The sequence below is a fragment of the Ruminococcus sp. genome (assembly GCF_016287535.1).
Lineage (GTDB): Bacteria > Bacillota > Clostridia > Oscillospirales > Ruminococcaceae > Ruminococcus.
The window spans coordinates 57,672-139,898 of the sequence record NZ_JAEFAJ010000003.1; the positions used below are offsets into that span (position 1 = coordinate 57,672).

Annotated in this window: 80 protein-coding genes and 3 tRNA genes (1 of these 83 cut by a window edge); 27 read left to right on the forward strand and 56 right to left on the reverse strand. The window is 44.7% G+C overall.

All coding sequences use genetic code 11. The annotated features are described in order from the left end of the window. From QZZ36_RS02655 to pyrH, 6 genes are all read right to left on the reverse strand, one after another. A protein-coding gene (locus QZZ36_RS02655) for a site-2 protease family protein (RefSeq protein ID WP_295076305.1) crosses the window boundary here: on the reverse strand, nucleotides 1-720 show its 5' portion. The gene continues 345 nt to the left of window position 1, outside the view; only the first 720 of its 1,065 coding nucleotides appear in the window; it begins with the start codon at nucleotides 718-720; its stop codon lies beyond the left edge, outside the window. A 21-nt stretch (nucleotides 721-741) separates the two neighbouring features. Then, nucleotides 742-1,899 carry a 1-deoxy-D-xylulose-5-phosphate reductoisomerase gene (locus QZZ36_RS02660; RefSeq protein WP_295076308.1) on the reverse strand — a complete coding sequence of 386 codons (1,158 nt, stop codon included), beginning with the start codon at nucleotides 1,897-1,899 and terminating at the stop codon, nucleotides 742-744. A gap of 104 nt (nucleotides 1,900-2,003) precedes the next feature. Then, nucleotides 2,004-2,894, reverse strand: a complete 891-nt coding sequence (locus QZZ36_RS02665; protein WP_295076311.1) for a phosphatidate cytidylyltransferase — start codon at nucleotides 2,892-2,894, stop codon at nucleotides 2,004-2,006. Beyond that, nucleotides 2,894-3,634 carry a polyprenyl diphosphate synthase gene (uppS, locus tag QZZ36_RS02670; protein ID WP_295076314.1) on the reverse strand — a complete coding sequence of 247 codons (741 nt, stop codon included), beginning with the start codon at nucleotides 3,632-3,634 and terminating at the stop codon, nucleotides 2,894-2,896. Before uppS ends, QZZ36_RS02665 begins: the two co-directional genes overlap by 1 nt. Nucleotides 3,635-3,644: 10 nt before the next feature. Further along, the gene (gene frr / locus QZZ36_RS02675) at nucleotides 3,645-4,199 is read right to left on the reverse strand and encodes a ribosome recycling factor (protein ID WP_295076317.1); all 555 of its coding nucleotides are present in this window, start codon (nucleotides 4,197-4,199) and stop codon (nucleotides 3,645-3,647) included. Between the two features lie 18 nt (nucleotides 4,200-4,217). Continuing rightward, entirely contained in the window at nucleotides 4,218-4,925 is a 708-nt protein-coding gene (gene pyrH, locus QZZ36_RS02680) for a UMP kinase (protein ID WP_295076320.1), read from the reverse strand. Nucleotides 4,926-5,194: 269 nt separating this feature from the next. On the opposite strand from pyrH, the gene QZZ36_RS02685 reads away from it, so the two are divergent. The 3 genes from QZZ36_RS02685 (at nucleotide 5,195) to QZZ36_RS02695 (ending at nucleotide 6,571) form a co-directional block, all read left to right on the forward strand. Further along, nucleotides 5,195-5,283, forward strand: a tRNA-Ser gene (locus QZZ36_RS02685). Nucleotides 5,284-5,319: 36 nt separating this feature from the next. Continuing rightward, nucleotides 5,320-5,409: transfer RNA gene (locus QZZ36_RS02690), tRNA-Ser, on the forward strand. 208 nt (nucleotides 5,410-5,617) lie between these two features. After that, the gene (locus tag QZZ36_RS02695) at nucleotides 5,618-6,571 is read left to right on the forward strand and encodes a cellulase family glycosylhydrolase (RefSeq protein WP_295076323.1); all 954 of its coding nucleotides are present in this window, start codon (nucleotides 5,618-5,620) and stop codon (nucleotides 6,569-6,571) included. Between the two features lie 132 nt (nucleotides 6,572-6,703). Here QZZ36_RS02695 and QZZ36_RS02700 read toward each other — a convergent pair whose 3' ends face one another. After that, nucleotides 6,704-8,635, reverse strand: coding sequence for a hypothetical protein (locus tag QZZ36_RS02700; RefSeq protein WP_295076326.1), 1,932 nt, complete (start codon nucleotides 8,633-8,635; stop codon nucleotides 6,704-6,706). A 13-nt stretch (nucleotides 8,636-8,648) separates the two neighbouring features. Next, nucleotides 8,649-9,209 carry a sigma-70 family RNA polymerase sigma factor gene (locus QZZ36_RS02705; RefSeq protein ID WP_295076329.1) on the reverse strand — a complete coding sequence of 187 codons (561 nt, stop codon included), beginning with the start codon at nucleotides 9,207-9,209 and terminating at the stop codon, nucleotides 8,649-8,651. 245 nt (nucleotides 9,210-9,454) lie between these two features. On the opposite strand from QZZ36_RS02705, the gene QZZ36_RS02710 reads away from it, so the two are divergent. Together QZZ36_RS02710 and QZZ36_RS02715 are read left to right on the forward strand one after the other, a co-directional pair. Next, nucleotides 9,455-10,090: a glycerol-3-phosphate acyltransferase gene (locus QZZ36_RS02710; RefSeq protein ID WP_295076332.1), complete on the forward strand. Its 636-nt coding sequence runs from the start codon at nucleotides 9,455-9,457 to the stop codon at nucleotides 10,088-10,090. A gap of 77 nt (nucleotides 10,091-10,167) precedes the next feature. Further along, a complete protein-coding gene (locus tag QZZ36_RS02715) occupies nucleotides 10,168-11,541 on the forward strand; it encodes an MATE family efflux transporter (protein ID WP_295076335.1) in 1,374 nt (457 codons plus the stop codon). Nucleotides 11,542-11,582: 41 nt separating this feature from the next. On the opposite strand, the gene QZZ36_RS02720 is transcribed toward QZZ36_RS02715, so the two are convergent. From QZZ36_RS02720 to QZZ36_RS02740, 5 genes are all read right to left on the reverse strand, one after another. Next, nucleotides 11,583-12,200 carry a rubrerythrin family protein gene (locus tag QZZ36_RS02720; protein ID WP_295076338.1) on the reverse strand — a complete coding sequence of 206 codons (618 nt, stop codon included), beginning with the start codon at nucleotides 12,198-12,200 and terminating at the stop codon, nucleotides 11,583-11,585. Between the two features lie 43 nt (nucleotides 12,201-12,243). Beyond that, complete coding sequence (locus tag QZZ36_RS02725) at nucleotides 12,244-12,465, reverse strand: hypothetical protein (protein WP_295076341.1); 222 nt, start codon at nucleotides 12,463-12,465, stop codon at nucleotides 12,244-12,246. Between the two features lie 116 nt (nucleotides 12,466-12,581). Next, nucleotides 12,582-14,330, reverse strand: coding sequence for an NADH-dependent [FeFe] hydrogenase, group A6 (locus tag QZZ36_RS02730; RefSeq protein WP_295076344.1), 1,749 nt, complete (start codon nucleotides 14,328-14,330; stop codon nucleotides 12,582-12,584). Nucleotides 14,331-14,344: 14 nt separating this feature from the next. Next, nucleotides 14,345-16,204: an NADH-quinone oxidoreductase subunit NuoF gene (locus QZZ36_RS02735; protein WP_295076545.1), complete on the reverse strand. Its 1,860-nt coding sequence runs from the start codon at nucleotides 16,202-16,204 to the stop codon at nucleotides 14,345-14,347. A 70-nt stretch (nucleotides 16,205-16,274) separates the two neighbouring features. Further along, entirely contained in the window at nucleotides 16,275-16,769 is a 495-nt protein-coding gene (locus QZZ36_RS02740; RefSeq protein ID WP_019678580.1) for an NAD(P)H-dependent oxidoreductase subunit E, read from the reverse strand. A gap of 609 nt (nucleotides 16,770-17,378) precedes the next feature. Between QZZ36_RS02740 and QZZ36_RS02745 the strand changes: the two genes are divergently transcribed. Together QZZ36_RS02745 and QZZ36_RS02750 are read left to right on the forward strand one after the other, a co-directional pair. After that, a complete protein-coding gene (locus tag QZZ36_RS02745) occupies nucleotides 17,379-17,555 on the forward strand; it encodes a DUF4250 domain-containing protein (RefSeq protein WP_295076347.1) in 177 nt (58 codons plus the stop codon). Nucleotides 17,556-17,613: 58 nt separating this feature from the next. Next, nucleotides 17,614-19,164, forward strand: coding sequence for a dockerin type I repeat-containing protein (locus tag QZZ36_RS02750; protein ID WP_295076349.1), 1,551 nt, complete (start codon nucleotides 17,614-17,616; stop codon nucleotides 19,162-19,164). A gap of 71 nt (nucleotides 19,165-19,235) precedes the next feature. On the opposite strand, the gene QZZ36_RS02755 is transcribed toward QZZ36_RS02750, so the two are convergent. The 23 genes from QZZ36_RS02755 to QZZ36_RS02865 form a co-directional block, all read right to left on the reverse strand. Further along, nucleotides 19,236-19,805: a manganese efflux pump MntP family protein gene (locus tag QZZ36_RS02755; RefSeq protein WP_295076351.1), complete on the reverse strand. Its 570-nt coding sequence runs from the start codon at nucleotides 19,803-19,805 to the stop codon at nucleotides 19,236-19,238. A 97-nt stretch (nucleotides 19,806-19,902) separates the two neighbouring features. After that, nucleotides 19,903-20,403 (reverse strand): GNAT family N-acetyltransferase, encoded by a 501-nt coding sequence (locus QZZ36_RS02760; RefSeq protein ID WP_295076354.1) that lies wholly within the window; start codon nucleotides 20,401-20,403, stop codon nucleotides 19,903-19,905. A 66-nt stretch (nucleotides 20,404-20,469) separates the two neighbouring features. After that, entirely contained in the window at nucleotides 20,470-21,204 is a 735-nt protein-coding gene (locus tag QZZ36_RS02765) for a YebC/PmpR family DNA-binding transcriptional regulator (RefSeq protein WP_295076357.1), read from the reverse strand. A gap of 4 nt (nucleotides 21,205-21,208) precedes the next feature. After that, nucleotides 21,209-21,631 (reverse strand): ribonuclease III domain-containing protein, encoded by a 423-nt coding sequence (locus QZZ36_RS02770; protein ID WP_295076360.1) that lies wholly within the window; start codon nucleotides 21,629-21,631, stop codon nucleotides 21,209-21,211. Nucleotide 21,632: 1 nt separating this feature from the next. Beyond that, nucleotides 21,633-22,910 (reverse strand): GTPase ObgE, encoded by a 1,278-nt coding sequence (gene obgE / locus QZZ36_RS02775; RefSeq protein ID WP_295076363.1) that lies wholly within the window; start codon nucleotides 22,908-22,910, stop codon nucleotides 21,633-21,635. Between the two features lie 67 nt (nucleotides 22,911-22,977). After that, complete coding sequence (rpmA, locus tag QZZ36_RS02780; protein ID WP_019678572.1) at nucleotides 22,978-23,262, reverse strand: 50S ribosomal protein L27; 285 nt, start codon at nucleotides 23,260-23,262, stop codon at nucleotides 22,978-22,980. A 2-nt stretch (nucleotides 23,263-23,264) separates the two neighbouring features. Then, nucleotides 23,265-23,576, reverse strand: a complete 312-nt coding sequence (locus QZZ36_RS02785) for a ribosomal-processing cysteine protease Prp (protein WP_295076367.1) — start codon at nucleotides 23,574-23,576, stop codon at nucleotides 23,265-23,267. Nucleotides 23,577-23,578: 2 nt separating this feature from the next. Then, nucleotides 23,579-23,890, reverse strand: a complete 312-nt coding sequence (gene rplU / locus QZZ36_RS02790; protein WP_295076370.1) for a 50S ribosomal protein L21 — start codon at nucleotides 23,888-23,890, stop codon at nucleotides 23,579-23,581. Nucleotides 23,891-24,067: 177 nt separating this feature from the next. Then, the gene (locus QZZ36_RS02795; protein ID WP_295076372.1) at nucleotides 24,068-25,267 is read right to left on the reverse strand and encodes a DUF6348 family protein; all 1,200 of its coding nucleotides are present in this window, start codon (nucleotides 25,265-25,267) and stop codon (nucleotides 24,068-24,070) included. A gap of 52 nt (nucleotides 25,268-25,319) precedes the next feature. Continuing rightward, on the reverse strand, nucleotides 25,320-26,285 hold the full coding sequence (prmA, locus tag QZZ36_RS02800) for a 50S ribosomal protein L11 methyltransferase (RefSeq protein WP_295076375.1): 966 nt from the start codon (nucleotides 26,283-26,285) through the stop codon (nucleotides 25,320-25,322). A gap of 15 nt (nucleotides 26,286-26,300) precedes the next feature. After that, the gene (locus tag QZZ36_RS02805; RefSeq protein ID WP_295076378.1) at nucleotides 26,301-27,530 is read right to left on the reverse strand and encodes a dockerin type I domain-containing protein; all 1,230 of its coding nucleotides are present in this window, start codon (nucleotides 27,528-27,530) and stop codon (nucleotides 26,301-26,303) included. 20 nt (nucleotides 27,531-27,550) lie between these two features. Continuing rightward, entirely contained in the window at nucleotides 27,551-29,836 is a 2,286-nt protein-coding gene (locus QZZ36_RS02810; RefSeq protein ID WP_295076381.1) for a transglutaminase-like domain-containing protein, read from the reverse strand. 3 nt (nucleotides 29,837-29,839) lie between these two features. After that, on the reverse strand, nucleotides 29,840-31,012 hold the full coding sequence (locus QZZ36_RS02815; protein WP_295076384.1) for a DUF58 domain-containing protein: 1,173 nt from the start codon (nucleotides 31,010-31,012) through the stop codon (nucleotides 29,840-29,842). After that, nucleotides 31,009-31,947 carry a MoxR family ATPase gene (locus QZZ36_RS02820; RefSeq protein ID WP_295076387.1) on the reverse strand — a complete coding sequence of 313 codons (939 nt, stop codon included), beginning with the start codon at nucleotides 31,945-31,947 and terminating at the stop codon, nucleotides 31,009-31,011. The genes QZZ36_RS02815 and QZZ36_RS02820 overlap by 4 nt, the downstream gene beginning before the upstream one ends. Before the next feature lie 162 nt (nucleotides 31,948-32,109). Beyond that, on the reverse strand, nucleotides 32,110-32,580 hold the full coding sequence (locus tag QZZ36_RS02825; protein WP_295076390.1) for a hypothetical protein: 471 nt from the start codon (nucleotides 32,578-32,580) through the stop codon (nucleotides 32,110-32,112). Between the two features lie 247 nt (nucleotides 32,581-32,827). Next, nucleotides 32,828-33,541 carry a hypothetical protein gene (locus tag QZZ36_RS02830; protein ID WP_295076393.1) on the reverse strand — a complete coding sequence of 238 codons (714 nt, stop codon included), beginning with the start codon at nucleotides 33,539-33,541 and terminating at the stop codon, nucleotides 32,828-32,830. Nucleotides 33,542-33,585: 44 nt separating this feature from the next. After that, complete coding sequence (gene tsf, locus QZZ36_RS02835; protein WP_295076395.1) at nucleotides 33,586-34,503, reverse strand: translation elongation factor Ts; 918 nt, start codon at nucleotides 34,501-34,503, stop codon at nucleotides 33,586-33,588. A gap of 170 nt (nucleotides 34,504-34,673) precedes the next feature. Continuing rightward, nucleotides 34,674-35,423 carry a 30S ribosomal protein S2 gene (gene rpsB, locus QZZ36_RS02840; protein ID WP_295076398.1) on the reverse strand — a complete coding sequence of 250 codons (750 nt, stop codon included), beginning with the start codon at nucleotides 35,421-35,423 and terminating at the stop codon, nucleotides 34,674-34,676. A 160-nt stretch (nucleotides 35,424-35,583) separates the two neighbouring features. After that, nucleotides 35,584-35,883, reverse strand: coding sequence for a YlmC/YmxH family sporulation protein (locus QZZ36_RS02845; protein ID WP_295076402.1), 300 nt, complete (start codon nucleotides 35,881-35,883; stop codon nucleotides 35,584-35,586). A gap of 102 nt (nucleotides 35,884-35,985) precedes the next feature. Then, the gene (locus QZZ36_RS02850; RefSeq protein ID WP_295076405.1) at nucleotides 35,986-36,156 is read right to left on the reverse strand and encodes a hypothetical protein; all 171 of its coding nucleotides are present in this window, start codon (nucleotides 36,154-36,156) and stop codon (nucleotides 35,986-35,988) included. Nucleotides 36,157-36,250: 94 nt separating this feature from the next. Then, a complete protein-coding gene (gene hydG / locus QZZ36_RS02855; protein WP_295076408.1) occupies nucleotides 36,251-37,702 on the reverse strand; it encodes a [FeFe] hydrogenase H-cluster radical SAM maturase HydG in 1,452 nt (483 codons plus the stop codon). Between the two features lie 16 nt (nucleotides 37,703-37,718). Continuing rightward, nucleotides 37,719-38,186 (reverse strand): pyridoxamine 5'-phosphate oxidase family protein, encoded by a 468-nt coding sequence (locus tag QZZ36_RS02860; protein WP_295076411.1) that lies wholly within the window; start codon nucleotides 38,184-38,186, stop codon nucleotides 37,719-37,721. Nucleotides 38,187-38,201: 15 nt separating this feature from the next. Further along, nucleotides 38,202-38,450, reverse strand: coding sequence for a TM1266 family iron-only hydrogenase system putative regulator (locus QZZ36_RS02865; RefSeq protein ID WP_295076414.1), 249 nt, complete (start codon nucleotides 38,448-38,450; stop codon nucleotides 38,202-38,204). Between the two features lie 375 nt (nucleotides 38,451-38,825). On the opposite strand from QZZ36_RS02865, the gene QZZ36_RS02870 reads away from it, so the two are divergent. The 4 genes from QZZ36_RS02870 to QZZ36_RS02885 all read left to right on the forward strand — a co-directional run bounded on the left by QZZ36_RS02870 (nucleotide 38,826) and on the right by QZZ36_RS02885 (nucleotide 41,253). Next, nucleotides 38,826-39,389, forward strand: coding sequence for a hypothetical protein (locus tag QZZ36_RS02870; RefSeq protein WP_295076417.1), 564 nt, complete (start codon nucleotides 38,826-38,828; stop codon nucleotides 39,387-39,389). Between the two features lie 169 nt (nucleotides 39,390-39,558). Further along, nucleotides 39,559-40,068, forward strand: coding sequence for a hypothetical protein (locus QZZ36_RS02875; RefSeq protein ID WP_295076420.1), 510 nt, complete (start codon nucleotides 39,559-39,561; stop codon nucleotides 40,066-40,068). A 77-nt stretch (nucleotides 40,069-40,145) separates the two neighbouring features. Further along, the gene (locus QZZ36_RS02880; RefSeq protein WP_295076423.1) at nucleotides 40,146-40,625 is read left to right on the forward strand and encodes a hypothetical protein; all 480 of its coding nucleotides are present in this window, start codon (nucleotides 40,146-40,148) and stop codon (nucleotides 40,623-40,625) included. Nucleotides 40,626-41,171: 546 nt separating this feature from the next. After that, a tRNA-Leu gene (locus tag QZZ36_RS02885) sits at nucleotides 41,172-41,253 on the forward strand. A 176-nt stretch (nucleotides 41,254-41,429) separates the two neighbouring features. Here QZZ36_RS02885 and QZZ36_RS02890 read toward each other — a convergent pair. Continuing rightward, nucleotides 41,430-41,702, reverse strand: a complete 273-nt coding sequence (locus QZZ36_RS02890; protein ID WP_295076426.1) for a hypothetical protein — start codon at nucleotides 41,700-41,702, stop codon at nucleotides 41,430-41,432. 565 nt (nucleotides 41,703-42,267) lie between these two features. On the opposite strand from QZZ36_RS02890, the gene QZZ36_RS02895 reads away from it, so the two are divergent. The 3 genes from QZZ36_RS02895 (at nucleotide 42,268) to QZZ36_RS02905 (ending at nucleotide 44,171) form a co-directional block, all read left to right on the forward strand. Then, nucleotides 42,268-42,603, forward strand: coding sequence for a hypothetical protein (locus tag QZZ36_RS02895; RefSeq protein ID WP_295076429.1), 336 nt, complete (start codon nucleotides 42,268-42,270; stop codon nucleotides 42,601-42,603). A 281-nt stretch (nucleotides 42,604-42,884) separates the two neighbouring features. Beyond that, entirely contained in the window at nucleotides 42,885-43,544 is a 660-nt protein-coding gene (locus QZZ36_RS02900) for an N-acetyltransferase (RefSeq protein WP_295076432.1), read from the forward strand. Nucleotides 43,545-43,649: 105 nt separating this feature from the next. Next, entirely contained in the window at nucleotides 43,650-44,171 is a 522-nt protein-coding gene (locus QZZ36_RS02905) for a hypothetical protein (protein WP_295076436.1), read from the forward strand. Between the two features lie 95 nt (nucleotides 44,172-44,266). Here QZZ36_RS02905 and QZZ36_RS02910 read toward each other — a convergent pair whose 3' ends face one another. The 9 genes from QZZ36_RS02910 to QZZ36_RS02950 all read right to left on the reverse strand — a co-directional run bounded on the left by QZZ36_RS02910 (nucleotide 44,267) and on the right by QZZ36_RS02950 (nucleotide 54,874). Beyond that, nucleotides 44,267-44,956 carry an L-ribulose-5-phosphate 4-epimerase gene (locus QZZ36_RS02910; protein ID WP_295076439.1) on the reverse strand — a complete coding sequence of 230 codons (690 nt, stop codon included), beginning with the start codon at nucleotides 44,954-44,956 and terminating at the stop codon, nucleotides 44,267-44,269. Beyond that, nucleotides 44,946-46,379: an L-arabinose isomerase gene (gene araA, locus QZZ36_RS02915; RefSeq protein ID WP_295076442.1), complete on the reverse strand. Its 1,434-nt coding sequence runs from the start codon at nucleotides 46,377-46,379 to the stop codon at nucleotides 44,946-44,948. The genes QZZ36_RS02910 and araA overlap by 11 nt, the downstream gene beginning before the upstream one ends. A gap of 19 nt (nucleotides 46,380-46,398) precedes the next feature. Further along, on the reverse strand, nucleotides 46,399-47,985 hold the full coding sequence (locus QZZ36_RS02920; protein WP_295076445.1) for an FGGY-family carbohydrate kinase: 1,587 nt from the start codon (nucleotides 47,983-47,985) through the stop codon (nucleotides 46,399-46,401). Further along, complete coding sequence (locus tag QZZ36_RS02925) at nucleotides 47,982-49,073, reverse strand: sugar ABC transporter permease YjfF (RefSeq protein WP_295076448.1); 1,092 nt, start codon at nucleotides 49,071-49,073, stop codon at nucleotides 47,982-47,984. Before QZZ36_RS02925 ends, QZZ36_RS02920 begins: the two co-directional genes overlap by 4 nt. Nucleotides 49,074-49,103: 30 nt before the next feature. After that, entirely contained in the window at nucleotides 49,104-50,201 is a 1,098-nt protein-coding gene (locus QZZ36_RS02930; protein WP_295076451.1) for an ABC transporter permease, read from the reverse strand. Next, nucleotides 50,198-51,712, reverse strand: a complete 1,515-nt coding sequence (locus QZZ36_RS02935; protein WP_295076453.1) for a sugar ABC transporter ATP-binding protein — start codon at nucleotides 51,710-51,712, stop codon at nucleotides 50,198-50,200. Before QZZ36_RS02935 ends, QZZ36_RS02930 begins: the two co-directional genes overlap by 4 nt. A 139-nt stretch (nucleotides 51,713-51,851) precedes the next feature. Next, a complete protein-coding gene (locus tag QZZ36_RS02940) occupies nucleotides 51,852-52,895 on the reverse strand; it encodes an ABC transporter substrate-binding protein (protein WP_295076456.1) in 1,044 nt (347 codons plus the stop codon). A gap of 148 nt (nucleotides 52,896-53,043) precedes the next feature. Further along, nucleotides 53,044-53,736 carry an AraC family transcriptional regulator gene (locus tag QZZ36_RS02945; protein ID WP_295076468.1) on the reverse strand — a complete coding sequence of 231 codons (693 nt, stop codon included), beginning with the start codon at nucleotides 53,734-53,736 and terminating at the stop codon, nucleotides 53,044-53,046. A 46-nt stretch (nucleotides 53,737-53,782) separates the two neighbouring features. Continuing rightward, nucleotides 53,783-54,874 carry a GntR family transcriptional regulator gene (locus QZZ36_RS02950; RefSeq protein ID WP_295076471.1) on the reverse strand — a complete coding sequence of 364 codons (1,092 nt, stop codon included), beginning with the start codon at nucleotides 54,872-54,874 and terminating at the stop codon, nucleotides 53,783-53,785. Nucleotides 54,875-55,189: 315 nt separating this feature from the next. Here QZZ36_RS02950 and QZZ36_RS02955 point away from each other — a divergent pair, with 315 nt between their 5' ends. Continuing rightward, nucleotides 55,190-56,605, forward strand: coding sequence for a GGDEF domain-containing protein (locus QZZ36_RS02955; protein ID WP_295076473.1), 1,416 nt, complete (start codon nucleotides 55,190-55,192; stop codon nucleotides 56,603-56,605). Between the two features lie 126 nt (nucleotides 56,606-56,731). Continuing rightward, a complete protein-coding gene (locus QZZ36_RS02960; protein ID WP_295076475.1) occupies nucleotides 56,732-58,735 on the forward strand; it encodes a metallophosphoesterase in 2,004 nt (667 codons plus the stop codon). Nucleotides 58,736-58,774: 39 nt separating this feature from the next. On the opposite strand, the gene abc-f is transcribed toward QZZ36_RS02960, so the two are convergent. From abc-f to QZZ36_RS02990, 6 genes are all read right to left on the reverse strand, one after another. Then, the gene (abc-f, locus tag QZZ36_RS02965) at nucleotides 58,775-60,301 is read right to left on the reverse strand and encodes a ribosomal protection-like ABC-F family protein (protein ID WP_295076477.1); all 1,527 of its coding nucleotides are present in this window, start codon (nucleotides 60,299-60,301) and stop codon (nucleotides 58,775-58,777) included. Between the two features lie 343 nt (nucleotides 60,302-60,644). Then, a complete protein-coding gene (locus QZZ36_RS02970) occupies nucleotides 60,645-62,525 on the reverse strand; it encodes a serine hydrolase domain-containing protein (protein ID WP_295076479.1) in 1,881 nt (626 codons plus the stop codon). An 11-nt stretch (nucleotides 62,526-62,536) separates the two neighbouring features. Then, nucleotides 62,537-63,313 (reverse strand): hypothetical protein, encoded by a 777-nt coding sequence (locus QZZ36_RS02975; RefSeq protein WP_295076480.1) that lies wholly within the window; start codon nucleotides 63,311-63,313, stop codon nucleotides 62,537-62,539. An 11-nt stretch (nucleotides 63,314-63,324) separates the two neighbouring features. Continuing rightward, the gene (locus tag QZZ36_RS02980; protein WP_295076483.1) at nucleotides 63,325-64,065 is read right to left on the reverse strand and encodes a hypothetical protein; all 741 of its coding nucleotides are present in this window, start codon (nucleotides 64,063-64,065) and stop codon (nucleotides 63,325-63,327) included. Continuing rightward, on the reverse strand, nucleotides 64,034-64,918 hold the full coding sequence (locus QZZ36_RS02985) for an ABC transporter ATP-binding protein (protein ID WP_295076486.1): 885 nt from the start codon (nucleotides 64,916-64,918) through the stop codon (nucleotides 64,034-64,036). The genes QZZ36_RS02980 and QZZ36_RS02985 overlap by 32 nt, the downstream gene beginning before the upstream one ends. A gap of 2 nt (nucleotides 64,919-64,920) precedes the next feature. Further along, nucleotides 64,921-65,292: a GntR family transcriptional regulator gene (locus QZZ36_RS02990; RefSeq protein WP_295076493.1), complete on the reverse strand. Its 372-nt coding sequence runs from the start codon at nucleotides 65,290-65,292 to the stop codon at nucleotides 64,921-64,923. Between the two features lie 282 nt (nucleotides 65,293-65,574). Here QZZ36_RS02990 and QZZ36_RS02995 point away from each other — a divergent pair, with 282 nt between their 5' ends. The 10 genes from QZZ36_RS02995 to QZZ36_RS03040 all read left to right on the forward strand — a co-directional run bounded on the left by QZZ36_RS02995 (nucleotide 65,575) and on the right by QZZ36_RS03040 (nucleotide 76,912). Next, on the forward strand, nucleotides 65,575-67,122 hold the full coding sequence (locus QZZ36_RS02995; RefSeq protein ID WP_295076496.1) for a serpin family protein: 1,548 nt from the start codon (nucleotides 65,575-65,577) through the stop codon (nucleotides 67,120-67,122). A gap of 255 nt (nucleotides 67,123-67,377) precedes the next feature. Further along, on the forward strand, nucleotides 67,378-67,839 hold the full coding sequence (locus QZZ36_RS03000; protein ID WP_295076499.1) for a sigma-70 family RNA polymerase sigma factor: 462 nt from the start codon (nucleotides 67,378-67,380) through the stop codon (nucleotides 67,837-67,839). Next, nucleotides 67,836-69,029: a hypothetical protein gene (locus tag QZZ36_RS03005; protein WP_295076502.1), complete on the forward strand. Its 1,194-nt coding sequence runs from the start codon at nucleotides 67,836-67,838 to the stop codon at nucleotides 69,027-69,029. Before QZZ36_RS03000 ends, QZZ36_RS03005 begins: the two co-directional genes overlap by 4 nt. A gap of 150 nt (nucleotides 69,030-69,179) precedes the next feature. After that, on the forward strand, nucleotides 69,180-70,571 hold the full coding sequence (locus tag QZZ36_RS03010; RefSeq protein ID WP_295076505.1) for a dockerin type I domain-containing protein: 1,392 nt from the start codon (nucleotides 69,180-69,182) through the stop codon (nucleotides 70,569-70,571). A gap of 16 nt (nucleotides 70,572-70,587) precedes the next feature. After that, nucleotides 70,588-71,370, forward strand: a complete 783-nt coding sequence (locus tag QZZ36_RS03015) for a hypothetical protein (protein ID WP_295076508.1) — start codon at nucleotides 70,588-70,590, stop codon at nucleotides 71,368-71,370. Nucleotides 71,371-71,374: 4 nt separating this feature from the next. Then, nucleotides 71,375-72,421: an acyltransferase gene (locus QZZ36_RS03020; RefSeq protein ID WP_295076511.1), complete on the forward strand. Its 1,047-nt coding sequence runs from the start codon at nucleotides 71,375-71,377 to the stop codon at nucleotides 72,419-72,421. A 46-nt stretch (nucleotides 72,422-72,467) separates the two neighbouring features. Further along, nucleotides 72,468-73,202, forward strand: a complete 735-nt coding sequence (locus QZZ36_RS03025; RefSeq protein WP_295076514.1) for a GNAT family N-acetyltransferase — start codon at nucleotides 72,468-72,470, stop codon at nucleotides 73,200-73,202. Between the two features lie 59 nt (nucleotides 73,203-73,261). Continuing rightward, nucleotides 73,262-73,606 (forward strand): hypothetical protein, encoded by a 345-nt coding sequence (locus QZZ36_RS03030; RefSeq protein WP_295076517.1) that lies wholly within the window; start codon nucleotides 73,262-73,264, stop codon nucleotides 73,604-73,606. Between the two features lie 48 nt (nucleotides 73,607-73,654). Then, on the forward strand, nucleotides 73,655-75,877 hold the full coding sequence (locus QZZ36_RS03035) for an ATP-dependent RecD-like DNA helicase (RefSeq protein WP_295076520.1): 2,223 nt from the start codon (nucleotides 73,655-73,657) through the stop codon (nucleotides 75,875-75,877). A 15-nt stretch (nucleotides 75,878-75,892) separates the two neighbouring features. Continuing rightward, complete coding sequence (locus QZZ36_RS03040) at nucleotides 75,893-76,912, forward strand: rod shape-determining protein (RefSeq protein WP_295076526.1); 1,020 nt, start codon at nucleotides 75,893-75,895, stop codon at nucleotides 76,910-76,912. Between the two features lie 479 nt (nucleotides 76,913-77,391). On the opposite strand, the gene QZZ36_RS03045 is transcribed toward QZZ36_RS03040, so the two are convergent. From QZZ36_RS03045 to QZZ36_RS03060, 4 genes are read right to left on the reverse strand one after another with little or no spacing between them, the layout of a single operon-like run. After that, nucleotides 77,392-77,841 carry a hypothetical protein gene (locus tag QZZ36_RS03045; RefSeq protein ID WP_295076530.1) on the reverse strand — a complete coding sequence of 150 codons (450 nt, stop codon included), beginning with the start codon at nucleotides 77,839-77,841 and terminating at the stop codon, nucleotides 77,392-77,394. A 19-nt stretch (nucleotides 77,842-77,860) separates the two neighbouring features. Further along, nucleotides 77,861-78,454: a hypothetical protein gene (locus tag QZZ36_RS03050; RefSeq protein WP_295076533.1), complete on the reverse strand. Its 594-nt coding sequence runs from the start codon at nucleotides 78,452-78,454 to the stop codon at nucleotides 77,861-77,863. After that, the gene (locus QZZ36_RS03055; protein ID WP_295076536.1) at nucleotides 78,454-80,178 is read right to left on the reverse strand and encodes a hypothetical protein; all 1,725 of its coding nucleotides are present in this window, start codon (nucleotides 80,176-80,178) and stop codon (nucleotides 78,454-78,456) included. Before QZZ36_RS03055 ends, QZZ36_RS03050 begins: the two co-directional genes overlap by 1 nt. Before the next feature lie 19 nt (nucleotides 80,179-80,197). After that, nucleotides 80,198-81,598, reverse strand: a complete 1,401-nt coding sequence (locus QZZ36_RS03060) for a dockerin type I domain-containing protein (RefSeq protein WP_295076539.1) — start codon at nucleotides 81,596-81,598, stop codon at nucleotides 80,198-80,200. A gap of 232 nt (nucleotides 81,599-81,830) precedes the next feature. Between QZZ36_RS03060 and QZZ36_RS03065 the strand changes: the two genes are divergently transcribed. Beyond that, the coding region (locus QZZ36_RS03065; RefSeq protein ID WP_295076542.1) for a hypothetical protein at nucleotides 81,831-82,227 on the forward strand (397 nt) is incomplete at its 3' end.

An 82,227-nucleotide genomic window follows, 5' to 3' on the forward strand; every position in this document is an offset into this window, starting at 1 on the left:
TTTAAGCGAGAGCCCTATAACATGGGACATGGTCATGAATCTCTCTCCGGAACCTTTTATTACTGTCAGAGGATTCTTTTTATTTCCGTAAATGCAGAAATCGACTAAACCGCCATCAGCAGTATTCTTGAAAACAACATTTTCAAGTCTGACCTTTTCACCATTTCTCTTTACGACAACAGTATGAGCTTCATCAGAATTTATGGTATTGAAGATATATACAAGATCAAGATCACTGAACACTTTTGTATCGTCAACGGATAAGAACCTGTCATCGATCTGCAGACCGGTTTCATGGCTCATTGAAACATAGCTTATGCTCTGATCCTCATTGCGCATCTTGGAAAAATCCCTTACAACAGTTGTCGGGACGTTCTTTTCAAACGCGCAGACCATTACAACGAGCGCGATAAATCCGAGAACAAAATTCATAAGCGCTCCGGCAACGAGAACTATCATGCGCTTCCACAGCCTGGCGTTGCGGAAGCTTCTGGGATCGTTATTTGTGGAATCCTCTCCCTCCATTGCGCAGTAACCGCCTATAGGCAAAGCTCTCAGTGAGTACTTAGTCTCGCCCTTCTTCTTCTGAAGCAGCTTAGGTCCCATACCGACTGAAAACTCAAGCACCTTTATGCCGCTGAGCTTTGCACAGATAAAATGTCCGAACTCATGGACCGTAACGATAAGCCCGAAAACAATGATCGCAATTATAACACCCATTTAGTATTATCCTTTCTGAATTTATGCCTGTTCCGCAGGAATACGCTCTCTTACATAAGCTCTTGCAGCTCTGTCAGCTTTCATTACATCATCATAGCTGCTGATATCCGACTGACCGAAATGGTCAAGAACAGATGCGACAGTCTCGCCGATGTCAATGAATCTTATCTCGTCATGCAGAAAAGCACGTACTGCTTCTTCATTTGCTGAATTTACCAGGCATGGATAAGCTCCTCCGCGCTTTATGGCTTCGATAGCCGCGGACAGACACTTAAAGGTAGCATAGTCCGGCTTCTCAAAGGTAAGCTTTCCGTAATCCGTAAGAGAGAGCCTTCCCGTGGGACAGCTCATGCGGTCCGGGTAAAGCAGGGCATACTGTATCGGTATCTTCATATCCGGAATGCCCATCTGAGCGATGACCGAGTAGTCGTTGTACTCCACAGCCGAGTGTACCACGCTCTGACGGTGGACGACTATCTCTATCTGATCGGGAGTAAGATCGAAAAGCCATTTGGCTTCTATGAATTCAAGTCCCTTGTTCATAAGCGTAGCGGAATCAATGGTTATTTTATTGCCCATATCCCAGTTGGGGTGGTGGAGAGCCTGTTCCTTTGTGACATTTCTCAGCTCCTCATAGCTCCTGCCGAAGAAGGGACCTCCTGAGGCTGTAAGGATAATCTTGCTCAGCTGCTCGCGCTTGTTGCCCTGCAGACACTGAAATATAGCTGAATGCTCGCTGTCAACGGGATATATCTTCACGCCCTTTTCTGCAGCCGCGCTCATTACAAGCTCTCCGCCTGCCACAAGAGTCTCCTTGTTTGCAAGGGCAATATCCTTTCCCGCGTCGATCGCAGTAAGCGTAGGAAGCAGTCCCACCATTCCGACTACCGAATTGAGTATGATATCCGCTTCTTCAAGGGAAGCCAGCCTGCACAGTCCCTCCATGCCGGAATACAGCTTCACATCAAGGTCGGCAATACGCCTTTTCAGCTCACCGTACTTCTCTTCGTTGTAAATGCAGGCATAAGCAGGACGGAACTTTCTTATCTGCTGCTCAAGAGCCTCAATGCTGCTGTGTGCCGCAAGAGCCGTCACCTTCAGTCCGTGCTTTTCACATACCTCCAGCGACTGCGTTCCTATAGAGCCTGTGGAGCCAAGTATAGACACCGTTTTATTCATTATGATTTCCCCTTTTCGCGGAAATATCTTCCGGATTAATATTATGAAAAAGTCCTTTATAAAATGCGAAAGGGACTATCCGTGAATAGTCCGTTTCAGAAATATCACTGTACGCCGAATAAGGCGATAAATGCATAAAAAGTAGGCAGCACGAAAAGAACGCTGTCAAAGCGATCCATAAGTCCGCCGTGTCCCGGCATTATCTTTCCGTAGTCCTTGAAGCCTATCTGACGCTTCACCATGGAAGCCGAAAGGTCGCCTACAGTACCGATGACTGCACATACCGCACCTGTGACGAATGCTATTGCGGCTCTTTTTGCTGTAAAGCCATAATAGATTGAAAATGCAGCAGCATATACTACAGCAGTAGTGACGATACCTCCCACAAGTCCCTCGATAGTTTTCTTGGGGCTTATCTCAGGACAGAGCTTATGCTTTCCCATTGCTACCCCCGTGAAATATGCTCCCGTATCCGCTATCCATGCGCCGCAGAGTCCCATAATAAGCAGGAACAGTCCGCTTTCCGAGTCAAAGTTCTCTATACGCAGCATAGTTGTCATAGCCTGAGGCACAAGTATCATCACCGCAAGTACGAAAAATACCTGCTCATAGCGTATCTCCTTATGCTTTTTCAGCCATGTAACAAAGATAATAAATGCTGCCAGCAGAACGAGCACGAACTGAAAGATGTGATTTATCTCAGCGACCTTTGCCGAGTAAAACTCAGGGTCACCCTGTATGCCGGCTTCAGTTATATCACATATCACTGAACCGACATGGCTCATATAATAAATGCTAGGGACAGAAACTCCTGCGACTTCTGCTGCTAAAAATATCGGGATACACTTGTGGAGCTTCACTGCGCGTAAAAGTTCAAAGAGCATTACCGCTATGATAGCTGCAACTGCTAAAGGAAGAACTATAGTATCATGGAAGAAGAGTATTACACCAAGCAGTACAACGCCCACTGCTCCCGAAATGATACGTGTAAGCATCAGACACCTCCGAAGCGTCGGTTTCTGCCGGCATAGTCGATAAGCGCCTTGTCAAGCTCGGCAGGAGTGAAGTCAGGCCAGAGCACGTCAGTGAAGTAGTACTCAGCGTAAGCGCACTGCCATATAAGATAATTTGAAAGTCTCAGCTCACCGCTGGGACGTATAAGAAGGTCAACGTCGGGAAGACCTGCGGTATACAGATTATCCGCAACAGCCTGTTCGTTTATGTCCTCAGGGCGTATCTCACCGTTAACAGCCTTCTGCGCAAGTATCCTTGCGGCATGGGCGATCTCGTCACGTCCGCCGTAGTTTACAGCCATCATGAGGTTCATCTCAGTATAATGAGCCGTATCCTCCTCCAAGCGTATCATCTTTTCCTGCAGATCCTCGTCAAAGGCGCTCTTGTCGCCGAGGAATATCATACGGGTATTCTCGCTGAGGAAGTTTCTTACGTCAACTATATAATCACGGAAAAGCTCCATGATAGTATTAACTTCATCTGAGGGGCGCTGCCAGTTCTCTGTAGAAAAAGCGTAGAAGCTGATATTTTTCAGTCCGATGTCCTTGCAGTAACGTACTATCTTCTTGAACTGCTTCGCACCCTCACGGTGTCCGAAGGAACGTGGCAGACCGCGCTTCTTTGCCCATCTGCCGTTTCCGTCCATGATAAAGCCTACGTGCTCTGGAAGCTTCTCTGGCAGCGTAAGCTCGGTTTTTTCCTTTTTTCCGAATAATGCCATATTTCACCAATTATACAGTCATGATCTCTTTTTCTTTGTCTGCGACCATTTTGTCGATATCGTCGCACATCTTGTCTGTGAGATCCTGTACCTTCTTCTCGCAGTCCTTGAGGTCGTCCTCAGTGATCTCCGAGTTCTTCTTCATAGCCTTGTACTTTTCCATAGTATCGCGTCTTATGGAACGTACTGTCACCTTACACTCCTCACCGTACTTCTTAATGTTCTTGCAGAGCTCCTTACGGCGGTCCTCAGTGAGCTGAGGGAATGCGAGTCGGATAACATTTCCGTCGTTTACAGGCTGGATACCGATATCAGAAGCCTGTATAGCCTTCTCGATGAGCTTCAGTGTAGACTTGTCCCATGGCTGGATAACAAGGATTCTCGCCTCTGATACTGATACTGCTGCCATCTGATTAACGGGTGTAGGTGCTCCGTAGTAATCTACCATTACTTTGTCAAGAACACCGGGATTCGCTCTTCCTGCACGGATAGAAGCAAACTCATTTCCGAGAGCGTTAAGACTTTTGTTCATCTTTTCCTTAGCGAGATTAAGCTGTTCTTTCATAGTGTTTCATTCCTTTCGTTATTCACTGACAACAGTACCTATATTTCCGCCCATTATAGCGTCATAGATATTATCGGGACGGCTGAGATCAAATACCAGCATCTTCATGTGATTGTCACGGCACATTGCGGCAGCTGTGCTGTCCATTACGCCGAGATCCTGTCCGATGACCTGTGTGAAAGTGAGTGTATCGTACTTCTTTGCGTCGTCATACTTGTGTGGGTCCTTATCATATACACCGTCGACCAGCGTAGCCTTGAGAAGAATATCTGCCTGTATCTCCATTGCACGGAGAGCAGCTGCAGTATCGGTTGAGAAGAACGGATTTCCTGTTCCGCAGCCGAATATAACTATCCTGCCCTTATTGAGATGCCTTACGGCTCTGTTGCGGATATAGGGCTCTGCTATCGCAGCCATCTGAAGAGCTGTCTGTACGCGGACAGTGCAGCCGAGAGATTCAAGAACATCAGCAAGAGCGAGTGCATTCATTGTTGTGGCAAGCATTCCGATGTGGTCTGCGCGGGTCCTGTCCATAGCACCGCTTGAACGGCCTCTCCAGAAGTTTCCGCCGCCGACAACTACCGCTACCTGTGCGCCTGCGTCCGAGCATTTTTTTATGCTTTTGCAGATATCTGTCACAACGTCATAGTTGAGACCTGTTTTGTTGTCACCTGCCAGAGCTTCGCCGCTGACCTTTAATAATACTCTTTTATACTTTGGTTCCATATAAGCACCTCACAAAAAAATTATCCATAGTTTATTTTACACTAATTTCAATGATATGTAAAGTATATTTTCCGAAAATCCCGAAAAAATTTACACGAATTTTGCTTTTTTATCCTGTTTGTCATTTACCTAATAAATGTCAACACAAGTCATCAGCACATTTAACAAAAATGTTGAAAATTTATTGTAACGGTTCTCCTTTCATTTTTCTTGACATCTCCTCCCCATCGTGGTATAATATAAAAGCTGATTAATTCGGCAGTAAAAATGGAGAGGTATCGAAGCGGTCATAACGAGGCGGTCTTGAAAACCGTTTGACTTAACGGTCACGTGGGTTCGAATCCCACCCTCTCCGCCAATTTTTTTATCGGTGGGCTTTCTCGCTCGTCGGTTTGCGGATTTACCCAAGTGGTGAAGGGGCTCCCCTGCTAAGGGAGTAGGTCGGGAAACCGGCGCGAGAGTTCAAATCTCTCAATCCGCGCCAAATAGCTAAACACCTCGTAGAATCGGACTTTTCTGCGAGGTGTTTTTTTATCGCTGTTTTTTCGGGTTTACTGTTTTAGAAAATTTTGCTGTATTACAGTACCGGTTACAGCATATCGTATATATCATTAATTTGCCATTTATCACATAAAACAAGTATAATTATTACCGTCAGCGTGCTATAATTTTTCCACAGGAGGCGAAATGACATGAAAAAAATAAAGGGTTTCCACAAGGGCGTGAATTTTGGCGGCTGGCTCTCACAGTGCAGCTACGAAAAGGAGCACCTTGACACCTTCATTACAGAAAACGATTTCAGGATCGCTGCTTCATGGGGCGTTGACCATGTCCGCGTTCCATTTGACTATAATATAATCGAAAATACAGACGGCTCATTCAGTGAAGAGGGCTTTTCATACCTTGATAATGCGATCAGCGCTTCCCGGAAGAATGGGCTTAATATTATCCTCGACCTTCATAAGACCGCCGGTTTTTCATTCGACTACTACGCCGAGAATGAAAGCGGTTTCTTCGACAGCGCCGATTACCAGGAACGGTTCTACAGGCTATGGGAGGAAATTGCACGACGCTACGGCACCATGACGCCGAATGTCGCTTTTGAGCTTCTCAATGAGGTAACAGACGCCGAATTTATTGATGCGTGGAACAGGATCGCAAAAGAGTGTATTCGCAGAATAAGAAAAATCGCTCCTGATATTCTCATTCTTGTGGGGAGCTACCATAACAACAGTGCCGATACTGTTCAGTTCCTTGACGAACCATTTGACAGAAACGTCATATATAATATGCACTGCTATGAACCTCTGAAGTTCACCCATCAGGGCGCTTACTGGACTACAGCCATCGTCCCTGAGGAACGTATACCTTTCGAGGAAAGCGTTACTTCCTCGGAGTATTTTGAAAAGCTTTTCTCTACAGCAATCGCCAAGGCGGAGCAGTTCGGCAGCAGCCTTTACTGCGGCGAATATGGCTGCATAGATGTCGTTACCCCTGTTGATACATTAAAATGGTACAGGACCATAAACTCGGTTTTTGAAAAGCACGGCATCGGCAGAGCCGCATGGAACTACAAGGCTATGGACTTCGGTCTGTCTGATACGAGACTTGACAGTGTACGCCCGGAACTTCTCAAATTACTGTAAAAATAACACTCCGCATAAGCCTTGTACTCATATAATAATTAAGCCCCGAGACAAATCCCGGGGCTTGTTCATTCTATTGTTCTGCTCACTCAAAAATAATTAATGCAGATACGATCAGCTTTTAACAGTATATCATGTACCGTCATATTCAGGAACATTTACCGGTTCATTGACAGTCAGCTCTGTAATATTTACATACTCGTCATCATCGCCATTGCGTTTGATATAATACTTCATCGTCATTCCTGTCCTCAAATCAACATATATCGAAGCTGTTGCGTCTGCTGTCTTCATTACCACGCGGGCACACTGCCTGCCAAACAGAACAGCTGTATTGTCAATGTTCCATGTTGAAAAATCGCAAAGGCTGCTGTCCGAGAAAAATCCGGGGATCAGAATATAGTCGAAACTGATCGGTGTATAGCTGTATGGTCCCGGTACATAGGTCAATCCGTTATCGGTCTTATATGCCACGACCATATCGTTATCCGGTATATTCGCTTCATACCACAGCATAGCTTCTTCATCAAGCTTATCCGTTTCGGACCTGCCATTGTTAAGATCGGTATATCCGGTCATATTATTATCTGTGTAAAGCTTGTATCTGTTATTTGTCCGGTTGCCGTCATATCCGTTCTTTTCATCGGAATAAGAGTAATACTTCCTGCCCGGATTGTCGATACAGAATTCATAGGTACCAAGATAGCTTTCCGCCTTGCCTTCAGCCGTATCAATATAGAACTTGCTGTTAATCATCATATGATACAAATAGCTCTTGTTTTCAAGAGTATTGTACTCGCTGAAGTTCCTTGCGTTGAATATCTGCTGACTGTATTTCTCCGTATCTACCTTCCTGAATTTAGGACGCTCATTCAGGTACTTTTCACGAACTGCATCTACATATGCATTCGCTTCGCTTTCGCTTTCAAACACCTTCAGTTCGTGAAGCTGCAGCTCAGCAAAGTCCTCAGCGTCTTCTTCCTCAGTTACTGTAGTCGACTCGGTATTATTGTTTTCGCGTTCGATCTCTCTATGCTTCCATTCATCTTCATCAAGAACGGAGTAGTCTGCTATTTTCCATGTATTCTGTATCTCCTTAATAAGAAAATCAGCATATACAAGAACTCCGTCTTTCCTCTGATATATTCTATGGCATACGAGGCTGTCTGTTGCTTCGTCCGTGTAGGAACTGTACATTAAATAGTGTGTGAATTCGCCTTCAAAGCCCGAAGTATCTTCTGAAAATACGGACGACACAAGCTCGTAGTTACTGAAATTATACCGGTCCGGGAAGATATCGCGTGAAATGCTTTCATTGAATGCACAATCGGAAAGAGCATAAACGCTGTTTTTATAAATTATAAATGTTTTGAGATACTTATTTGCCATGCTGTCGTCCTTGAAATTATATCCGTCTTCAACATGGCTGAGATCACCGCCTTCAAAATAATCCCTGATCTTGAACCCAAATGACGATTTGAGCAACTGATCCAGTTTTTCATAGGTGTTTATCTTTTCGTCCATTACTCTGTAATAAGACTTAGCCTTATTGATGAAGCTGTCTTTCTCCTGGTCATAAGTATCAGCGTAAAAGTTAACAGAACTGCTGTGATCAGCACTTCCTGACCCTAAAGACTGAGCCTTCATGATGTGCTCAAGATCGTCAGCAAGTTCATTTACAACAAGGTCTTTTTCATTGCTGAATTTATCCTCTGATGTTGTCGGCTCGACATATACGCTGCTGCTTGTGGATTCGCTGACTCTCGGAAGTTTATTTGCCTTGGAATAAAGATATGCTCCCGAAATACCGCCGACGAGTACAAAAGCTGCTGCAGCCGCACATATTGCGCTGTATATCCTTGGACGTTTATAGCGCTCCACGCCAGAAGCCTCAACTTTGAAATCGTCGTCTGTCATTTCACGGGATTTTAATATATCATACTTTCTTTTGCTTATTTTATATATCTGTTCTTTTTTCTTTTTCCCGACAGCCTGGTATTTCGCTGATATTCTCTCTATATCGTCATCCTTGTTGCTGAACAATAAGTCAAGATCATCTTTCATCCTATCTCCTCCTTTACCTTGAAAATCCAACTTCAAAAAGCATATCCCTCAGTTTTTTTATTGCTCTGCTGCACCTTGCCCTTACGTTATCAGATGTCATATCAACGATCTCTGCTATTTCCTTTGAACTTCTGCCGTAGTAATACTTCTGTATTATTATGGTAGAATCAGGCTCGCCGAGCTCGTCCACCTTTGCGTAAAGTATCCTGCGCATTTCAGTTTGCTCGGTGGAGTCTGCAATATTCTCATCGGATACAAATTCCTCGTTTTCATCAAGGGATACGCTCCTTGAAGTATGTCTTACAACACGTCTGTATGTATCTATTGACTTTCGCCGCGCTACAGAAGCTGTAAACGCTTTAAGATCTCCTTTGATCTCGTTCTGCCTGTCGAAAAATATAAAACACTGTGCAAAAACGTCCCCGACACATTCGTCTATATCTTCCATAGCTGCACATCCTTTGAGGCGTGCAAATACAATAGTGTAGACGTAATTGAAAAATCTATCATAAAAGGCTCTCTGACCGCTTTCGGGATCCGCCTTGAGTAAATGCTGCAGCTCAATATCTGTCATGGTTCACCTCTCCCTATAATGCGCATTGGTATTTCCCCTTCATAAACTATAATCGAAGCTGAAATATATTATGTAACACGCGGATATATATTTTTATTTTTTAACTTTTATACAGGATCCCGCCATGCAAAAATTTTCCGCAGGGTCTTTACTTTTTCACGCAAATATGATATTATATATTGTATTAAAAAAGCATCGTCATTTATACAGGCAGTTCTTCTGCCTATATCGGGGGGATCATTTTTATGCAGGTCGTTCTCTGCGCTCTGCTCGGTTACTTCTTCGGAAATATCAATCCCGCATTCATCATTGCAAAATTCAAGGGATTTGATATCCGTGAAAGAGGTTCAGGCAATGCAGGCGCATCAAATACAGTAATAACGATCGGTAAGAAAGCCGGTCTGTTCGTAGCGCTGTTTGATATCTTCAAGGCAGTCGCTGCTTCGCTTATTGCCGCTTACCTTTTTCCTGAGATCAGATTCGCTAATATACTGTCAGGTTCATGCTGCGTCCTCGGACACATCTTTCCTGTACTTATGAAATTTCACGGAGGCAAGGGGCTCGCTTCTCTCGGAGGTACTATCCTCGCTTTCAGCCCGTGGATATTCGCCTTTCTTCTCGGCTTCGAGATAATCCTTGGTTTTTCGGCAGATTATGTCTGCGTCGTACCTGTCACCGGCTCGGTGATATTCACACTGATATACGCCCTTATGACGGGTGACCTTGTCGGCACGCTGATACTCTCTGCTGTGTCGATAGTAATTCTTCTCAAACATATACAAAACTTCAAACGTATTCAGAACGGCACTGAGGCACATATCAGCTTCCTGTGGAAAAAAGAGCAGGAGATCGCACGCATCAAGAAAAACACCAATGATTAAGAAAGTCCCTTCGGGGGCTTTTTTATGCCATTAAGCGCAGCCGCAGCTTCAGACAGCGGCAGATAGGAGTCAATTGTATGCATGGCAAAACTTCGGATATGTGTGAGGGACCTCTGGTCGGTAAGATCATACTTTATACCATTCCGATCATTCTGACCGGTATCCTTCAGCTTCTGTTCAACGCCGCCGATCTCGTCGTGGTCGGAAGGTGCTGCGGAGATATCTCGGTAGGCGCTGTCGGAGCTACCGGCGCTCTTATAAACCTTATGGTCAATCTTTTCATAGGTCTGTCCGTCGGCGCAGGCGTTACCGTTGCTCACGGCATCGGCGCAGGCAGAATCGAAGACGTTAGAAAAACTGTACATACAGCTATACCGGCTGCCATTATAAGCGGAGCTTTCCTGACGGTCATAGGCGTTGCTTTTTCAGGCACCTTCCTTGAGATGATGGACACTCCGTCAAACGTACTGCCGCTTTCGGCAGCTTATATGAAGATATACTTCTGCGGAACGATACCGAGTATGCTGTACAATTTCGGTTCGGCAATACTCCGCGCCGCAGGCGATACCAAGAGTCCGCTGTATTTCCTTACCGCAGCAGGAATACTTAATGTCATACTCAATCTGTTCTTTGTGATCGTGCTGAAAATGGACGTGGCAGGAGTTGCTCTCGCAACCTCCCTTTCACAGACACTGTCAGCGCTTCTGATAGTCCGGGCTCTTATGCGGCGTGATGACGCCTGCAGGCTTGAGCTGAAAAAAATGAAGATATACGGCAGGCAGCTGAAACGTATCATACAGATAGGCTTCCCTGCCGGACTTCAGTCATCTATTTTCGCAATATCCAATGTAATAATCCAGTCTTCAATAAATGAATTCGGCAACATATTAGGTCATGTGGTGCTGTCAGGCAATTCCGCAGCCCAGAATGTGGAAGGCTTCGTATACACTTCAATGAATTCCTACAGCCAGACCTCTCTCAACTTCACAAGCCAGAACTACGGAGCCGGAAAGCTTGACCGAATCAGCCGAATAATGTGGATATGCCTTGTCGCTGTTTTCTGCACCGGCGCTTTTCTCGGACTGACCGCCCTCTTCTTCGGCAGACCTATACTCTCGATATATCTCCACAACTCACAGGAAAGCATAAACTACGGTATGATACGTATGAGATACATAATGATACCATATTTCCTCTGCGGACTTATGGACGTTACCACCGGTCTGATACGAGGTCTGGGAAGATCCGTTCTGCCTATGCTTATTACCGTTATCGGCGTGGTCGGCATAAGACTCGGCTGGATATTCGGTGTATTCAGGATAGAGAGATATCACACTCTCCAGAGTCTCTACTTTTCATATACCATATCGTGGATAGTCACCTTTGCGGTCGAGCTCGGAGTTTTCATATTCATACTGCGGAGACTGAAAAAGGAACAGCAGAAGGTATAACCATGATACATCAAACAAGGGCGGCTCATGCCGCCCTTATCTTATTGCTTTAATGTTTCGCATGATGTGAATGCCGCCTCACATTCACGGATAAAATATCCCTGCGCAGCACGGCAGACAGGACACTCCTGCGGCGGTTCACTTCCCTTGTGGATATGACCGCAATTGAGGCACAGCCATACCTGCTCTGTGTCATCTGATCTGAAAAGCCTGTCCTCACGATAAAGCTTTCCGTAGTATTCAAATCTCTTGCGGTGACTTTCTTCTATCTCAGCTATCATCCGGAATTCCGACGCAATGTCGGAATATCCCTCGTCAGCGGCTATCCTTGCAAAGTCCGGGTACACGATACCGTGTTCCTTTTCTTCTTCCGCAGCGGACGCATCAAGAAGCTGCCTGATATCATCAAACACATCAGCAGGATATCCTGCCGCAATATCCACAGTCATACCGGCAGAATCCTTCAGGTCCTTCCAGAACACCATCGCATGACGTTCCTCCTGCTCCGCCGTGAAACGGAACATTCTCTCGATCCCGATAAGCTTCTGCTGCTGCGCGATAAGTGCAGCCTGATAATAACGCTGTCTTGCCTGGCACTCGCCGGCAAATGCCCGCATAAGATTCACACGGGTCTGACTTTCATTAAAAATTGTCTGCATGATACTACCTCCTTTTAAGGTAGTATCTGCATATCATGCATAATTATTCATCAAGTATCGTATAACGGTACTGCATTATATTTTCCGGATTCTTCAGGCGAATATTCTGAATATGACCGCACTGAGGGCAGGCGTCACATATCACCTGACTCCTTTTCGGCTTGAGTTTCTTTTCTTCGCCATCGGGATAAAACTGAACTGAATATGGGGTAATAAGAGTTCCCCTAACAACTCTTGCAGCACAGAATTCACAAACATTATCCATAAGCATTCCTCCTGATCTCATATCTTCTGTTTATATCATTATATCACTTATTGAATAATATGTCAACAAAAAAAGAGCGGACATATTGTCCGCTCTTCAATGAATTCAGCTTTTGATTATATTTCGTTAACTTTTCTCTTAACGTATGTAGTATGGAGAACCTCATGTGCCTTGTGGCTGCCGGGCTTCTCAAAGAACTCCTCGTAAACCTTCTTTATAGCAGGGTTCTCATGTGACTGTCTGAGAGGCATTGACTTGTCGAGGTTGTAGAGAACCTTAGCTCTCTCTTCTCTGATGTCAACGAAGTTTCTTACTCCCATAGGAACCTGAGGCTGACCGCCGCCGTTTACACAGCCGCCGGGACAAGCCATTATCTCAACGAACTGAGCGTCGCACTTGCCTGCTCTGATATCATCAAGCACCTTTCTTGCATTTGCAAGACCGCTTGTTACGATTACCTTTACCTTGTTGCCTGCAACATCATAGGTTGCTTCCTTGATATCCTTAGTACCGCGAACCTCAGGAAGATCTGTTACGTTCTCACCTGTGAGTGTATATACAGCTGTTCTGAGTGCAGCCTCCATAACACCGCCTGTAGCACCGAAGATAACGCCTGCACCTGTTGAGATTCCCAGCGGATCATCAAACTTCTCCTCAGGAAGTGAGTTGAAGAGTATGCCTGCACGCTCGATCATTCTGCCGAGCTCACGAGTTGTGAGAGCATAGTCAACATCAGGTACGCCAGCTGCGCTCTGATCGGGTCTGCCGATCTCGAACTTCTTTGCTGTACATGGCATGATAGATACCATAACGATGTTCTTGGGATCAATACCCATTTTCTGAGCGTAGTATGTCTTAGCTGTTGCGCCGAACATCTGCTGAGGCGACTTGCAGCTTGAAAGATGATCGAGAAGATCAGGATAGTAATGCTCGCAGAACTTGACCCATCCTGGTGAGCATGATGTGATAAGAGGAAGTGTTCCGCCGTTTGAGAAACGATCAAGGAACTCGTTTGCTTCTTCCATGATAGTAAGGTCAGCAGCAAAGTCTGTATCGAATACCTTGTCGAAGCCGAGTCTGCGGAGAGCCGCAGCCATCTTGCCTTCTGCGTTTGTACCGATAGGATTGCCGAAGCACTCGCCTAGACCTGCACGAACAGCAGGAGCTGTCTGTACAAGAACTGTCTTCTCAGGATCAGCGATAGCTGCCATAACTTCCTTAGTGTAGTCCTTCTCTGAGAGAGCGCCTACAGGACATACTGCGATACACTGTCCGCAAGATACGCAGCTTGTCTCGCCAAGGCCCATATCAAATGCAGAGCCGATATATGTCTTGAATCCGCGCTCGTTTGCGCCGATAACACCGATACCCTGTGTCTTTGCACATACTGCTACGCAGCGGCGGCAAAGGATACACTTGTTGTTGTCACGGTACATATGAGGAGCTGAGTTGTCTACCTCATACTCGTTCTTAACGCCGTCATATACTGTAGCGTCCTCTACGCCGTAGTCCTTTGCAAGCTTCTGGAGCTCGCAGTTTCCGCTTCTTACGCAGGAGAGACACTTTCTGTCATGAGTTGAAAGTATGAGCTCAAGAGTTCTCTTTCTTGACTCGATGACCTTGGGTGAACTTGTGAGGATCTCCATATTGTTGGAACAGGGATATACGCAGCCTGCTACCAGACGGAAGCCTCTGCCCTCATTTACCTCTGTAACGCAGATACGACAGGCGCCGATCTCGTTGATCTCCTTCATATAGCAAAGTGTAGGAATTTCAAAGCCTGCCATGTGAGCAGCCTCAAGAACAGTGGTGCCCTTGGGAACTTCTAATTCAACACCGTTGATTTTAACTGTAATATTTTCCATCACTATTCCTCCGCTTACTTCTTGATGATTGCCTTGAACTTACAGGTTGCGATACAAGCACCGCACTTCACGCACTTAGTCTTGTCGATCTCCATTGCAGCAAGCTTCTTGCCGGGAGCGATGTAGTCGGTTCTTGAGATAGCGGAAGCAGGACACTGCTTAGCACACATACCGCATCCGATACACTTATCCTTTTCGATCTCGAAGCTGAGGAGGTCCTTACATACGCCTGCAGGACACTTCTTGTCAACTACATGAGCGATATACTCGTCGCGGAAGCATCTGAGTGTTGAAAGAACAGGGTTCGGAGCTGTCTGTCCGAGACCGCAGAGTGAGTTTGCCTTTACATGGTAAGCAAGCTCTTCGAGCTTGTCGAGGTCTTCGAGAGTACCCTTGCCCTTTGTGATCCTGTCAAGGATCTCCCACATTCTCTTTGTACCGATACGGCATGGTGTACACTTACCGCATGACTCGTCAACAGTGAATTCGAGGAAGAACTTTGCGATATCGACCATACAGTTATCTTCGTCCATAACGATAAGTCCGCCTGAACCCATCATTGAACCGATACCGATGAGGTTATCGTAATCGATCGGGATATCGAAGTTTGAAGCGTCGATACATCCGCCTGAAGGACCGCCTGTCTGAGCAGCCTTGAACTTCTTGCCGTTGGGGATACCGCCGCCGATCTCTTCGATAACTTCGCGGAGGGTTGTACCCATAGGAACTTCAACAAGTCCTGTGTTCTTGATCTTTCCGCCGAGAGCGAATACCTTTGTACCCTTTGACTTCTCGGTACCCATTGATGCGAACCACTGCGCACCGTTGAGGATGATCTGAGGAATATTAGCGTATGTCTCAACATTGTTGAGGATAGTAGGCTTCTGGAAGAGACCTTTTTCAGCAGGGAAAGGAGGTCTCGGACGGGGCTCACCACGGTTGCCCTCGATAGATGTCATAAGAGCTGTCTCCTCACCGCAGACGAAAGCGCCTGCACCGAGACGAAGATCGATATCGAAGCTGAAATCTGTTCCGAAGATGTTCTTGCCGAGCATACCGTTTTCACGAGCCTGCTTGATAGCGATGTTAAGGCGCTCAACAGCGATAGGATACTCAGCACGTACATATATGTAACCCTGTGAAGCTCCGATAGCGTAACCTGCGATGGTCATAGCCTCAAGCACAACATGAGGATCACCCTCAAGTACGGAACGGTCCATGAATGCGCCCGGATCGCCCTCGTCGGCGTTACAGCAGACATACTTCTGGTCAGCGTTGGGAACGATATTTCTTGCGAGCTTCCACTTCATACCTGTGGGGAATCCGCCGCCTCCGCGTCCGCGGAGACCTGAATCGAGGATAGTCTGGATAACGTCCTCAGGAGTCATCTCTGTGAGTACCTTGCCGAGAGCAGCATAGCCGTCGCGTCCGATGTACTCATTGATATTCTCAGGATTGATAACACCACAGTTTCTGAGAGCTACACGGTGCTGCTTTTTGTAGAATGAAGTATCGTCAAGAGACTTGATCTCGTCGCCTACGACTGTCTCCTCATAGAGGAACTCCTTAACAGGGCTGCCGCCGATGAGGTGCTCGTCAACGATACGTGGGATCTCCTCTACCTTAACGCGTGAGTAGAAAGAGCCCTCGGGATATACGATCATGATAGGTCCGCGCTCACAGAGTCCGAAGCAGCCTGTCTTAACGATCTGTACTTTATCTTTAAGTCCCTTTTCTGCGAATTCCTTTTCAAGCTCTTCAATGATCTTGGGTGAGCCTGAAGATGTACATCCTGTACCGCCGCAGACAAGGACGTGTCTTTCATATTTTGAAGAAGCATTGCCATGTGTTCTGAGAGCAACCTCGCCCTTCATGCTGTCTCTGACAACCTTGAGTTCTTCAAGAGTCTTCATAAGTTAACCTCCTAATTGGTTATGTTTGGAATTAAGCGTATTTTTCGATGATCTTGTCAACGTCGTCAACAGTGAGACGGCCGTAAACATCTTCATTTACTGTGAGAACAGGTGCAAGTCCGCAAGCGCCTATGCAGCGGCAAGCATCAAGAGAGAACTTACCATCGGGAGTGCACTCGCCTCCGCCAATTCCAAGTTTTTCCTGGAGCTTATTGTAGATGTCTCCGGAACCCTTTACATAGCAGGCTGTACCGAGACAGACTGAAATTGTGTACTCGCCCTTGGGATAGAGTGAGAACTGGGCGTAGAAGGTAACAACGCCGTAGATCTTCTCAAGAGGGATACCTGTGTTGTCGGAAATAATTGCCTGAACCTCGATCGGAAGGTAGCCGTAGATCTCCTGGGCTTTCTGAAGGATCGGCATGAGTGAACCCTTGTCGTTCTTCTTCTCTTCGATGACCTTGAGGAGCTCAGCCTCCTGCTCGGGGGTACCCTTGAAGGGAACAGTTGATTTAGCTGAATTCATTAAATGAACCTCCTTAGTATTAGCTGTGAAAAATGTAACAATGTCACGCATAAAAATTATGAGACAAATGCCATATCTCACATATCTTTACTATTATACCATATATAAAAAAATATTTCCATCGCCATTTTAGCCTAATTAGACTCTACTTTAATGTGCATTTTATACAAATACAGCAAATTGCGTAAAACTGCCTGTTTTTAACACTTACACTTGTAAAGGCTCTTAGTTTACCGATAGGTTTTAGTAAAAATGCCCTGACATTTGTTCCGTGTCAGACTTTAATGTATTTTTAATTTGTTAAATCAAATATTTTTAGTCCTTTTATGTCAGTTTTTCTTCAATCATGGTAAAAGACCCGCTTATCATCAATATATGATTTATCATTTAATCCAAGCGTTTCATAAAATAATATAACATAATACTTATTTACAAAAAATTCAAATACAATATCTCCTCATCTTTATTGACAAACCTCTTTTATTATTGTATATTAAAATTATAACATACACGCAAACAGCGTATCTGCGCCGTTTACGTTCTGTTTTCAGAACGTCCTGCACTGCGTTCTGTCATTATTGATAACCGTTAAACAGAAAAGGAGAAATTATGAGTTTACCAAACGATCCTGTTATTTTACTGAGCTATATCAATACGCTTCTGCGTGACAAGTACCCGTCATACGAAGAGCTTTGCAAAAGCCTTTGCGTTTCAGCGGACGATATCGAACACAAGCTTAACAGGATAGGATATGTTTACGATCCTGATACAAATTCATTCAGATAGTATCCGTACAAGAGGATACTGAACAGATGCTCATTGCATCTAAAATATGGGAGGGCTTATGAAACAGTTAATAAAAACAATCACAGCTTTTTCGGCTTCAGCCGTTATAGCTGTCTGCTCCGCGATCTCAGGCGCAGCCATAGGAGCTGACACCACGGAAACCAAGACATACACAGTTCATTTCGACCTCAGCGAAGAGGGAGTTTCAATTGCTCCCGACGAAAACGATAATATTCCGGAGATCACTGATATCACCAAAAAGAGCAACAGTTCCTTCTTCATTCCCGACGCAGAGCTTGTAAGAGATGGCTACAAGTTCTCAGGCTGGACTGAAGACGATATCAAAGGATACGTAAAAGGCGAAGTATGCAGGGTCACCGACCATGATATCACTCTTCATCCCGTATGGAGCGTTGCAGACGATAAGGAATTCCACACCGTGACCTTCAGGGTAGAGTGGGACGGTCAGATCGATAAGGAAGCCGAAGCACTTGTTCCTCCTGCAAAGAGACAGGCAGGCAAATTCGTTACCATACCTCTTTATACATTTCCCCGCGCCGGCTACAAGCAGCGCGGCTGGACTGACGGTACCACCGAGTTCGCAGGCGAAGAACACCTTATTGTTCACGATGAGGATATCACTCTCGTACCTAATCTGAAAAAAATATACAATCTCACCTATTCTGTCGGCGATGCGGACAGAATAAACGGAGTTACCTACCTTCAATTTGAAATTGCCGAGACCACACCTACAAACCTCCAGAACAATGACCGTTTCTCACGCAATGGTTTCAGAGTGTCCGGCTGGCACTGTGAAAACGACGGAAAAGACTACGAGCCCGTCGCACAGTTCATAATGCCTTCAGAGGACGTACTTATGACGCCTATCTGGGAGCCGATAAAATACACCATCAACTTCAAGCCTTCAAGCAATACAGCTGACTATATCAAAGTCCAGGGCTTTACGGACACAGCTATAACCGCTCCGGAATGCAGTTACGTAAAGGAAGGCTACACATTCGCAGGCTGGAAGCGTGATGATGTCATCATTCAGCCCGGCGAGGAATACATTATCCCCGGCGCCGCCCCCGGCATGGGCATTTCATTCACCGCTGTATGGACAGAAGAAAGCGGTGATACGACAACCACCACAGCTTCAGGTGAAACCTCCACGACCACAACCACAAGCGCAACAACAACGACAACAACTTCTTCCGCAACAACTTCCACTACTTCATCCGAAACAACTGCCACCACAACGGTTTCCACCACTGCAGAAACAACTTCAAGCGAAACAACCGCTACAACAACTACCGTAACGACCACAAATGAGTCTGAGGTAACCTTATACGGCGACTCCAACTGCGACGGCAATATCGATATGGCTGACGCCGTACTCATTATGCAGGCACTTGCCAATCCCGACAAGTACGATGTCAGCGGAACCTCTGAAAACCATATCACCGAGACAGGCAGACTGAACGCTGACGTTGAACCGTCCGTAAAGGGACTGACTACAAATGATGCTCTGACTATACAGTTATATCTTCTCAAAAAGATAGATGATCTTCCTGTTGCGATAGAGCTGCCTGTTATAGATTTTAATTAAAAGGACTGCCAAGACAGTCCGTATAACGTAAAATGACCGAGGGTATATCAAAAAGCCCTCGGTTTTTTGTTTTATATAACGCCAAGTCCTTCAAGCAGAAGTTTTACACCTATACCTATAAGTATCAAGCCTCCGACTATCTCAGCTCCCTTTTCGTATTTGCTTCCGAACCTGTGTCCGATAAATACACCCGCCAGTGACAGCGCAAAAGTTATAACGCCTATCATAATCACAGAGAAGAACAGATCCGTCTTTTCCGCAGCAAATACAATTCCAACCGCCAGAGCATCGATGCTTGTGGCAACAGCCAGCAATACAAGCTCCTTTATGTCAAGACTGTACTCCTTGCCGCTTTCATCGTCGTCATCGCCTTTTACGGCTTCAAATATCATTTTGCCGCCTATAAAAGCAAGAAGTCCGAATGATACCCAATGACTGAACGAGCTTATCACATCGTCAAAACGGCTTCCGAGGAAATATCCGATCGCTGGCATTACTCCCTGAAATACACCAAAAAACAAAGCTGTGATTATTCCGCCTTTAAGGTTCAGCTTTTTCATGCTGAGTCCCTTACAGACTGATACTGCGAAAGCGTCCATCGCAAGTCCGACTGAAATAAGAAGCAGTTCCGTTATCGACATAAACTAAATCATCCTCTCGTAATAATCAGGATAACTTTGCTTATTATATACTATATGAATTTGCAAGTCAATACATTACAGTTTGTACCATGTAACTTCATAGAGTGTATTCCATAATATAATCGTCCATCACATAACCGTTACCGATATCGGTAACTGCCTTGTCGGCGATCACGAAGCCGGTTCTGAGATAAACAGCTATAGCACGTTCATTGTGCTTGTTCACTGTGAGGTATACCTTTTCCTTGCCGCAGTTTTCTGCCTCTTCAAATATCTTTTTCAGCATAAGAGAGGCTATTCCCCTGCCGCGCTTGTCGCTTCTGAGGTAGAGCTTGCTGAGGAAGAACCTATTATCTCTTTCAGGCTTTACGCCGATATAACCGCAAAGCTCAGCATTCTCACGTACAGCGTAATAGCTGTAATCCTGTTCGGCAATCTGGCTGGTCATAGCCTTGTACGACTGAAACTTTTCGACCATGTAATCTATCTGTCCCAGGCTTATTATATCAGTAAAGCACTCGTGCCATACAGTATCCGCAAGCTCAGATATTTCTCTGAGCTCAGTATCGCTGCTTACTTTATTTATGGTTACAGCCATAATTCTTCTCCTTATAAAAAATGAAGAATAAAGATATCCTCTCTATCCTTCATTTTTACGTCTTTATTATTCTTCGTCCGGCATTTCCCAGTTGTGGTAAACATTCTGAACATCGTCGTTCTCTTCAAGGTGTTCAAGGAGAAGATTCATCTTCTTTATGTGATCCTCATCTGTAAGTGATGTGTATGTTGACGGGATCATCTCAGACTCTGCTGAAATTACATTGTAGCCCTTTTCAGTAAGTCCCTCGCGGAGAGCGTGTACGTTTTCGGGAGCGCACTCGATCTCTACAGTCTCCTCATTGATGTCGAAGTCCTCGCCGCCGAACTCAAATACGTCCTCCATTACCTTGTCCTCGTCGAGACCGGTATTCTCAAGGATAACGATGCCCTTGTTCGTGAACATGAAGGATACACAGCCGATAGTACCGAGGTTTCCGCCGAACTTGTCGAAGTAGTGACGCACCTCGCCTGCTGTTCTGTTCCTGTTGTCGGTAAGACACTCAACGATAACCGCAACACCGTTAGGGCCGTATCCCTCATAGGTGATGTTCTCATAGTTGTTCTTGTCACCGTCGCCGGCAGCCTTCTTGATTATACGGTCAATATTGTCGTTTGGCACATTGTTGGCCTTTGCCTTTGCGATAAGGTCACGAAGCTTCGCGTTGTTGTTGGGGTCGGCGCCGCCTTCCTTTACGACAACTGTGATCTCACGTCCGATCTTGGTGAAGATCTTACCCTTTGCAGCGTCGGTTGCTTCCTTCTTACGCTTGATATTGTTCCATTTTGAATGACCTGACATAGTTTTACACTCCTATCTGTTCATTATTATTAAGATCTGAATTTATGATAAGTTCAAACAGCTCGCGGATACGCTCTCCGCAGCCTGTAAGATAAAGATATCCGAACAGGCACTCCAGCGCTGTGGCTCTGCGGTATTCCGCAGCGTCCGCGTGCTTGGGAACGGTATTTCCCGTAGCGTTCCTGCCTCTTTTAAGAACAGCCAGCTCATGCTCGCTCAGCGTCTCCGCCACAAGATCGTATGCCTTTGACTGGAACTCGGCACATACCAGCTGTATCTTTGCGGAATGTAGCTTCGCAACAGGCATATTCGCCTGACGCAGCAGATACTCTCTCACAAGGGTATCGTACACGCTGTCCCCAAGGAAAGCAAGGGTAAGCGGACTGTATGAATTTGCTTCACGCTCTGTCAATTTTTCCGTACTCATATCAGTTTACAAAGTCGAACTCGAAGCCCTCAAGGCTTACGGTGTCGCCCTCCTGCACTCCCATTTCCTCAAGCTTTGCAATAATGCCGCTGTTGATAAGTACACGCTGGAAATACTGCAATGAGGAATAGTCGTCCGGATCAACGGTACGCATGATAGGCTGTATCCACGGCGCGTCAACGTAATAAACGCCGTCCTCGACTGTGATCTCGAACTTCTTGTCCACGCCCAGCATTTCGTCGAGTTCAGCCTGCGGTATAGGCTCTGCTTCAAATTCACGTATGGGCGGCAGGGTATCGAGTACCTCCGCTACCTTGTTCATGAGCTCGGCAGTTCCCTGTGTAGTCGCAGCTGATATACAGAAAAATGGTATATTCTTATCCTCTATATACTTCCTGAACTTTTCTATCTGTTCGTCTGTAGCCATATCGGTCTTATTAGCCGCTACTATCTGAGGACGTTCTGCAAGCTCCTCGTTGAACTTGGCAAGCTCCGCATTGATGACCTCGAAGTCCTCACAGGGATCACGGCCCTCAATGCCCGATACATCGACTACATGAACGATAAGGCGGCATCTCTCAACGTGTCTGAGGAACTCGTGTCCGAGTCCGATGCCGTCGCCTGCGCCTTCGATAAGTCCTGGGATATCTGCCATTACAAACGACTTTTCATCGTCCACCCTCACCACGCCGAGTACGGGAGTAAGAGTTGTAAAATGGTAATTTGCTATCTTAGGCTTTGCCGCACTGACAACCGATATAAGTGTTGATTTGCCAACATTCGGGTATCCTACAAGTCCGACGTCAGCAAGGAGCTTCAGCTCCAGTGTTACCTCGAACTCCTCTCCGGGATATCCAGGCTTTGCAAACTTGGGTATCTGGCGGGTGGAAGTAGCGAAATTCACATTTCCCTTTCCGCCATTTCCTCCCCTTGCAAGGACCTTCGGCTCATCAGAGGACATATCAGCCATTATCCTTCCGCTTTTTGCTTCACGGATGACAGTGCCTCTCGGCACTTTTATTATAAGGGGCGGAGCGCTCTTGCCGGTGCAGTTTCTTCCGCTGCCATTCTCACCGCGTTCTGCCACATATTTTCTTTTGTACCTGAAATCAATAAGAGTCGAGAAATTATCATCGACCTGAAAAACCACGTCTCCGCCGCGTCCGCCGTCACCGCCGTCGGGACCGCCCGCCGCTACATACTTCTCACGGTGAAAGGACACCGCACCGTCGCCGCCGTCGCCGGCCTTGATCTTTATTTTTGCCTGATCAACGAACATTCCTGACCTCCGTTTCTAAAGAAAAATCCCAAGCAAATGCTCGGGATTTATTGTCACGTTATGGCTGTTACTGCTCAATCTCGTAAACAGAAACCTTCTTACGGTCACGGCCGTAACGCTCAAACTTAACCTTACCGCTTACTGTTGCGAATAATGTATCATCTGAACCGATACCTACACCGTTGCCGGGATGGATATGTGTACCTCTCTGACGAACGAGGATATTGCCTGCCTTAACGAACTGTCCGTCTGCTCTCTTAACGCCAAGTCTCTTAGCCTCAGAGTCACGTCCGTTCTTTGTAGAACCAACGCCCTTTTTATGAGCGAAGAACTGCATACTGATCTTTAACATACTTACACCTCCGAAATAGTGATATTAATTGTGTTGGGGAACTCCTCAAGGACAGCTTCAAGGTGCAGCCTGAGCTGCTCAAGTATCATACCAGCCGACTTATCATTGCCTTTCACCTTACAGCCTATGACATTATCCCCGACCTTAACGCTGACCGGGATATCAAAACTGTCAAGAATATTGACAGAAAGCTGTACCGCTGACGAGACTGCCGCACAAACGACGTCCTCACCTGCATCGGCATAACCTGAATGTCCGCTTATCTCAAAGCCTGTCAGAAGCCCCTGCTTTTCATAAAAATCTGCGCGGATCATGATCAAGCCTTGATAGCTTCGATCTTTACCTGAGTGTAAGGCTGTCTGTGGCCCTGCTTCCTCTTCTCACCCTTCTTGGGCTTGTAAGTGAAAACAGTGATCTTCTTAGCCTTGCCGTTCTTAATAACCTTAGCGCTTACTGCTGCACCGTCAACATAAGGTGTACCGATCTTGAGGCCATTGTCTGCTCCGAGAGCTACTACCTTGTCGAAAGTAACTGTCTCATCAGCCTCAGCTGCGAGCTTCTCAATGAAGATGATATCTCCCTCGTTTACCTGATACTGCTTTCCGCCGGTTTCAATAACTGCGTACATATTGTGGCACCTGCCTTTTCAATAAACTCGCTGTTACAGGCGTGTGAAGGCACAACTTTAGAGCCTGTTTACAAGCGGCAATAATATTTTATCACAAACATCTGTCTTTGTCAAGCATTTTTTCCAATATTCCGAAAAAACTTCCCCTGAATTCATCAGGGGAAGAATATTTCACTTTTACCAGACTCTGTAGCCCTCGTGACCGATCTTATATGAAGTACCGGGAACATAGAGCTCCTCCGGCTTGAGTTCCTTGCCGTTCTCCTTAGCGGTATCTATAGCTCTTTTAAGCTCCCTGAACGCAACGCTGTTGGTAACGATGCGTGTTACCTCCTCCTGACTCGGCTTTTCACTGAGGCGCTCAAGTACAGCCTGCTGGAGATAGAAGTATGAGCGGAGCTGCGTCTTCTTGAACTCAATGCTCTGCTGCTCATCTCCCTCGCCTTCAAGAAGGAAGAGGCTGTCTCCCTCACGATATCCAAGAGTAAGCTTTGCATATATTTCAGGTATGAATACTCTGATCTCGGCGGCAAGATTCTTGTCGCCCTCAACGAGTTCTTCGAGCTTGTTGGACATTTCGATGTACTCGTCGCGGTTCTTGATCTGCTCCATCATCTTGATCGTCTCTTTTGCAGCGTTCATTACAAGCTCCTTCTTGAAAGGACACTGGTCGTCCTCACGCTGAACAAATATAGCATACTGCTTCTCGGATACGAAGGTCTCCTCCGCGTTCATTTCCTTTTCAACGTATTCCTCAAAATACTTGGGGAGCTCAACGCATACAGAACCGTTTATACGTACCTCTATGATCTTCTTTTCCTTGTACTTTGCAAGATATATCCTCAGCCAGTAATACTTCTTTGAACCGATATACTTGGGTATCTCGTTTCTGATGAAGTTTATGAGCATTGTTGGCTGCTTGTCCTTTACGCCTATTCTTACCACCGACTGGCAGTAAACGTCAAAATCATAGTGCTGTCTGAGGTAGTCAACAGGTATATGAAGCGGATTGGTCTTTGTTATCGACTGGTCGAGAGGATGCCATACTCCGCCGTGGAATATCTCAACAGCCATATTCGCAGCCTCGGCGTCGTCCTTGCCCTGAGCGTCCACAGGATCGATGAGCGGCTCGTCAAAGTCATCGTGCTTCACTATGAATATTACCTGTATCACTTTGAGCTCATCGATAACTTCTTCTCTGCCTATCTGAACGTCGATAGTAAAGCCCTTTGGCATTATAACGCAGTCATCATAAAGAGTACCGTTAAGCTTGGCGTTGAGTGATTCAAGCACCATCTTCTTCATCTCAGATCTCGTATCAGCAGTCTGTTCTGCTATCTCTTCCTTCTGGTTGTTCTTCTTCTTAAAAAGTCCCATGTTCTATTCTCCTTAAAAATAATTGTTATATCAATATATGCTTTGCATAATATTAAACAGTAAATTTAACTGCTGCCCAGCCCTCGCGGACCTCCGGCTCCGGCTCCCTGAAGCCTGCGGATATGAGCGCGTCTATGACCTCGTTCATTCTCTCCTCGATGATACCCGAAACTATGAGTATGCCACCGTCTCTGAGATATCGGCGGAAGCTCTCCTTCATAGCGATAAGAACGTCAGCAACTATATTTGCCGCAATAATATCATACTTATCGTCGATCTCATCAGCAAGCTTCTCATCAGTAAGGATATTGCCGAAATAAGTCCTGTATTTATCGGGTGAGATATGATTCTTGACTGCGTTTTCCTTTGCAGTCACCGCTGCGTTTTCCTCGATATCAACTGCGACCGCGCTGTCCGCTCCGAGCAGCATGGCTCCTATGGAGAGTATTCCGCTTCCGCAGCCCATATCAAGCAGCTTGTCCCCTTTATTGAGGTATTTCTCAAGCACTTCAAGACATAGTCTTGTGGTATGATGTTTTCCGGTGCCAAAGCTTGAAGCGGGATCTATCTCAAGGATTATCCTTCCGTCAGAGTTGTCGTAATCCTCCCATGAGGGCTTTATGACAAGCTTTTCGCCAACCTTGAAGGGCTTGAAATACTGCTTCCAGTTATTTGCCCAGTCCTCTTCGCGGATACTTGTCATCTCAGCTTCAAGGCGTCCGTATGCTCCTTCCTTGTCAGCAGCCTTCATCTCTGAAAGCATTGACTTTATTGAAATGAGCATTTCCGCGCCCTGGCCGTTTGCAGGGATATATACCGTGATACAGGTCTCACATTCCGAAAGCCCCATAAGGTCGTCATCGATATAGTCCCATTGACCGTTCTTGTTTTCAAGGAACTCCTTGAAATCCTCAGGATCCTTTATGGAAAAGCCCTTGATACCGATATCCTCCAGCTTCGAGCAAAGCAGCTCAATGCCTTCGGTAGTAGTGTAGATATTGACTTCTGTCCATTCCATGTAAATTTTTTCTCCTTAACTGCAGACGCGCATTAGGAAAATGAGCACGTCCGTATTATCGATATTTCCGTCGCCGTTGATATCGGCGGCGGCTGTCTCGCTGCCTGTCAGCACCGAGACCCCCTCTGGCAGTCTGCCGGAACTGCTGAGGTATTCATTTATTATTGCGAGGTCATACTCGTCGGATACGCCGTCGTTGTTTATATCTCCCACAGAAAGCTCACGCTCCTCGGCAAAGCCGAAGCACTCAAGATTGATCCAGCCTTTTCTGCCGCCTATCCTGACCTCTCCGAAGCCGCCGCTCACGCTGAGTACCCTGACAATATTTCCGTTCTCCACTGAAATATCCGACGCGCTCTTTTCATTCGGCTCCGAATAAACAGCTGCTTTGCTTTCAGTGCAGTAGTACTCTCCTGTTTTATAAACAGCAGGAGCTGCCTTGGTAGTCGCTTTAGCCGTAGTTGAGACCATTGTGCTTGTCGCTGACTTTGGATCAGCTGAAGCGGAAGCGGTAGTTGATCCGGATTTTGCAGAAGTGGTCGTCGTCGCAGTCTGCGTTGTCACTGTTGCACCTTCTGAGTGAACAGCTGTTGTTGTAACAGCTTCCTCCGCGCTGACGTCATAGAGGGGTGTAAAGCCGCTGTAGGGTTCTTTTCCCTTGAGAGTCTGATATACCGTTATATTCTCGTTCTTATAGGCTTCAAACAAAAGTATCTCATCCTTTGCCGGGTCAGCCATATATACGTCGTCGCCTATTACACCGTCAATGTATACCCAGTGTCCGCCTACGTTGCATATAACATAGCTTCCGGCATCGAGCAGCGCCTTTATCTCAGCAGCCTTGCCGCTCTTATCTTTTGAAGTGAATTCAAGATTATAAGATGAAATACTTATCTCTTCCACTACCTTGCTGACTGAACTCCATGAGGAAAGTCCTCCCCATTGATTGAAGGCGTGTATGTCATTGAGGTCTTTTGAGAATACTCCGGGATCAAAGCTTTCCGTATCCCTTGCGCCTGATGCCACGGCCACCATAGCTATCGACGTCATATAGCAGCCGGACTGACGCACTGTCGAACCGCCGATAGGATTATTTCCCCAGCGCTCGTCATTCTGGCGCCAAAGGCGGAAATCCCCGGCAGCTGCAGCTGCCGCCTGCGGTCTGTATGCTCCTGCAAGTATAGCGATGACCGCAAATACGATAAGCAGGAGACCTGTTATTCTTTTTTCTTTTACATTTCGCATAATCAACCTCCGTTCAAAGGTTACCGGTCTGTTATGCGTCTCCTTTTTCTGGATTCCCTGAACGCTTCATATGCCCTTATGTATTCGTTCAGAGCCTTTTCTTTTTCATTTGTATTTATTTTTTCGCCGCCGTATACCGATCTGTCGAAAAGATCGGCAGTATATGATATATCCGCACCGGAGCTTTCATGTACGAAAGAGCTCACCTCATGGGAGGTATTGGCTTCATCTATATCATATACCTTGCATATCCTGTGTACAACAGCTGTTACGGTATCGTTCGGCATACGTTTCCTGCTTCTCAGTATAAAGAGCTTATGTGATATCCAGGGATAAGCCATTGCAAACAGCACAGCCACGCAAAAGCCTATCAGCATTATAAGTCCTGCCATCGAAAGCATATCAGTAGCAGTTTTGCCTTTTTTAGCGTAGTTGATATCGGTTATCGTAGGTTCAAAGCTTATCCAGCCGTAGCCCTTTATGTAGAGTTCCGGGAAACCATGAGCGTCAGCCTCAACCACCACGAAATTAGTATCGGGATGGATCTGACCGCCCTCCAGCCTGGTCATATTATACCCCTCGCAGTATCTTGCAGGTATTCCTGCCGCCCTAGCGAGCAGCACCATAGAGGTCGCATATTCATAGCAGACACCTGTTTTTGTCTCAAACAGGAAGTCCTCTGCGTTTTCGCCCTTCTTTTTCCTGTAATCAAGATCGTAGACGTAATCATTGTTATAGAAATACGATTCGAGCACAAGAGCCTTGTCGTAATCTGAATCTATGCCGTCCGTAAGCGCGTCCGCCAGAGTCTTGATACGTTCATTATCACCGTAATCCAGCTCAAGGTCGATAAACTGATCGTAATACTGATAATCTCTCTTGAAATATGAGTAGAGTCTCTCGAAGTCCTCATCACCGCTGTAATTGTAATAGTTCTCACCAAGCACCCTGTCAGTATCTTCAAGAAGCTTGCGGTAATTATAGCCTGCAAGGTGATCAACGAACGCCTTGTTGCGCTGGTTGAAAAAGAACGTATTGGCGCTGTAGTCAAAGATGAATTTGTCGCCTTCCCTGAACTCGCCGCCCTTTGCATAAACCGTTCCGCCGTGGAAGCAGTACATACCTGTATCACGCGAGCAGTATTTGAGCGATATTGCAAACTGTGGTACAGGAGCCATATTCGCGTCCCAGTTTATCATGTAAAATGAGACATTCCTGACTTCCGGCTCAGAAAGCCCTGCCTTGACATACTGTCCGAGACCGTACTTATCCGCATAATCCTCGTCCAGCCTTGCGGCTTCAAGGAAAGCGTCGGCAAGTCCCATAGGCGAACCGATATTTACAGGAGCTCCGTCGGTCTCAATATCTATGCCCGTATCAGTGACCTCAGCAGACCACCTGTCAGTTTCATAATCATAGGTTGAACGCACAGCTGTTTTTATCCTGAGGCTTTCCATTGCGTCAGCTTCATAAACAGCATACTGAGAATTGTTCCTGCGGAACAATTCGGCAGATGAAGTATCTCTGAATACGTTTATCATAGCGTCGAGCCTGTCAGTAAGCGACTCGGCATTGATAAGTGTTTCGATCACGGTTCTGTCAGCTTCGACAGCAGGCTTGGGGATCAGCGCCGATATCACAGCAAATGCTGCGGCGTAAACAGCTATCGGTTTCCATGCTTTCCTCCTGTCTACAAACAGTGTTTTTTCATCGTCCCTGAGCTGACGGTAATAAACCATAAGGAGTATATATCCCACAGCAAGAAAAACTATGTATACCGTGGGCATCTTTTCATATTCCTTACCGTATATGGCAAAGGGTATGATAAAGATGAGGAAATTCATAAATATCCTGTAGCGCACCCTTGTAAAATAATACACAACGGAGCTCATGAACATAATGAACAGGATATACAGTCCGAGGGTATACCACTTACTGTAATCAAGTGAATCCTGCGGCGTAAGGAACCAGAGTCCCCATGAGATAGGGTATTTATCCTCTCCGGTCTCAAGCACTGCACGGAACACCCAAAGGGAAAAAATGCCTGATATCGAATAGACAAGGAATCCGAGGATATGGTGCTTCTGCATAAAATCGAATATACGGAAGAGCACCCAGCCTATGACAAAGGACAGCAAGCCCCACCCCAGCGAGGAAAAATATCCGAATGTGTCAGATTTGTCACGATTGCGGTAGTGGTACATGAGCGCCATCATTATCAGCACATTATACCACAGCACCGGATCCAGCAGAGTCCTGAGCAGAAATGCCTTCAGACTGAATTTTTTATTATTGGTCTCTTTCATTATTTATACCATTTTAAAGTTGTTCTCTTCATCAAGGTACCATAGCCGCAAAGATGATGTATTTACAGACGCCGCGGACAATCCGATAACACACGCATTGTCCGGATCCTCAACAGCATCACTGAGCTCGGAAAAACCGTTTCCTGCGTCGGTAGTAGCGATTATGCACGAACATACCGAGCTTCCTGCCTGTCTTATATCCACACGCACATCAGGGACTACCTTTACGGCAAGCACCTTCAGCAGCAGCTGATCCGGATAATCAGGATTGTCAACACTTTCGCACACAGTCGTACCATCGCCGGAACGATATACAAAATTACAGGCTATGCCCTGTTTTATCAGCAGGCTGAGCAGTCCGAAAACAGCACGTATAAGCTGTTCCTCGCCTCTTACCGCATTAATTGCAGGAACACTCTGTCTGCGGAAAAGGTCAAATACTATAACAGGCTGAACAGAAGCGACCGCTTCGTCCAGACGCACCATCAGCTTTGACTTCTTTGATGAGAGCTTCCAGTTTATACGCTTCAGCGGATCGCCGTGAACGTATTCACGATGCTCGTATCCGGGAGAAGTATTCGCCGTGAACATCATTGCGGTATCATTTTCTTCTTCCTCGTCGCTTGTAAGAACAGTTTCCGCAATCGAACGGAACAGCTGTGAGGAAGCTTTTATTTCAGGTATCTCCGGTATAACTCCTACAGAGACCGGCTGCGGCAGCGGAGTCTGTACCGCAGTTTTCATGAAACCAAGAAAACCGCATGAATATACGGCTCTTATGCCTACCTCGCCGTTTCCGCCTATGACACCGTTAAGCTCAAAGGTGAAGCTCTTTTTCTCCTCATTGAGCATTGTAAGCTTGCGGTTCATAATATCCTGAGTAAATATCTCCGTTGCATACGGACATATCTCTATGATACCAAGCGGAAATGAGCCTTTTTTACGTACAGTCACTGTAACAGACAGCGTACCGCCCTTCTGTACATAAGCGTCGCAGGTAAAGGATACCTTTACTCTTTTCCTTGCATAAAGCATGAAAAACAATGACACAAGCGGCGCAAACGCAACAAAGGCAAGCAGTATGATTCCCATTTCTCCGTCTACGTAGAATGTGAATATATAGACGAGAAACGCCACTGCAAGAACACCGGCGATACTCTTTATATGCTTTATCATCTGGTCATTGAGGGCACAGGGCAGTTCCTGAGTATATTCTCGACGTAAGCTTCGCCCGTACCGAAAGCGGTTTTTCCCTGAGGAGAAAGGATTATCCTGTGTGCAAGCACCGAGACTGCCGCGAACTTAACATCATCGGGAGTAACATATTCCCTGTCATAAATATAGGCAAACGCCTTTGCGGCTTTGAAAAGAGCTATGCTTCCGCGCGGACTTATGCCAAGAACTGTATTTCTGTCCGAACGTGTAGAGGATACGATATTGATGATGTACTGCTTTACACCATCGCTAACTCTTATCCTCTTTACCTCTTCCTGCATGGCTATGATATCATCAACGTGCATAACAGGTTCAGAGATATTGACAATAGGATTATGCATCTCCGTCCTGCCAAGGATCTCTGCCTCCTCATCAGGCGAAGGATAGCCCATGGACAGCTTTATGAAAAAGCGGTCCATCTGCGCCTCCGGAAGATGGAACGTACCGTATGTTTCAACGGGGTTCTGAGTTGCCATTACCAGAAAAGGCTTAGGAAGCCTGTGCGTAACACCGTCAAGGCTTATCTGGCGCTCTTCCATAGCTTCAAGAAGAGCAGACTGTACCTTCGGCGAAGCACGGTTTATTTCATCAGCGAGAAGAAAATTGCACATTACCGCACCGTCACGGTAAACGAATTCGCCCTGACTTGAATCGAGCATCGTAAAGCCCGCGATATCCGAAGGCATTACATCAGGGGTAAGCTGGATTCTGTTGAATTTGCCGCCTATAGAACGTGAAAGGGCTGTTATGAGCTGGGTTTTTCCGACTCCGGGAACATCCTCAAGCAATACGTGTCCCTCACACAAAAGAGCAGCTATCAGCTTGACAATTGTGTCCTGCTTTCCTACTATTACCTTGCCGACAGTACCGGCAAGCCTGCTTATATTTGCATTCATATGTTTTACCTCATTTTGGTGCTTTATATCCAGTTAAAACTATTATAACATATTTTGTCATTGACTTCAAGTGAAAAGCAAACGAAAAAAAAACTGTATTATTGTAACATTTCACAATAATACAGTTATTTTTATGCTATAAATTTGTCCAATTAATTATTTTCAGTAGCCGCCGTTATTCTTTTTCACCTTCACCCAGACGATGATAAGCACAATAATAAGAACTGCGCATATCATGAAAACATAAAAATATAAACTATTTACAGCCTTATCGAAGATAACGACATTGGTTATAGCTTCATCTCCTATGCCGTATCCGTGTGCCGCCGACATCATACCTGAATTTACCGCAAAATCGCTGCCCTTATGTTCTATTATGCCGTTGATATAATAAAATTCAGGCATTTCATCTTTTCTGCCTTCCATATAATCCGTCCACTGTTCACACACTCCGCTCAGTATCCTGTTACTGATCTCATCCTCAGTATAAAATGTATACACACTGAAATTATCCGGACGGTAGCTTTTGTCATTTCTCATTTTTATAATATCATCAGCTGAGGCATTATCGACAAGATAATAATATCCTGTGACCTTTTCTGGTGAAGCGTGTCTTCCGGATCTACTCTTCACTGCATATCTCGTTTGTGTTGTAAACATACAATAAATGCGTCCTGAATAGCCTTTTATGCCTTTTTCCTTATAACAAATGTTTATTGGTGTTGTATTCAGATCATACGCCTTGCCTTTAAAGTACTTTACAGTTCCTGCGCAGCTTCCAATAAAAAATACACACACAATAATAAACAGATAATCAGCTAATGTTTTTAATTGCTCTTTCATTTTTCTCCCTATCTCAAAAAGGCTGCAGCAAAATATATCAGTATCCTGACTTATTGCGAATCTTCCTTAAAAGCAAGACGACAACCGCGATCATAAAAGCAATAACAGCCACTCCACATATTACCGCTATATATACCCAAACTGCACTGACGGGATTGTTGACAATGATGAGCGGTGTTATCTTCTCATCTTCAAAGCCAAGATCGTGTGCCGCTTTTTCAAGTCCCGAAATATAATCCTGCCTGAATGATACAGTAGAAACACGACCGTCTAAATGATTCAGAGCAGGCATTTTCTCAGATCTGCCCTCCATATAATCATTCCACAGAACACACCGCTTCTCAAGCTCTTCCTTTTCAGCTTCATTACCTGTACAATACGAAAAAACGTAGAAATCCTGCGGTCTGAAGCTATTATCTGACCTCATCTTTTCTATATCATTAGCTCCGCAGTTGTCGCATAGGAAATAGTATCTGTATGTGATCTTATCTCCATTATTATATGCTCTTCTGTTGTGCCGTTTAGTCACGACCTCCTCGGTCTGGTAGAAACTATATATCCGTCCGATATTGCCCTTTACTGCTCTTTCCTCATCGCAGACGCTAATGTCATCAGTATTCAGCTCCAGCGGACGGCCGTTCAAGTATACCGAGGATTCAATCAACGAAAAAACCAACAGACCGCATACCGCTATAAAACAAGCGACCAGCGTTGCGTATTTCTTTCCATGTGTATGATCTCCCTTTATCAAAAAAGCGGCAGCGAAATGTATCGCTGCCGCCCGAAATATGCTGATTACTTTATCATCTTTGCTACTTCGTCAGCAAGATTGTCTTCCTTCTTCTCAATGCCCTCGCCGCGCTCATAGCGAACAACGTCAACGACCTTGATAGAACCGCCGAGCTTCTTTGCCTCAGCGTCAACATAGCCCTGAACTGAGAGCTTGTCATCCTTTACGAAAGCCTGCTCAAGAAGGCAGTTTTCTGTGTAGTACTTTCCTACCTTGCCCTCAACGATCTTAGCGCGGACCTGCTCAGGCTTTGAAGCCATCTTGGGATCCTCAGCCATCTGAGCCATCATGATCTCCTTCTCCTTCTCAAGTACCTCAGCAGGAACCTGCTCGCGGCAGAGATAAGCAGCGTTAAGAGCTGCGGACTGCATAGCTACGTCCTTACCGATAACAGCTACCTGATCAGCAGAAAGATCTGTATCCATCTTAACGAGAACGCCGATGCTGCCGCCATTGTGGATATAGGAAGCAAGCTTGCCCTCAAGTCTTACGAAACGACGGATAACGATATTCTCACGGATCTTCATGCCTGCGAGCTCTGTGAGAGCTTCGCCTACTGTACCATTGCCGCCGCTGATAGGCATATTCTTGAGAGCCTCAACGTCAGCAGGATTCTTTTCGATTATTGTCTTTGCCACGTTGGCAACGAAGTTTCTGATATCATCTGTGTTAGCAGCGAAGTCAGTCTCTGTGTTTACTTCGAGGAGAACGCCTGTATTTCCCTCAACAACAGCTGTAACCACGCCCTCGGCAGCAGCTCTGCCGCTCTTCTTGGCCTGTGTGGCAAGTCCTTTTTCTCTGAGGAACTCGATAGCCTTGTCCATATCGCCATCGTTCTCTTCGAGAGCCTTTTTACAGTCCATCATACCAACGCCTGTGGACTTCATAAGTTCTTTAATTTCTGCAACGGAAACCTTTCCCATTGTTATTACCTCCTAAATTAAAATTGAAAAATTCGGAATTCGGAAAGCGGAATGCGGAATTATTGTATCGCTTATCAGCGATTACTCATAACAAATCATTCAGATGTATCTGCCATCAGGCAGACTCCGCAATTCCTAATTCCTAATTCCGAATTATGAATTATCAGTTATTATTCAGCGTCAGCCTCTGCTGTCTCAGCTTCCTCCTCGGAAACCTCCTCAGTTACTACAGCGTCGTCGCCCTGTCTGCCTTCGATAACAGCGTTAGCAACAGTACCTGCGATGAGCTTTACAGCTCTGATAGCGTCATCGTTGCCGGGTATAACGTAATCGACCTCATCAGGATCGCAGTTTGTATCAACAATAGCAACGATCGGGATGTTGAGCTTCTTAGCCTCAGCTACAGCGATCTTTTCCTTGCGGGGGTCAACGATAAAGAGTGCTGCGGGTAGCTTCTTCATTGTCTTGATACCGCCGAGGAACTTTTCGAGCTTCTCTATCTCAAGGTTGAGCTTAACAACTTCCTTCTTGGGGAGAAGATCGAATGTACCGTCTTCCTCCATTGTGTGGAGCTGCTCAAGTCTCTTGATTCTTGTCTGGATTGTCTTGAAGTTAGTGAGCATACCGCCCAGCCATCTTGCGTTTACATAGTGTGCGCCTGCTCTTGTAGCTTCTTCCTTAACGGAATCGCCAGCCTGCTTCTTTGTACCTACGAAAAGAACTTCGCCGCCCTGAGCTGCAATGTCACGAACGAACATATAAGCCTCTTCGAGCTTCTTGACTGTCTTCTGAAGGTCGATGATGTAGATTCCGTTTCTTTCTGTGAAAATGTACGGAGCCATTTTCGGGTTCCATCTTCTTGTCTGGTGTCCGAAGTGAACGCCTGCTTCAAGAAGCTGCTTCATTGATACTACTCCCATGGTGTAGTCCTCCTTAAAAATTGGTTATTATTAATCCTCCGCCGTACTTTGCTCAGCAGCAACGCAGACATCTGCGCACCAACCGCTGAAAATACCGGCGTGTGAATTGCCTTAATATTATATCATTTCACGTTTTTTTTTTCAAGTATTTTTGCCATATCTATTTCAACAAACTTAAAACACGGTTTCTGCTTCTTTTTGTTGAATTCGACTTTGCGCTGCTTTCAGTCCGCTCTACAAGAACCACTTCATCGCCTATGACCCTTATATCGGCACAGGATATGACTGTATCGGCTGCCCTGCCCAGGAGCCCGAAAAGACGAGCTCCGCCGTATATGATAAGCGATTCGACACTGCCGTTTTCGGTATCTATCTCAATATCGTCGATGAATCCAAGCCTTTCGCCGGATACCATGTCAATGACTTCCTTTCTGCAAATCTCGTCAAATCCAAGAAGCATGAGCTGCACCCCCGCATGATTATATGCAATTACATATTAAAAAATGTAATATCCGGCGGAAGCTGAAAAAATGCAGCAGCTTTTCAGGCTGCCGCACAGTTTTTATTCATCATCATCTTCGTCATCACTGCTGTCGCCTTTTTTCTTGGCAAATACAGTTGTACCTACAGCAAGCAGAATTGCTGCGCCGATTATTGTAAAAAGAGTGAATCTCGGAAAATTATCGCCTGTCTGAGGAGCAATCGCCGCCATCAGCATTAGTGTTTCGTACATTGTACAATCCTCCATAAGTAATATATAAATGTATTGTATCACAGCGATACGTATTTGTCAAATGAAAAGCTATGCTATTTTCGGGCTTGTCGGATCAGAACCGGAAATCGCGCTTTCCGCCGTTCTTTATCTCGTCAAGGTAATCCATAGCTCTCTGACGGCGCTTCTCATCGGGAACATTCTTTATCTCACGCGCAATAAGAGCTTCACCAACTGCCCTTGTCTCAGGAGAAGCATAGTCGGAAAGGTATTCCTGAAGGGTCATAAGAGCGTTTGGGTGACAGCAGTTCTGTATCTGTCCCACCTTGCAGAGCGCCATGAAACGGTCACCTGTACGGCCCTCACGGTAGCAGGCTGTACAGAATGACGGGATATATCCGCCTTCCATGAGCCACTTTACCACCTCGTCCAGCGAACGCTGGTCTGAAACATCGAACTGCTCGGTGTCGTGAGGACGCTCCTCAGGAGTATATCCTGCATAACCGCCTACAGACGTTCTTGAACCGCCTGATATCTGCGATACGCCAAGTCCGAGTACCTTCTCACGGCAGGCTTCGCTCTCACGAGTGGAGATTATCATGCCTGTGTATGGAACGGCGATCCTTATGCAAGCAACTATCTTTGCAAATGTGTCGTCGTCTATACCGTTATCAAAGGTCGTGGGATCAATATCAGAAGCTCTCCTGAGTCTCGGAACACTGATAGTATGCGGACCTACACCGTGTACAGCTTCAAGATGCTCGGCGTGCATAAGAAGTCCTGCGAACTCATACCTGTACTTGTCAAGACCGAAAAGAACGCCCAGACCTACGTCGTCTATGCCGCCCTCCATTGCTCTGTCCATTGCCTCAGTGTGATATGCATAGTTATGCTTTGGTCCTGCCGGATGAAGCTTTTCATAGCTCTCCCTGTGGTATGTCTCCTGGAAGAGTATATATGTACCTATGCCTGCTTCCTTGAGCTTGCGGTAGTTCTCCACTGTTGTGGCTGCGATGTTTACGTTTACACGGCGGATAGCTCCGTTCTTGTGCTTTATGGAATAGATCGTATTGATACATTCGAGGATATACTCGATAGGATTATTTACAGGATCCTCGCCTGATTCGATAGCAAGACGCTTATGTCCCAGATCCTGAAGGGCGATGACCTCCTGACGGAGCTCCTCCTGAGTCAGCTTCTTACGGGGTATCTCCTTGTTCTGTATATGGTACGGACAATATACGCACTTGTTTACGCAGTAATTCGAGAGATACAGCGGTGCGAACATTACTATCCTGTTTCCGTAGAAAGCCTGCTTTATCTCCTTGGCAAGCTCATACATCTTTTCGGTCATTTCCGGTATATCACAGGCAAGAAGAACGCTTGCCTCACGGTGTGAAAGGCCCGCACATTCTACTCCCCTGCCTGTTTTTTTCGGCTTTGCCTTTTCGAGTATCTGCTCAATGAGCTCACGGTTATGCTTGTTCTGCTCCGCATACTCAAGAGTAGCCTTTATCTCCTCGTCATTTATAAAGTCGTCCGCATTCATAGACTTAACATCATACATAATTTTTCCTCCAGTTTTATTTTGCCTTGCAAGACATTGTTTTTACGTCAAGTTTAAACACAGCAGTTCGTCCGAGTACTTTATTGTCGTACTCAAGTCCTGTTCTGCCTGCCGCCTGCTTCATCACATATTCAAGGGCAGCTTTCTTTTCATCGGTATCTTCTATAACGGAAAGGACGCCGTTTCCGATAACGCTCATATACATTGCCGAATGTCCGCAGGCAGTTCCGGCGCTTATAAGCTCATATCCGCCGTCTATCTCAAATCCGACGGAAGGAGACTTCAGTGCAAGCCCGTACTTTCTGCCTGCAACAGCTCCGTGGAAATAAAAGGTGTATTTCCCTCCGCATACAGTATAGCCGTAATTTACAGGCACTATATATACCTCGCCGCAGTCATTGAAGCCTACGCGCATTATCTTCTCACCGGCAATGAAGCTCTCAATCCCGGCGCTGTCCGTTATCTCACGCTCACTTCTTCGCATAAGCTCTGCCACCGGTCATTTCTTCGATATCGCAGCTTTTACGGAAACCCCGTTTATCTGTCCGAGCCTGCCGGTCAGACTGCTTATCACGTCGGGTTCCGCGTCAACAGCTACAGATATCAGCGAAATCCCCCGTTCCTTATAAGGCAGTCCCATCCTGCCGATGATGATATCGCTGTATTCATGCAGCACATTGTTCACCTCAACAGAAGCTGACTGCTCATCAATAACGATGGCTGCCACTGCAATTCTCTTGTTTTCCATTTCTCCTCCTTCGCAGGCTGAAAAGCAGTCAATAAAAAATCCGCCCATGGACGGACGGATAGTATCTGCATATATTATCGCTCAACTGCCATCCGATAACAGAGTTCACACCCTGCTGCCCGAAAACAATATTTTTTTAAAGCCGAGAACAGAATTAATCCTGCTGTCCGCTGTATATATGATATCACATTGTTATATTATTGTCAATGTTATTTGGTTAGCAGCTAATAACAAGGTCCTGCTGCCGATTTTTGTGCAGCTTATCTAATCACCGACGTCAATTTTAAAAAAATTATATAATTTTTAAAAAATCACTGGACAAACTCTTATATTTGTGATATACTGATTTTAGATTTATTTTTGAGGTGATTATTAATGGGTTTATTCTCATTTTTCCAGGGCGGCGCTAAGTATTTCGACAAAAAGATCGAACCTAAGTGCGATTACTGTATGTACGGTAAGAGAACTAAGGACGGCAACAGAGTTCTTTGCGAAAAAAGAGGTCTTGTCGAACAGAATTATTCCTGCAAAGCCTTTATATATTCTCCGTTAAAGAGGATCCCAGTAAAACAGCTCAGATTTGTGGGCAGTATCGCTGATGATGATCTTTTCATCGAGTCAAAGGGTGATATAGCCGAAAAAGAGGAAGCGGAAAAGAAACTGGAGGAAAAAAACAACAAAAAGGCAAACAACAAGCCTGCTGCTGAAAAAGCTCCTGCTGCCGAAGAGAAGCAGCCAACCAGCGAACAGCCTTCCGAGCCTGTTCAGAACAATCCTGCTCCTGTACAGGATGCCCCCTCTCAGGAAGCACCTGAAGTACAGGCAGTTCCTGCTCAGCCGGCTGCTGCACCTGCTCAGGATAATCAGAAAAACGAACCCGAACAGAGTGTTCAGACAGCTGAAAAGCCTGTTCAGCAGAACGAAGCTGCAAGAGTATAAATATCAATGCAAATATGAGGAGTGTCTGTCACTCCTCTTTTTTATACCTTTTATCATCTGCCATGCAGATGATTTTTTTATTTACTTGACAAATCCTGACTAATAGAGTATAATTACTATTGTTGTAACCTTACGCACCGTTCCATTGATGTTCACAAGGATGATTGCTATGAATTTAGAATTAGAAGAAGAGTACGGTCAAAATAGAATAGCATACAAAAGATGTCAGAAATGCTATAATTTCATTGCGATTTTCTACGTTGTTATTTTTGGTATGATCGTATTTGCTGAGTTGTACCTTGGTTTCCTCGGCGGTTCTTTTTATACAGCATTAGGAGCCCTCGTAAGCGGTGCAGTTCTGGCTGCCGGCTTCTGCGGAGCTTATCTTCACAGGAATCTGTTTGCTGCTGCAGCACCTGTTTTGGCTCTTTTAAATTCGACTATCGTACCTTTTATAGCCTTTGTAGTTCCGGTATGCGTTTTATGTACTGTGCTTAATGTTATAGCAAATAAAAAGTATAACTGGCTCGAACAGCAGGACGGCTTCCCGTATTTCAATGTTCGCTACAGAGTTCAGGAAATCGACAACTCACAATGGAACATCAAAGATCCGTACACTCAGAAGTACGAGCAGATCAAAAAACAGGACAATAATAACGGTAAGATGGACGAGATCTGATCCGGTCTTATATACGGGTGCAGTGAAACTGCCATGCGCATAAAATTTCACTGTGTGCTGGGGCCATTGGAGTATATATGTTTGGTAAAAATAAAGTTTGTACATTCAGAATCTGTTCTCCTGTTTATATTATTTTATATGGCTATAATTACAGCGAATTAAACCCGCTTCTCTCAGAGATTATGGAGCTTCTCAATATAACTGTTGATATAAAAGAAATAGAAAAAACTTTTATTGATACTCCATGCGGTCAGGGTGATATATGGGTATTCGGAGATCACGCTAAAAATTGTATTGTTTTTGATTTATACCGTGAACCTACAGATCAGCTGGACATCATTGATTTCGGTGTGATCTGCAGCAATAAAATGTATAACAGAATGTATGAACTGATCTATGCCATGTACAAAGAGATCAATAAGAAAGTAAAATTCAGAGCATATGATATTAATACTCCATTGTGGGCAAAATCAGTTATCAATGGTGACGATGTTTTTAAATACTGCAACTATATAGACAAATCCTTTGCAACACAAAAAATCAGATACATAAAGTAAATATGCGGGTGTGGTGAAATTGGCAGACACGTTAGATTTCGTTCATGCTACGTTATTGGAATAAAAACGGAGGTGCTTTGGATGTTTCAACGTTTTTTCAGTTATATTGAATCATTCATAAGTTCTTCTGCGTTCAAAAACGAAAAGGAAGGAAAAGTTCGTATATCGTTTAAGTATCTTTTAATAGAGATTATCCTTTTAACTCTCGTAGTTGTTTATAACAATTTCAAATCAGTACTTCCTATTAACTGCTTATTCATATACATAATCGCTCTTTTAGCGATTATTATCAGTCTGATAATCTGTTTTGCATGGAAAATAGATTATGATGAATATGAAATAGTTTACAGAACATGGTATTTTCGTAAGTATACATTTACATATCACGATATCAGGAACATTTATACAAGTAAAGCGTTTCGTAAATACGAATTGACTACTGATAATGTTAAGATAACCATGTATGAAAGTTCAATGTCCGGTGTCAAAACCTTTATTGATTTTGCAAAGAAAAACACTTCTTCAAGTATTACAAAAATTTAATATGCGGGTGTGGTGAAATTGGCAGACACGTCAGATTTAGGTTCTGATGCCGTAAGGTGTGCAGGTTCAAGTCCTGTCACCCGCACTGATATATTTTTTCGCGTCATGATTTCTCATGACGCCTTTTTCATTCATTACACAGTATATAAGCAAAGCCGCAAGAAAAAACCTGCGGCTGTTATTATACATTTGTATGAATACATTTATATGCGTATAATTTTATTTCAGACATAGCATTTATATCTTTGACGCAATCCGCAATTAAAACTCTTCCACGTCATGATTCAGAAAAGTGCCGAAATAACGTGAAAAGAATTCCCTGTTCTCAACTTTCGGAACATCAAAGTTTTCACCATAATATCTTTCAAATACCTGAAGCATTTCATCAAAGCAATTGCTGAAATTGTGCTGAATGAACATATCGATATTTTCTTCTTTACATCGCGTTTTCAGATATTCAGTCTTGATATCAGGATACCTGTTCCAGACCTTTACAAGCTCAATATATACGTGTTCAAATCTTGTCCCAAACATATCTCATTCTCCTTTTTGATGATATTGTATCTTCGTATGGCGTAAAAAATATGCATAATAAGCTCACAGATATTGAGTTTATATGATTATAGCATATTTTATTCCGGATTACAATAACTATTTTGTTAAATTCCGCTTAATTCGTAAGCTTATTTTATAAAAATTGCTTTTTTATGAACTTTTTCTGATATGAACAGTCTTATAATCTTAACATTATAACTTGTACATACAGATTCTTTTTTATGTAAATACTCCCGATGGAATGTACGTCAATAAAATCTTTTTACGCAAAAATCCAGCTTTGTTTTAGTTCGGTTTTATCCATTTAGTATATTCGCAGTGATAATAAACCCGCTGCAAATGTCGTGTTACCGATGTTTTGTCCACAAAACTTTGTTGAACATATCATAACAAATGGAATTAATATACAATTTGTTTAGTAGAAATTGTAGCAGTATCACGAATATGATTAACAAAATGTGACTTTTCATGAAAAAGCATTTACAAATCACGTAATAAAGGGTATTATAATAACATACTTCATTCTTTTTAGGGGGCATTTTTTATGAGATTATTTACAGTATTGGGCGAGATCTACGACGACGTCGTGTCAGGCAGAAACACTTATATGTATGATGATGACTATGACTGCTTGTACCTGACCGTGAGCAAGGAGTTCGTAAACCACGCTCTGGAGAAGAAATGTGACGATTGTGGAGTTCTTGTCTTTACAATGGATCACGACTTCAATTATACGCTGGACAGCGTTCTCATCGATCAGGACGAACAGCCGCGTGATCTGAGAGAGGAAATAGCTGAATATATTGACCGTTATGAGGTCAATGAGCAGTATTACGAGCTTAGCAGCGCACTCTCCCATGTGTTTTGCAGAATTAACTGAGACCGAAGAACCGTCTTGATAAAAGGCGGTTCTTTTTTTGACAGGTAAAAACATACTGAACGCCGAAATATATAGAGGCAGCTTCTCTGCATACGCTTGACAACCACGCAATACTGCTGTACAATATATATGCAGATCAACAAATGCTGCAATATTTATTTTTAAGGAGATCGTTGTTTGAAAAACAATAACAGACCTGAGATAGCAGCGTAAACGGAAGGTTTGCGAATACTATCCACACAAACCTCCCGTGTCCGGTCAACTATTTCAGGAGGAAAAAAATGAATAATAATGACTATATCATACGTCCGGAAACAGAAAAAGACTACCGCGAGGTTGAGAATCTCGCCCGTGAAGCATTCTGGAACCTCAGCAAGCCCGGCTGTGACGAGCACTACTTTATACATACTCTGCGCTCACACAAGGACTTTATCCCTGAGCTCGACTATGTTCTTGAGCTTGACGGAATAATAATCGCATCGGTTATGTATTCCAGAAGCAGACTTACCGATGAGAACGGCAATGAAAAGAACATCGTCACTATGGGTCCGCTCTGCGTACTGCCCGGTTTTCAGCGCAAAGGCTACGGAAAGGCTCTGCTTGAACATTCATTTATCAAGGCAGCTGAAATTGGTTACGATACCGTTATCAACTTCGGAAACCCTGATAACTATGTTGCAAGAGGATATAAGAGCTGCCGGAGGTACAACGTGTGCTTTGAGGGAGATATCTTCCCTGCCGCTCTGCTTGTAAAGGTGCTGAAGAGCGACGCTCTCGACGGCAGGAAATGGTTCTATCACCCAAGCGACGCAGATCATCCCTGTGAGGATACAGAGGCACTCGAAAGATTCGATGCGCTTTTCCCAACGAAGGTAAAGGGCTGGCAGCCAAGTCAGGAGGAGTTCTATATCCACAGCCATTCTGTAATAAACCGCGAATAATGATATCAGATACATCCGACCTTAGGGTCGGATGTATTTTTTCTTGACTATCACTCCCTTTAAGAGTATAATTATATTGATATTCAACACAAGGGAGGTTATTTTATGGAACTTGAAGAGGAATACGCACGGAACAGAACTGCAATGAAAAATATAAAGAATCAGGATACCCAATGCTTTATCGTATACGCTTTAAATCTTATATTTATATTATTCATGGTCTTTTATTTTGCAATGACAGGCAGATACTTATATCTGATAATATGCTTGATAACAATATGTACTTCTGTTACAGGTTTTTTCAGCGTATATAAAAAAAGCACTCCTCTTGCGATAATTTCAGCTTCATTGATGGCAGCCGAGATCGTACTGTTATTCATGGAACTTGGTTTTTCATTGATACCTCTTTTCGGCTTCGGAGTATGTATGTATTACGCTGTTATAAATGTTATCAACTGCAAAAAATATGAATGGCTCAGTCAGCAGGACGGCTTTCCGCATTTTGAGATCCATCAGAAAATGTATGAAATGGAAAAGACTCAGTGGACTATAAAGGACCCTTACACACAGAGAAAAGAAGAGATTGAGAAAAGGAACTCCGATTCTGACGGCATGGAAAACCTTTGATATATGAAAATAAAAAAGCAGAACTCCGCACATAATGCGGAGTTCTGCTTTTTTCTCGGAGGGAAAACCATTTCAACACGTGAAATGATATGTTGTCATTTTTTCTGCCCGTAATAAGCGTTTGCTCCGTGCTTGCGGAAGAAATGCTTATCAAGCAGTCTCTGTGGCATTACCGGTGTATCCGGACGAAGGGTCTTTGTTATCCAAGCCATTGCGGAAAGCTCTTCAAGAACTACCGAGTTATGAACAGCCTCCATGCAGTCCCTGCCCCATACAAACGGACCGTGATTGGCTACAAGAGCCGCAGGTACGTTCTTATAGTCAGGACAGCATTCAACGATCACCCTGCCTGTTTCAAGTTCGTAATCGCCCTTTACCTCTTCATCTGTCATCTCCCTTGTACACGGTATCTCACCGTAGAAATAGTCGCCGTGGGTCGTTCCCAGTGCAGGGATACCCATGCAAGCCTGTGCGAAGGAAGTCGCATATCGGCTGTGAGTATGTACTACACCGCATATGCCGTCAAAATTCCTGTATATCTCAAGATGAGTAGGAGTATCACTGGAGGGTGAAAGCTCACCCTCCACCTTTTTGCCGTCGATAGTCAGCACAACTATGTCATCGGCAGTCATTGAATCATATTCCACACCGCTGGGCTTTATGGCGATAAGACCTGTTTCACGGTCATATTCGCTGACATTTCCCCATGTGAAGGTAACAAGTCCGTATTTTGGGAGCAGAAGATTTGCTTTAAGAACACGTTCTTTCAGTGCCTTAACGTCCATATATCACATCTCCGATCATGATGTCGCGTTCCAACTTTTCCTTTGTAGTGTCCTTGTTGATAACTACAAGTTCTATACCCATGATACGTGCGAAATCTCTTACAGTCTCGTCAGTGATATCATAAGAAAGCACTGTATGATGTGCTCCGCCTGCGATTATCCAGCACTCAAGTCCTTCAAGGAACGAGGGTGCAGGTCTCCACATTGTTCTTGCAACAGGAAGATTGGGCATTGTCTGGAAAGGCTTCTCACACTGGACATCCTGCTGGATAAGTCTGAATCTTCCGCCTATGTCTATAAGCGACAAAGCCTTTGCAGAACCTGCTCTGCCTTCAAATACTACTCTTGCAGGAGCTTCCTTTCCGCCTATTCCAAGATGATGTACTTCTATACGCGGTCTGTCTGCTGCGATGGACGGGCAGACCTCAAGCATATGTGAGCCGAGTATAAGCTCTTTAGAATAATCGTATGTATAATCCTCCATAAATGAGGTATTTCCGTCCGGATACATTGCCTTGACGATAGCTGTCATACCGGCTGTTTTCCAGTCGCCCTCAGCGCCGAAACCGTAGCCCTTCTGCATAAGGTGCTGTGTTGCAAGTCCGGGAAGCTGCTTCATGCCGTGAAGATCCTCAAATGTATTCGAGAAAGCCTTTGCGCCCTCGCGTACAAGTATCTTCTCGATAGCGATCTCCTCGCGTGCCTGATATCTTATAGTATCCTCGTCAGCCTTATTGTAATCATAAAGCTCGGCATACTCCTTCACAAGAGCATCTATCTCAGAATCGGTAACAGCGTTCATTATCTCAACAAGATCGCCTACCGCAAAGGTATTTACCTGCCAGCCAAGCCTGAGCTGTGCTTCGATCTTGTCGCCCTCTGTAACGGCAACCTCACGCATATTATCACCGAAACGAACAATTTTCAGGCTTCTGCTGAACATAACACCTACAGCCGCACGCTGCCACTCAGCGATCTTAGCCTGTACCTTTGGATCTTTCCAGTGACCTGCCACTACAGCTCTCGGCATACGCAGACGAGCCCCAATGAAGCCATGCTCCCTGTCGCCGTGCGCCGACTGGTGCAGATTCATGTAATCCATGTCGATAGCTTCATTGGGAATAGTCTCGTTGAACTGCGTGTGAAAGTGAAGCCAAGGCTTTTGTAAGATTGCAAGTCCGTTTATCCACATTTTGGAAGGTGAAAAGGTGTGACAGAAGGTTATTATTCCTGCACACTCATCATCATAGTTTGCTTCTCTGATGATCTTTTCTATTTCGGATTCTGTCTTTACTGTGAGCTTATACTCAACAGGAAAAGGAAGCTTGAGTCCGTCAACTATCTTTTTTGAGTCCTCCTCGACCTGTCTGAGAGTTTCCTCACCGTACAGGAACTGTGAACCCGTTATAAACCAGAATTTCATACTGTATCTTTCCTTTCTGTTATTCGGCATCTGCAGCTCTTACAGCTGAAAGTCCCGAAATATATTTTTTCATATATGCATTTATACCATCGACATCCTCCTGCGAAGGAGATACGGTACTTCCCTTCATACCGGCAAATACCCTGTCGTTAAGGTAATCAACGAGGGTCTCATCACCGTTCCTGTTCACCATGTATGAGGCAAGCAGCGCTATTCCCCATGCACCGCCTTCGCCTGCGGTCTGCATCAGCGTAACATCCGCACCGAGTGCAGCCGCAAGGAAGTTCTGGCTTGGGAAAGGCGTTTTGAAGAAACCGCCGTGAGCAAATATCCGTTCGAGCTTTACGTGCTCCTGTTCTGTAAGTATGTCCATGCCCGCTTTCAGCGAAGCGACGCAGGAATATACAAGACTGCGGGCGAGATTCCTTATACTGAACACTGAATCGGGACTGCGCATCAGCAGCGGTCTTCCGTCCTTTATTCCGGTAACAGGCTCGCCGGCGTAATAGTTGTAGGAGATAATGCCGTCGCAGTCAGGATCACCCTCAGCTGCAAGGGAATAGAGCATATCATAAAGCTTCCCCTTGGGCAAGTCAACTCCGGCTTCGCTGAGGAAACCGCCGAACATACCGAACCATGCGTCAAGATCTGATGTGCAGCTGTTGCAGTGTACCATTGCCACAGGAGCTCCGCAGGGAGTTGTTACTATATCTATCTCGCGGTGTACCGCCGCAAGATTTTCTTCAAGAACTATCATCGAGAATATCGACGTTCCTGCTGAAACATTTCCGGTTCTCGGAGTAATGCTGTTTGTAGCAGCCATGCCTGTCTGTGCGTCGCCCTCCGGCGGACAGAACGGCACTCCGGGTCTGAACGTGCCGGTAGGATCAAGGAGACGCGCCCCTTCTTCCGTAAGCCTTCCTGCGCAGTTCCCTGCCTGTACTATGACCGGCAGCAGTCCGGAAAGCTTTGTCCGCAGCTCAGTACCTGCCGCAAGCTCATCAAACTTTTTAAGCATTGCGGCATCATAATCGCAGGTCTCCGGATCTATCGGGAAGATGCCCGAAGCGTCTCCTGCACCTATCACCTTTTCGCCGGTGAGGATATAGTGTACATATCCTGCAAGAGTCGTCATAAACGCGAGCCTTCCTATATGGGGCTCGTTGTTCAGAACAGCCTGATAAAGATGGGCTATGCTCCAGCGCTGAGGGATATTGAAGCTGAAGGCTTCCGTCAGTCTGTCAGCCGCCTCCTCAGTCATCGTATTGCGCCATGTTCTGAACGGAACGAGCTGATGATCGTTTTCATCAAACGCAAGATATCCGTGCATCATCGCAGATATGCCGATACCTGCGGCTGTTTCGAGTTTTATATTGTAATCTGCTTCTACATTTTTCATCAGATCGGCAAAGCATTCCTGCAGTCCTGACCTTACGCTGTCGAGCGAATAGGTCCATACTCCGTCCGCAAGTTCATTCTGCCAGTCGTGTACGCCTGACGCCAGCGGTGTATGGTCCTCGCCGATAAGTACCGCTTTGATACGGGTCGAACCGAACTCGATACCAATTACTGCTTTACCGTTTTTTATCTGTTCTGCACTGCTCATGATTTTACTCCTTTTGCTTCAACTGACTTTGTTGCCGAAAGATTAGCCTTCTTGCGGCGGGCGATGATGATACTCTGGATTATAAGGAATATACAAAGCATAGAAGCGTTTGTGATTCCTGTCCACCACGCCTGGTCAAGTCCTACTGATGATACGATCTGCTGAATAAGAGCAAGCGATAGTACGCCGAAAAGTGTTCCTATGATATTTCCGACGCCGCCTGTAAGCATGGTTCCGCCGATGATCGACGAAGCGATCGCGTTCATCTCAGCTCCCGCTGCATGAGATGCCGATCCCGAGCCTACGTGCATAAAATACACGAATCCACCAATTCCGCCTAAAATACCGCACATGAGGTATGCAAGGAATGTCGTTCTCTTTACATTTATTCCCAGCATGAGTGCGCTTTGTCTGTTGCCGCCCACTGCATAAAAGCTTCTTCCTGTCTTTGTCCATTTAAGGAAGATAAAAAGTGCGGCAACTGTAATAAGTGCGATCACTACGCCGATCTCTATATATGCGTCGATGTAATCGCCTCTTTTGTTCACCGATCCCATACCAGGGATGATGATCCTTGTTTCCTTGAGCTTTACGAACGCTTCATTCTTTACATTGAAAGGATTGGTATGTACGATAGTCGTCATACCTCTTGCAAAGAACATACCTGCAAGCGTTACTATAAAAGGCTGTATATCCAGATAAGCTACAAGGAAGCCCTGTACCAGTCCGAATGCAAGACCGATTCCGAGTGATATCATTACTGCTCCGAAAATGCTTCCGCCGTGATAATCAAGTGAAACAGCTGCGCTCATACTTACAAGAGCTGCCATTCCGCCAAGCGATATATCGATACCGCCAGTTATCATTACAAGCGTCATTCCGCAGGAAAGTATGATAAGCGCGGCATTTCCGTTGAGCATATTGAAAAATGTCTGTCCTTTGACGAAGCCTTCACCAAGTCCGAATATCGCGAACAAATACATAAGTATATACACGATGATCGTTATGGACATAAGAAGATTGGTATCAGATAATCCTCTTGTAAGACGCCGGAACGATCTTCCGGCAGTCATATCCTTCTGCGGCATATATTATTCCTCCATTCCACGCCTTCATTTTCAGCTTTTGCTCACCGCACCGGCGGGAGCACGCAGTTTCTTGAAAACTGCTGCTATCTTTTCTCTTACTATCGGTGCGCTGAGTACCACAAGAACGATAACTACTACCGCTTTATAGGCAGGAAGAGCATCCGACTGCACCTGAAATTTGTAAAGCGTTGTGGTAAGGAACTGTATAACATACGCTCCGAGTATTGACGCAGATATCTTGAATTTTCCGCCGCTGAGCGAATTGCCTCCCAGGGCAACGGCAAGGATAGCGTCCATTTCTATATCCTTCGCAACTACAGAATAGTTGATAGTTGAAAGTCTGCTGACTTTGATGAAGCCTGCCACTGCTACGCACAGTCCAAGTATAACATATGTTATGAACTTGATAAACGCCGGATTGAGACCGTTCAGACGTGAGGACTTTTCATTGATTCCGACTGACTGAACATACAGTCCGAGGTTTGTGAATTTCAGAGCCAGACAAATAATTATTATGCAGGCTACTGTGATGAAAAACGGTGTCGGCACCGGTATTCCCGGAATATAACCGCCGAAGAACGTGAAAGTTCTGTCAGTAATTACCGGGAGCTCGTTATTGTTTATCCATGCCGCTATCGAACGTCCGGCTGTAAAGAGTATCAGCGTTGCGACCATAGGCTGTATCTTGAATACAGAGACCAGAACACCATTGAAAGCGCCGCAGGCCATTGCCGCAAGACAGCTAATAAGGAATGCAACTATAATAGGAGCCTGCAGTGTTTCAGGACGTGAATTAGTTCCGCAAAGCACCCTCAGCACCACGCTGCCGCTGATGGCTATTACCGCTCCGACGCTGATATCCTGTCCTCGTGAAGCAGCTGTTACGAGCGTCATTCCGATAGCAAGTATCGCAAGCTCTGAGCCGTAGTCTATTATCGAGATAAGATTTCCCGAAAGGACCGGGTCGCCGTTGCTGTTATATCCTATCGTTATTTTGAAGAATGACGGATCAGCTATAAAATTGAAGATCGCAAGTATAAGCAGCGCAGCGATCGGGATAAATATCTGATTTCTCACTATTGCAGACAAAAATGAACTTTTGCCCGCAGTTCTGCTCTTTCCTGTCATTCCCGGTCACCTCCTGCGATTGTATTCATAATTGTGTTCTGAGTAAGCTGATCGCCTGTAAGCTCGCCTACAAGCTTACGGTCACGCATAACGAGCAGCCTTGAACAAGTACGCAGCATCTCATCAGTTTCCGAGGAAATGAAGGTTATGCTCATGCCTTCCGAAGCGAGCTTCAGCACAAGCTTCTGTATATCGACCTTAGTGCCTACATCAATACCGCGGGTAGGTTCATCGAGAATGAGATATTCCGGCTTTGTCAGCAGCCAGCGTCCGAGAATTACCTTCTGCTGATTACCGCCTGAAAGAGACTTTACAGGTGTATTTACCGAAGCTGTCTTGATATCGAGCAGCTTTATGTATTCCTCAGCAAATTTGACCGCCTCAGCCTTTGAGAACGGTTTGAAGAATCCTTTTTTCACCTGAAGTGCAAGTATGATATTATCGCGGACGGAAAGATCTCCTACGATACCGTCGCTTTTACGGTCCTCGGAAAGATAGGCAATACCGTTCTTCATAGCGTCGATGGGCTTGTTTATCTTTACTTCCCTGCCCTTGACCTTGACTTTTCCGCCTGTGACCTTGTCAGCTCCGAAAATAGCTCTTACGCACTCGCTTCTGCCCGAACCGAGAAGACCGGTGAAGCCGTTGACTTCACCTTTGCGTATATTGAAGTTGAATGGCTTGATGCCTTCTGAGCTGCAAAGCCCTTCCGCTTCATACACATATTCCTTTGACTTATCGCTGAAAGCAGGCATATCATTTTTGATATCCGCCATATCGTCCAGTTCCTTGCCCAGCATTTTTGAAACGAGCTGAACACGGGGAAGATTTTCGATCTCATACTCTCCCACGAGCTGTCCGTCCCTGAGTACGGTAATCCTGTCGCAGACCTCGTATACCTGGTCAAGAAAGTGAGTAACGAATATTATACCTACTCCACGTTCCTTCAGCTGCCTCATAAGCTTAAAGAGCTTCTCTACCTCTGATTCGTCCAGTGAAGACGTCGGCTCGTCGAGTATGAGAACGCTGCATTCCATATCGACAGCTCTTGCGATAGCGACCATCTGCTGCACCGCGATAGAGCAGCTTGCAAGCTGCTGATTGGGCTTAACGGCTATACCGAGTGAATCAAGCAGTTTACCTGCCTGACTGTTCATACTTTTCCAGTTAACGAGTCTGTTTTTGCCTCTGCCAAGGAATATATTCTCTGCGACAGAAAGGTTGGGGCAGAGAGATATCTCCTGATAAACGGTGCTTATTCCAAGGTTCTGCGCTTCCTGCGGAGAATGTATCTGTACCGGACCGTCATGTCCCTTTATGAAGATATCTCCGCTGTCTTTTATATGCACACCCGTAAGAACCTTTATAAGAGTTGATTTACCTGCGCCGTTTTCGCCCATAAGAGCGTGTATCTCTCCCTCACGGAGCGTAAAATCCACATTTCTCAGAGCCTTTACTCCCGGAAATGATTTATATATCCCTCGCATTTCCAGCAATGATTTCTCTTGCATTGCTTTTCCTCCTAAGTGAGTTTCATGCTCATCCGCAAATTTCCTTGCGGAAAAGTTTTAAAATTAGTGCGGTGACAAGAGCATTCACGAATGCGTCACCGCACTTTATTTTGTTATTCAGTGTCCTGTAACACTTTCATCAGATACCGTACTGATTTACATCTTCGTCGGTAATTGTCTTTGCATCAAAGCCCTTTTCATCCATGATAATGGTTTTCTGAGAGAGGGTCTCACCTTTTTCGAGCTTTTCGATTACTTCTTTTATATAAGTTGACTGGAACGGATTGCACTGTCCGTCATAGTTCCAGTTTCCTTTTTTAAGTTCTTCAAGCGCCCACTTGTTGCAGTCGAAGCCTATAACGACTACATCCTTGTCAACGCCGTGTGAGATATTTGCCTTGTCAAGAGCAGCAACCGCTCCCTTTGCCATATCGTCGTTCTCAGCATAGATAACATTGAACTTCTTATTGGCATCTATAGCGGACTGAACGATCTGCTGCGCCTTTTCAGCATTCCATTCAGCTGTCTGCTGTGTAACAATGTTCCAGCCGAGCTCCTTGGCTGTTGCATCAAGAGCTCCCGAACGGCCCTTCTGAGCAGCCGTACCCATTACACCCTGGATATGGATAATATCGTAGGACTTCAGGTTCTGGGATTTGAGCCAGTCAACCGCCTGCTCACCTTCCTTTGCCATATCCGAAACGATCGAAGCGTCATAGAGGCTCTCGTCAGCGTCAATGGTACGGTCGAAGAGGATAACCTTTACGCCTGCAGCCTGCGCGTCCTTGAGAACTGAATCCCAGCCTGCAGTATCAGCTGCGGAAAGGAGAAGATAATCGACCTCGTCCTGTATGAACTTCTGCGCAAAATTGATCTGATCCTCATTCTTGAGGCTGTACTTGAAAGAAGCGTCAAATCCGTTTTCCTTTGTGAATGTAGCCTTCAGGTCATTAACATTAGCTGTACGGTAGCCGGACTCGTTCGGATCGTTATTAATGATGCCTACTTTAATAAGTGAATCGGACGAACCGCCTTCGTTTTCTGTCTTGTTCGCAGTTGCGGAATTGGACGAGTTTGACGAACTGCCTGAGTTTGACGAACTGTTTGTACCGCCGCAGCCTGCAAACAAAGCTCCGCACATGATAGTGCTTGCTGCCATTGCAAATATTTTCTTCATTTCCATAATCAAAATTCCTCCATCTGAACTTATTATGCATTTTAACGTCCCTGGCGTTAACTTGTACTTACATTATAATCAATTTGTACTTACATTGATACCGAAAATATTACTCAAAATGTTTATTATTTTTTGAATGTGATGTTAAGAATTTTTATGGGCATACATTTGCACTGTTCTGGAACTGCCTCGGAGTCTGTCCTGTATACTTCTTGAATATCTGGCTGAAATAGCGGTAATCCCTGAACCCTACATCATAAGCGACTTCATATATCATCTTGGACGTACAGCAGAGCAGCTCCCTTGCGTGAGCTATCCTCGCAACTGAAATATATTCGGACAAGTTTTTTCCATACTCTTTCTTGAACTGTGCGCTGAGATACGAAGGGCTGAGCCCGACAGCCTCCGCCACGACAAGGAGGGACAGTTCATCATTCATATAGTTTTTGTCTATGTAGTCCCTTGCCTTGGCAACAATGCTCCTGCTGCTCTCTTTTGCCGATTCTATGCGCCATCTTATGCAGTCGTGAACGATCTTGTGAAGGAACTTCATAGTATCATCAGCTGTCATAAGGTCTGATCCGATATCGTCAGCCGTCCCGAAATGGCCGAAGAATTTCTCATTGCTTATGCCTATCTTGCGTGCAAATGAATGAGCCGCCACATATATGTCCATACAAACATACAGCCTTATCATCAGCGACCTGATCCTTGAATATTCGACCTCATTAAGAATGGAATCAAGAGTATCGTCACAGCTTTCAAGGCTCCCGCTCTGTAAAAGCTCTTCGATCTTCTTGATGTCAAGACGTTTAACGTCCTGCACCGTCTCTTTTTTGTCAATCATAGATAATACCCCTCAGTCCTTTGCTTGCATTTTTTTCAATTTGTATTTACATATTTTTTATTTTTCTCACTGACTCACGTACTTTAAGTTCCGGGGTAAAGATTATATCTCCTTCGTTGTCTGAAAAAGAGCTTATCTTGTCTATCAGCTTTTCAGCAACTGCCTCACCGAGCCTTCTCTGCGGATGGGCAACAGTTGTAAGCGGAACATCACAGATAGAAGCATATTTTGAATCGTCCACACCCACTACAGACAGATCGCCAGGCACGGATATATCGTGTTCCTTGCAGAACTGAAGCAGCTTTATAGCGATATTGTCATTATAGCAGACAACCGCCGTCGTTTCACCGAGAAGCTCAAGCAGTCTGTTCTCGCCGGATGTAAAAATCAAATTCTTATCAGCGGTAGCAAACCAAAGTACATTGTCCTCTGCGTTTTTCAGTCCGTGCGCAATGCAGCTCTTTGTGAAACCGCAGTACCTCTTATGTCCCTGTATATCGTCAAGTGCGAATATTCCTGCGATCTTTCTGTGGCCGCAGTCAAATATATAATCAGCCGCGACTCTTCCGGCTGCTTCATCGTCCATTGCAACGCACGGATAATCCGACCACGGATACTTTGCATTGAAGAATACCACCGGGATATTATTCCGTCTGAGTTCATCATAAAGCTCCATATTCGGATTCGGCAGGGCACTCTTTGAAGGTTCGACGATAAGTCCCTGAACTCCTCCGGATATCATGCTCTGAAGCGCCTGCTGTTCTTCTGCCACCTTATTATGTGTTATGGCCAGCTGCATCGAAAAGCCCGAATCATTAAGGACGCTTTCGATACCAGTAACTATCTGCGGGAAAATATAATCAGTAAAATATGTCGATATAACACCTATGTTCCTTGTCTGTACTGTCGGTACAGGCTGTGTGAAACCTGACGAAATAAATGCGCCGCTGCCGCGTACCCTGCTTATAACATTCTCGTTTTCAAGGCACATCAGAGCCTGTCTTACAGTCTGTCTGCTAACATTGTGTATTTCGCAAAGCTCCTTTTCCGTAAGAAAACGGTCCTTGGGCTTCAGTCCTTTTGACGCAATATAGTTCTTTGCCCACTCAACGATAGTAATATATTTATAATCTTCCATAATATCCTCCCAAACCGATAAGTACCGGATTTTTCTTTATGATAACATAAATAATAAGATTTGTAAATACAACTTTAGATCTGTACTTAAAAATTTGTACGCACACACAATATTTTATTCCGCTGATTGTGCATTTTTACAACATTCTTTAATTGATAAAATGAATTACGCAGATCCGTACAGTATACAGCCGTTTCCCGTAACAAGCTCAAAAAAGTTAACAAAATGTTCCTTGAAAGATATTTTATAATATGCTATAATATCAAAAATGCATGATATGTATTTGGATTATATATGGACTGAGAGGTAATTAATATGGATTTCCGTGAATATCTGGACAAGTGCGATTCTGTGACCTGCATAATGTCAGTTGAGAAGAAACCGGACGGCAGCTATGGCGACATCAGGATAGTTGACGGAAACAAAGCATATATCGACTCGATAGAGCGCAACGACGACGCTGTGACCGATGTTGCAAAGGAGAAGGTTTTTGTTCCGAATTCCCTTTACACCAAGTATTTCCCCTATGATATGAATTTCGAGAACTACTGCTACAAGTCAGCGGTAAAAAAAGAGGTTCTACACGCCTACGTACACCCTGAACGCTTTGATATATGGTTCAATTTATTCTTCATGCCGGTAACGAGCGACGATGAGAATATAGGCTACTGCACCTATACCTATACAGCTTCCAGGGAACCGAATTCCGAGCTTATGTCGAACACCTCCCTTGAGATCGCTTCAAATGTTCTGCAGGCTTGTATAAAGCTCTACAGCGGCTCTGATTTCCAGACCTCCATTGATGAGGTGGTTGCTCATATCAGAAAGATAAGTAATGCCAACCGCTGCGTACTCCTGCTCACGGATTTCAGCGCCGGAATGTGCCGGCTCCTTAGCGACAATCACGTTATTGAGGGTTCAAAGGGCTCGATAGATAAGATCGTAACGGGAGCATTCTTTGATATAGTTTCAACATGGCCTGCGACCATTGACGGAAGCGACTGCCTGATAATCAAGGACGAAAAGGACATGGAGATACTCAGGGCAAGGAATCCGGTATGGTATGAATCACTGAAGCAGTATGACGTAAATACCCTCGTGCTTTTCCCGATCAACTACGGCGGTGAGACAAAGGGCTATATCTGGGCTACCGATTTCGACGTTGAAAACACTATCAAGATCAAGGATATACTTGAATCCACAACATATTTCATCGCCTACGCCATTGCGAACTACCAGCTACTCAACCGTCTTGAGATAATGAGCACTATCGATCTCCTCACAGGTATAAAGAACCGCAACGCCATGAACAACTACGTTAACGCTCTCGTTGAAGGCAAGAAAAAATATCCCGAAAACCTTCGCGTTGTCTTTGCAGACCTCAACGGTCTGAAACAGGTCAACGACAACAGCGGTCATATCGCAGGCGACCTTCTCCTGAAGAATGCTGCTCTTATACTTCAGGACACCTTTATCGGACAGGACGTCTACCGTGCAGGCGGCGACGAGTTCACTGTTTTCGTATCAGGCATGAGCGATGAGGAATTTGAACAGAAGATCGCAAGGCTCCGCAACTATGCCGATAACGCCGAGGGCGTGAGCTTTGCTGTTGGATACTGCTGCGATGAGGGCAGGAATGACATCAGGAATACCATGAGCCTTGCGGATGAAAGAATGTACGCAGACAAGGAAGCATACTATCAACGCTTCCCGGAACGCAGACATAAATAACCTTACTCATAAAAATATCCCGGAGCTGAATATCATCTCTCCGGGATTTTTTATGCACAGACCGTTCGGAAATAATAAAACGCTTCCCCTTGTTTGACATATAATTGATTTGATGTTATAATACTGATGTTCCGAAATTTTACGGAGGTGACACTTATCAATAAATATTACAAAATCCCTCAACTGCTTGCGGCAGTCTCGACAGTTCTTATAATCAGTTTTTCTGCCGCCGATGTTTACGGAGCAGCTGAGGACTTTACAGAAACTGTTCCGCCTACTTCCGCAAACGGTATAATTACACTCGACAACGGTCAGCAGTGGTTCAAAGCCACAGAACTTGAAAACGGCAGGGACTACCTCATTACCGTCAGCCGCCCTGACGGCAGCAGCGCTATGCTCACAGCTGATGACCGTATCAGCGCCGAATATATCTGGCACTTCGCAGAGGAGAAAATGGTCACAAGCACCGCTACTCATTATAATGAACTTTATACTGATACCCACCGTCTCTGCTGCCATGAAGGAGACCTTTATCTGACTCAGGGTTGGTGGAACTCAGGCGATCAGACGTGGAATTTCGACGGCAGCAGACTTTTCTACAACGACGACGGAAAGATAACATACCTTTCTTACTCGGCTGCTGACGATGTACACTTCGGCTGTACGTACAACGCTTCGGAAGCTGCTCAGGTAAACATATACACAAGCGGAAAAGAGCTTGCAAGGTGTATAAAAACTCAGCCCTGTGCAGACAGCTTCGTCATAGAAGGGAGCGGTTATGCGGCTCCGGAATTCTCGGTAGAGCTCCTTGATGATTCACTGATAACCGACAGCGTAAGGTGGTTCACGGACGGTGAAGAAAAAGACGGAAACGGACTTTCATTCACTGCCGGAGACCTTGCGGGAAAAGCTGCCGGAGTCCACAGGGTAAGCTGTATTGTCGAAGCACATGACAGTGAAGACCACTACTACCGCGAGAAGTCTCAGGACGCGGTCTTTGTTATCACAAAGGGCATAGTCCCCGATTCCTTCATAACCTTTTCCGATGTACATGAGCAGTACGACCTTATAGGCAAAGCAATAGAGGAAGTTCTTGACCGCACCGGCGGTTATATACCGTCACTGGTGATATGTACCGGCGACATGATAAACGGTCCGACTATGGATCACGATACTATGGCGAACAGGTATCTGCCGCGCCTGAAGCCTTATCTCGGCGGACTTGATACCGTATTCGTTGCAGGCAACCACGATTCCGGCTCCGCTGTATCCGAATGGTCAGTCGCCGCCGGGCTCGGTGCTGACGAAAGCTTTTCGGACGGCTGCGGTGTCATCTTCCGCGGAAGCTCTGCGGAAGTCGCAGAAAACGGCACTAACAGCACAGCTGCCGGAAACGTGATAGTCTACGGAATCAATTACGATACGATAAACACTGAATCCGGCGCTCTGACAGTACAGGATTACAACTGTATCAGAGATCAGATAGAGAGCTTTCTAAGCGATACAGCAAAGGATTATCACGGCGAGCTGATAGTTTTCTCTGCCCATGCCGGTCTGCACGTACTCGGCGTACAGCCTCAGAGCGTTAATCTCAGCGGCTATACCGTCGGCAGCTGGACAGGCGCAAACGCTTATAATGTTGACCATTCCTATGAGTTGGCAGCGCTTATAAACTCGTATGCCGAAAAGTATAAAATGAACATAATTTACCTCTTCGGTCACGATCATTCCCGTGGAGAAAGGGAATTCATACTCACCGAAGGAGATGTCCTCATCTCCGCAACAGAGTCAGCATATAAAGAAACCAAAAGCCTGCCGCTGAAATTCACATATGCTCATTCGGGATATCTTTCAACAACTATAGGCATAGCTGACGCACATTACAGTTTTATTTACAAAAGCGGCAGCAAACTCGTTTACGAGCTGCTGCGTATAAATGAGCCTGACTTCATTAAGCAGAAGGAGATCAGTCTCAAAGCCGCAGCTCCTGCTGCTGCATCTGCCTCATCCGCAGTCGCAGCAACTGTACAAAGCACCGAAAGTCCCAAGACCTCAGGAAAAATAAACTTAATGCCTGTTCTGCTGGTTTCGGCAGGATTGTTTCTGATTAGCAGCAGGCGGAAAAACTGAATCTTATAAAAAAGCTGCGTTTTACGCAGCTTTTTCCTTTCATATTTCAATTGTTCCGGTCGCCGTTCTCTCACGGAAACAGGTATCATGCTCTACAAAAAGCATTGTAGGCTTATATTCAAGCAGCAGCTTTTCTATCTGCATACGTGAAAAAATATCGATATAGTTCAGCGGCTCGTCCCATATATAAATATGCGCCGGTGTAAGAAGACTTGCAGCTATCAGTATCTTCTTTTTCTGTCCTTCGGAAAGCTCGGAAATATCCTTTGCAAACTGTCCGCGTTCAAAGCCGAGCTGTCTGAGGATCGTGCAGAACATACTCAGCTCCGTCCCTACCGAATCAGAAAAATCCCGTATGCTGCCCCTGAGCGTTGAAGTATCCTGATCCACATATGAGACAACAAGTCCCGGTGCGACATTGCATATGCCATTTCTGACTATTCCTTCCCCCCGTACAGTATCTCCGGATTCAGCAAGCAAAGCCTTTATAAGCGTGGACTTGCCGCAGCCGTTCGAGCCGCTCAGAGCAATACGGTCACCTTTTTTCACAGTAAATGTCAGTCCGGAAAGAACATCTTTTTCCGCTCCTTCATATCTCAGACTGAGATCCCTTACATTTATGAGAGTGTTACTGTGATGTACGAGCTGAATGAGCTTCAGCTCCGGAGTGCGCTCGATATCGCTGAGAAGTCCCTCCTTCTTCTCTATCTCCCTGCCTATCCGCTTTTCGATATTCTTCACTCTGCTCTGCATTTTCTTCGTCTTTGCGCCGATGAACGAACGGGTGCTTATACTCCTGTCGTTTTCCTTTATGGGGTCAAAGCCTATCTTGGACCTCTCGCTTTTGTCAGCCCACTCTGACGTTCTCCTCACAGCCTGTCTCAGTTTTTTTATCTCCTTTTTATGCTTTTCGTTCTCTGCAAGCGCAAACTGATCCTTGTGCTGCTTGTTTTCCCACCAGCTTGAAAAGTTTCCGCTCTGCACCTCTATGCTCTTCCTGTTGAGCACGAGCACATGATCCGTGCAGGCGTCAAGAAGATCGCGGTCGTGGGATACAAGTATGAATCCGCTCTTGGAAGCGAGATATCTCTTCACAGCTTCACGCGCATTCCTGTCAAGGTGATTGGTTGGCTCGTCTATGAGAAGGAACTCGTTCTCTCCCGAAAACAGCACAGCCAGCAGCACCTTGGTACGCTCACCGTGACTGAGTGTGCAGAATGGTCTGTAAATAAGCTCCGCAGTTTCATCAAGCTGACCAAGCTCGCATACAACTCTCCACTCCTCACAGCCGCTCTTTATATCTTCGAGAAATTCGTATGCAGGCAGAGCAGACTGCTCCCCGGTAAGCTTATACGGAAAATACTCAAATCTTACAGACACATCTATCGAACCGCTGTACTGATATTTTCCCATAAGCAGATTCAAAAAGGTCGTCTTTCCCTTTCCGTTCCTTCCTATAAAGCCCAGCTTCCATGAAGTATCTATGGAAAAGGACACATTCTCAAAAACATTGTCAAAACTTCCCTCATAACCGAATGTAAGGGAATTCACACTTATCTGTGACATATTCATTCCTCCTTCCGGGGTCAGAAAAAGGGCCCCTTTGCTGCCAAAAGGACCCATTACGCACTTATAACCTCACGAAAAAACAGATGACGCACCTGTAAAGCCATCACCCTGCAATATATAAAAGCAAAAAGAGGTTATGAGAACATAATCCACTTTTGGCAACATGACAAGACAGTATGCCTGAAAATATCACACTGTCAGAATAATATTCATGTGTTCAAAAGCGAATTATCTTTTCATCCTCACACCTCTTTCGGAAAATTCTGTATGTATTATAACACACCCCGCATTATTTGTCAACAGAAAAATGCCGCAGACAAGCTGCGGCATCAGGTATATATCAGCAGCCCCAGAATCTGTACATCTCGAATACAGCTATTGCGGAAGCCGTTGCGATATTGCCTGCTATACTGAATATATAGCATATTTTTCCGTTTTTTGAGGTATTTCTTTTCAGTATGAAAGCTATCCCTGCAATGGCGGCTGCCCCGCAGAGCACAAAGCTTATCATCTGTATTATGCCGGCACAGGCTCCCACAGACTTCGCAAGTCCTGTAGATGACATTGCAGCGACCAATATAACAGCTATCGCAAGGAGTGAAGCTGCCTTTGCAAGCTGAGCCCATGTGAGTATGAACTCCCCCTTGTACGGGCTGATAAGTTTTGCTTTTCTGAGCTTTCGCTTTGCAAGCAGAACAAATATGGCGGAAATGCCTGAAAGGAAAAATGCAGCCAGCAAGGATATCTTCGGCACGTACAGCTTTACAGGCATATACTCTACCGCACCTGCTCTTATTCCCTCGGTTCCGTCGGAATATCTGCTTATTCCGAGGATATGCACTTTATCAATATAATCATCTGTATACGTATACTTGTAAACATCATTCCCGATATCCGTATATCCTTCGACCTTTTCCGTATTAACAGCACCGAGGAAACTGAAAAAGCTGCCTATTCCTTTAATAGTCGATCGTGAAGCAACATATTCCCCACTGAAACCGGCAGGCTTTTCGTTTTCCGATGAAAGATCCTTACCAGTATAATTCCCGAAAATATACTCAGGCAGCAGGCTTAACATAGGATTATAATTATAATTGGAATTCGTGGTCAGCAGTACAAGTCCGACCTTTAAATCACGGTCGAACAGCATATTTGCAACTCCGGAATTTGTACCGCCGTCGTGTCCGTATACCTGTACCGCATACTCACTTGACCAGAAGCCGTAGCTGCAGCAGGGTATATCAGAATTTCCGTAGAAGGATGAGCCTGAGAACAGCTTCTCCTGTGTTTCGGCCTTTTCAAAGAGCGGATGACCATCGTCAACGAAAGCCTGCGCATATCTTGCAAGGTCGCCGATAGTTCCTACAGCGCTTCCAGCCGGATATATGGGACAATAAAACAGCTCGGAGCCTGTTTCCTCCCAGATTGGCAGCATCAGAGGCATTTCGTATGATCTAAGCTTTTCACGCTGCTCCTTCACCCACATATTATCACTGTGGTCAGCCGAGACTGCTGTATGCTCCATTCCGAGAGGCTCAAGGATATTCCTGTGAACATAGTCCGTAAAATCCATACCGCTTACCCGCTGAACTATAAATCCCGCAAGTGCCGCTCCCCAGTTGGAATAGGACGACACCTCACCCGGACGGAAGGTCTGTGCAGGTTCTATCTTACGGAGTTCCTCTTCAAGCGAGCCAATATCAGCCGCGTCCCTGACGAATAACCTGTATGTACTCTCGCACCAGCCACCCTGATGATTCATAAGGTCAGTGACCGTGATAGGATCATCGTATTTCAGGTTTTTCAGGAAGTTATCGGGAAGATATGTGCGTATATCAGCGTCAAGGTCAATTTCCCCCTGCTCCCACAGCTGCATTATGCTGACCCATATCATTGTCTTGGATATACTTCCCCATTCGAAAACCGCATTTTCGTCGTTGACAAGATCCTCTTTCATGTTGATGTATCCCTCATAATTGGTATACAGTATCTCGTCGCCGTGAAAAACCGCGGCAGATGTAGGCGGCAGCTTACTATTAATTTCTGAACCGTATGCATTCGTTAAGAGCCCGACCATTTTTTCAAAGGCATTAAAGGAAAGACCTGACGGGAAAGTAAATCCTTCGTCTTTTTCCGCTGCAAAGGCAGTGCCTGAAACTGCGATGCCCGCCGCAAGAACCAAAGCCGCAGCCCTGCTTATCAGTTTATTTATAAGTTTCATGTTCCCCCTCCTTACAGCTCTCTCTTTTCATAGTCCACAACAGCGCAGACTGTCCGATATACCACGAATCCGTAGCCTACGACAATGAACAGCAGCATTGCAAGCATTCCGTCAAAGGGTCTCGCAAGCGACTTTATAACAGTGAATAACATAGCTATCACCGGGAACACTACTTTCTTCAACGGCGTAAACACTATGACCGCCGCTAAGATCCCAAAGCCGAAATATCCTCCGACCACCTTGAGAACGCCCTTCAGGGCAGCGTTCTTTTTCTGCTTATAGCCCTTTTTGTAGTATTTCCTCAGCATTGATGACATTATCATAAGTGAAAGCATGAATATTATCCCGAAAACTATCCTTGAAGCAGATCTATCAACAAACGGCGTAAGAGCAGCATCGAGGAACTTGTTCGTATCCGCGTAAGCGCCGTCCGTCCAAACAGTATCATAAAGTCCGCTTTTATTGGCAATTGTCATTATAATGAATGCAATTATCCCTGTTATTGTAGTAAGAAGCGTAAGCAGGGCAAATCTTGCGATGACAACGCTTTTTCTGTCCGTAGGAACTACTCCGAAGCTCTTTCTGTAGCCTTTTTTCTCCTCATTGCGGATCAGCATATTGCATATAACGATAGCAACGACCAGAACAAACAGTGAAACGAAAGAGCCTGCAAAGATAAGAGCTATACTCAACACTATCGTAAAGAACAGAAAGAACTTAAAGTCAGTATCCTTTTTCCCCTTGAATCCCATAAGATCTATCCGCATAAGATCTATTATCCTTTTCATAGAAACCACTCCTATATTTCGTAGTCAGCCGTCTTTTTCTCAGTGATACGGCAGAACAATATGCCTATAGCCACAGCTGCCGTATTGAGAACTATTCCCCATAACCATGTACCGCCTTCCGTCGAAGGAAACAGCCACTTATCATACGGCGGTATCACCCCATTGACAATAAGCTCGACGCTGACAATAAATGCGATTATCACGACAGAAAAAATAAGCAGTACGTTTCTTATATCATGTTCATGCCTTTCGATATCCGACCTCATATTAATGAATGTGACCTGTACTATCAGCAATGAACATATGATTATAACGAGAGGAACAAATTTAAAAACACTGCCTTCTGCCACTTCAATACCGTCAAGATCATGTAATCCCTTGCAAAATACTTCAAACTTTAGCGGAAATATCTCATAAAGCTTTGATATTTTGCTTATCCCCATGAAGATAAGTGTAATAAGCTCGCTGGCAATGACAGAAACGATAGTCTCTGCAAACTCAGCTCTTACAAAGGAAGCTCTGCTCACAGGAAGTATACCGCGTACTCTTCGGAAATCCGGATTATTTGCAGCCGCCTGTGCAGGACTGAAGAACACTGCACATAATACTGTAAGCAATCCACCGAATATGGGATTGAATATACCGAAAGCAGTCAGTATAAGGCATATAATAAGCATTCCGCCGAAAAAAGGCAGCGCAGAATTGACCGAGGTAATAAAATCAAACCTTATCAGCTTCATTATCTCTTTCACGGCGATCCTCCTTTGCAATATAGACAAGTATCTCGTCGATACTTGCCTTTTCAGTCTCAAGCTCGTCGGAGAGCATACTTGTATCCTCTGTTTTCATCATCGCATCGAAGCCGTTGCGGTATGCGTGAAAGCCTATGAGCTTTTCCTTAACGCCGGAGGGTATATCCTCCTCTGCTCCCTTGACCACTACATAGTTCTCGGTAAGGTCGTCCTTTGTACCCGTGAACCATACCTTTCCGTTGTGGAGTATAGTCACATAGTCAGCGATACGCTCCACATCGGAGGTGATATGAGTGGAGAAAAGAACGCTTCTTTTTTCGTCCTCTATGTACTCGGCAAGTATATCAAGAAGCTCGTCACGTGCAACCGGATCGAGACCGCTGGTAGGCTCGTCAAGTATCATGAACTCGGCGTTGTGAGAAAGCGCAACAGCGATCATCAGCTTCATCTTCATGCCCTTTGAGAAATCGCCCACGGATTTATCGGTGGGAAGCCCGAACTTCTTTATCCTTGCGGCATACTCGTCGCTGTTCCATTCCTTGTAAAAGGGCTTGAACTGCTGTTCTATCTGCTTTACATTGAGGTTATCGGCGATATAAAGGCTGTCGAAGACTACGCCCAGCTTTTCCTTTATGGCAATAGTATCCTTGACGCTGTCAAGTCCGAAAACGCTTATCTTACCGCTGTCGAACTTTGCCATATCAAGTATGGAGCGGATAGTCGTGGTCTTTCCGGAGCCGTTCTCGCCGACAAATCCCATGATATATCCCCTCGGCAGTGAAAAGCTCACATCTCTGAGCGCAAAGCCCTCGTAAGTCTTGTTAAGTCCTTTGATCTCAAGAATATTCTCCATAATCATTCCTCCATAAATCTTTTCAGAGCTTCAACTATCTCTTTGTCGGAAAGTCCGGCATTCCTGCCGTTTGACACGACCTTTTCCATAGCCTCCTCCATTTCGCAGAGCATACGCTCCCGCAGGAGCTCGTTATTGCGCGGCGCAACGAAAAAGCCTTTGCCCGTAACGGAAACGATGAACCCCTCATCGGCAAGGTCGTTATAAACTCTTGTTGTAGTGATCGCACTTATTTTCAGGTCCCGTGCAAGCTGCCTTATGGAAGGCAGCTGTTCGTTTTCCTCGGTCTTCCCTTCGAGGATCTGAGCCTTTATCTGTTCCTCTATCTGCTCATATATAGGAACGTCTGATCTGTTTTTTATAATTATCTTCATGAAGCGCCTCTTTCTCAACTGCATATACCGTACTTATCCGTACTTATTCATCTATATACAGTATAACACCTCTTATCCTGTTTGTCAACACCTTTTTTCAAATTCGTTAAACGCCCTGTATACAGGCAATTTCCGAGGCAAATTCCAATCTTTTTACGAAATAATTCGTATTCTTCACAGAATATTTACAATATCAGCCGCACATTTCTGCTTTCCAATACGTTATAGTATCAGAAAAGGTATCTGACCTTTTAAAAATGCAGATTTTAAGGAGGTATACTTATGAAATTCAAAAGATTAACAGCAGCCGTCGCTGCATTGTGTATAGCACTGCCCGCTGCAACAGAAGCCTTAAACGCAACAGGCACTCCGGCTATCAATTCTGACAATATCGTTGCAGGCGACGTTAATGTGGACTATGTTTTCAATCTTGCTGATATAGTATTGTTCCAGCGCTGGCTGAAAGGCGACCGTGATCTGTTCCCAGCCTATGGTGAACCTGGACCGGGAGCAGATGTAAATAAAGACGGAAAATACGACGTATTCGACCTTGTAGCTATGAGAAAGCTGCTCGTTCAATGCATAAAGAATGCTCCAGAGCCAAGCTATGCACCGCAGGCACAGAATCTCTGCGCAGGCATTGAAAGATCGCCGGGTACATCAGGCATAATCATGAAGGAGGGCTACCAGAATTACAAGGAATTCATCGACAGTCAGCTCGGCTTCACGGTGGGACTTCTGCAGAATACCTATAGTGAAAACAAGGGAGGCAACGATCTTATCTCTCCTTATTCCATAGCACAGGCTCTCGGCATGACCGCCAACGGTGCAGCCGGCAGTACCCTTGAGGAAATGGAAAAAGTTCTCGGCGGCGGTATGCCTATCGACAGCCTCAACCGTTATTTCCGCGGTCAGCGCGAAATGACCGTTAACGAAAGCGAGGACCCGAAGTGGTCTGTCAATACCGCAAACTCTATATGGACAAGGGACAACAGGGACCGCATACAGGTGCTCCCCGGATTCATACAGAACTGTGTTGACTATTACGATTCAGAGTGCTATACAGCTCCCTTTGACGATACTACTCTCGCCGACGTGAACAACTGGGTAAACTGCAAGACAAATGAGATGATACCCACTATACTCAGCGTGATAGACCCGAACGACGTCATGTACCTTGTGAATGCAGTGACATTTCAGGCTGAATGGGCTGAGCCTTATGAGAAATACATGATATCGGACGGTAAATTCACAGCGGCAGACGGCACTGTACAGAAAGCAGAAATGCTCAGCAGTACCGAGGACTATGTAAGCGACGGCAACACCGAGGGAATAATAAAGGACTACAGCGGTCTGAGATACGCATTTGCGGCTCTTCTCCCCGATAAAGACACTTCTATGCACAGCTACATCGAAAGCCTTACCGCTGAAAAGCTCAGAGAACTCCTTTCAAGCAGGTTCGGAGAGAATTATTCACAGGCAACCGCGGTGCTGCCCAAGTTCAGCTACGAATACGAAAACGAGCTCAGCGAAGAGCTCGCGGATATGGGTATGCCAACAGCCTTCAGTGATGATGCGGACTTTTCAAATATGTCGGCTATCGCGCATTTAAACCCACTGAGTATAGGCTACGTTATCCATAAGACCTTTATCGACCTCGACGAAAACGGCACCAAGGCTGCCGCTGCGACACTCGTTGCAATGCAGGATAAGGCAATGCCGATGAAGCCTGATAAAACGGTAGTTTTTGACCGCCCCTTCGTTTACTGCATATATGATACCGAAACTTATGTCCCCTTATTTATTGGAGTGCTGAATTCATTAAGCTGATTTTAAGACTTTTTTAAGCATCGTTTGTTATATTTAATTTGTAAAGCCGTTGTCTGTACATTGACGGCACAAATGCTTTTCCTGTTGTAAGGGGAAAATTTTTTCAGGTACCGTATCTTAATGATACGGTTTTCCTGTTTTTCAGCATTTTAGCTGAAAAAATGATAAATATTGCTATATCACCGCTTAACTGTTGCTTTATTAATAATAATGTGTTATAATGTAATTTATAAGACTTCGGAGGGAGGCGGTCCTGTGTCGATTGATATAGATGAGCAGTATGACAAAATCTATCGCTACTGCTTTCTTCGTGTGCGGCACAAGGAAACTGCCGAGGACATTACTCAGGAAACCTTTCTCCGTTACCTCGAACACCCGCACTACAACAGCGTTGATAAGACCCTGCAGCTTCTTTACACAATTGCCGGCAATCTCTGCACTGATGAGTTCCGAAGAAAAAAGACAGCAGAGCTTTCCGCCGCAGAGGTATCCGATGAAAACGTCGAAGAAGACATCATTTCAGGCTATGAGCTGAGACAGGCTCTCGACAAACTTTCAGAGGATGATAGAGAGATAATACTTCTGCGATATGTAAATGAAGTACCCGTGAATGTTATCGCAAAGCTTCATAACATATCACGTTTTGCGCTTAACCGCAGGATAAAACGTATTCTCGGAGCGCTGCACGAGTATCTGGGGAAGGAGGAGCTTATATGACAGGCACAGAAAAAAAAGCTCTTGCCGAAGCATTCGGCTTCGAGGAGCCGGACAGAAAAGAAGAGTTCGCCGAGGAGTTCAGAAGACTCGATAACGGAAAGAACAGAATAAATATATTTCCTGCTGCAGCTAAATTTGCCGCAACAGCCGCAATGCTGGCAGCAGTAATCGGTACCGTTCTTATGATACCGAAAAACACACATAATATCAGTACGAATGAAATATCTCCCGTTATTGCCGAGGGAACAGCATCCGCGGACGACGTAACTGCTTCGTCAAAGGAAGAAACTGTAACAAGCAGCAAATCCTTTGCCGCATCAACGACTGCCGCAAGGACTACTGCCACTGCTCCGACTGAAAAAACAACTTCGTCTTCGGTCACTGCTGCGGAATCAGTAAAGACCACTCCGGTGCGTGATAAAAATGACGACATTTCTTCAACTGTCCCGGCAACCGAAACAACATCCGTGATAAGCTCAACCGCTGCCGCGACAGAAACCACTGCCGCAGCACCCGTTGTTTCTGAAGCTTCTGATTCAAAGGCTTCCGAAAAATCAGCCGGCTCACCGTCAGGACGTGATATGACTGTTTCTCCGGATAATATAATACAGCCCCGTGAAAAAGTCATAGGTGAGGAAGAGCTGTTGTTTTCTGACTTTCCAGCTGACTTCTCGCCCGACGCAGGAGGTTTCACCGGTCCGGTCCAGCAGCCTTCGATCAGCAGCGGAAATCTGCTGATCCGGATGATGTATAAAAATTCCTGCGCCGTAGTACTTGCAAATCTTGATGAAATAGTGTATACTTCTATAGACGGAGATGCTTACACTGCCGAAAACATCACCATAGAAAAAGTTCTGAAGGGCAGCCTTGAAGAAAATGACAGGATAACCGTATTTTTCCGCGGAGGGTATCTTCCTGCCGAGGAATATATTGCTTATAACAACCTGAGATACAGATCCGGCACTGAGGAATATTCCGTTCTCATTCCGGGAGAATGCCGCGGATCACAGATACAGGGCAGAAAATACATCTTTTTCCTGAGCGGCAGCTTCTATCCCCTGCCAGACGGAAGTTATACCGCGTCATATCAGGGTGATTCCTCCGTCTTTGAAAATATTGACGGCACTTATACTGCCGTTGGCGACAATGCTCTTACATTCACAGAACAGGAAGCCAAAAACGGCTTCTGAATACTCAGCAAAGCTTTGATTTCCGCAGAATACCGCCACATGACGGTGCCTGCGGCACAAAGAACAATTTTTTATAATTTTTTTGTCACATTTTCCTTTATTGATTCGTATATTATTATGTAACGATAAAAAATGAAAGGAAGTCTTTTTATGAAATATCAGAAGCTCCTGAGCATAATTCTTTCTGCTGCAATATCTGCCGGCAGTATTTTTCCGGTATCGGTCAATGCTGCCGTTACAGGTGATATAGACGGTGACGGCGCCGCAACTGCCGATGACCTTGCACTTCTGCAGGATTACGTTCTCGGCAGCAAAGAACTTACAAAGGCTCAGTCAGAAGCCGCTGACCTCAACGGTGACGGAAAAACAGACGTCCATGACGTCGTACAGCTGCGCAAGACCATTCTTTCCGCCGAAAGGTCACTGAAATTCACAGCGGTAACAAAAAGAATAACTTCAGGCTATAAGGATACTCTCAAAAAAATCGATATCTCCGACAGCGGTTGTGCTGTCACCTCAACAGCGGAACTGAAAGCAGCTCTTTCGCCTTATTTTGAGGACAGCGTTATAAACAGCCAGCTTGAGACATATAACGACGCTTTCTTTGAAAAATCCGTGCTCCTTATGCAGCCTGTCTACCTTAACCCTGCAAATTACCAGAAGAAAAAAGTAGTCACCACCGACACCTGCGGCTGCAGCAGCAGTTATGCCGGTACATATACGACCAAAAACGTAACCTCCTACCTCAATATCAGAAAAGAGCACTCGGCAAGCTCAGAGTCTATAGGCAGGATCCCGCCCAACGCAGTGATACCTGTCACCTACGGAGACGGTCAGTGGGCTCACGTAACGTATGACGGAGTATCCGGATACGCGAACATGGATTATATGCAGAAGGTGTCAGAGCCTGCTCCCACATATGAATTCCTGCCGGATATCAAGTTTGACTCCGTTAAATACACCGGCGGAAAGATCGAGATAACCGCAAGCGAATTCAAGGCAAGCGCTCCGGTAGGATTCGCTCCGGCGATAATACTTGAAGCTGTTATAGACAGGAAGGACTACTACGCGGAAGGTACCAAGTGGAACGTCACCATTACCGTGTCCCCCGCAGATAAATATGACTATCCGCTGGCAAAAGCCTGTCTTGATAATGTCGGCTGGGATCTTCAGGCAGCTTTCAACGCTGCTGCCGGTATAACATATTACGGTCAGACAGACGATATGCCGCAGGATACAGATCACTCCCTTGAATTCTATGCCGACTTCGGCTTCAAAAACGGAAAGGGCAACTGCTATGTAATGGCGGCTATGTTCTGCGAAATGGCAAGACTTCTCGGCTACGACGCACACCTTATTTCAGGAAAGGTACCTCTCCTCAAGGGCGGATACGGACCTCATTCATGGGCAGAGGTAAACGTAAACGGCACTGTTTACGTCTGTGATCCTGATTTTACCAACGAAACCAAAAGAAATGGTTATATGATAACATATGGTCAGTCCGGTACGTGGAAATACGTAAAGGATATAACTATGGACTGATCAAGGAGGATAAAATATGAAAAAAGCAATGGCAACTCTCACATTTCTTGCAGTTCTCACTCTTGCAGGCTGCGGAAATGTAACCCCTTCAGCTGACGTTACCCCTGCGGCAACTGCAGCTGTAACAGAAAAAGCTGAAGGCAGTCTCAAGCTCATCGGCGAAAAAACTGACGCTGAGAACGTATTTGACGTCGTTCTCGCAAACAAGACACAAAAAGATATAGACAGCTTCACAGTAAAATCAGGCGCTGATGAAAAATACCCCTCAAATATGCTCAAGCAGGATGACAGCTTCGCTGTAAACGAATCACGTCTCCTTTACTATGCTCCGACAAGCACGGCAGACCATGCTCTCGGAAACAACGGCGCTCTTGCAAATGAAGAGTATACCATAAAGATCACCTTCAGCGACAAAAAGTCCGCCGAGCTTCATCAGTTCCCTTTCAAGGACGCTGATACAACCGAGATCTTCCTTGACGGAGATACCGCTTACATTGAATACACCTCAAAGTTCACAGGCAAGAAGGTCTCTACAAAGGAAGCCGAGAAAATGATAGCCTCCACTGTTGCTGCAGAGACAACAACGGAAGCCGCGACAGAAAGCACTACCGCGGAAGAGACTGTATATACCGAGCCTTCTTACGACGAACCGGTATATACCGAACCTGCACCTACTTACGTAGAGCCTGCTACGACACAGGCTCCCGTTTACACAGAACCTCCTACAGAGGCACCTGCTCCTACGGAAGCTCCTACAGAGGCTGCCACAGGCTGCGGAGACAATTTCCTGTTCAACTGATATCATGAAGAACAAGATACTTTACCTAAGCCGTCTGAAAGCCCTTGCGTGTATCGCAGTCACGGTACTTCACACTTTCCTTGCAGCAAAGAGTCTCTCGTCAGACCCGGCTGTTCAGGGAGGCATGATGTCCGTAAGAAACGCGATGATGTGGGCTGTACCATGTTTCGTCATGGCTTCCGGAGCACTTCTTCTTGATAACAAACGTGTACTTACAATGAAAAAGCTTTTCGGCAAATATGTGTTCCGTATGGTCACAGCGCTTATCGCTTTTTCAGTTCTCTTCTCACTTTTTGACGGTATACTCATCAATCATACCCCTGCAGGCGGGATAGTAAAGGATATCTTCAGCGATATCTTCCTCGGAACAGGCTGGATACATATGTGGTACATTTACCTGCTGATAGGTATATATATGCTGCTGCCGCTGTATAAGCTGATAAGCGAACATTCTTCACCCGGACAGCTCAGGTATCTTATGCTGGTATATACTGTATTCCTGTCACTGATACCATTTATTGAGACATTGTCCGGAAAAAAGCTGCCCTTCTATATATGCGTCTTCAGCATATATCCGCTGTACCTTTTCTTAGGTCATGTCCTTCACACCGGTATAATCAAGCTGCCGAAAAACGCCTGCGGGATAATGTTCCTGATATGCACGGGAATAACCGCTATGCTTACCGTTTACGGCTATTCGGTTTCAAAAAGCGCTCCCGAAACCAGCGGAAAGCTGATATCTCTTCTTGGGGTATATTCGTTCCCGGTGTACATAGCAGCTTCAATCGGCGCCTTTGGTTATATCCGCAAGACAAGGAACAAGCCTTTCCCCGTACTCGATACTGTTGCCGCAGAGCTCGATAACTGTTCCTTCGGCATCTACCTGATACATATGGCTGTTCTGAAGTACATATTTGCTGTAATGAAGTTCAATCCGCTCGAACACGGCGGTACGATAACGGTAATAGGTATATGTATAATCACACTTGTTGTTTCTTACGTGATAACCAGGCTTTTAAAGCTTGTCCCATATGTAAACAGGATAATATAAATACAGGCTCCCCTCGGGGAGCTTTTTATTACACAGAGGTAAAACTATGAAAAAGATAGATAATAATGATTACAACAGCTTTGTCAGATATGCGGAGGATATTGTTTTTTGCAGGGTATTCCCCCTTTCTGTAGTTCTTAATTATCAGAGTGGAAGCATATACAGATCCGAAAACTGCATACTGTTCCGCCACAAGAACAACTTCACATTTCTCTCTGGAACACCTGACGAAGCAGGGCTTCATGAAATACACGAACTGATACTCACTGAAAAGCTGAAATTCCTATGCACCGACAGCATGATATGCGAAAAAATGTCAGGATTCGGCGGTGTCGAGTTTTTTCCCCGTGATGTATACAGCTATCCGCATGATAAAGCGCCTGAAATAAATATCCCTGACGGATACTCACTGCGCAGCATAGATGAGGAGCTTTTCAGCAGGCTCACAGGATGCGTACCGCCCTCGCTCTACTGGGACAGCTACGAACAGTTCAGTAAAAAAGGTACAGGCTTCTGCATAATGCATGGAAATGAAGCCGCTTCATGGGCTTTCTCCTCAGCTGTCAGCAGCAAAGAAGCGGATATAGGTATCGAAACAGCAGAAGCCTTTCGTCACCGCGGACTCGCTCTTGCAGCAGCTGCCGCAATGATAAGGGAGATACTACCCGACCGCCGTCCCACATGGACCTGTCAGCGCTCCAATCTCGGTTCTGCACGTATAGCCGAAAAGCTCGGATTTGTAAAACACGCTGAATGCATAATGATAAAAAAGGCTGACTGAGCCTTTTCCGTAACGCTCCGCTCACTGTCCGCATATAATAATGCGAAAGGAGTGGTTATATGGGAACTGCCGGGTTAATATCCGTATCTGCAGTCGTACTTCTCATCGCAGCTGAATTGTTCTGCCTTTTTCTCTGCTCAAAAATGAAATGCAGGAGCTATCCTATGTACATTGTAGTACCCGTCAGCAGCAGGGACGAGGAGCTTCCGCAGCGGCTCGACTGCATAGGCTCTCTTATAGAGGACGGAAATACACTTATCGGAAATATCCTTCTCATGGACATCGGTGCTGACGATAAACAGCTCGGTCAGTGCAGGGAGTTCTGTCAGAGGTATCATGCCGCAGAAATAGTGCTTCCCGGAGATATTGAAGGAGCTGTGAAAAAACATTTGCATTCTGACTGAAAACATGATATAATTTAAGATGAATGTTTGTGTGCAGAGGTGAAAACGGTGGAGCATGAGGTCCTTCACATTGAGGGCACGGTAGAAAATGTCCTTTATAAAAACGAAAACAACGGATATATCGTTCTTGACCTTGACGCCGGCGGTGAGCTCATCACCGTTGTGGGAGAGCTGGGCGACATCGAGGAGGGCGAGGGTCTTATCCTTGAAGGCAGCTACATCACACACCCACGCTTCGGCACTCAGTTCAGCGCGGTATACTGCGAGAGGAAGCTCCCTGAGACCGTTGTCAATATCGAAAAATACCTCGCCTCCGGAGCTGTAAAGGGAATAGGTCCAGGACTTGCCAAAAAGATAGTTGATGTATTCGGAGACCGCACTCTTGACATAATGGAGAACGCGCCGTTCAGGCTGGCGGAGATAAAGGGAATATCCCCGAAGAAATGCGACGATATAGCCGCAGAGGCTCAGAAGCTCTTCTGTCTGCGAAACCTTATGTCCTTTCTGTCCCAGTACGAGATAAAGTCACGCTTTGCCATGAACACCTACAGGAAGTTCGGCTCAGACGCAATGGCACTGTTAAGGCTCAATCCCTATCTTCTCTGCGGAGACTACATAGAGCTGGACTTTTCAAAGGCTGACACTATTGCCCATGATATGCACATAGCCCGCAACGACAGCAAGCGGATAATCGCAGGAGTACAGTACATACTCCGGGCAAACGGCGGCATAGGTCACACCTGCCTGCCACTTGAGGTTCTCGCCAAGAAAACCCAGGACACCCTCGGAGTATCGGAAAGCGACTTCTACAGCGCATACAATGCGGCTCTTGAAGATGATGAGCTTTTCGAGTTCATAAAGAACGATATCGAGTTCGTCTATCTCCCGGATTATTTCTACGCGGAGAGCTTCATTGCGGACAGGATACATATACTGAAGGATTTCTCCTCCCCTGAGGACTTCAACTATGATACCCTCATAGACATCGAAGAGGAGGAGCATAACATAAAATACGAAAAATTACAGCGTCAGGCTATAACCACCGCTGTATCACGTGGACTCATGGTGCTGACGGGAGGTCCCGGTACAGGTAAGACCACCACTCTCAACGCCATGATATCCATATTCGAGAAACGGGGCATGAAGGTGCTGCTTGCGGCTCCTACAGGACGAGCCGCCAAGCGTATGTCCGACCTTGCAGGCTGCGAGGCAAAGACTATACACCGTCTCCTTGAAGTGGTATATGATTCCGGAGACAAGCTCACCTTCGCCCATAACGAGAACAATCCCCTCGACTGCGACGTACTTATCATAGACGAGATGTCAATGGTGGACGTCATACTCTTCGAGAAGCTCCTCCGCGCAGTACGGCTCGGCTGCCGGCTCATAATGGTGGGCGACAGCGACCAGCTCCCGTCTGTCGGCGCAGGGAATCTCCTGGGAGATATAATTGACAGCGGTATAGTTCCCGTCACCGAGCTGAAGGAGATATTCCGTCAGGCTCAGCAGAGCTGCATAGTAACCAACGCCCATAAGATAGTTGCGGGAGAATATCCCGACCTTACCAGAAAGGACAGCGACTTTTTCTTCTTCAGGCGCGACGATTATCAGCAGGCGCTGAAGCTAATAGTTGACCTTGCAAGGTCAAGGCTCCCGAAAGCCTATAACTACTCCCCTACAGAGGATATACAGATACTTACCCCGTCAAGAAAGGGAGTCACAGGCACTGTGGAGCTGAACAAGCTCTTACAGGCGGAGCTCAATCCTCCCGCAAAAAACAAGCAGGAGAAAAAGGGCTACGTATACACCTACCGCGAGGGAGACAAGGTCATGCAGACCCGCAACAACTACGACATAACGTGGTCGAAGGAAGGAGAACAGGGTGCGGGCATCTTCAACGGAGATATCGGACGCATAATCAGCATCGACAACAGGACGTCACTTGCAGTCATAGACTTCGACGGCAGAAAGGCTACATATACCTTTGACCTGCTGTCTCAGGTAGACCTTGCCTACGCTGTGACGGTACACAAAAGTCAGGGCTGCGAGTTTGAAGCGGTCATACTCCCCATAATGGGCGGATTCGACAAGCTGTGCTACAGGAACCTGCTGTACACAGCCGTTACAAGAGCAAAAAAGCTCCTCATAATCATCGGGAGCGAGGAAAATATACATAAAATGGTAGACAACAACAAGCGCACAAGACGTTACACCTGTCTGCGCTATATGCTCGCAGGACCTGCAAAGAGCAGCTCTCCCTTCGGGCAGTGAGAAAGGAAGATAGAAATGGCAAACACTGATATCGGAATCGACCTCGGTACCTCCAATATCGTCATGACTATGGGCGGCAAGGGCGTTGTACTGAGCGAGCCCTCCGTCATAGCATACAATACACGAACAGAAAGAGTTCTTGCAGTCGGAAAGGAAGCCTATGAGATGATAGGCAGGAATCCCGATTATATCGCTGTAAGACGTCCTATAAGCGAGGGCGTTATCTCCGACGACGACCTTACACACAGCATGATACGGGAGTTCATACTCAAGGTCACGGGCAGACAGCTCGTCAAGCCCCGTATAGTAATATGTATCCCCTCCTTTATCACGGATATAGAGAGCCGCGCAGTGGTAGAGGCCGCAAAGAGCGCAGGTTCGAGGCAGGTCTATCTCATACAGGAGCCTATCGCAGCCATGATAGGCGCGGGCGTAAACATAACCAAGGCAAAGGGACACATGATAGTTGATATCGGCGGCGGTACAACTGACGTTGCCATAGTTTCCATGAACGGCGTTGTAAGGTCACATACAGTCAAGGTGGCAGGAAATGCCATAGACCGCTCCATAATAAAGTATATGCAGAACAAGTACAAGCTCCTTATCGGTGAGAGGACTGCCGAAAAGGTAAAGATAGAGCTGTGCAACCTCTACGACCCCAGTGACGAGGTGACATATATCGTCAAGGGAAGAAGTCTCCTGAAGGGACTTCCCGCACAGGTGCTTCTCAGTGAAACAGAGCTGTTTGAGGCTATTGAGGACGATACCTTCGCAATAATGGAAGCTATCCGCAAGGTACTTGAAGAAGCTCCTCCCGAACTGGTGGGAGATATCTACGACAACGGTCTCCTGCTCACAGGCGGCGGGGCGCTCCTCGGCGGACTTACTCAGCTTATCAAGCGTACCCTCGGCATAAACTGCAATATCGCCAAGGATTCCATAAACTGTGTTGCCAAGGGCACTGGCATGGCATTCGGAAAAATGACTACCCTGTTGGACGGTTTCGAGGCTGCAACAGTATACAAATACAGGTAAGCCGCCTTAAAAGGTTTCCTGAGCGTATGACGGGAGCGCAGGGATTTGAAGAAGCAACCGTGTACAAATATCGTTAATTCGGAATTATTACACGCCATATATGACAAAAACCTCAGCTGCTCCGCTGAGGTTTGTTTTTCCCTGACATTGTTTCACTCTTTCTTCCTTACTCTCTGTATTTATTTATGATATTATACTCAAAGTAACAGTGTAAGAAAGAAAGAATGCTTTCTTTGTACACTCTTGAAATTATCCTGCTGTCATTAACAGAAAAATGGCAGATATTATACGACCCTACAGCGCTTTCATGTTGTTTATTGCGGCAGACACGGACTGCCAAAGGCAGCCCCTACACTCTCAACTCTCAATTCTCAGCTCTCAACTAAAAGGGCGGATAAAGGGCGCTTTCGTTAGCGGAAAAAAACCAAACCAAACTGAATAGGAATAAAGCCGATACATTATGTATCGGCTTTAATTATTTACTTTTTATTACTTTTTTTAAAAATGGAATATAAATCCGAATTGTACTCTTCAACTCGAATTGTTGCTGTATTAGTATTATCATTCAAAATACATTTTATATTTTGGTTTTTTTTGGCTTGATAAATAATGTCGTTTTTAGATTCATACATTTTTTCAAAATATGAGTTAATATCATTAATCTGAATATTTGAAAGATAAAAAATGAATACTGAATCTTTTGCATGAGAAAATGTTCCTTTATCAATAGAAACTTTATTAGGATCAACGTAGATATAATTTGAAATTGAAGTTATTTCTTCGGAATTAAAAGAATCTTTTTCATAAAACTCAGGAGATAACGATTTATTATTCACTATTGTTATTATTACTAACAAAACAATTACGATGCTTCCAAGGATAAGCAATGTTATTTTTAAAGGGATATGTTTACCAAAGGGCTGTTTCATTAATGGTTTCTCCATTACTTCAGTCAAGAATACAATTGATCTTTTGATATGATGTATCATTTTCATTTGATTTATAGTAAAAAATCAATTGTCTGTTTTCATCATTATATTCTATACTGTAATCACTTGATTCAATGGGGCTATAGGGAGCCTCAACGTAATAATTCATTTGGGGCAGTGGTCTGTAAATATAATCATTGACTCTAACAACTAAACAACCTGATGTACGACCAAGAGTGGTTATTTCCCGCACATACAGATCCATCCCGCCAATATTTTCAGAAGAATTGATCGAATAGTATTTTTCATCGTGATGAATGTAATTATTGATATATATTGAAGACAATGTTATAAGCAAAATTAAAACAGGTATTAATATAAGCGTAAAAATAGATCTTGCATTGAATGATGGCGTATCATTATCAATATAATGTTTAAGGAGTCTATAAACACTAATAGAGATTATCAGTATCATAAACAGGTATGCTATTGAAATAATTCGAATAACAAAAAAGCAATTCAATACCCCATATATTAAAATAATGATCAGTTGAACAAAAATCAAAACTTTAAGAATTGTTCTGATTTTATTTAAGAGTGTGTAATGTTTCATTAATATTCTCCAAAGTAATAATAGTTTCCGTTTAACAAATTCATGGTAAAATTGGCATCATTAATTCCAGAAAATGTTGTTTGTATGTAGTTAGGCGTGTCGCCCTTAACATAAGGGTATCTGCTCCCTTTCTGCCATTCAATAGTAGTTTCATAGCAGCCATAGCTTAGAAAATTTTCTGCATATCCATACTTATGAAGGTTTGCAAAATTTTCTTCACCTTTATTTTCCCAATCATAAACATCTAGAACATAATACCTAATTTTAGCAGTATACACAAAAGAACCATCAGTTTTTTTACATTTCACTTCACTTGCTAAAGCGTTTTGGCCTCCGCCAATTGCAGACCACCAATCGTCAGCTATACTCTCATGAGTACTTGAGCAACCGTGGTAATTTATCTTCCAACTTTTTACTGTGCCAACATCTTCTGGTCTATCTAAATCTTTGACAGTTGAAAAACTATATGTACGTCCTTCTTTAACAGTTTGCTCCACCATATCAAAGAATTGATTCATATTATTATAAAAATTTATTCTTTGACAATTAACTAAAGCTATTGCATAAGGGAAATTACCAAAGCAAAAATCTTCGCCATGACCCTCGATATAGTGACGAAGAGCAGCTGATCCAGTTGGTAAATGACCTAATGGATGGAAAATTGTCCTTAATCCTTGTCCCTTGTAATCATCGAGATGAAGAAAATATTCGCCCAAAACTGTTTGCCCTCCCCATGCCATAAGGAAAGCCATCCAATAGTCATCAAAAGGTTTTTCTTTTGGAATTTCTGTCGCAAATGTATTTTTTGACTCCTCTAATTTATCTTCATAACCATATGAGAGTAAATCTCTGTAATTTATTGAAGAATAGTCACTGACAACCTTAAAATGGTTATCAATAGGATCATTTGGACTTGCATCCCATTTATTTGGAATTCCATCACCATCATTATCTTCATACAATATCTTGTCACTAAACGGCGTGATCTGTATAGATCTAGCTATAAGACGTTCAGAAGTACTGCGTTTTTTCATATACTGCTCATAACCATTTTTTGTAAGTTCGCTGTAACTGCAAACATTCAGCATAGATGGAAATACAAGATTGCCATTTTCATCATAATACGCCGCACCTATTTTCACAGCCGCATCCTTAAAGTTTATATTTCCATTTGCATCAGCAGCAGGGATTTTAGACTTATCATAAGAAGATGGCAAACTATTTGAAAATGCATTTCTGTTAACTTCTGTCGGAATTGTTTGTGGTGTTAAAGTTGAAATATAACAAATAGATTCTTTATAAATATCCGTAATAGCATCAGAATATAACCTTGCATATCCCGAGTTGCCAAAATATCCATTTTCCAAATTAGAATATACGCCGAAATTATATGGTCTACAAGCGTCTTTTAAATTACTTATAGCAGCTTTATTATTGAATATTTCTCTTGATAGTAGGAAATTGAGATGAATATCAGAATCGTATATTTCCTCAAAAGCATCACGAACATCGATAGGTATTGTTAATTTGTATTCATTACTATTTGTAAAGCAATAATCTGAATTAGACATTATAAAAGCATATTTTTTAGAGCTGTCCTTTGAAAACAAATCGCCTTTTATAGCATCAACTGTAAAAATAGCGCTGTTTAACGTGTTTTGTGTATTGGTTGTATAGGGTTTCAATGCTTCAAGAGCTTCATCAACTGAATTAATATTATTCAAGAGAGAATCATCATTTAAATCAGCATATATATATTTTGTTGTTTGACAAATTAGGAGAAGAATAATAACCGTATATTTCAATATATGAATCATCTGAATGTTCAAATATTGCTTGACAACAGTCATGAATGCTTTTTTTGGTTTCTTCGAGGTTATCTGTCAGAGTTCCGGAGATATCAACAAAGAAAGCAACTTCAAGTGATCCAAGTTTATAATTATAAACTACATCATTCTTTCCTACTGATATTTCAGATTTCTCATCAGCAAGAACATTATAAGGTGCCATTTTAATTGAATTTGATGATTGGGAAGAATCTTTGATCTTAACAAGCGTAAATGTACCCAATTCATTTGTTTCAACATATACAGAATCGGATGTGTATTTTGTTTCTACAGGCAGAAGGTAATTGGTTTCCGGAAAGAATTCAAAGATCATATAATTTTCAATGCTGCCGTCAATAGATTTGGGCTTGAAATAAATCTTGGCCGTGTCAACAGTCAGTTTTTCATCATATGAAAACATTATTGATTTGCCTATAAAATGGTCATCTTCGGAAGTATTTGAAAATGATCCGATTCGAATAGATAAAGCTTTTTCTATATTTCCGGCAGCTTTTATATCAACCGAAACTTCATAAGGTGCATCTTCTGTATTAACATACGAAAACAGTTCATTTGAAGCTGATATTTTATTTTCAAAAGTTCTCTGATAATCAGATGTTGTCCCGTCGGATTTGTCAGAGTCGGGTCTTAGTCCGAGTTTAATTTCATCTCCATCAATTATACCGTCGTTGTCGGTGTCTTCATTATTAGGATCAGTGTTATATTTTTTCAATTCATCATAATCGCTGATTCCATCCATATCTGAATCGTCAGACAAAGGATTGGTTTTAGCTGATATTTCTTCCTTGTTAGTTAAACCGTCTTCATCAGGATCATCACCTGCATCTGTTGCCGCTAATCCTCTGGTGTTCTTGTTGGTCGGAGAAGTATTTGAATATACTATTTCCTCAAAATCTGTAAGCGTATCACCGTCGGTATCTTCTGAATCAGGATCAGACTGTAAAAATGCAATTTCAAGCATATCACAGACAGAATCTTCGTCGGCATCATCACATAGATAAGCATCAAAAAAAGAATTTTTTCCCAAGACGTAGTCATTCAAAAGTGTTAAGTCTGCTGAATCAACAGCATTATCACAGTTAAAGTCTAAAGACTTATTATAAGTTCCTTTAACAACTTCCTTACGCATTGATACAACATCATAAATATCAATTCTTTTATCGCTATTAAGGTCGCCATATATTTTATATGTATTTCTGTATGATACCGCATTTACTTTTGGAATCGTTGATAAATTGTTTAACGATAAACTTATAAGAGTTGTACCAGCAATGATTGATGAAATTATTTTACGCATATTTTTACTCATTTGCTTTATTTGTTTATTAAGACTATAGCATGATTATAGCATTATGTAATCAAAAAATCAAGTCATTTCAATAAATATGCGGCGTTATGCAAAAATTAAGAACAAATTTTCGATTTTGTATTGACACACGAAATATAGTATGCTAAAATAGAGTTATCTGAACAAGAACATTCATTCTCATATGCAATCAAAAACCTTATTTAATGGAAGGATGTATATTATGAGAGTGAAAAATTATCACAAACATGATAACATGAGTGTTCTTGAATTGGACACGCCGCTCCAGAGTTATAAGGAGTTATACGGTCAGGAAGCATACGAACAGGCAAAACAGTTTTATCAGTCCGAGGAATGGAAGAGCTTTGAAAGAGAGCAGCTCAATTCGGACAGGCGGTACTCCGATCACAAAGCAGAGCTTAGTCTTGAAGAATATGATGAGTGGGAAAGCGCGGAGAAAAGAAAACGTCGGTTGAATGATCCCCCGTCCTTTGTCTTTCGCACTGAAACGAAACTCACTAACGGATTCGATGATATTTTCAACGATCTGATTTTGCAGGAAGCAATGCAAGTGCTTACAAAGAAACAGTACAGCGCATTGTACTGCACATTCAAAAGTA

Coding starts and splice junctions, on each gene's coding strand:
- QZZ36_RS03020 (WP_295076511.1), top strand. CDS start 71,375: ATGAAGAACAAGATACTTTACCTAAGCCGTCTGAAAGCCCTTGCGTGT.
- QZZ36_RS02920 (WP_295076445.1), bottom strand. CDS start 47,985: ATGAGCAGTGCAGAACAGATAAAAAACGGTAAAGCAGTAATTGGTATC.
- QZZ36_RS03040 (WP_295076526.1), top strand. CDS start 75,893: ATGGCAAACACTGATATCGGAATCGACCTCGGTACCTCCAATATCGTC.
- QZZ36_RS02950 (WP_295076471.1), bottom strand. CDS start 54,874: ATGGAAGATTATAAATATATTACTATCGTTGAGTGGGCAAAGAACTAT.
- QZZ36_RS02925 (WP_295076448.1), bottom strand. CDS start 49,073: ATGCCGCAGAAGGATATGACTGCCGGAAGATCGTTCCGGCGTCTTACA.
- QZZ36_RS02960 (WP_295076475.1), top strand. CDS start 56,732: ATGTTCCGAAATTTTACGGAGGTGACACTTATCAATAAATATTACAAA.
- QZZ36_RS02700 (WP_295076326.1), bottom strand. CDS start 8,635: ATGAAAGATGATCTTGACTTATTGTTCAGCAACAAGGATGACGATATA.
- QZZ36_RS02930 (WP_295076451.1), bottom strand. CDS start 50,201: ATGACAGGAAAGAGCAGAACTGCGGGCAAAAGTTCATTTTTGTCTGCA.
- QZZ36_RS02900 (WP_295076432.1), top strand. CDS start 42,885: ATGAATAATAATGACTATATCATACGTCCGGAAACAGAAAAAGACTAC.
- QZZ36_RS02905 (WP_295076436.1), top strand. CDS start 43,650: ATGGAACTTGAAGAGGAATACGCACGGAACAGAACTGCAATGAAAAAT.
- QZZ36_RS02710 (WP_295076332.1), top strand. CDS start 9,455: ATGCAGGTCGTTCTCTGCGCTCTGCTCGGTTACTTCTTCGGAAATATC.
- uppS (WP_295076314.1), bottom strand. CDS start 3,634: ATGGCATTATTCGGAAAAAAGGAAAAAACCGAGCTTACGCTGCCAGAG.
- QZZ36_RS03045 (WP_295076530.1), bottom strand. CDS start 77,841: ATGAAACAGCCCTTTGGTAAACATATCCCTTTAAAAATAACATTGCTT.
- QZZ36_RS02730 (WP_295076344.1), bottom strand. CDS start 14,330: ATGGAAAATATTACAGTTAAAATCAACGGTGTTGAATTAGAAGTTCCC.
- QZZ36_RS02765 (WP_295076357.1), bottom strand. CDS start 21,204: ATGTCAGGTCATTCAAAATGGAACAATATCAAGCGTAAGAAGGAAGCA.
- QZZ36_RS02985 (WP_295076486.1), bottom strand. CDS start 64,918: ATGGAGAATATTCTTGAGATCAAAGGACTTAACAAGACTTACGAGGGC.
- QZZ36_RS02705 (WP_295076329.1), bottom strand. CDS start 9,209: ATGACAGATATTGAGCTGCAGCATTTACTCAAGGCGGATCCCGAAAGC.
- QZZ36_RS02815 (WP_295076384.1), bottom strand. CDS start 31,012: ATGATAAAGCATATAAAGAGTATCGCCGGTGTTCTTGCAGTGGCGTTT.
- QZZ36_RS02945 (WP_295076468.1), bottom strand. CDS start 53,736: ATGATTGACAAAAAAGAGACGGTGCAGGACGTTAAACGTCTTGACATC.
- prmA (WP_295076375.1), bottom strand. CDS start 26,285: ATGGAATGGACAGAAGTCAATATCTACACTACTACCGAAGGCATTGAG.
- QZZ36_RS02820 (WP_295076387.1), bottom strand. CDS start 31,947: ATGAATGCAAATATAAGCAGGCTTGCCGGTACTGTCGGCAAGGTAATA.
- QZZ36_RS03030 (WP_295076517.1), top strand. CDS start 73,262: ATGGGAACTGCCGGGTTAATATCCGTATCTGCAGTCGTACTTCTCATC.
- QZZ36_RS02870 (WP_295076417.1), top strand. CDS start 38,826: ATGGGTTTATTCTCATTTTTCCAGGGCGGCGCTAAGTATTTCGACAAA.
- QZZ36_RS02805 (WP_295076378.1), bottom strand. CDS start 27,530: ATGCGAAATGTAAAAGAAAAAAGAATAACAGGTCTCCTGCTTATCGTA.
- QZZ36_RS02990 (WP_295076493.1), bottom strand. CDS start 65,292: ATGAAGATAATTATAAAAAACAGATCAGACGTTCCTATATATGAGCAG.
- pyrH (WP_295076320.1), bottom strand. CDS start 4,925: ATGGAACCAAAGTATAAAAGAGTATTATTAAAGGTCAGCGGCGAAGCT.
- QZZ36_RS02735 (WP_295076545.1), bottom strand. CDS start 16,204: ATGAAGGGCGAGGTTGCTCTCAGAACACATGGCAATGCTTCTTCAAAA.
- QZZ36_RS02665 (WP_295076311.1), bottom strand. CDS start 2,894: ATGCTTACACGTATCATTTCGGGAGCAGTGGGCGTTGTACTGCTTGGT.
- frr (WP_295076317.1), bottom strand. CDS start 4,199: ATGAAAGAACAGCTTAATCTCGCTAAGGAAAAGATGAACAAAAGTCTT.
- QZZ36_RS03005 (WP_295076502.1), top strand. CDS start 67,836: ATGACAGGCACAGAAAAAAAAGCTCTTGCCGAAGCATTCGGCTTCGAG.
- QZZ36_RS02745 (WP_295076347.1), top strand. CDS start 17,379: ATGAGTTTACCAAACGATCCTGTTATTTTACTGAGCTATATCAATACG.
- QZZ36_RS02755 (WP_295076351.1), bottom strand. CDS start 19,805: ATGTCGATAACGGAACTGCTTCTTATTTCAGTCGGACTTGCGATGGAC.
- QZZ36_RS03010 (WP_295076505.1), top strand. CDS start 69,180: ATGAAATATCAGAAGCTCCTGAGCATAATTCTTTCTGCTGCAATATCT.
- QZZ36_RS02660 (WP_295076308.1), bottom strand. CDS start 1,899: ATGAATAAAACGGTGTCTATACTTGGCTCCACAGGCTCTATAGGAACG.
- QZZ36_RS02895 (WP_295076429.1), top strand. CDS start 42,268: ATGAGATTATTTACAGTATTGGGCGAGATCTACGACGACGTCGTGTCA.
- QZZ36_RS02865 (WP_295076414.1), bottom strand. CDS start 38,450: ATGGAAAACAAGAGAATTGCAGTGGCAGCCATCGTTATTGATGAGCAG.
- abc-f (WP_295076477.1), bottom strand. CDS start 60,301: ATGTCACAGATAAGTGTGAATTCCCTTACATTCGGTTATGAGGGAAGT.
- QZZ36_RS02795 (WP_295076372.1), bottom strand. CDS start 25,267: ATGGGACTTTTTAAGAAGAAGAACAACCAGAAGGAAGAGATAGCAGAA.
- araA (WP_295076442.1), bottom strand. CDS start 46,379: ATGAAATTCTGGTTTATAACGGGTTCACAGTTCCTGTACGGTGAGGAA.
- QZZ36_RS02970 (WP_295076479.1), bottom strand. CDS start 62,525: ATGAAACTTATAAATAAACTGATAAGCAGGGCTGCGGCTTTGGTTCTT.
- QZZ36_RS02975 (WP_295076480.1), bottom strand. CDS start 63,313: ATGAAAAGGATAATAGATCTTATGCGGATAGATCTTATGGGATTCAAG.
- obgE (WP_295076363.1), bottom strand. CDS start 22,910: ATGTTCGTTGATCAGGCAAAAATAAAGATCAAGGCCGGCGACGGCGGC.
- QZZ36_RS02890 (WP_295076426.1), bottom strand. CDS start 41,702: ATGTTTGGGACAAGATTTGAACACGTATATATTGAGCTTGTAAAGGTC.
- rpmA (WP_019678572.1), bottom strand. CDS start 23,262: ATGTTAAAGATCAGTATGCAGTTCTTCGCTCATAAAAAGGGCGTTGGT.
- QZZ36_RS02860 (WP_295076411.1), bottom strand. CDS start 38,186: ATGCGAAGAAGTGAGCGTGAGATAACGGACAGCGCCGGGATTGAGAGC.
- QZZ36_RS02760 (WP_295076354.1), bottom strand. CDS start 20,403: ATGGCTGTAACCATAAATAAAGTAAGCAGCGATACTGAGCTCAGAGAA.
- QZZ36_RS03050 (WP_295076533.1), bottom strand. CDS start 78,454: ATGAAACATTACACACTCTTAAATAAAATCAGAACAATTCTTAAAGTT.
- QZZ36_RS02910 (WP_295076439.1), bottom strand. CDS start 44,956: ATGGACGTTAAGGCACTGAAAGAACGTGTTCTTAAAGCAAATCTTCTG.
- QZZ36_RS02715 (WP_295076335.1), top strand. CDS start 10,168: ATGCATGGCAAAACTTCGGATATGTGTGAGGGACCTCTGGTCGGTAAG.
- QZZ36_RS02955 (WP_295076473.1), top strand. CDS start 55,190: ATGGATTTCCGTGAATATCTGGACAAGTGCGATTCTGTGACCTGCATA.
- QZZ36_RS02850 (WP_295076405.1), bottom strand. CDS start 36,156: ATGTACGAAACACTAATGCTGATGGCGGCGATTGCTCCTCAGACAGGC.
- hydG (WP_295076408.1), bottom strand. CDS start 37,702: ATGTATGATGTTAAGTCTATGAATGCGGACGACTTTATAAATGACGAG.
- QZZ36_RS02725 (WP_295076341.1), bottom strand. CDS start 12,465: ATGGATAATGTTTGTGAATTCTGTGCTGCAAGAGTTGTTAGGGGAACT.
- QZZ36_RS02750 (WP_295076349.1), top strand. CDS start 17,614: ATGAAACAGTTAATAAAAACAATCACAGCTTTTTCGGCTTCAGCCGTT.
- tsf (WP_295076395.1), bottom strand. CDS start 34,503: ATGGGAAAGGTTTCCGTTGCAGAAATTAAAGAACTTATGAAGTCCACA.
- QZZ36_RS02845 (WP_295076402.1), bottom strand. CDS start 35,883: ATGCTTCTTGGATTTGACGAGATTTGCAGAAAGGAAGTCATTGACATG.
- QZZ36_RS02785 (WP_295076367.1), bottom strand. CDS start 23,576: ATGATCCGCGCAGATTTTTATGAAAAGCAGGGGCTTCTGACAGGCTTT.
- QZZ36_RS02935 (WP_295076453.1), bottom strand. CDS start 51,712: ATGCAAGAGAAATCATTGCTGGAAATGCGAGGGATATATAAATCATTT.
- QZZ36_RS03025 (WP_295076514.1), top strand. CDS start 72,468: ATGAAAAAGATAGATAATAATGATTACAACAGCTTTGTCAGATATGCG.
- QZZ36_RS02770 (WP_295076360.1), bottom strand. CDS start 21,631: ATGAGTACGGAAAAATTGACAGAGCGTGAAGCAAATTCATACAGTCCG.
- rplU (WP_295076370.1), bottom strand. CDS start 23,890: ATGTACGCAGTTATTGAAACCGGCGGAAAGCAGTATCAGGTAAACGAG.
- QZZ36_RS02995 (WP_295076496.1), top strand. CDS start 65,575: ATGAAATTCAAAAGATTAACAGCAGCCGTCGCTGCATTGTGTATAGCA.
- QZZ36_RS02810 (WP_295076381.1), bottom strand. CDS start 29,836: ATGAAAGAGACCAATAATAAAAAATTCAGTCTGAAGGCATTTCTGCTC.
- QZZ36_RS02880 (WP_295076423.1), top strand. CDS start 40,146: ATGTTTGGTAAAAATAAAGTTTGTACATTCAGAATCTGTTCTCCTGTT.
- QZZ36_RS02940 (WP_295076456.1), bottom strand. CDS start 52,895: ATGGAAATGAAGAAAATATTTGCAATGGCAGCAAGCACTATCATGTGC.
- QZZ36_RS03060 (WP_295076539.1), bottom strand. CDS start 81,598: ATGCGTAAAATAATTTCATCAATCATTGCTGGTACAACTCTTATAAGT.
- QZZ36_RS02875 (WP_295076420.1), top strand. CDS start 39,559: ATGAATTTAGAATTAGAAGAAGAGTACGGTCAAAATAGAATAGCATAC.
- QZZ36_RS02695 (WP_295076323.1), top strand. CDS start 5,618: ATGAAAAAAATAAAGGGTTTCCACAAGGGCGTGAATTTTGGCGGCTGG.
- QZZ36_RS02720 (WP_295076338.1), bottom strand. CDS start 12,200: ATGCAGACAATTTTTAATGAAAGTCAGACCCGTGTGAATCTTATGCGG.
- QZZ36_RS02740 (WP_019678580.1), bottom strand. CDS start 16,769: ATGAATTCAGCTAAATCAACTGTTCCCTTCAAGGGTACCCCCGAGCAG.
- rpsB (WP_295076398.1), bottom strand. CDS start 35,423: ATGGGAGTAGTATCAATGAAGCAGCTTCTTGAAGCAGGCGTTCACTTC.
- QZZ36_RS03015 (WP_295076508.1), top strand. CDS start 70,588: ATGAAAAAAGCAATGGCAACTCTCACATTTCTTGCAGTTCTCACTCTT.